Here is a 113,711-nt window from a genome sequence, read left to right on the forward strand (position 1 = left end):
GTTACTTTGCTGTTCATTACAGTTTCCTCCTGGATGACAGATAGCGGATGAGCAGGATGAACAAGAACGACATGATCAGAAGGACAAGGCCCATTGACCAGAGCGTATTGTTTTCCACGCTTCCGTATGTTGTATGGCCCATATTCAACGTTATAATCGTTGTTAATGTCCCCGCAGGGTCTAAAAGGCTCTCAAACAGGTTTCGGGAATTTCCGATGACCATCTGCACGGCCAGCGCTTCGCCAAACGCCCTCGCCATTCCTAAGACGACGGCTGTCAGAAGCGAAGGCAGCGCTGCCGGTATCAGCACTTTTCGGATTGTCTGCCAGCGGGTTGCGCCCAATGCGTATGATCCTTCGCGCAGATTTTTCGGCAGAGACATGAGCGCATCCGTTGAAATAGAAGTGACCGTCGGCAAAATCATGACAGCCAGGACGATCGTTCCCGCCAGAAGGCTGTGGCCCGATCCGCTTGACTTAAACTGTGAAATGAACGGCACTAACACTGTAAGGCCTATGAATCCATAAACGACGGAAGGAATACCAACAAGCAATTCGACAACCGGCTGCAGTACTTTTCTGCCCCATGATGGCGCGATTTCCGTCATGAAAATCGCACCTCCTATTCCAAGCGGTGCAGCAATCAAAGATGCAAGAAGGGTCACTGCAAAAGATCCGAGTATAAACGGAAGGGCTCCGTATTCAGGGTTTTCGTTCGTTGGATTCCAATCTAGACTGGTTAAGAACTCAATTGGACTTACACCATTGGCCAGAAAAGATTGCAACCCCTTATTTCCGAGAAAAATTGTGATCGAAATCGCCGCCGCCATCATGATAAACGCGCACGACGCAACCAAAATCCTCCCGCGGATTTCATCCATTTTGCGATTATGCTTGGAGCTGATCAGCCGCTCTTTTGCGGACAGTTTCTCTATTTTTTGAACCATTTTTTTACACTCCTATAAGAACAAGTCATAAGAGGGAAAGTGTCAGGAGCACACTTTCCCGCCTTCTATTGTCAATTATTTATCAGTTTGCTTTCCATTCGCATCGCGCTTGACTTCCATGTCTGTTACTGGAATGTAGCCCTGCTCCGTCACGATGGATTTTTGAATGTCATCGTTCATCAAATAGTCGAGGAATTCTTTCGCCAAGCCTTCAGGCTCGCCTTTCGTATAAGAATGCTGGTATGCCCAGATCGGGAATTTGCCTTTTTGTACATTTTCGGCTGTCGGCTTAACGCCGTCGATTGAAAGCGGAGTGACAGTGTCATCCTTGATATAAGAAAACGCAAGATATCCGATTGCTCCAGGCGTTTCAGCGATTAACTTTTTCACTGTGTTTGAAGAATCTTCCGTGATTCCTTCAGCCGGAGTTTCTCCGTCAAGTGCATATTTAACAAAAGTCGCGCGGGTTCCTGAAGAATCAGGACGGTTGACAAGCGTAATCTTTTGATCTTTCCCGCCTAGTTCCTTCCAGTTCTTGATTTTACCTGTGAATACCTTTTTGAGATCCTCTAACGAAATGTCATCGATGCCTACTTCAGGATTGACCGCAGCTGCCATTCCGACAACCGCAACTTGATGATCGGTAAGTTCTTTGGCAGGAATGCCTTCTTTTTCTTCGGCAAAGACATCGGAGTTGCCGATTTGGACTGTGCCTTCAGCCACTTGGGAAAGACCTGTGCCAGATCCTCCAGCCTGAACTTGAATATCGGCATCAGGATTTTCATCCATGAATTTTTCAGCCGCTGCTAAAACAAGAGGCTGCATCGCCGAAGAACCCGAAATCGTCAAAGAACCTGAAGCCTTATTCTCTGCTTTATCGCTTTGTTTGCCTTCGTCTGCATTGTTGTTTGTACTGCTGCTTCCGCAAGCTGCTGCGAAGACAACTAAAACGGACATGATGAACATCAGTGTGATTTTTTTAAATGGTTTCACTTCTTAATCCTCCCGCGTAAATGTGTAATTTGTCCTACGGGTATAGCGTAACTTTTCAGTGTTAATCTTGTTTAAATGAATTATTAAGGTTTTGTAAAATAAACTTGAACTTTGTATAGAATGCGGGTGAAAGGAACGGGCGCACAAAAAAACACCTGCATGGTTCAATGCAGGTGTTTTAATGAAAAAGTCCTATTCTGTAGCTTCTTTTTCGATTTTGTCTTTATTTTTTTCGGCGGTATTTTCTTTCGATTGTTTTGATTTCAGTTCAAAATACTTATCAAGCACTTTCCGGCCGAGTTCGTTTGTAATTGAATATCTTTGGCCATAGTCATTATAAACCCAAGGAACGACGACGGAAATTGCGACTTCAGGATTATCGTAAGGAGCGTAGGCAACAAGCGTTGTATTGTATGTCGGTGTTCCCGTTTTCGATTTGTCCGGTCCGTCATAGAAAGACTGGGCCGTTCCTGTTTTTCCTGCTGGTTTATATGAAGCAGAAGCAAACTGGCCCGCTGCCGTACCTTTTGTCATTACGCGCCTGAATCCGTTTTGGACTTCTTTAATGTATTGATCGCTCATGTCTAATTTGTTCAATACTTCAGGCTGCACGGACTGTGTAACGGCCCCGATTCCTTTTTTCGAATCAGGCTCCCTGATCTCTTTCACGAGCTGCGGCTTCATGCGGTACCCGCCATTGGCAATCGTTGATACGTACTGAGCCAGCTGCAGCGGTGTGTATGTGTCATACTGTCCGATGGAATAGTCAAGCAAGAAACCAGGCAGTCTTTGAGATCCTTTGTAGCCTGTTGCTTCATTTGGCAGATCGATTCCGGTTTTGACGCCGAGGCCGAACTGGCTGAAATAATACCTGAATGTGTCAAATGCTTTTGTTTGAAGATTGAGAGGCTGGTGCGCCTTATATTGACCTTTACCAAGGGCGATCGCTGTTTTAAACATGAACACGTTTGAAGATTGTTCAAGCGCTCCCTGGATACCCAGTGTTCCCAAGCCCACTCTCCATGACTTTTTCGGATTCGGCGAGTCACCGATCCAAAGCGGTTCATCAAGAAAAGTCGTATTTAAATTAATGGCTCCCGTCTGCAGACCTGTTAAAACAGTGGCCCCTTTGACAGCCGAGCCCATCGCATAAGAAGACGTCATCGCGCCGAGGGCATAGTCGTCAACCTTTAATTTGCCGCTTTCGTTTTTAAGCTGCTTGCCGGCAATCGATAACACTTCCCCGTTTCGCGGGTCCATCATGACGACGAATGCGCGGTCGAGAAGCGGAGCGCTATGCTGGGCTTTGGCGGACTTCAGTTCATCCTCAATAATTTTTTCAATCGCTTTTTGCATATCAACATCGATCGTCAAGACTAAATCTTTTCCGCTTTTCCCCTCGGAAATGACTTCCGTATCGACGATGTCCCCTGATTTGTCGGTAATATTTTTTACTTTCTCTTTCTGTCCCTGAAGCACATTTTCATATTCGGCTTCGAGGTAGCTTTTTCCGACCCGGTCATTCCGGTTGTAGCCGAGCGACAAATAATGATCAAGCAGACTTTTCGGAAGCCCTTCATTTGAATCAGATATGCTGCCGATCATCGTTCTGAGCAGACCGTTATAAGGATAATCCCGCTTCCAATCTGACGTCACATCGACTCCCGGAAGCTCGTCCAGGTGTTCGCTGACAACCGCCATTTCTTTTGCCGATACGTCTTTGTTTTTAATATACTGCGGAGTCAGCGCGTACCCTGAATCCATCTGGCGCTTGATTGCCAAGACTTTCAAATCTTGATCTGTCAGTTCTTTCAGTTTATCTTCCGTGATCCTGTCAAGCTGCAGCTGGTATAAATCGTCTTCTTTCAGCTTGCCGTCCTTAACTTTTTTCCGGTCCTGATCGGTGATGAGCTTCTCGGCTTTTTTCGGCCTCGTTAAAATCCAGTAGTCCTTTTTATCGCGCTCCGTTATTTTATCTGTATCGATTTCGATCATTTCTGCAAGTTTTTTTGCTATTTTGAGCCTGTCCTCTTGAGAGGTCGATGATGTCCTTGTGTATGTAATGGCATTCATCGGTTTATTTTTCACGATCGTGTTTAAGTTCCGATCATATATTTTCCCCCGCGGAACGCTTGTCGAGACATCGACTTCTTCCTGCTTCTGCACTTCGTTCGTATAGTCTTCGCCAAAGACGATCTGCACCATGCCGAGGCGCACGACGACGATGGTGAAAATAATAAAAGCGAGCAGGAACAATATGTTCAATCTAATGGGGAGCGATTTACGTTTTTCAGTTTTCATTTTTTTGTTCATCATTAGCATCACCTTTTTGAAATAAAGAAAAGACACCTTATGAAAAGGTGCCAAATCTATTGTAAAGTTTTTTTCGGCATTTTTCTACTATTTTCCCTTACGGCTTACCTTTTTCCTTCTAAATAATTGGGTTCAGCTGTTTGTTTATGCGCATCTTTTCCGACCGTTTCGCGGGCGGGCTCTGTCAGACGGATATCTTTGACGAAATAGTAGATCAGCGTGTGGCCTGCCCCCAGCAAAACGAGGGAAACCGGAATGCCCAGGTCCTCTTTCAGCAGCGACACGAGCAGCAAAAAGACCAAGATCGAGACAATCCGTCCGATGTTTAAAAAAACCTCTCTGACGACAATATATTCGATCCGCGCTTTCCGGGCATACCTTGCTTTACCGATCACATCATATGTGAGCGATGAATACGGTACGAGCAAAATCGGATAGCCGATCGCAATCGCTACAGCATACAGCAGCAGCGTCACATACGTCATATGAAACAAAATCAGAAATAGAGCGCCGAACAGGATGAGACCGCCCATTAAAATCGCCTTTTTGCGCGCTCCTTTTTTAATAAGCCGCGTTGCGAAATAGTATGCAAAAAAAGAAACAGCTGAATTAATCAAGCCGAACTTCCCCAATGCCAACTCGCTCTTTGTCGTAATAAAGACAAAGACATTGATTAAAAAAACGAAAATCCCTTCTCTCAGCCCCTGAAAAAAATGAGCATTTGTAATGCTGCGCCAATTCGGGTCTGAATTTCGTTCCGCCCAGATTTTCTTCAAAATGTAGCGGCCGCGCGATTCACGCCTCTTTAAAAAAAAGCTCGTGATGACAGCCACTGAAAATAAAGCCAAAGACAGGCTGAAAATCACCGTGTACCCCGTGTTGTCAGCAAGCCGTGAAATAACATAGCCGGCGACAATCGGACCGATCATTCCCGCGCCGGAATTTAAAATGCCGAGAAACCCGTTAAAAAAATCTCTCGTGTCCGGCTCAGTGATTTCAAATGTCAGGACATTAAACGCAAGCCAATAAAATCCGTAGCCAATTCCGAGCACACTGCCGAGCAGCACAAGCCGTGATCCCGCATTCTCCCCCGCCAACAGCACAGTTAAATAAAATACAGCCAAAAACGAAACGCCAAACCTGAGTATAAACACCCTGTCGATTTTTTTAGCAAGGCGGCCTGCAAACATAAAGATGATAGGCTGCATCACGACGATCGACAAATTGTAAATGGCCAAATCGACAAACTGTCCGGACTGCTTCCACAGATATACATTCACAAACGTATTGGAAAGGGCAATGCTAAGAGAATAAAGGCCGCCGACTGCAAGCAGCAGCAGGAGGTCCCTGTTTACTTCAACATCGCCTATTATGTTTTTGATTCTGCTCATAACTGACTCCCCTTTACTGATCATCATTAGTCTGTCTCATCAAAAGTCAGTTATGTACTTCAGAGCAAAAGAAACGAAAAACAAACAGACCGGCTTTTTGCCGGTCCTTCAACATTCGCTCCGCTCCGATGCTCGGCCTTCCTAGACTGCAAGGGTTTTCAATCACGCTGAAAAGGGATGATAAAATCCCAAAACAAAAAGTCGTTTTGGGATTTTATCAACAATCTGAAAGGCCCGCTTTTCGCGGGCCTCTTTTCTCAAACTGGATTATTTTGCTTCGCTGTAAAGGCGTGCAACTTCATCCCAGTTCACGACGTTCCAGAATGCTTTAATGTAATCTGGACGGCGGTTTTGGTAATTCAGGTAGTATGCGTGCTCCCATACGTCAAGACCTAAGACAGGGGTCTTGCCTTCTGAAAGAGGAGAATCTTGGTTTGGCGTGCTTGTGATTTCAAGCTCTCCGTTATTGACAACAAGCCATGCCCAGCCGGAGCCGAAACGGCCAGCTGCTGCAGCGGCAAAGTCTTCTTTGAATTGATCGAAGCTGCCGAATTTGCTGTTGATCGCTTCTGCCAATTCACCAGTCGGAGCGCCTCCTCCGTTTGGAGAAAGAAGTTTCCAGAACAATGAGTGGTTGGCATGTCCACCGCCATTGTTGCGGACAGCTGTGCGGATGTTTTCCGGTACAGCATCAAGGTTTGCAACAAGCTCTTCAACAGATTTGCTTTCAAGATCCTGTTTGCCTGCCACCGCTTCGTTCAATTTTGTAACATATGTGTTATGGTGCTTCGTATGGTGAATATTCATCGTCTCTTTGTCGATGTGAGGTTCTAACGCATCGTAAGCATAAGGTAATTCTGGAAGTTTGTAAGCCATATCAATTCCTCCTTAATTTGTATGTATTGAAATGCCGCCTTTAGCAAGCCTTTCCTCTTTCAATGTATCAAAAGAAAAGGCTTGTTTCAATGGAAATGCTCACAAAATGATCACAGTTGCATTTCAAGCGCTCACTAAACTTTATCCTTTTCCCCTTCTTTTTAAACATGGACGGGAAAATTTTAGAGCACAGTATATAAAAAGTAGCCGATCATTATCAGCTGAATCACACTTTTCGCAAAAACGCCTGAAATAAATCCGATCAATGAACCGATCCCGATTCTGGCCGCTGTTTTCAAATCCTTCTGATGGACAATCATCTCACCCGCCAAGGCCCCGAAAAAGGGCCCCAAAATAATGCCCGCCACAGGTATCACAAAAGGTCCGATCAAAAGGCCGATTGTGCTGCCCCATATCGCCGCCCTGCTGCCGCCGAAGCGCTTAATACCGAGGAGATTTGCAATATAGTCAGCAGCAAACAATACGGCTGTAAAAATGCCTTCAATGATCCAAAACAGGTAGGAGTAATGCCCGAATGTAAATAAAAAACCGTATAGTACAAAGCCGGCTACGATGAAAACGACGCTCGGAATGATGGGATAAACAAGGCCGATGAACGCAATGACGAACATCGCCGCAATGATGATCCAATATAAAACATCCATCCGAATCTCCTCCAATCGATTGTGATGCTTCATATTATACCCATTTTTCCAAAAGGAAACTTCCAGAACCCCTGTTGATCGATAAGTTTTCTTGTATTCGTCCTTTTGTGACGATACAATAATGCAGATACATTATAGAAATAGGAAGTGAAAAACGAATGAATTTATTTCAGCGATTCTTTAAAAGTACATATTCCCCTCACGCGATTGGCAAAATGCGTTTCCAAGGCATAGGGAAAACGATTTTATACGTATTTTTGCTCAGCATCATCGCCGCTCTCCCGAACCTTTACCATATCAGCAGCGGAGTGGTGAATACAATGAACAGCTTTCAGTCAGCTGTAAAAGAATTCCCCGCTTTCTCCATAAAAGACGGCTCACTGCAAACAGATGCAAAGAAAGCGATTGAATCACAGTCATTCGGATTTGTCATCGTTTTTGATCCGAGCGGCTCTTATAAAACAAAACAGATCGAAGACAAACGGAATTCCGTCGGCATTCTGAAAGATAAGTTCGTCATCGCCATTGACGGCCAAGTTCAGGAAATGCCGTACACCATGCTTCCCGAAGACATGTCCAAGAACGATATCCTTTCTTTAGTTGATCAAAATAAATCGGTGATTGTTCCCGTCTTATGCGTTCTGCTGTTTTTGGCGACGGCAGCCGGAAAATTCATTGATGTCTCGGTTCTTGCCGTCATCGGGCTGATCATTCGCAATGGACAGAAGAAAATGCTCTCCTATAAGCACCTTTGGGTAATGTCTGCTTATTCGATCACGCTCGCGACCGTGTTTTTTGCAATTATGGACGCGCTGGAGGCGGTGGTTCCAAGTCAGTTCCTCCTGAACTGGTTTGTGAACTTTATCATCCTGTTTCTCGCCATTAAAGAGACGCCGTCTTCTAAAGCAGCAAGGTAAAACGGGCAGGAGCAAATTTATTGTCATGTTGAAAGAGGGACAAGCGTAACATAATAAAAAATGCACGAAATGGGGACAAATCAGATGAAACGTGTGATTGTGCTGTTTTCGATTTTGCTCGCCCTGTTCATTGTTTATTATGACTTGAAATCAGGCACCATCCCTCAAAACGCCTTGCCGGCTTCAACCATGGCAGCAGAAGCTCCGGCTGCAAGCCTGCAATATAAGACCGTTACCGTCAAACCCGGACAGACCGTATTTTCAATCATCGGGAACAGCGCCGTTCCGGCCGACAAAATAGCCGAAGATTTTGAAGCGCTGAATCCGAATGTGAAGGCGAGCCGCATTCAAGCAGGCATCACCTACAAGTTTCCCGTTTATCCTGAATAAGCGTTAATTTCTTGTCAGTTTCATGAACGGGCTGTTACAATAAGACTTGTAAACGATTTGGTATAAGAAAAGGAGCAACCGCCTCCGAATTATACTTAAGGAGCGAATTCAAGTGAGTGAAATCACACATCGTACAAAAACGCGTCCCGTTAAAGTGGGACCTTTAACAATAGGCGGCAATAACGAAGTCGTCATTCAAAGCATGACAACAACAAAAACACATGACGTTGAAGCAACCGTCGCCGAAATCAACAGACTCGCGGAAGCGGGATGTCAAATCGTCCGTGTCGCCTGTCCTGATGAACGTGCTGCAGACGCGATTCCTGAGATCAAAAAGCGGATATCCATCCCTCTTGTCGTGGATATTCATTTCAACTATAAATTGGCTTTAAAAGCGATCGAAGGCGGAGCCGATAAAATCCGCATCAATCCGGGAAACATCGGCCGCCGCGAAAAGGTTGAAGCGGTGGTCAATGCAGCGAAGGAAAAGGGCATTCCAATCCGGATCGGTGTCAATGCAGGCTCTCTGGAAAAACGAATCCTTGAGAAATACGGCTATCCGACAGCAGACGGCATGGTCGAAAGTGCACTGCACCACATTAAAATTCTTGAAGATCTCGATTTCCACGATATCATCGTCAGCATGAAGGCGTCTGATGTCAATCTGGCGATTGAAGCGTACGAAAAAGCGGCAAAAGCATTCGATTATCCGCTTCATTTAGGCATCACCGAATCGGGTACGCTGTTTGCCGGTACGGTGAAAAGCGCCGCCGGTCTCGGCGCGATCCTTTCAAAAGGAATCGGCAATACATTGCGGATTTCTTTAAGCGCGGACCCGGTCGAAGAAGTAAAAGTCGCCAGGGAGCTCCTGAAATCTTTCGGGCTCGCTTCCAATGCAGCGACATTGATTTCCTGCCCGACTTGCGGCCGGATCGAAATCGATTTGATCAGCATCGCCAATGAAGTCGAAGATTACATCGCTAAAATCAAGGCGCCGATTAAAGTTGCCGTTCTCGGCTGTGCCGTCAACGGTCCCGGAGAAGCGCGTGAAGCCGATATCGGGATTGCCGGCGCACGCGGCGAAGGCCTTCTGTTCCGCAAAGGCGAAATCGTCCGGAAAGTGCCTGAGGAAACGATGGTCGAGGAATTGAAAAAAGAAATCGACAAGCTCGCCGAAGAGCATTATGCCAAACAAGCGGCCGAAAAAGAAAAATTAAACACAAAATAAAAAAGCTTGACGGATATCCGTCAAGCTTTTTCCGTTAGAAAAACGGGGTGATGAATATGCCAAGCACCAAGGAAACTGCACCGATACCCATTGCCCATGCTCCTAAGCCAGCTGCTCCTTGTCTTCTGGCTATATAACCGACAATGATCCCTGCAATTCCTAACAGCACTGGAAGCATAAACAAGGAAATAATCGAAAGCGCAAGCGCGATATACCCGGTTACGCGTCCGCCGGCAGCATCGGCATCGTTACGCGCGTCACCGTTGTCCCTGTTATCCGTACGATAAGTCGGGGCAACTTCTGCTGCTGTTTCTTCTAAAAAGTCATCATTATCTAAAGTCGCATCGACTAGGTCAGCATCATAACCGGCCCGGTTACGACCGCGAACATTTTGATCTCTTTCCATTCGATATCCCCCTCTTTAATCCATAAAGGAGCATTTATAGTTTAAGCATTTTAGCCCGATTCATGTTTGCTAAACTTTACTGTAAATGTTAAAAGATTATGATACACTGGAGGAATGGATGATAAGGAGTGTGGACATGTTACATTTAGGAATCGATATTGATGGAACGATCACTGCCCAGGATACTTTTGTTCCCTATTTGAACGAGTCGTTCAGCCTCTCCATTACATTGGAAGATATTAAGGAATATGACTTAACAAAGCTGCTGAATATATCCCAGGAAGATTTTTGGAAATGGATGAACGAAAACGAGCCCCGCATCTATCAGGAAGCATTGCTGGCTCAATATGCCAAACAGACGCTGGATGAGCTGAAAAAGCAGCATAAGCTGATATACATTACGGCAAGAAGACACCATCTGGAGGATATCACCTTTGATTGGTTCGAGAAACGCGACATTCATTATGACCATATAGAACTTGTCGGCGGTCACGATAAACTGGAAGCCGTCTTCAGGCATAAGATCGATGTTTTCTTTGAGGACCACCACGGGAATGCAACCATGATTGCAAAAGAAGCAGGCATTCCGGTTCTGTTGTTTAATACGCCGTATAATCAGCTTCCGATCGATTCAAACATCGTCAGAGTCGACAGCTGGCTTGAAGCCGCCCAATGGCTGAAAAAGAACGAGAAAACGATTAAAGGCGCAAAAAGCATGTAAGATAAAGTCTCTTACATGCTTTTTGCGTTAAAAAGGCATATGGCTTTTTAACGCCATATGCCGCTTTTCTTTACTGCGCTTCTGCGCTTTTTTCTTCGCATCGCGGGCACGTTCCGTAAATTTCAAACTTGTGGCCGCTGATCTGGTAGCCGTCAAGATCGTCTGTCAGCTTTTCCATCGGGCATAGCTCGATTTCCTTCGTTTTGCCGCACATCATGCAAATAAAATGATGGTGGTGATGAGCAGAAGAACATTTAAAGCGAAACAGCTTTTCACCGGAAAGCTCAGTCGTTTCCAAAATGCCGAGTTCTTCAAACAGCGACAAATTCCTGTAGATCGTATCAAAGCTTAACCCCGGATAATCATCGTTTAAAGCGGAAAGGACGTTTTTCGCCGTTAAATATTTATCAGAATCACTAAACAGCTGAAGCATATCCTCCCGTTTGCTTGTATATTTATATCCTTTTTCCTTCAGTAAATCAAGCGCTTCCTGTACGTTCACGGCGAATCCTCCTTTTGATTTTATTATAACTGATGCACAGTATCAGGATAAAGATCGACAGCATCACGATCGTTCCCCCCGGCGCAAGATCGAGATGATAAGCAAGCACCAGGCCGACGATGACGGAAAGTTCACCGAATAGAATCGATAAGAAGATCGCCTGCTTAAACCCCTTGGCAATGCGCATGCTCGCAGCGACAGGGAGCGTCATCAGCGCTGAAACGAGAAGCGTACCGACGATTCTCATTGAGGCGGCAATAACAAGCGCAACGATCAAAATAAATATAAAATGAATCCACTTTGCGGAAATCCCCGAAGCTTTAGCATGCTCTTCATCAAACGACAGAAGAAACAGCTCTTTAAAAAGGGAAAACACCACAATCAAAACGGCCGCGGAAATTCCGACGATCACCAGCATGTCTTCCCGCGAAACAGCGCTGACGCTGCCGAATAGATAGCTGAACAGATCCGTATTAAATCCGTCCGCAAGCGAAATAAAAATAACGGAAATCCCGATTCCCCCCGACATGATAATCGGGATCGCCAGCTCCTGATAATGTTTATAAACCGTTCTCAGCCTCTCGATAATCAAAGATCCGGCAACGGAAAACGCCATTCCGAAATAGATCGGGCTGACGCCGGCGAGTACTGCAAACTGTTTGCCTGCATACAGGCTCGCTGCTATGCCGGCTAAAGAGACGTGGCTGAGCGCATCTGCGATCAGCGACAGGCGCCTGACAACGATGAATACACCGAGCAAGGGCGCGATGAGGCCGATTAATATTCCTGAAATAAAAGCGTTTTGCAAAAACTCATAATGAAAAAAAGGTGTCAGCATTATTCGTGTCCTCCATGATGATGGTGATTGTGGCTGATGGCTTGAACATCATGCCCGTAAAATTGAGACAAGTCTTGATCTGTCATGGACTCAAACTCTTCTGTATTGCCGTGAAAATGAAGATGTTTATTCATGCAGGCAACGTGTGTGACTTTATCGGAAACCGTGCCGACATCATGGGTGACAAGAATGAGTGTAATGCCTTTTTCACGATTCAACTTCTCCAGCAGCTTGTAAAACCCTTCAACTGTTTTTTGATCGACTCCAACCGTCGGCTCGTCAAGAATGAGCAGCTTCGGTTCGCTCACAAGCGCTCTCGCGATGAAAGTTCTTTGCTGCTGTCCCCCCGAAAGCTCGCCGATGTTCCTGTCTTTCAGGGACGTGATGCCGACGGCTTCGATCGCTTCATCCACCTTTTGCTTATCGGCTTTGGACATGCGTCTGAATAAGCCGAGCTTCGCTGTTAAACCGCTTGCCACCACTTCATATACGGAAGCGGGAAAACCGGTGTTAAAGCTGTTTGCTTTTTGGGATACAAAGCCGATTTTGCTCCAGTCCTTAAATTTTCTGAGAGGGACGCCGAACAAATTAAGTTCGCCTGTCTGCGGCTTAATCAGCCCCAGAATGCATTTCAGCAATGTCGTCTTTCCCGATCCGTTTGGACCGACCAAGCCGAGAAAAGTCCCTTCTTCAATGTTTAAATTGATATCTTCTATCACATTTCGATGATCATAGGAATATGATACATGCTTCATTTCAATAATAGGTTGTTTCAATACGTTCACCTTCAACTTCTCCAGAATCATTACGATTTATCGCACAAAAAGAAAATGGCAGCCGAAAAGCAGCAAGCCATTTTCACGATTGACCAGTTCATCTTTAAATTATACATATAAACTAAAAAAAAGTAAATGAAAGCCTAATGGATGGCATTTTTGAACTTTCCTCCACGCGTTTCGTGCGTGTCCATAATCGTTATAAAAGCATTGTGATCAATATTGAAAACAATCGATTTCAGCTTTGTCACTTCAAGCCTGGTCACAACGGCATAAATCACCTCTGTATCCTCATCGGAATAGCCGCCTTTCCCTTTGAGCTTTGTCGTTCCCCGGCCGAGGCGATGCAGCAGCGCATCGGAAATCTCCTCGTATTGATCTGAAACGATGATGACCGCTTTCGTCTCATCAAGCCCTTGAATAACGGCGTCGATCGTCTTCATCGCAATATAGTACGTCATAACCGAAAACATAGCCTGCTCAAGGCCGAATACAAAGCTTGCCCACGTAAAAATAAAGACATTGACGAACATGACAAATTCGCCGACTGAAAATGGCAGCTTTTTCGTAAGCAAAATGCCGAGTATCTCAGTTCCATCCATAGAACCGCCGTTACGAATAACAAGCCCTACGCCGAATCCGAGCAGAAGACCGCCGAATACGGCTGCCAGAACGGGCTGAGTCGTAACCCCTTCTACATGATGCAACAAGGTTTCAATAATTGATAAGCTGATGATTCCGATCAGGGTTGAAATTAAGAACGTTTTTCCGATGTGCTTGTAGCCTGAAAACATAAACGGAATGTTAAGAACGACGACGAGCAGTGCGAAGTTGATATACGGAGTATCTTTAAAAATGTAGTCCAATATTAGTGAAATGCCGATAATGCCCCCGTCAATGATGTTGTTCGGCACTAAAAATAATTCGATGCTGGCGGCTGCACAGGCAGCCCCGACGAGAATCATGACGATCCGAAACGCCACTTTGACCGCTGATTCTTTTTTATGCTGTTTTATGGTATTTGCCATTCTGTCTCTCCTTTTTCCAAACTGGCCAAACTGTCCCTTATCATCATATCATTTAACAGACTGAAATAAAAAAATGACACATTTTTAATTTTACGCCATACATTAGTTCAGAGGGGAGGAATGGACGTGATTTTATTTCAAAAAATCGTGCTGCAGCGTTTAAATCAGGTCACGGCTGACGAGGTGCTGAAGTACGCTAAACAATACGGAATTCATGTAACAAGAAAACAGGCGCTTGAAGTGGAAAAGCTTGTGAAAGGAAAAAACATCAATATTTTTAATGAGGAAGAACGCAATAAACTGCTCAAGCAGGTGGAAGCGGTCACTTCAAAAGAAGCGGTGCAGCTCTTGAACCAGCTATTTTCTCAATACGTATCATAAAAAAAGGGGAGCTGATACGCCCCCCTTTTTTTATTGCTGCTTGATTTTTTCCAGCAGCCCTTCATCAAACTGTTTATTTTTAAGCATTTCAATTTCAAACCGGTATGGCGGCTTTTTGTTCTTTTTATCTTCTCCTACATAAGGCGTTTCAAGGATTTTCGGAATATCTTTCAGCTGATCGTGGTGGACGATGTATTGAAGCGCATCAAAACCGATTTCTCCGAATCCGATGTTTTCGTGCCGGTCCTTTCTCGCGCCTCTGACATTCTTGCTGTCATTAATATGAAGCACTTTTAAACGGTCGATTCCGACGATCTTATCGAATTCGTTTAAGACACCGTCAAAGTCGGATACGACATCGTAACCCGCGTCATGGGTATGGCATGTATCGAAGCAGACGGATAAATGTTCGTTGTGTGTAACGCCGTCGATGATCTGTGCCAGCTCCTCAAACGTCCGTCCGCATTCTGAACCTTTGCCGGCCATCGTTTCCAAAGCGATCTGCACATTCTGATTCGGGTCGATGACCTCGTTCAATCCTTCGATGATTTTTTGAATGCCCGCTTCTGCGCCTGCACCTACATGAGCTCCCGGGTGAAGAACGATTTGTCTGGCGCCGATCGCCGACGTCCTTTCAATTTCAGAACGCAGGAACTCGACACCGAGCTCAAATGTGGCCGGATTTGTTGTATTGCCGATATTGATAATATACGGGGCATGAACGACGATATCAGAGATGCCGTTCTCCTCCATATGGGCTCTTCCTGCTTCAATATTTAAATCCTCGATTTTTTTCCTGCGCGTGTTTTGCGGCGCTCCCGTATAGATCATAAATGTATTGGCGCCGTAGGAGCTTGCCTCCTGACTGGCCGCAAGCAGCATATGTTTTCCGCTCATTGAGACGTGTGAACCGATTTTCAACAAAACTGTTTCCCCTACTTTCCTTTTCTAAATTGCTTTCTTTTTTGCTGTCTTTTTATTTTATTGATTTCCGTCTGCATTTTCTTCTTATATCCTGGCTTGACTTTTCTCGGTTTTTTCACAAGCCGCTTAGCGGCCTCATCCGTTTCATCAGGCGTTCTTTTTCGATTCTGACGGCGCTTGCGGTCATCGACCTTTTTCCACTCGCCTTTTTCAAGCCTCATGTTTTCAAACACGATTCCCATCTGTTCAAGCTTCACAAGTGCATCTTCGTCAGATGTATCATAAAACGTCATCGCTGTTCCGGATGTTCCGGCGCGCGCTGTACGGCCGACGCGGTGAACGTAAAAATCAAGATCGTCTGGCAGTTCATAGTTAATGACATGGCTGATGCCTTTAATATCGATTCCCCTTGCAGCCAAATCAGTGGCTATGATATAGGTGAATTCCAGATCGCCGATTTGCTTCATCACTTTTTTTCGTTCCCGCGGCGTAAGCCCTCCGTGAAGAAGTCCGACTTTCATCCCTTTGTCCGTCAGGTATGCGGCGATTTCGTCAGCCGTTGTTTTTGTATTGGCAAAAACAATCGCCAAATACGGATTTAAATGGGTCATAACCTCGAGCAGCAGCTCATTTTTATCCCTGTGTCTGGAAGGTATCAGCACGTGTTCGATTTTTTCGGCCGTGATGTGCTTCGGCTCAACATGCGCATACCTCGGATTGGCCATATACTTTTTCAGGAAAGGCTTTAATTTTTCTGGAATCGTTGCGGAAAATACGAGCATCTGCAAGCCTTCAGGCATATGCGACCCGATAAAATCGACATCTTCCAAAAATCCCATATCAAGCATTAAGTCCGCCTCGTCGATAACGAGCGAACCGGCTTTATGAACATCGAGCGCCTGCTCCCTGATCAGATCTGCAATCCGCCCCGGCGTACCAACCACCAGATGGGGCTGTGTTCTTAATTTGTCAATCGATTTTTGTTTATCGGTACCGCCGATGAAACATTTCGAACGAACCGCTTCATCAGGCCCTAAAAACTTGGTGATTTTCAGGACTTCCTGATGAATCTGGTTGGCGAGCTCCCTTGTCGGAGCCGTAATCACGACTTGAACGAACTCTTTTTCAAAATCGATCCTGCTTAAGAGCGGGAGCAGATAGGCATGCGTTTTTCCCGTACCTGTCTGCGACTGTCCGATCGCGCTCTCCCCTTTCAGCGCCGCAGGAATTAACCGCTTCTGAATATCAGTCGGCTCATAAAATCCCAAGTCGTGAACAGCCTCTATAATAAACGGCTTTAAATCGTACATTTCAAATTTCGTTTGTTTCATTTTCCCAACTCCTTCTTGGAAAGCCTTTATTCCGGCGCTCCAAGCTTTATCCTATATGGCTGAATTGTGCGCTTATGTATCCTTTTTTATGCCGCACTGCTTAAAAAAAGGCTGATATCATGTCCATCATTAAATTATAACTGATCCTGCGGAAAAAAACCATCACCCCCGCCCTATTCGGGCCGGCGGCAAAGGCACTTTGCCACCGTTGGTGCATACCCTATCAAGAGAAGGATTTTGAAAGGAGGTACAAGTATGTTTCAGCAACAGCCGATGAGAAATCAGCCAGGACCGCAGATGCCGCAAAGGCCCGGCAGAGCCTTGATGCCGAGACATCCGGGGATGAGAATGCAGCCCCCTCAAGCGCAGCAGCGCGGCCTGCAGCAAATGTTTCAGCCGATGGGCGCCGCCCAGGAGCAAGCAGGGGCGCGAGGAGGCGGCGGGATTCAGGGTTTGCTCTCGAAAATCCTTCCTGGATCTGCCGCGTCCGGGGGAACAGGAGCAGGCCTCGGCGGAACCGGAAGCGGCCTTGGAGGCATTCAGGGTCTTGCCAATCCGGCTACCATTTCAAACATGCTCGGCAATGTTCAAAAAGCGCTCGGTGTAGCCCAGCAAGTAACGCCGATGATTCAGCAATACGGACCTCTCGTCCGCAATCTCCCCGGCATGGTGAAAATGTTCAGACAGCTGAATTCCGATGATACTGAAGCGGAGGACAGCGAACAACAAAAAGACGAACCGGACAACAAGACCGAAACGAGCGGCGAAAAGAAAGAAGAAATAAAAGTGTCTTCCAAAACACCCGAAAAATCCAAAGCCGAAGAAATCAGAAAAAAACGGAGCCGTTCAGCCCCTCCGTCTGCAAAAAGAAAAACCGGAGGATCAAAACCTAAACTGTATGTATAACATTCTTTGATATCTCCTGCGGGATCAGATATAATGAGGTCTATAGAGACTGCAAAAATAAGCCGTTTTTTACGGCTTTTTATCATGCCCGGCTCTTACTTCTTTATAGGAGGACTAAGAATGAACGTAATTAAAATATCGCCGCGCGGCTATTGCTACGGTGTCGTCGACGCCATGGTCATCGCAAAAAACGCGGCTCTCGATAAAAGTCTGCCGAGACCTATATATATTTTAGGAATGATCGTTCACAATAAACATGTCACCGACGCATTTGAAAAAGAGGGCATTTATACGCTTGACGGTCCGAACCGGCTTGAGATTTTGAATCAGGTCGACAAAGGAACGGTGATCTTCACCGCTCACGGCGTTTCGCCCGAAGTCCGTAAAATAGCTGAGGATAAAGGTCTTGTCGCGATTGACGCCACCTGCCCTGATGTGACAAAAACACACGATTTAATCCGAAAAATGAAAGCGGAAGGCTATCACGTCATCTACATTGGAAAAAAAGGACACCCGGAGCCTGAAGGAGCGGTCGGTGTCGCCCCGGATATCGTTCATCTTGTCGAAACCGAAGAAGACGTGGAAAGGCTGGACATTGAAGCGGAGAAACTGATTGTCACGAACCAAACGACGATGTCCCAATGGGATGTCCATGATATTATGGAAAAAGTAAAAGAAAAATATCCGGATGTTGAATTCCACCAGGAGATTTGTCTGGCCACCCAGGTGCGTCAGGAAGCGGTGTCCGAACAGGCGAAAAAAGCCGACTTGACAATCGTTGTCGGCGATCCGAAAAGCAATAACTCGAATCGCCTCGCCCAGGTCTCCGAGGAAATCGCAGGCACGAAAGCATACCGGATCGGCGATTTAAGCGAATTAAAGCTGGAATGGCTCGACGGCGTGGAAACCGTCGCTGTAACGGCCGGCGCATCGACCCCGACTCCGATTACAAAAGAAGTCATCCGCTTTTTAGAACAATTCGATCGTGAAGATCCTTCCACATGGAAGATCAGTCACGAAGTACCTCTTCAAAAAATCTTGCCTAAAGTAAAAGCAAAAACCTGAAGCATCCATCGCTTCAGGTTTTGTTTTTATAAAAATGTAAACGGGTTCGTATTTGTATCTGATGGAAAGACGGCGACATTGTATTTTTTCTTTCGGCACATCGCCGTCAGCTTTTTCGCAACTCCGTTTTTCATGATTTGTTCGGCATAATGTCCAGGGTCGACCACATTCAGCCCGATCATCATGGCATCGTGCGCCGTATGGAAATAAAGATCTCCTGTTACATATACATCGGCGCCCATACGTTTTGCATGATGGATGTATTTATTGCCGTCGCCGCCTAATACAGCGACCTTCTTCACTTTCGCATCAGACTTGCCCACCATCCGCGCTCCGTTTGCCTCCAGCTTTTCTTTCACATAACGGGCAAATGCTTCGAGTGTCATCTCTTCATTCAATTCACCGATACGGCCCAGCCCTTTTCGAAGCGGACTCTGCTCGACGGGATAAATATCAAAGGCCACTTCTTCATACGGATGAGCCTCATTCATCGCTTTGATCACGGATTTTTCAATACCTGACGGATAAACGGTCTCAATTCTTACCTCTTCGACCCGTTCAAGCTCGCCCCGCTCGCCGATAAAAGGATCGGCTTCAGACAGCGGCTTGAAGCTGCCGACTCCTTCTGAAGAAAACGCACAGTGGCTGTAGGCGCCGATATGACCGGCTCCGGCGTCTCCAAGCGCTGCGCGCACCTGTTCTTCATAATCTTTCGGGACATAGACGGCGAGTTTTTTCAGCGGCTCTTCGTAGGTTGGAACGAGCACTTTTGTGTTCTTTAATTCCAGCGCTTCCGCAAGCATGTCGTTGACACCGCCGTCAGCAACATCGAGATTTGTATGAGCCGCATAAACGGCGATATCATGCTTGATGCACTTTTCGATCAGCCTTCCGCCAGGCTGGTCTGTGATGACATGTTTCAGCGGCCTGAAAACAGGCGGATGGTGCGCAATGATTAAGTCAACGTTCTTTGCAATCGCTTCATCAACCGTTTCTTCGAGAACATCTAGCGTGACCATGACATTGGACACCGTTTTGTTCAGCGTGCCGATTTGCAGGCCGATTTTATCGCCTTCAACGGCGTATGACTTTGGTGAAAATTGTTCAAACAATTGGATGATTTCATGCCCGTTTATCGTTTTTGTCATCTTCTAAGTACCTCCTTTAAGACCTCTATCCGTTTTGACAGTTCAAGCAATTTTTGTTGATTTTCTGCACTCGGAAGAGCCGCTTCAATTTGTTGATAGATGTTTTCCGTATGTTTCAGTTCTTGCGACCATTTTTTGATAAAAACAGCATTTTTTTGTTTGGCCAAAAATGGGCCGACAAGCATGCCTGCCGCAAAGGAAATCCCATCGTAAGCCGCATCCCGATCGCCCGCTTCCGCGACGAGAACCTCATAGTACTTGCCGTCTTCCTCAAGGATTTCTTCATTGATCAGTGCATAGCCTTCCTGATAGAGCCATTCTCTAATATGGTGAGCGTGGATATTCGGCTGTAAAACCAAACGTTCCTTACCTGAGAGCTTATCCTTGCCCGCTTTTAGAATGTGAGCAATGAGCGAGCCTCCCATTCCGGCAATCGTGATCACATCAGCTTCGCCCTTTTCAATCACTTCAAGCCCGTCGCCTTTCCTTACGGATATGAGCGGACTTAATTGCAATTTCTCAACCTGCTGCTTCGCAGAAAGAAAAGGACCATCTGTGATTTCTCCGGCGATCGCGGCACTTGCCAGTCGATTCAGAACACAAAAGCAAGGCAAATACGCATGATCAGACCCGATATCAGCCACAACCGCCCCTTTTGTTATGTATTTCGCCACAGTCTGCAGCCTTTTCGATAACTTCAATTCATTCACAATTATCACAACTTTTCTAGATTCATTTTTCCTTTACTATCATATAAAAAATCGCTTTAGTTTCCAAGCTGGAACAGCAAATCAACATTTTACTCGATCAATTTTTGATTTTCTCTGTAGTACGCACGTAAAGCATGAGTCTCAAGATCCGCGAGCCGAACCGGAATCGGCAGCCTGCTTTCTCGATTGACCAAGCTCATTGCGATGTCATAACTGCTGTCTAAATCAATCAAATGTCCGCATGATAGAAATATCGGTTTGACATCTTGCCTTGTCCGCACCGCACGTCCGTAGACTTCGCCATCAATTACAATATCAGTATAAGCACCGAAATTATTATCAGGCATCACAAAATCAGTTTGTTTTATTTTCAAGTAAGTTTTCGCAATGCCGATCGTTGGCTTTTCGAGAAAAAACGCCGCATGTGTCGCAATCCCCATATGGTTAAAATGGAGATAGCCATTCCCGTCAAATAAAAAAACATCCGGTTCAATCGTCAGCTTCTTAGCCGCCTTAATAATAAGCGGCAGCTCCCTAAAAGCAAGAAACCCCGCGATATAAGGCACAGCGATTTTTCCTGCACTATGTACTTTTTCAATGACACGCTTCGTATGAAAATCCAGCACGATGATACTGCAGACACCAAACGCTTCACCATCTTCCTCCCAATAAGCTAAATCAACCCCCGCACAGGTTTGCAGAGCGTCTTTACTGATGGAGTTTACTAGATTGATATGTTTTTTTAGTTTTGTTTGTATCGTTAAGAAGTCATTTTCTTGGTTTAAATTAAAATCGTGTATGTTGTTGATGTTCATCTTTAAAAACCAACTTTCTATCATCCCATTTTTTTAAGCGCCTTTAGCCAGATCATATCTAAATTGTTCAGTTCATTCAAAGTTATTGATTCATACCGGGATAAGCCGGGACAGCAAGATGTCTTATAGAATGAGCAGCATATAAAAAAGAACCCCTCAACAAGCAAAAAATTGGGAGCTCTGTTTGTCTTTTTGTAAATCGAAGTATTTTCTAATCATTCATTATTATTCTTTATTTCTCAGCTTCATCGTCATACTGTTTACACCCTCAAAAACAGCGTCCCGTATGATTTCAGTGTAATTCTCATAACTGTCGCTTTTGGCTTTAATGATATCTAAAACTTGTTTAAATTGTCCATCTATGATAATCGTAATGCCTTCGACCTTTTCACCTGTCTGATCATTCACAAATTCCTCATTTAACATGGTTACCGTATCATTACTATTCATAAGACACTCTCCTATCTTTTTGAAAATAAACTTTTCCCTTTATGATTGATCCAATACTTTTGATTTGTAGGAACTAGATTTGTAAAGTCCTCATAAATTCCGATCCAATGATTCGGTACATATTCTTCATAAGATGCTGGCTCTGGGTATATGGAATACAACTTTTTTTGACCAAAATCTAACAAATCATCGGCTGGCTATTTATATTTATGTTCGGCTGCTTTTTGAAGTGTGGCTTCGATGTGGTCCACTAATTTTTCTGGTCTTCTCGTTTCCATGTCTTCTAACGGGTTATCCCAGTCTAGATTTTTTATTAACAGCATATAAAAGGTGCCTGAAGGATCAATATCTATATACCAGCCGACATCTAAAGTCAAGCGGCTTTCTTTATGCTCCAACTGCAATAATGATGACGTAAAGTTGAACCAGTCATCACTGTCTTCCTCTAACTGATCTGGATCGATATCAATTAGTTTATTATAAGAGACAGTCCATCCTTGAGGAACTCTCAGACGTAAATAGTCAGGAGGGCCTTCAAAAATAAAAATGTTCCCTCCAAATGCCGCCGCTTCTATTTTCCAAATGATCCGTTCCAATTCGTCCACTAACTGCCGGCGATCTTCAACATTGATTGTGTCAATCGTTTCTCCATGATTGTCACAAATATGTATAAGATAATCATCATGGCCTTTAATGATTTTGACCGCAGCATGATATCTTTGTTTTTCTAATTCTATTAATTTCGTATTTGGTTCAACTGTTTCTTGTGTGACGGTTAAATCATGATATTTAACGAACCAGCCGCACGGTATATTTATAGGTTCTAATGATTTTATGGAATTAGACAAATCGTTCACTCCTGATTTTCTATTATAAACTGTTGATTTGTTTTCTGCTATATCTTGTATTTCTGCTCAGGGATTTCCTGTAACTCTAAACTTTAAACATCCTTTTCTAATTTGATAAGTTCTAATTCACTAAGGTTAATAAAATAGGAGAGCTGTAGTTAATTTTGTATTTGTAATTCCTTTAATATCTTTTTCCTCAAATCACTCGCAATATCTCCATTTATGTAATCGTCCAGCAAAGAATTTATTTTCTGAATATAATTATCTGCATCTTCTATACATTTTTCAAAAAAGTCAATAAAATGGTCCACTAATGTGTCATCAACTAAAGTAATTGGTTCTGGGTAATATTTAACCCCTTCTCGTTCAAATGCTTTTTTACTAGTGTATGCAACTGCATCAATCATACAGTTCCAAGCTGCGACATCTATTTCATTATCTGACATCTCTTGAATTATAGTTATACCATTTTTCTCATTATCCAATAAATCATAAAGAATATCCCCAATATCATTTTTATCGTTTATCCACTCCCAACATTTTTCTAGAATTTCCTGGGCAAACATTTGGTCTTCCTTTCGGGAAAATACCGACGAAACTTTTTCTGAAAGCCCAAGAAAAAATATTACTTTATCGTCTTCTGTGAAACGATCGAAGTTTGTATCAGTCATCATTTTAACCTCCAACTAATCAATATCCTTTTCATTTTTAATCTTTAGATTAAGTCACAGTTTACCTTAATGCTTTCATCAATTTCCTTCCGATGTTACATAGACTTTCAACGTTTTTGAGGCTTTGTAGGGGTCAAGCGCGTATTCACGATGGTGTTTTGCCGTTTTTTGCGATTTGATATTTTATTAATATCATCGTCGAGTGTCCAATCCGTAGCTTGGATATTCAGCTTTCTTATTTCTATTCTAACTATTAAGTAAAAAATCTTGAAAAGCATACAGCTAATCAAGACTTGAAATTGATTATATTTATTTTTTCTTATTCGTTGCTACTAGATGGGACAAAGACAATAAATTCCCCTTTAGGATATGTTCCCTTCCAACCGCAAGGCCATCCGCCTTCTTTATATATCTCAAAAACCTTTTCATAAAAATTATTTGTTTTTCCATTGACCAACCGATTTAAAGCACACATTGTGAGGTCTCCTTCAATCTCCTCATGAATATCTACATAATCAAACGGAAGAAAATTTTCAGAGTAATTTTCATAGTCACCGAAATACTCGTATAATTCATCCTGCTGAGTAGCTAAGTCTAAATCGTATATCTTTTCTACAATATTTTCAGTTCCTAATGACTTAACATTCTCCCACACTGTATCAACTTCATTTAAATCTTGTGACCAAGCAAAATTTTGCGCATCACTAAAACTATTGATTACTTGCAAATTAGGTACATTAAAGTTCTTACTGAAAAACATCTTGTTATTACGAATAAAGCTTATTACTTCTTCGACTAATGGAGTGTTCTTACCAAAATCCATTTAGATAACCACCTTTCCCATAATTCTTCAGTTGTTCCACCGCCTCTGTTCCAAATAGGGAGCTATGTGTCAGTACTTAACTATTTGCATTAGATGACTGACGGAGGTCCAGTTCAAACTGCCGACACTAAAATACAAAGGACAGTGTCCACAAGCTCTCCTGCTTGGAGCAATCATCATGCTCGTCTTCTTGTCTTTTATGTATGACAAATTGAAATATGAATAATTTTATTTCTTTTTTCAACCATTCACATTAAGAAACCTTGAAAGCTATTGCCAATCAAGGTTTCTATAAAACATATTTTACGTCCCGTCATAACCCGTACAATAAAGCCTTTCGAAAATAGGAATTACTGTTTTCTTAATCAAAATCCATGGTCAAAGTCTATTTCATACAAATCTACCCATTCTATAAAAGTCGGCATTGATTTAGTTCTAATAAACTCATTAATTATCCGGTAAGCTAAACACGATCCACATAACTGCAAGACGGAACCTTCATTGGCTCCCCACCTACTAAATGTTCCACCGTTTCTATTTCAACATTTTATTCATTGGAACTAAGTAGTCTGGATGTCTCATTATAAAGAAACCATATGGTTCATCATAGAAGAAAATTAACCATTCATCACAGCCCTCTACTTCAAGACATGAATCCCCGCTTCCTTGCTTCCAATAATCCTCGCCTTTTTCAAATACAATACTTCTTATAAAATCATCATTCGGATTTTCAATTGGTTCTTCAACCGGTCCATTATACGTGATCATATTAATACCACCTTATTTGGCAGCCTCAATATTAAGTAAAAAATCTTGAACGCTCTTCCTGGAAACTTTCCCCTTACTGTCTTTTTTCAAAAACTTCAAAAAGGCTTTTTCTTTTTGGCCTGGATTTTTAGATAATAAACTAAAGTGACTGTGAAATTCCTCAAATAACTCGTAAGAATCAATAGATTCGATGGTTTCAGGTAAATACTCATCTTTCTGATATTTATATGCTTTGTAAATTGTATAAGATATTGCATCAGCAATACATATCCAAGCATCTAGAGCATCTTCATTTGATTCAAGCTGCATTAAAGTTAAAATCCCTGTGTCATCTAAATTTTCCAGGTAAGTATAAAGATCGTCTGCTTCTATATTCTTGTGTTCAAGCCACTTCCAGCAGGCATCTAGTGCTTCTTTTATATAATTGAAATCATTTGATTGTTTTAATGTAGGAACTATCGCTTCACAAAGTCCTAAATAATATGCAGATTTTAAATCATCATTCAATTCTTCCCATTCTTGAAACATCTACTACACTCCTCAATTAAATATATTCACCATTTTTAATAACTAAATTCAATCTTCCGTTCGGCTTGATTCCTTGAATAGTCTCAGAAGTTACTTCTATCGTCAAATTAGGAAACATCTCACTAAACTGCTTAAATACTCCAGCTGGCACATTCGGATTATTTAGCCCTTGAATACAGGTTGGACAAACCCCTTTAGGATTAGATTGGTGAATTTTTAATGTTCCTGTTATTTCAGCAGGATTTTTTCCTAAAGCTTCTACTTTGCTTATAAAGTCATTTAACACGCCTTCTTCAGCATGTCTTGTTGCACTTGCGATTTTTCCTGGAGATTTGATAGGTCTATCTGGCATTACTGAGTCTAAATCAGGAAGCCCGGCTTCTTTTCTGACTTTAGGCGATCCACCCTCAAACACTAAATTTTCCAAACCTTCCACATCTGTCTTTCCAACCGCAACAGTGTCAGTTTTAGGAACATTCCATTTTTGGCGTAGAACATCTAAATCAGCTTTTCCAACATCTATTTTACTCCCAGTCCTATTGGCTCCCTTACTGACGTTCCCCCCACCACTCACCATCTTCACAATTCCAAGCTCTTTCACCGGCGTTTTCTCAACATTCATGCGGACAATCGGGGTGCCGATGCGGTGGCCTGCTGCGGAGGCCGGCTGTTCGACGTAGACGCGGACGTTTGTCGGAACTTGGAAGGATTTCACCTTTTCAAGGATGTTGTTTCCTTTTTGTACCAGCGCTGCTTTTGGCGATTTTGCGAGCGGAATATTTTTGCCGGCCGTTTTGGCCAATGTTTGAGCGCCGTGGTTTGCCGTTTTTGCTACAGCACCTGCGCCGACGAGACTCAAGGCTGCTTCGATCAGGCCTTGTTTCCGCCTCTCTTCAGAAACTTTGTTTCCAAACATGTCCTTGCCCGTGACGGCTTCTGAGAACCCATTTGAAGCGACAAGGCCGTAGGCGCCCATTTCCGTCATTTTCAAGACGTTCAACGTTTTTGAGGCTTTGTAAGCGTCAAGCGCGTGTTCAGCGGCGATGAGTCCTTTTCCTGTTTTATAAATGGCTTTGCCGCCTTTGAAGGCTCGGCCTGCCCACCCTACGATCGGAATAAATCCTGCTGCCGCCATTGCTCCGGCGGCGACACGCTGGCCGTCTGTCAGCTTTTCTCCTGTGACCGGGTCGACGCCGTCAGCGGCTCTCTTATAATCATAATACCCGCTGACTTCTCCGACAAATGTTCCGGCAGCGTCGAGCGCTTTTAAATACCAAGGCTTGTTCGCTTCTTCTTCTTGTTTTTCCTGAAGCCTGCGCGCTTCTGCCTGTTCATTTTTGAATTCAATATAATTGGCGGCTTGATTTTCGACGTCTATCGTATTTTTATAGATCTCGCTTGAGTGGAACGATTTCAAGCTAAAATACATCGGCGAGGCGGTTTTTCCGTGGCTTGTAGCTTCCATTAGCCCGGAATATTTGCCGAGCACGGCGCTGTCGAGTGCTTGTAAGTTTGTGTATTCGGTCTTGAGCGATTCATCCAGCTGATTAACGGCGTCGATGGTGTTTTGCCGAGTTGTTTGCGCTTTAGACATTTTATCAATATAATCGTCGAGCGTCCAATTGTCCAAGTCAACGATATCGCTGATGCTTGCGATGATTTTATCCATTTCCAACTTGAGCCCCGAGACGATTTCTGTCGCTTTCAAATCAGCGTTTTTCAGTTCATGATCCAAAAAAGAGATTTCCACATAAGAATCGGACAGCTTTTTGTCCGTTATATCACCCGATATACCTTTAAAAAAAGCAATCTGCGCTTCAACAAGCTTTAACCAGCTGTCTACGATCTCTGCCTGTCCTTTGTAGAAGTCTTTAATGTTGTCGGCACCTTTCCCCTGAAAATCTTCACCTAAATCAGCGACGCCAAGAAACGCTTTTTTGAGCGTCTGCAGTTGATCCTCAAAGGTTTCGTATTGTTTCTTGCGGTTATTCGCTGCTTCAATTAAAGAATGCGCTTCAAATACTTTCATTGAATTGTCCTCTCTAACCTAAGGGCTATTTTCTGGCGATTGCTTTGTCCTGCTCTTTCAGCAAATCGACATTTTCCTTCGTATCCTTTATGTTTTTGTGTACGGCTTTTTTGTAATCGGCCACCATCTGATGTATGTTCTGCTCGCGTTCGTGGCACTTTGTCACATATGTCAATTTATTTTTCCCCGCAGCTTTCGGAGGATTTGGCAGGTCTAGGGCATCGAGCGCCTCTCTTACGGCCTCCAGCTTTTTGATGACCGCTTCATGTTTCAGCTTGATTGTCGTCATTAAAACCAGCTCCAACTGTTTTTGATTGAGCGGAGTTTATCGCTCAACTGATCAACCGCTTTTTCTCCGAGAGAAAGCAAATGATCCGCCTCTTTAGCTGCCGCTCCCGCCAATTCAAGGCTGTGTTTTTCAATTTCCAGCGCGAAAATTTTTCTCTCCAGCTGTGAAATATAGCCTTCGTACTTTCCGTTCACGATGTTGTACATTGATGTATGAGCTTCATCCCGTTCGTCATCAAAATCATTGGCGAAGTCCCCCGTCCAGTGGCTGTTCAGATGAGGGTGCAAGATTTGTCTGATCTCGACAATCCCGGTTTCGTGTTCTTTCTCAATTTCCTTTTTTGCTGTTTTGACACGTTCAATCCGGCTTTCTACATCAGTCAGCTTTTGGTTAATCGTGCTGTGGATATGATTCAATGTGCTCTCATGACTCATATGATTCACCTCAAGAAATACTCAAATAGACGGATGAAAACAGTGCATCTGCTGCATTCTTTCCATTTATATAATAGTAAAATAGATGCAATCTTACTTAAATAGGGTGGATTGCTTATTTTTTCCCTTGCAAAGATGAGTGCAGTCTTCAGAAAAAGTAATAAAGACCTATTCCCGATAGACGCCGCACCGTCATAAAGGACGGAATCATGGATGCTGAAACAGTTCAAATCACCCTTTCGAGGTGACTCCTCGTCAAGCAAGATCACCCATTTACCGAAAACAGAAAAAGGATTCGCACAAAAGCTCTTATCAAAGCTTTCATTGCGAATCCTTTTGGTGATGAAACGGTTTTAACCTATTTAATCTCTGACACCCATTTTGCCATATCATCAAGCTTTTCCGCCGGAACCAGTCCTCCCGGCATTCCGTTACCGCCTTTTTCAATCTTTTCTTTAATCGCACCTGTATCCATCCGGTCTCCGACGCCCTTCAGTTTAGGTCCTGATACACCTTCATAATTCTCGCCGTGGCAGGTTACACAGTTCGCTTTGTAAATTTCTTCAGGCGAGGCATCCGCTTTGTCTTCTTGAGCTGTTTTATTCCCTTCGCCTGCAATTTCTTTTTCATCATAAAGGCCTTTTATGGATAAGATAAAAACCAGTCCTATGCCCATAATGGCGATTAATAAAAATGGTATCAATGGATTGCGGTTCATTTTACATCCCCCTTTTTAATTTACCCCTGCCCCTTATGTAAACAATTCTAATTCTACTTTAATTTTACAAAAAGTAAACCAATTATGAAACAAAAGCTGATGAAGTTCACATTTTAGACAAAATAACGGATGATGAAGCAATTGTTCATTTTCCATTTAAAGACCAGTTTTTGAATACGGTTACAACAATAATTATAAAGGGCTTTTCCTTCGATCTCAAGGTTATAATGACTCAAAATGCACTTTTGGATATTTGCAAATTCGAAAGAAATTAAGTAAAATATAATCGGGTTACCAATAATAGCGCTTTCATTCTGTCGTAAAAAAAAGAACGGATCTCCTGACCCGTTCAAGTTTATTCGAGAAAATCTTTCAAGCGTTTGCTTCTGCTTGGATGTCTTAATTTACGAAGTGCTTTAGCTTCTATTTGACGAATTCGTTCTCTTGTTACCCCAAATACCTTACCAACTTCTTCTAATGTTCTTGTACGACCATCATCAAGGCCGAAGCGAAGGCGGAGCACATTTTCTTCACGGTCTGTCAATGTATCCAGTACATCTTCAAGCTGTTCTTTCAGCAATTCATATGCTGCATGATCTGACGGAGAAGTCGCTTCCTGATCCTCAATGAAGTCTCCCAGATGTGAATCGTCCTCTTCACCGATCGGAGTCTCGAGTGAAACCGGTTCCTGGGCGATCTTTAGAATTTCACGGACTTTTTCAGGCGTCAGATCCATATCTTCCGCAATCTCTTCAGGCGTTGGCTCGCGGCCGAGATCCTGAAGGAGCTGCCTTTGAACACGAATCAGTTTGTTGATGGTTTCAACCATATGAACAGGAATCCTGATCGTTCTCGCCTGGTCGGCAATCGCTCTTGTAATCGCCTGTCTGATCCACCATGTCGCGTATGTGCTGAATTTGTATCCTTTGCGGTAGTCAAACTTTTCTACCGCCTTCATCAGGCCCATGTTTCCTTCCTGAATAAGGTCAAGGAAAAGCATTCCGCGGCCGACATACCGTTTTGCGATGCTGACGACAAGTCTCAAGTTGGCTTCAGCCAGACGGCGCTTCGACTCTTCGTCGCCTTCTTCGATTTTTTTCGCGTATTCGATTTCTTCTTTTGCAGACAAAAGGTTTACCCGTCCGATTTCTTTCAGATACATGCGGACAGGGTCGTTTATCTTAACGCCCGGAGGCACGCTTAAATCGTTAAGGTCAAATTCTTCTTCGGCCTTGGCCAGCTGTTGAATATTAGGATCCTCATTTTCTTCGTTCTCGCTAATTAATTCAACGCCTTGTTCTCCTAAAAATTCATAATACTCATCCATTTGGTCTGATTCGATCTCGAAGCTGGACATGCGCTCTGCAATTTCTTCATATGTGAGCACTCCGCGCTTTTTTCCGGCTTCTGTTAATTGATCCCTCACCTGTTCAAATGTGAATTCAGTTTCGGTCTCGTGTGCTTGTTTATCAGCCATTCATGGATCCCTCCTTCCAAAACTTACAGACGAATTCTAAAAGCATCCCGCTTTTTTTGTTCCTATTTCACGAATAAAGCCTTCTCTCTCATCTAGGGCTTCACGGGAAAGCAAATCATAAATTGACAATATATGATTAGGACAAGCAGCTTTTGCTCCTCCGTTAGGATTCATTGCCAAAAGCTTTTCCTATTATATATAACGGTTTATTTCAGCGAACGGTTCAGCTTAACAATTTCCTGTGCCAAAGTTGCCGCTTTGATGAAGTCTTTTTGCCTCTCGGCTTCCGCCCTTGCAGCTTCTTTTTCTTTTATCATTGACCAATTTCGATAATTCAACACTTTTTTTACATAATCAGATAATTCCGCTTCACTTAATTCTTCGTTCACCTGAAGCATTAAGATATCTGTCAGAAGCTGACCGAGTTCCTGATCCTCAACTCTCTTAAAGAGCTCCTGGATGGAAATGTCCGCTCCTTCTTCATACATGGCGTACAAATAAGCGGCAATCGCGCGGTGCTGATCAAGGTTGAATTCAAAGCCCACCCGGTCTAAAACCTTTCGAATGACGTCCCGGTCATGAATCATGTGAGCCAGGAGCATCCGCTCCGCGTTCTCATGAGCCGGCCGAAGACCTGTCTTTCTCCGCGGGGCGCGCGAAACGGCCGCCTGCCGCTCTTTTGAGTCCTGACGGCTGCTTTCCCTGCTGCGGCTTACAGCCTGCTTTTCAAATACGGAAAGCTGATCCTTCAAGGATTCAAATGAGATTGAAAATTCATTTGCCAGCTGTTTGACGTATATTTCCTGTTCCAAAGGTCCGCTGAGAAGGCTGACTTCCTTCAGTACATCGTTGATATAAGCTAAACGGTCTCCTTCATCAGACAGGTTTCTGCCCTTGCGGAAATAGTTCATTTTAAACGTCATCATCGTAACGCTGGCCCCTATTACATCATTCTTAAATTTCTCGCTTCCGAATTTTTTGATGTAGTCATCGGGATCCAGCCCGTCAGGTATCATGGCCACCTTGACGTCGCAGCCTTTTTTCTGAAGAATCTCCGCCGCTTTCAGCGTGGCTTCATAACCGGCATGATCCGAGTCATAGCACAGTATGACCTCTCCGACATTTCGCCTGATGATTTTCGCATGCTCTTCTGTCAGCGATGTGCCCATCGTGGCGATCGATTCTTTCACACCGGAACTGACGGCTGAGATGACGTCGGCAAATCCTTCAAAAAGGACGGCCCTCTCTTCTTTTCGAATGTGAAGGCGGGCCTGATGGAAATGATAGAGAAGCTTGCTTTTTCGAAAAAGCGGCGTTTCCGGGCTGTTCATATATTTTGGCTGCTCCCCGGTGAACGTCCTTCCGGAAAAAGCGACCGTTGCGCCGTGATGATCATGAATCGGAAACATAATCCTGTTTCTGAAACGGTCAAAATAGCCGTCACCGTTCTCGCGTCTGATGATGAGTCCAGCTCTTTCCATCAGCGCAAGATCAAAACCTCTCCGTTCCAAAAACTTTGTGATGAAATCCCATGAATCAAGGGCGCATCCGATTTCAAACTGCTCGATCTGCTCCATCTCAAAGCCTCTTTCGAGCAAATAATCGAGCGCTTCCTGGCCTTCCTTTGTATTGACCAGCAAATGATGATAAAATTTCTTTAACAGATCATGAGCTTCCGCCATTTTCTGTTCATCCGAACTGCCTGTGCTGTATGCTGATACAGCCGCTACCTGCTCCGGCAGATCTATTTGATATTTGTCCGCCAGGTGAGAGACGGCCTCCGTAAATGAATAACCTTCCATTTGTCTTAAAAATGAAAAAACATTCCCTCCCGCTCCGCAGCCAAAACAATGAAAAATCTGTTTTTCTCCGGAAACGGAAAAAGATGGCGTATTCTCACCATGAAAAGGACAAAGCCCAAAATAATTACGCCCCTGTTTTCTCAACTGGACGTACTCTCCGATAACTTCTACGATATCAGCTGATTTTTGCACCTGTTCTACAATTTCGTCTGGTATACGATTGCCCATGTTCCAACACTCCGTCGTACATAATTCGCTGCTTAGTACGTAAATCCTTCAATTTTCGACAAGATTTTTTGCAGCTCTTTGACAAATCGCTCTCGGTCTTCCTTGACCAGTTTTTTCGGGCCTTTCGTGTAACGTCCGCTTCTTCTCAATTTTTGTGCGACGTGACGGCGGAAAAGAGCATGATCGATGGAGTCCTCTTCGAAAAGATAGCCTCTCTCCGACATCACATAGACCTTTTTGCCAAGCAAAAGTGATGCCAGCCCGATATCTTGTGTGACGACGACATCACCTGGTCGAACATGGTTGGCAATGTACAGATCGGCTGCTTCTTTATGCGGATCGACATATGTCCAATTCTCTTCTTCTTTCCTTGTGACTTGAAAATGCTCGAATGAAGCCACGAATATGACCTTTACGTCGAAATCCGCCGCTGTTTTGAGCACTTCATCTTTCACCGGGCATGCGTCTGCATCGACAAAAATCGTCCTTTCTTTTTCAAGAAGACTAATTCTCCATCCCTCCATCAATCTCCTGCTATAAATACAGGCAAAATCACACAGGTTTCAAAAATAATCGATCTATAAGAATTTGTCGAAAGTTTTTTTCGGGAAATTCTTGACACGATACCCATAATAGTTTATTCGTTCTGTACTAAGCTTAAACCTAAAAGTTAATTATTTTATCACAATTTTTTATTATAATACAAATGGGTTAAAGATGCTAACATTTTCACTTTTCCCAAAACCATCAAAGCAAAAACCCAGGATGGGGTGTCCTGAGTTTTATTCTTAGACCCTTTTTGTCATCATGTTGTGAATAATGTTGGCCGTTTCCTCTACCGCTTTATTTGATACGTCTACGACATTGCAGCCGATGCGGCCGACGATCTTTTCAAAGAACTCCAGCTCTTCTTTGATGCGGTTGATATTAGCGTAAATCGCTTTGTCGTTGAGGCCGAGCGATTTCAGGCGCTCCTTGCGAATATGGTTCAGCTTATCCGGGCTGATTTTTAACCCGATGCATTTAGCCGGATCAACGGTAAAGAGCTCTTCGGGAGGATCCACCTCAGGAACGATCGGAACGTTTGCCACTTTTAACCGTTTGTGCGCCAAGTATTGGGATAACGGAGTTTTGGACGTTCTCGACACGCCGATCAGCACGATATCCGCTTTTAAGATGCCCCTTGGGTCTCTGCCGTCGTCATATTTTACGGCAAATTCGATGGCCTCTACCTTCTTAAAATAATCTTCGTCCAGCTGCCGGACTCTGCCCGGCTCGTATTTCGCGCTGAAGCCGTAGACCGTCTCCATTTTCTCAATCAGCGGGCCGATGATATCGTAATACACGACATTCGCCTTTTCCGCTTCGGCGATTAAAAAATCACGAATCTCCGGGACAACAAGCGTAAAACAGATGATGCCTCCGTCCGCTTCTGCCAGCGAGATCACTTCTTTTATTGTTCCGCGGTCTTCGACATAAGGAATCCGCCTGATGTTTGTCTGCTCGGATGAACCGTTAAACTGGCTGATAGCCGCCTTGACTACGAGCTCAGCGGTCTCGCCGACAGAGTCTGATACAACATAAATCGTCCGATTACTCATGATATCCCTCCATTTGAAGTTCACTCTACATGATTTCATTTTCAGATAAGCCGACTAAAATTTTTGTCATGTTCGTTTTCGTAATTCTTCCCACAACTTCATAGCCTTTTTCTGTATCTTTTACAACAGGCAGTGCGTCAATTTGTTTTTCGATAAGCATCTTGGCAATGTCCAAAATGAAATCGTCGCGCCTGCAAAGCGTAATGTTCGGCATTCTCGTCATAATGATATGGACGGGTATTGAAGGGAGCTCCTGTTTGCCGATGCTGGCTCTGAGCAAGTCTTTTCGTGAAAGTACACCGACTAAGATGGCATTATCATCAACGACAAAAAGCGTTCCTACGTCCTCTAAAAACATCGTGCAAATCGCATCATAAACGGAGACATTTTCATGAATGACCACCGGAATGGACTGGAAGTCTTTCACCTGCAGCTTTTTCAGCTTATCAGCCAAGAGCTGCGTGCCCGTCTTTCCCGTGTAGAAATAACCGACCCGCGGCCTTGCTTCCAAAAATCCTGACATCGTCAATATCGCCAAGTCCGGACGAAGCGTAGCCCTTGTCAGATTCAGCTTTTCCGCGATATGTTCTCCGGTAATCGGTCCGTTCTCTTTGACAATCTGCAAAATATGCTCCTGACGTTTATTTAGTTCGATCGTACTCACCACCTTTAAGCCGAAGCTCACAATTCGTTCGTTATGTATAAAAGTCGATAACATATTATAACGCATATGAAGACTAAAATAACAGCAATTACAATTGAATTCTATGAAAAAGACAGGCACAATTTGACAAGGATGTGAAAAATCAATTTGAGCAAAAAGACGATTGCCAGCTTGTCAGCAACCGTCTTCTGCGGTGTTTATTTTACAATGATGGCATTGATGTTTGCAAAAGATCGGATCAGCTCCGCCAGGCTTGCCATTTGCGCCAGGCGGTTCGCTTTTAATCTTTCATCTTCGGCATGGACCATCGTGTGATCAAAATAAGCTTCGATCGGCTCTTTTAGCTTGGACAGCTCACTGAAGGCTCCCTCATAATCTTTTGCTTGGTAAAGGGTCTCTAATTGCTGTCTGCACGCCTCATAAGCTTTGAAAAGCTCCTCTTCTTGAGGGTTTTCAAACAGTGACGCGTCAATGGCGTTCGTTTCGCTCTTTTTGCTGATCGAAATAACCCTTGCCAGCGCTTCAGCCGTTTCTTTAAATTCCGGTTTTGCTGCAGCCGATTCAAGAACAGCGGCTTTTTTGACAGCCGAATACGGCTCAAGGTTCGAGCTTTCGAGCACGGCATCCACCACATCGTAGCGGATGTTTTCCGCTGTTAATACGTATTTGAGGCGCTGTTTAAAGAATTCGAGCAGTTCGCTGTTTGCTTCCTGTCCGGCAAACGCAGCCAGTTCTTTGAATGAAATGCCCCAGTTCCGGTCAAGCAGGATTTGGACGATGCCGCTCGCCTGTCTTCTTAGTCCATACGGATCCTGAGATCCTGTCGGAATAACGCCGATTTTAAAGAATGAAGCGACCGTATCGAGTTTATCCGCTAATGCGACGACGGCGCCGACGATTGATGAAGGTGTTTCCCCTCCGGCTTGTCTCGGCATATAGTGCTCATTGACAGCGAGCGCCACTTCTTCTTTCTCCCCGAGCATCCGCGCATATTTTTCACCCATGATGCCCTGCAGCTCAGGAAATTCGTAAACCATGTGTGTCACAAGGTCGAATTTTGAAATGTGCGAAGCGCGCTTGATCAGCTGCACCGTCTCTTGATCCGCACCGATGATTTCAGCGATCCGTTCAGCAACCGCCTCAGTGCGTCTTACTTTGTCTCCAAGCGATCCCAGTTCTTCGTGGAAAACGATCTTTTCGAGTTTTTTCACATTCTCGTCAATGTTTAATTTTTGATCTTCTTTATAGAAGAAGGCGGCGTCTGAAAGCCTTGCTCTCAGTACTTTTTCGTTCCCTCTCGCCACGTTTTCAAGGGCGCGGCTGTCTCCGTTGCGGACGGTCACAAAGTAAGGAAGCAAATCGCCGTTTTTATCTTTGACAGGGAAATAGCGCTGATGCTCTTTCATCGTTGTCACGAGCACCTCTTCAGGAATTGCGAGAAATTCCTCTTCGTAAGAACCGAACAGAACCGTTGGATATTCAACCAGATGGGTAACCTCATCCAGCAGATCCTCGTCTCTCGGAATGTCCCAGGACTTTTCAGCCGCCAGTTCGTCAAGCTGCTTAACGATCAGCTGCTTCCGTTTGTCCGGATCGGCAATCACAAACTGGCTTTCAAGTGCCGCTTCGTATTCAGAAGGTGCGCTCAAGCTGGCTGCTTTTCCGAGGAAGCGGTGTCCCTGTGTTGTGCGGCCGGTTTCGACATGAGCGACTGAAAACGGAACGACTTCACTGCCGAACAGCGCTACGATCCATTTAATCGGCCTGATGTATTTCAAATCTTCGCTGCCCCAGCGCATGTTTTTTGGAAAGTGGAGGCTTGTCACCAAGTCGCCGAGCTCAGGAAGTAATGAAAACGTATCCTGACCTTTTTGGAATTTTTGCACAAAAACATATTCCGTTCCTTTGATGTCTTTAAAATACAAATCTTCCGGACTTGCTCCTTGCCCCCGTGAAAAGCCGATGGCCGCCTTTGTCCATTCGCCGTTTTCGTCAAGGGCGATTTTCTTTGCCGGTCCTTTCGCTTCTTCTGTCACATCGTCCTGCTTCTCCGCCACGTTCTCGACAAGAACGGCCAGTCTTCTAGGGGAGTTATACAGCTTGACGGAACCGAAGGCAATATTTTTTTCCTTGAGCCAGCTTTCCAGTTTTTCACCAAGCTGAGTCATGCTGTCATGCATGAAGCGCGCCGGCATTTCTTCTAATCCGATTTCTAAAAGCAAATCTTGATTACTCATGTGAAGCCTCTTCCTCCTTCAGCATTGGGAAACCCAACTTTTCGCGTTCATCATAATACGTTTTCGCCACTTTTCTGGCCAGATTTCTCACCCTTGCAATATATCCTGTGCGCTCCGTGACGGAAATCGCTCCTTTTGCGTCAAGCAAGTTGAACGTATGCGAGCATTTCAGTACATAATCATAAGCAGGATGGACAAGTCCCTGATCCATCTGACGGTTCGCTTCTTTTTCGTACGTGGCAAACAATTCGAACAGCATGTCGACGTCAGATGTCTCGAACGTATAGACGGAATGCTCGTATTCAGCCATCTTGAACAGGTCTTTTATCGTATAGCCTTTCGTCCATTCGAGGTCAAAGACGTTTTCTTTGTCTTGAATATAAGAAGCAAGGCGTTCAATACCGTATGTGATTTCCACAGAAACCGGTTTGCACTCAAGCCCGCCGACCTGCTGAAAATAGGTAAACTGGGTGATTTCCATGCCGTCAAGCCACACTTCCCAGCCAAGCCCGGCGCAGCCGAGCGACGGATTTTCCCAGTTATCCTCGACAAAACGGATATCATGCTCCAGAGGGTCGATTCCAAGAGCTTTTAATGAATCTAAATAAAGCTCTTGAATATTGTCGGGAGACGGCTTAATGATCACCTGGAATTGATGGTGCTGATAAAGCCTGTTCGGGTTGTCCCCGTATCTTCCGTCCGCAGGGCGTCTTGACGGCTCCACATAAGCGACTTTCCAAGGTTCAGGTCCAAGGCTCCGCAAAAATGTATATGGACTCATCGTTCCTGCACCCTTCTCTACATCATACGACTGCAAAAGTACGCATCCTTCATTGGACCAGTGCTTTTGCAGGGTCAGAATCATTTCTTGAATATTCAAATGAAGCACCTCCATAAAACGTGTTTTCAAGTTTAATTTTTGGCATAGGGCTGGTTTGGGCAGAAAAAAACTCCCGTCCCTATGCTTGTTTGCCCACAAACATAGGGACGAGAGTTCTCCCGCGGTTCCACCCTAATTGCTGAGAGGAAATGTCTCAGCCTCTTTTTTAAAAGTTGCTCAGGGAATGCCTTTCATTACGCTCTCATCCCCGGCTTTCACCGCCCCGGAGTCGCTTCAATGAGGCCGTGCGCAATTACTTCTTTCCGTCAACGCAACGTCATTATTGAATCCAATCTTCATGACATGATCTTATAAAAAGATGAAGAGGTTGTCAACTTTTGTTTTCATCGCCCAGCATCTTTTTCATATTGTCCATTTGTTCCATGAAGCGCCGCGATTTCAGGTAGATCCCTGAGTACTCGTCATAGTACGTCTGTATGACCCTTTTCAGCTCATCCTTTGTCTCCTGTTTGACCGAGACATTTCCGAGCCTTGACAAGTCAAAATAAAAAAACAGCCTCAACAGCCTGGCGGATGCGGGAGTCAGCGGTATCCTGTATGGATCTTTCGCAAAACAGCGGTGGCAGATAAAGCCGTTGTCGCGGATCGAAAAATGAAATGTGCCGTCTTTGCTTTTGCAGTGTACACATTCATCCAGCTCCGGATACAGCCCCATCACGCTGAGCATTTTAACTTCGATAAGGTTGGCGATAATGTCGGGATCTGTACCGTCATCGAGCCTCCTCATCGACTGAAGAAGCAGCTCAAATAAAAACGGATTCGGTTTCTTTTCCTCCGTTCCCTTGTCGATTAATTCAGTGATGTAGGCCGCGTATGCTGTTAAAAACAGATCCTCGCGTATATGCCTCATGCTTTCGATCATCTCGCCCTGCTCCAATGTGCCGAGACCGGATGATTTGCGGAATAAAAAAGAAGCATAAAGGAACGGCTGGGAAATCGCTGACAAGCGGCTGTTCGGCTTTTTGGCGCCCCTTGCCAGCACACCGATTTTCCCGTGTTCTCTCGTCAACAGCGTAATGATTTTATTTGTTTCACCATAGTCGTTTGTACGAAGGACGATACCTTCACATTTCGTCAGCATATGTGCACCATCCAAAAATTGGAGGGGTCAAGCATGATCACAAAATTGGAAAGTCAATTTGCGCTAGCTCTTCTTCAAGTACTTCGGGTCTTTCCAGGTTCTCCTTTTCCAATTCTTTAAAAAGGAGGTACGTGTCTACGCTTCCTGTTTGTGAAAATACATTCCAAGTAAAATTCAACATAAAAAGCCCCACCTTTCTGTTTATAACTAGCTTTTTAAACATCCAAATTCTTAAGATTATCTTGACCTTGTATCCTCCATTTCATGTTAAACAATTTTTTCTAATATATCTTTGATTTCGAGAGATTTTGTCACGACTAAACCGCGGTCAAGCTCTGTCCGTTAATACTCGTCTTCTCTAAATCCAAAATCACGAAGCTGAGACATCTTGTTGCGCCAGTCTTTCTGCACTTTAACCCACAGCTCTAAAAACACCGATGATCCGAGCAGCGCCTCGATATCGGTTCTTGCCCGCTTGCCGATTTCTTTAAGCAGGCTGCCTCTTTTTCCGATGACGATCCCTTTTTGTGAATCGCGTTCGACGACGATGGTCGCGCTCACATACACAGAACCGTTTTCCCGTTCTTGAATGGACTCGATCGAGACCGCAATGCTGTGAGGGATCTCTTCCCTTGTCAGATGCAGCACTTTTTCCCGAATCAGCTCAGAAATGATAAATCGCTCCGGATGATCGGTCACCTGGTCACTCGGGTAAAACTGCGGACCTTCCGGCAAATAATCTTCAATTTGCTTTAAAAGCGTATCGATATTATTTCCCTCAAGGGCGGAGATCGGAACGATTTCCTGAAACGGATACCTGGTTCTGTACTCATCGATAAGCACAAGAAGCTCATCCGGATGAATCCGGTCGATTTTGTTGACGATCAAAAATACCGGCGTCTTGACTCCTTTTAAGCGCTCGATGATAAATTCGTCGCCTTTTCCGTAGCCTTCCTCCGCATTGATCATAAACAAGATCAAGTCGACTTCCTTTAAAGTGTTCTGCGCCACCTTCATCATAAAATCGCCCAATTTATGCTTCGGTTTATGAATGCCCGGCGTATCGATAAAAATCGTCTGGGATGTATCGGTTGTCAGCACACCTTGCACTTTGTTTCTTGTTGTTTGCGGTTTGTCGCTCATGATGGCGATTTTTTGGCCGATCACGCGATTCAAAAATGTAGATTTTCCTACGTTTGGTCGTCCGATAATGGAGACAAATCCTGATTTAAAGCTTTCCTGTGTCATGTAAGTCCTCCGATGAAAATGCTCCTGGCAGTAATTCTTGAACCGTCATTTCTTTGATTTGGCCATTCAGATTGGTTAAGATGACAGGCATGTTTGGTGAACAAAGTTCAGAAATCACCTGTCTGCACGCTCCGCACGGCGACACCGGACCCGGCGTATCCGCAGCGACGGCAAGCATCTTAAACGATTTTTCCCCTTCCGAGTAAGCCTTGAACAACGCTGTCCGCTCGGCGCAGTTGCACAGGCTGTATGCAGCATTTTCAATGTTGCAGCCTTTGTACACCTTGCCGTCCTCAGTCAAAAGGGCAGCGCCGACTTTGAATTTCGAATACGGAACATATGCAAATTCCCTTGCTTTTAAAGCTTCTGCAATCAATTCTTGTTTAATCAATGTGTGTATTCCTTCCTATAGCGGTTATGGTACCGCTAACACTTTTATTTTACATAAAAATGGCTTCTTTTTCACGCCCAAATCACAAATGTAAAATTTTTGTAAGAATTGCGCACAATGAAAGGCACGGCATCAAAACAATTTTGACAAAAAGATGAGTAACCCAATCATACACGAAACGGCCGCAAACACGCAAACCGCCCCGGCCGCCGCGTCCTTTGCCGCCTTTGCAAGCGGGTGGTTCTCTTTTGTGAAAAGATCGATCGTATGCTCCACAGCCGTATTCATCAGCTCCAAGGCAAGCATTCCGCCGATCAGGATCAAGATGATGGACCATTCGATCAGAGTCAGCCTGAAGAAAAAGCCGCAGACGATCACAAGGATGGCGGCCCCGGAATGAATTCTAAAATTGCGCTCCGACATGAACGTCTTGACTATTCCTGTTAAGGCGTTTGAAAAACTCCATTTCAGACGGCGCCATTCATTTTGTTTATGAGGATCTTGAGAGCCCATATCGATTCAAAATGTCCTTTTGCTTAGTGAACATCTCTTTTTCCTCTTCTTCTGTCATATGGTCATAGCCGAGGAGGTGCAAGAAGCCGTGAACCGTCAGAAAACCCAGCTCCCTCATCAGTGAATGCCCGTATTCTTCGGCCTGTTCCCGTGCTTTATCAGCGCTGATGATGATATCTCCGAGAACGGGCGGCATGTCAGCGCCGATAATTTCAATCTCTCCTTCGCCGTCTTCTTCAAGGGCAAATGAAATGACATCAGTCGGATAATCTTTGCCTCTGTACTCTTTGTTGATTTTTTGGATCTCTTCATTGTTGACGATCGTAACCGAAACTTCGGCGCCGTCTGCGACGCCTTCCTCTGCCGCTGCGAATTGAAGAATTTTCTCAATTTCAGCAAGCTGGTCTTCAGGGACCCGTCCGGTCTCGTCTGTGATATCTAGAATTAAACTCATGTGTGTTTCACCTTCTGTTTAGGATTAGCTTCCGGATATTCGATCCGGGAATGAAAAATACCTTTCAGCGTTTCGCAGAGCGTCTTCGCGATAATATTGAGCTCTTTTAAAGTCAAATCGCATTCGTCAAACTGCCCGTCCTGCAGCTTATCTGATATGATCCCGCGCACCAGCTTTTCAATCCTTTCGGGATTCGGGTTATGCATTGAGCGGACGGCTGCTTCGACACTGTCGGCCACCGAGATGATCGCCGCCTCTTTTGTCTGGGGCTTAGGGCCAGGATAGCGGAACTCTTCTTCAGTCGTCTGATCGCCTTTTTCTTTCGCCTTATAGTAAAAAAACTTGAGCAGCGATGTGCCGTGATGCTGTTCGGCGATGTCGACAAGCTCCTTCGGCATTTTATGATCCCTCAGCATATCGGCGCCGTCTGTCGCATGGGCAATGATGATGTTTTTGCTCAGCTGCGGAGAAAGCTTGTCATGCGGATTATCAATATTCATTTGGTTTTCTATAAAGTATTGGGGCCGCTTTGTCTTGCCGATATCATGGTAATAGGCTCCGACTCTTGCCAAAAGCCCGTTTGCTCCGACAGCTTCACATGCCGCCTCCGATAAGTTCGCGACCATAACGCTGTGATGGTATGTGCCGGGTGTTTCCGTCAGAATTTTGCGGAGCAGCGGATGATTCGGGTTTGAAAGCTCGAGAAGCTTCATCGTGGACAGAATCCCAAAGCCGCTTTCAAAAAACGGCATGAACCCGAGAACAAGAACTGACGATCCGATGCCGGACACCGCTCCCATGACAAGGTATGTCCCCATCTCAAGTCCGGTTTGAGCCGTGTTTTGAATCAGCTGCAGGGTAAACAGGACGACGATGTTGATCAGGGAGACAAACAAACCGGCCTGGAGGATTTTCGCCCTCGCATTATGCTTCCCTAAAAACAGTATACCCGCCATCGAGCTGATCAAGAAATACGTTCCGATTCCATAGTTAAACGTGCCTGTCACACCCTGGTTAAACATCATGCTTCCGCAAATGGAAAGGATCATGCTTGACAGGATCGCCAGCCTTTCATTGATCAGCAGTTTAATGAGCATCACGCCCATCGCAATCGGTACGAGATAGCCGATATGGCCGATTTCAAGCTGCTGAAACAGGCTGATCACTTCCATGACGATTAAAACGATCGCTGTAATCAATGAAAACAGCATGAGCGACTTATTTTTCGGAATCCGGCTGCTGTACTGCCTTTCGAAATAGTAAACCAAAGCTGAGATGAAAAGCGCGATTAAAAGCAGCAGTCCGCCGACAGGCTTGAAGATGTTGGCTCCGCTTAAGAGTCCTGTCAGTTCAAGCTTTCGATAGACTTCCCTGTCGATCAGCTGATTTTCCTCAACAAGTATCTGCCCCTGCTTGATCTGCACCTGCTGCACGCTGTCAGCCGCTTCCTGACGCTTCTGCTCCGTCTTGTCAGGATCGTATACATAGTTGGGAATGATTGCAAAGCGTCCGATTTCATCGGCGGCGTTTTTTAATTTTGAAGGTATTGAATTACCCTTCAGCTCTTTCGTTACATGCTCTTTCGCTTCATCAAGCTTGCCGGCGCGGATTTCTTTGCTCATCACGTCATTGACGGCGGTGATGACCGAATCCTGTGTCATGGAAAGCTCTCCGTCGCTGGCCTTCAGCAGGTGTTTGATTGAATCCTGCGACAGCGAGTCCGTCACATCTGAAGTCAGCTTTTCTTCGACAGATTTGATCTGGTCTTTTTCAGATGGGGCCTGCTTGTCTTTTTTCTCTTGTTCTGCGCTTTCTTTTTTCACTTCTTTAATGATGTCGAAAATTGATGAGACAAGGTCGACCCTGTTGTCAGAGTACTCTTTTTTCAAGGTGTACTGGTCGGGAACTTCCTCTCTCGCTTCCTGCTTTTTATTAGCCGTTGCCTTTTGATCTTCGACTGTTGCCGGCGCATAGATCGTATTCTCGCTGATCGAAAATAAATCGAGGTCGAGGGACTCGGGCCTCACATGGAAAAACAGCAGGATGAACATTAGCGCGGATAAAGCCGCATAAAGAATGACGGGGAGGAAGCGGCCGTTTTCCAAGCGGATGGGCCGAAACTTTCCGTCTCTTTTTTTCTTTTTCAACAAAAGCACCTCTTTTCCCGCGGGAAACTAAAAAATGACCCGATAACGGGCGATCGGGCCATTCGGAATTATTTTGACTTTTCGTATGCTTCAATAATACGTGCGACAAGCGGATGTCTGACCACGTCCGTCTGATCCAGTTCAACAATTGAAATGCCTTCGATATCAAGGAGCATCTTTTTTGCAACGGCAAGCCCCGATGTGACGCCCTTCGGCAAATCGATTTGCGTAATGTCGCCTGTAATGACCATTTTAGAACCAAAACCCAATCTCGTCAAAAACATTTTCATTTGTGCCGGTGTCGTATTCTGCGCTTCATCCAAAATCACAAATGCGTCGTCGAGCGTCCGCCCCCTCATGTAAGCAAGCGGCGCGATTTCGATCGTTCCTCTTTCAAGCAGCCGTGCCGTATGGTCCGTTCCGAGCACGTCATGGAGCGCGTCATATAGCGGTCTTAAATAAGGGTCAACTTTCTCCTTTAAATCCCCCGGCAAAAACCCGAGGCTTTCCCCTGCTTCAACAGCTGGTCTTGTCAAAATGATTTTTTTGATGCGTCCGTTTTTCAGTTCATGAACGGCCTTTACGACAGCCAAATAGGTTTTCCCCGTTCCTGCAGGGCCGATGCCGAAGATTAAGTCGTGCCTTTTCATGGCGGCGATATATTCTCTTTGACCGATGGTTTTGACTCTGATCGGTTTTCCTTTGGCGTTTTTCGTAATTTCCTCTTCATACATGCTTTCAAAAAACTCAAGCTTCTGCTTTTTCGCCATCTTGATCGCATACAAAACATCGCGTTCTGATATCTCGATTCCTTTGCGGATGAGATTCAAGAGGGATGCAAGCAGGCTGTCCACGATTTCAAACGTTTCTTCGTCTCCGGTCACATAGACGGTTTCACCGCGCGTGACAATCGAAATGTTCAGCTCTTCCTCCATTAACTTCAAATGGGAATCCTGGTTCCCAAACAGCGCTTGAGCCTCGTTCGGACTTTCCAGTTGCTGATGAATCGCAAGTAAGTGTTCTGTCATTCTTTAGTCTCCTGAACAATTGGTGTTGTTTGAACAATGTCTTCAATAACCTGGTAAAGGATGATCAATTTAACTTTACCATTCTCACTCGTTTCGTGCAAAACTTTTTCACTGATAATGTTCCCGTCGCTGCCGATTTTTTTCCTGATGTCTCTTTTTCCCATTTCGATCCCTTCAAGGACCGCTTCTTTTTTCGAGTACACCCTTTTGATTTGTTCGCTCTCTCTCGTATGTTCCTTTTCATATGCGACAGGAAGCGTAAAATTCATAAAATGCAGCGAGTGTTTTTCGGTTTCTGTCTTCGGACGCGAGAACTCTTCTTTTTTAAAAGAAAAGCCCCAGACAGGCACAGAAAAAGAACCGAAGGATAGCTTGTGACTTGTCCTTACTTTACCCGTAAAAACGTCAAATGATGTCTCAAGAGGAACCGTTACCTTTGACTTGTACCAGGTTTCACCGTAGATTTTCCCTTTGGCTCCGACTTTTTGCTTTTCCTCTTCGCTCCCGATCAGTCCGGAAACAAGCATTTGCCCTTTTTCAACGTGCTGATTCACGGTGACGAGCGGCTCGCCTTTTTCCACGAACATTTTCGAGATGGTCGCCCCTTTTTTGGCGACGATGTGCCTCGGACCAATATATTTTTCTTTGTCAGGTTCATTTTTTTCAACCACTTTCATGTGAAGGGCCGTGCCGTTTAATTCAATGCCCACCCAGGTGATGTTTTCGACGCGCTTTGTAAGCGCCTGCTGAATTTTTTCCGGGGTCAGCATCGTAAACTGAAGGCGCCCTTTTTTGACGCCGATTTGATTCAAGTGCTGTCTGATTTGATGTTCTGTCTCCGGATTGGCTCCTGTTATGTCAATTTTCCAAAGCATGTTGGACAATAAAAACATGATGATAAAAAAAGCAGCAATTCCAATAGTGAAGCCGCTATTCCGTTTAGACTTCTGCACAAGGAAAGGGAAACCTTTTCGTCTGACGAAGCGGCACTTGCAGTCAAAATCCCTTATGACCCTCCGGAAGGCATGTACATCAGAAAGCGGAATATAAAGAAAGACAGCGTCTTTCTTTTTCTTAACATTAAACATCGGGATGCTGCGCCTGGTGCATTCATTTAATAATCGCTCGATCCCCTTTCCCGTTATCTCAAGCTGGATCTTTCCTGAAAAAAAAGAAAGCCATTTATTCTTCACGATTCTTTCCCCCCGACTTATGAATCGATATAGCGTACGAGCTCAATCGTGCCTTCAAGCAGAATTTCCTCAGGCAAAATCGTTTTGATGACAAAGTTTTTGCCTTGAATGATGCACTGCCCCTGTTTGAGCATCAGCCTTACTTCCGTATCGCTGAAAAGCAAAAGCCCTCTGTGGTTTTCAATATATATGTGAAGTCTTCCTATCATCGTGATCCTCGGAAGATCCATCATGACATCAGGGGGAATTTCCAATGTTCTTGTCAGCCACGCTTTGATGCGGTTTTTTCTTTGCGCCATAAAAAAAGAACCCCCTTTCATCTCATATGTATGAGTGATATGGGGGTTCTAATACTTAAATTTTAGGCCGGCGCCTCATTGTGTAATGCGGCTTTCTCGACCGCGGAGGGCCGAATACTTCGCTGAGTACAACGCCTTGGACAATCGTGTTTTTATTCATATCGAGCAGCTCTTGTTTCCGGTTGATCACCCGGCTGCTCTGCTTTTTAATGGCCCGTTCAACGGCCGGCATGGACCGCTCGGCATCCGCTTGTATTCTGCGGAGTTCTGCGGCAATATCTTCGCTTTTTGCAGCAGCCGCTGCTGCTGCAGGCCGTTGTTTTTTGTTTTCTGCCGGCTGGCGCTGTGCCGTCTGCTTCGGCGTCGTCTGCGTTTTCGGCCGTTCAGGCGCCGGTTTTCGCTTGGTTTCTTCATTTTCATCATTTTTTCCGAGCTTGTTGAATATGAAGGAGATGGCTGCGATGATGGCCGCCATGATAATCGGATTGTCGAACAGGATATCAAGCAATGAGCTCCCTCCTTTTTACAGGGGCTTGTTTATTTATGATCCTCTTCATTTTGGTCTTTCGTCATCTTTCCGAAAGAATCGCGCATGTCTGTGTCGGCGTCGATGTTTTTCATATTGAGGTAGTCCATGACTCCGATCTTTCCGCTGCGGAGAGCTTCAGACATCGCAAGCGGCACTTCGGCTTCTGCCTCGACGACTTTAGCACGCATTTCTTCGACGCGGGCGCGCATTTCCTGTTCTTGCGCAACCGCCATGGCGCGGCGTTCTTCTGCTTTCGCCTGGGCGATGTTTTTATCGGCTTCAGCCTGGTCGGTCTGCAGAATCGCTCCGATGTTTTTGCCGATGTCAACGTCAGCAATATCGATCGATAGAATTTCAAACGCTGTGCCTGAATCCAATCCTTTGCTCAAGACGGTTTGTGAAATCATATCCGGGTTCTCAAGCACTTTTTTATGATTATCGGAGGAACCGATTGTCGAAACGATCCCTTCGCCGACACGGGCAATGATTGTTTCTTCTCCCGCTCCCCCGACAAGGCGGTCGATGTTTGCGCGAACCGTGATTCTCGCTTTTGCTTTCACTTCGATACCATCCATTGCTACACCGGCAATAAACGGCGTTTCGATGACTTTCGGATTAACGCTCATTTGAACGGCTTCAAGCACGTCACGGCCCGCTAAATCGATGGCCGCACATCTGGCGAATGTGAGTTCAATGTTTGCACGCTGGGCAGCGATAAGCGCGTTGACAACCCGGTCAACATTCCCCCCTGCAAGATAGTGGCTTTCAAGCTGATTGATAGTAACATCAAGTCCCGCTTTATGCGCTTTGATCAGCGGGTTCACCACGCGGTTTGGAATGACGCGGCGGAGCCTCATTCCGATCAGTGTGAAAATGCTGATTTTAACACCAGCGGCCAAAGCCGAGATCCACAGCATGACCGGGACGAATGTAAAGAAGACAGCTAGTAAGATGATTCCGGCTGCTATAATAAGCAAAAGAAACAGTGTTGACGGATCCATAATATTCCTCCTAATAATATAATTTATAATTCTCTCACAACAATGCGTGAGCCTTCCACTTTAACCACTTTCACTTTCTTGTCCTTCGCGGTGAACGAGCCTTCAGATACGACATCAAGCCGTTCATCGCCGATGATGACCGTTCCGGACGGTCTGAGCGGTGTAAACGTGACGCCGGTTTTACCAATTAAATCGCGCCGGCTTTCATTTGACACATATCCGCTTTCCGTGCTTGTCGAGTCGGTTAAGATCAATTTTTTAAAAAATTTCATACGCTTCCCCAACACCCTTGTTAATAGAATGGATGCCGCTATAGAAACAGCAGTTGCAATCAAAATGGAGACGGCCATGACCTTAAAGCTTCCCGATGCTAAAAAGAGGCTCGCAACAATCGCGATCAGGCCGGCAATCCCTGCTATTCCGCCCGGCAAAAAAATCTCTAAAATGATTAAAATAATGCCTGCTGCAAACAGAAGGATCGTTTCCATTCCGGCAAGCCCGGCGACGAGATGACCGTAGAAAAAGAGCAGCAGCGCAGAGAGTCCCATAAAGCCGGGGATCCCAAAACCAGGCGAATAAAGCTCGACAATCAGCCCGAGACTTCCGATTGAAAGGAGAATCGGAATCACGACCGGATGCGTGATGAACCGGGCCACCTTTTCGGCGAAGCTCACCTCGGAACGCTCGATTTTGGCATCCTTCAAGTTCAGCTTTTTCAAAAGATCATCAAGGCTCGAAACTGTGCCTTCGGAATAGCCGACTTCCAGCGCTTTGTCAGGGCTTAATGTGAGCAGCTCGCCCTTCGGCGCCCCAACTTCTTTAGCATCGACATCCGCATCGGCCATCGCGAGAGCGTATTTCGGATCACGTCCGTTTTTTTTGGCTGCGTCTTCCATTTCAGCGAGCCACAGAGATTCCGACTTTTTATCAGCGGCATTTCCCTGCGTGTCAATGATCGCGGCAGCTCCCATTTTCCCGCCGGGCGCCATATAAATATCGTCTGCATTCAAGGCGAGGTAAGCGCCTGCGGACAGAGCCCTTCTATTCACATAAGCGGTCACCGGAATGTCGGAGTTATGTATCGTATCAGCCATGTCAAGGACTGCGTCGACCGCTCCGCCGGGGGTATTGATATCGAGTATGATATGTTTGGCATTCATATCTTCCGCTTCTTGAAAAGAACGCTCAAGAAATTTTGAAAGCCCTTTTTCAACCGTTTCTTCGATCGGAATGACATACACTGTATCTCCATCCGCTTTCACGGTCAAATGAACGCCTAGTAATAAGAATAAAACAAAACCGCTGGCCAGAGCAACAAAAATTCTAAATTTTTTCAGCAGCAACGATGTCTGAGACCTCCTTCCCCTATTATCATTAACATTACATACGTTATAAATGTAGCAAAGGTTTCATCTTTCTACTACTTTTCTATTGTATGAACACGCACAAAAAAAGACGCCTTTAATTGCTTAAAGGCGTCTTTTTCTTAAGACAGTTGTTTGCTGACAAGCTTATTGACGAGACCGCCGTCCGCCTTGCCTTTGACTTTCGGCATGATAGCGCTCATCACTTTGCCCATATCCGCTTTTGAAGAGGCGCCGACTTCGGCGATCGTCTCATTGACGATGCCGAGCAGCTCTTCTTCCGTCAGCTGTTCAGGCATATAAGCTTCCAGAATGTCTAACTCTTTTTGAACTTTATCTACTAAATCTGAACGATTAGCGTTTGAAAATTCATGGAGGGAGTCTTTACGCTGTTTTAATTCACGAGAAAGAACAGTCAGTTCTTCATCATCGGTCAGCCTGTCTTTCTTAAGCTTGATTGCTTCGTTTTGAAGCGAAGCTTTGACCATGCGAATGACAGTCAGTTTGTCTTTCTCACGGTTTTTCATATAGAGCTTCATATCTTGATTCAGCCGCTCAAGAAGACTCATAAATCCACCCTCTTTTAGTATTTGCGCTTTCTTGCAGCTTCAGACTTTTTCTTGCGTCTTACGCTAGGTTTTTCATAAAATTCACGCTTTCTTGCTTCCTGCAAAGTACCTGTCTTTGATACACTGCGTTTGAAGCGACGAAGAGCATCTTCAAGCGATTCGTTTTTTCTAACGACCGTTTTTGACATTCTCTTTCCCTCCCTCCGAATACACCAATCGACTGCTTTAAAAAAAGACATACATATAAACATGTACTTTGACATTATAATATAAGCCTCCGGTAAGGTCAACCAAGGAGAATCGTTTTATTGTTCAGTCATGATTTCGGCAGCTTGTCTGTATATATTTATAAAGGAGGCTGTTCGAAAAACTGATGATAATCTTGATCTTATTCATATTATTGATCGTTCTTTTTCTCAAAGGCATGAGCATGCTGAGAAAAGGTTTGATTTCACTGACATTTGAAAAAATCGAAAAGCGGCTGCTGTTTTTCACGGATCATCCGGTGAAAGCCTTTTTGGTCAGCATTGTATTTACGGGGGTTTTGCAAAGCAGCTCGGCATTTATGGTGATCGTCATTGGCTTTGTCTCGGTAGGCGCCCTTTCATTTAAACGTTCGATTCCGCTCATTTTGGGAACAAACATCGGGTCCACCTTCACAACGGAATTTTTGGCGGTGAAGCTGGAATTTTTGATTTTTGCCCTCTTTGCCGCAGGTGCGGTTCTTTTCATGGCCGGAAAATCCCCTTTTCGGCAAGTGGGCGTAAGCATGATCGGCTTGGGTGTTATTTTTTTCTGTATCAGCGGCTTTAGCCGGCTTGCCGTGCCGTTGTCACAGCTAGACTCGGGCGCTTATATTGTGCAGCTTGCTGAAAATTCACCGCTTTACGCCTTAATCATCGGCACGGTGTTGACCGCGATGATTCATTCCAGTTCGGCGTGTGTCGGCATCCTGATGAGCTTTATGGATCAAGGTGTCGTCGGTTTGACCGAAGCGATGAGCGTTGTTCTCGGCTCCAATATCGGGACATGCATCACAGCCGTGATGGCGTCCTTCAAAGGCGGAGCTGCGGCCAGGCAAACGGCTTATGCACATGTGCTGTTTAATGTCATCGGTGTAGCAGCTGTATACCCCCTGCTTTCATCAATAACAGGCTTTATCTCCGGACTGTCTGAAAGCCCCGCTCAGCAGATTGCCCATTTCAGCCTGCTCTTCAATGTCGTCACATCCCTATTGTTTCTGCCGCTCTCAAATCTGTTCCATTCGCTGATCATGTTTCTCATTCCAAACAAAAACCAGGCCCGGTAAACGCCTGGTTTTTGTTGATTAGTAGTCTTCATCCGCTGTTAAGCCTTTGACAATCGACACGCCTGCGCTTGCTCCGATTCTCGTCGCTCCGGCTTCAACCATAGCAAGGGCGCTTTCCTTATCGCGGACGCCCCCTGATGCTTTAACGCCGATATCAGGTCCGACAGCTTCCCGCATCAGTTTTATATCCTGAACTGTCGCACCGCCGCCGGAAAAACCGGTCGATGTTTTGACAAAGTCGGCGCCTGCTTTGACGGCCAGTTCACAAGCGAGCCTTTTTTCTTCATCCGTCAACAGTGACGTCTCTATGATGACTTTTACGAGAGCTTTGCCAACGGCCGCGTCTGTCACCGCTCTGATGTCATACTCCACGGTCCCGGTATCGCGGTCTTTTAATGCACCGATGTTGATCACCATATCAACTTCACCGGCCCCGTCTGCAATCGCCTGCCTGGTTTCAAAAGCTTTTGTTTCCGGAGACGCTGCACCTAAAGGAAAGCCGATAACCGTGCACACTTTCACTTCTGAATCTTTAAGAAGCTCGGCGCACAGCTTTACCCAGCAAGGGTTGACGCAAACGGAAGCAAAATCGTATACACGTGCTTCTTTGCAAAGCGCTTCGATTTCGGATGTGACAGCATCAGGCTTCAATAGCGTGTGATCGATCATTCGCGCAATTTGTTTTGTCATCGTCACGACTCCTTTTCAAGTGGTTGTCTTTTATGATATTCGCAAAAAAAGCCGGAACACCTTTTTCGTGAACCGGCTAAATTGATATTTATGACGATAAGCGGATGTTTTCATGGACGTCGTCTTCGGCGACGCGGACGAACTGGCCTTTATTGTACGGATAGCCGGCTTTTAAGATCTTCACTTTAACAAGCTGGCCGATCAGGTCTTCGGAACCTTCGAAAACGACCTTCATATAGTTGTCCGTGTAGCCGACAAGCAGATTGTCTTCGCCCGTTTCCGTGAACGGCTCTTCCGGAATGATTTCCAGAACATCGCCTTCATAATCTGATGCGTATTCTTTCGCAAGCTGATCTGAAAGAGCGATCAGTTTGTGAACTCTTTCGTTTTTCACGTTCTCGTCAACCTGGCCGTCCATGCGTGCTGCTGGAGTTCCGGTCCGTTTGCTGTACGGGAAGACGTGGAGCTCGGAAAACTTGTGTTCTTTAATAAAGTTGTACGTCTCCATGAATTCTTCTTCCGTTTCCCCCGGGAAGCCGACGATCACATCAGAAGTGACTGCGAGCCCCGGAAGAGCTTTTTTGAGTTTCGTCAGCCTGTCAGCGAAAAACTCCATCGTATACTTTCTTCTCATCCGTTTTAAAACGCTGTTTGAGCCGGATTGAAGCGGAATGTGAAGGTGTCTGACGATCTTGTCTGAGCGGTCAAGCACTTCAATCACTTCGTCTGTAATTTGGCTCGCTTCGATTGAAGAGATACGGATTCGTTTCAGACCTTTCACACGGCTGTCCAGTTCTTTCAACAGCTGTGCAAAGTTGTAGTCTTTCATATCTTCTCCATAACCGCCGGTGTGAATACCGGTTAAAACGATTTCTTTATAGCCGGCATCAACGAGCTGCTGCGCCTGGCGGATGACTTCCTCAGGGTCGCGGGAACGAAGCAGGCCGCGCGCCCACGGAATGATGCAGAATGTGCAGAAATTGTTGCAGCCTTCTTGAATTTTCAATGAAGCACGCGTTCTGTCGGTAAATGCAGGAACATCAAGCTCCTCAAACACTCTTGCTTTCATAATATTGCTGACGCCGTTAATCGGCTGTCTTTCTTCCTGGTACTGCTGAATATAGCCAAGCATTTTTTCGCGGTCCTGCGTACCGACGACGATATCAACGCCCGGGATCGCCATGATTTCCGCCGGGGAAGTCTGGGCGTAGCACCCTGTCACACAAATGACGGCGTCAGGATTTTGGCGGATCGCCCGTCTGATCACCTGGCGGCTTTTTTTATCACCTGTATTTGTGACGGTGCATGTATTAATGACGTATACGTCCGCCGAACTTTCGAATTCTTTTCTTTCGTAGCCGGCTTCTTTGAAAAGCTGCCAAATTGCTTCTGTTTCATAATGGTTGACCTTGCAGCCAAGTGTATGAAATGCAACGGTTGCCATTGTTATTCACCTCTTAGTAACTCTGTATGATAAGAAACTGCCGCCAACGCGTACAGCGGAGCTGTTTCCGCCCTTAAGATCCGCGGACCGAGCCCGCAGGCGAGGGCTCCTTTTTCTTTAAGCGCCTCAATTTCATCTTCTGAAAATCCGCCTTCAGGACCAAACACCATGAGCACGGATGATCCTTCCGGCAGGCTTTTGAGCACGGATTGAAACCGGCTTGTCTCGCCTTGCTTTGATGACTCTTCGTATGCAACGACACATTTATCGAAGTCCTCAAGGCTCTCAAGCAAACGTTGAAACGTGTGAACCGGCGCCACATCGGGAATCGTGTTTCTGTGGGACTGTTCTGCGGCTTCCTTGGCGATTTTCGCCCACCTTTCCCGCTTTTTCTTTGCCTTTTTTTCATCAAGTTTAACAACGGAGCGTGATGCCTGAAAAGGAATAAACGAGCTTGCACCGAGCTCTGTCCCTTTTTGAATGATCCATTCCAGCTTATCTCCTTTTGGAAGGCCGTTTGCAATATGGATCTGGACGGGCAGTTCGCGTGTTTTCCCCGTCCATTCGATTACGCTCAATAAAACCTCTTCTTTTGTGACGGACTCGATCCGGCATTTCGCTTCATGGCCGTCTTTTGCACAGCAAATGACCTCGTCTCCGGGAGACATCCTCATCACGGTCGCAATGTGATGAACGTCTTCGCCTTTGATCGAGAACACAGGTGCGGCCGTGACCTCTTGTTTTGATTGTTCGATAAAATATCGTTGCATACGCTTGTCACACCTACTAACGATTATTTTTTAGCGATGATGCTGACCCAGTCCTCCATTGAAAGAACCTCGACGATCGTAAAGCCTTCTTTCACCAGTGCATCTTTGACTTCCTGTTTTTTCTGCTGAATGATTCCCGAAGTAATGAAATAACCGCCGTCTTTCAACAGGCTGTATGCCTGATCCGTAAAGCGCAAGATGACCTCGGCCAGGATGTTGGCGACGATGACGTCTTTTTCCCCTTCGACGCCGTCAAGCAGATTATTTTGCTTGATCTCGATATGATCGCTGACTTTATTGAGCTTGGAGTTCAAGCGGGCGCTTTCCACGGCTACAGGATCGAGATCATATCCTTCAACCTGTTTGGCGCGAAGCATGGCTGATGCAATGCTCAAAATGCCTGTTCCCGTTCCGACATCCACGACCGAATCCCCTTCTTTCACATACCTTTCGAGCGCCTGTATGCAAAGTACGGTTGTCGGGTGTGTGCCTGTTCCGAACGCCATTCCCGGGTCCATCTCGATGATGAGCTCATCCGTATGAACCGGTGTGTACTCTTCCCATGTCGGAACAATCGTAAACTTCTCGGAAATTTTTACGGGATGATAATATTTTTTCCATGCTGTCGCCCATTCTTCTTCGTTAACCTCGCTGATGGTGATTTTGTTCCGTCCGAGGTCAATATCATACAGCAGCAGATTATTGATGGTTTCCTTGATTCCTTCTACGGTCTCTCCCAAAAAGCTGTTGATCGGGAGATACGCTTTAATGATGACTCCTTCATCAGGGTAATCATTGGGGTCGAGCTGGTAGATTTCTCCGTATACATTCTCACGCTCTTTAATTAAATCAAGCGGATCTTCAATTACGACTCCACTCGCACCAGCTTCATGCAAAATATTCGAGATGGGCTCAACCGCTTCATGTGTCGTGTGAATGCAGATTTCGGACCATTTCATACTACCAACTCCTCATCCAATCATTAATCGCCTTTAAAGGCGCGCTTTACTTTATCGAAAAAACTCATTTCCTGTTCATCCGGCATATTTCCGCTCACTTCTGCAAATTCGCGGAGAATATTTTTCTGGTTTTCTGTTAAATTCGTCGGTGTCACGACGCGGACGACGATGTGCTGATCGCCTTGACCGTACCCGCGTACGTTGGCAACGCCTTTTCCTTTTAAACGGAACTTGGTGCCTGTCTGCGTGCCCGCCGGCACTTTTAATTTTACTTTACCGTGAAGAGTAGGCACTTCGATTTCGTCCCCGAGCGCAGCCTGTGCAAATGTCAGCGGCATTTCGCAGTAAATATCGTCGCCATCGCGCTCGAAAAATTCGTGTTCTTGGACGCGGAAAACGACGAATAAGTCACCTGACGGACCGCCGTTGATCCCCGGTTCACCCTGTCCGGATACTCGAAGCTGCTGGCCGTCATCCACACCCGCCGGGATGGTGACATTGATTTTCTTGCGTTTTTTCACTTTTCCTGTACCGCCGCAAGTTGAACATTTGTGCTTAATTTGCTTACCCGTTCCATTACAGTAATGACATACTCTTCTGTTGACAACTTTTCCGAACGGAGTCGACTGCTCCATGTTCAGCTGGCCAGAGCCGCCGCAGTGTGAACAGGTTTCCGGCTTTGTTCCCGGTTTCGCGCCTGAGCCGCTGCATGTTTCACATGTTTCTTCACGCGGAATTTCGATCGTCGTCTCTTTTCCGAAGGCCGCTTCTTCAAATGACAGTGTCATCGTATACTGCAGATCGGCGCCCTGCCTCGGGGCATTCGGGTCTCTCCGCCTTGCGCCGCCTCCGAAAATGCTTGAGAAAATATCGTCAAACCCAAAGCCGCCGAAGTCGCCGCCGCCGAAACCTCCGCCGCCGAATCCCTGATTTGGATCGGTGTGGCCAAACTGGTCGTAATGGGCCCGTTTTTGGTCATCAGAAAGTGTTTCATAGGCTTCTTTGACTTCTTTGAATTTTTCATCCGCTCCGGCTTCTTTGTTGATGTCCGGGTGATATTTTTTAGAAAGCTTGCGGTAAGCTTTTTTAATCTCATCTTTAGAAGCGCTCTTACCTACCCCAAGCACCTCATAGTAATCACGCTTACTCATCTCTTCACACTCCCGATTTTCTCACATAAATTAGATTGTATCATTTCAAATTATGTTTTTTCAATTCCTTTTGTCCTTTAGGAAGAAAAAAGTCAAAGTCAAGAGATCCTGACTTTGACTTTCATCGCCTGTAAGGTCATGTGCTGTGCAAACCGGGGTAAGCACAGCACATTTTATTTCAATTATTTTTGTTCTTTGTCGTCGTTTACTTCTTCATATTCAGCGTCAACGACATTGTCGTCGGCTTTTTTAGCGCCGGCGCCGCCGTCTTGCTGAGCCTGAGCCTGTTTTGCAGCTTCTTCGTAAAGCTTCATTGAAAGCTCTTGGACGATCGCTTGCAGCTCATCTTTTTTCGCCTTGATTTCATCAAGGTCATTTTTCTCGATCGCAGCTTTTAACGCGTCTTTTGCATCATTCGCTTTTTTCACTTGCGCTTCATCGGCTTTGCCTTCAAGATCTTTCAGCGTTTTTTCAGTTGTGAAGACAAGCTGATCCGCTTCGTTGCGAAGCTCGATTTCTTCTTTTTTCTTCTCATCCGCTTCGGCGTTTTCTTCAGCTTCTTTCACCATGCGTTCGATCTCCTCGTCAGAAAGACCTGAAGAAGATTTGATCGTGATGTTTTGCTCTTTGCCGGTACCCAGATCTTTCGCGCTGACGTTGACGATACCGTTCTTATCGATGTCAAATGACACTTCGATTTGCGGTACGCCGCGAGGAGCCGGCGGAATATCTGTAAGCTGGAAGCGTCCGAGCGTTTTGTTGTCGGCAGCCATCGGGCGCTCACCTTGGAGCACGTGGATGTCAACCGCTGTTTGGTTGTCAGCCGCTGTTGAGAACACTTGGGACTTGCTTGTCGGGATTGTCGTGTTGCGGTCAATCAGCTTCGTGAACACGCCGCCCATTGTTTCGATACCAAGTGACAGCGGAGTTACGTCCAGAAGGACAACATCTTTGACATCGCCTGTGATGACGCCGCCTTGAATGGCTGCACCAAGGGCTACGACTTCGTCAGGGTTGACGCCTTTATGCGCTTCTTTTCCAGTTTCTTTTTTGATCGCTTCCTGAACGGCAGGAATACGTGTTGATCCGCCGACAAGAATTACTTTGTCGATTTCGCTTGCAGAAAGCCCCGCATCTTGAAGAGCCTGGCGGACTGGACCCATTGTGCGCTCTACCAAGTGTGAAGACAGCTCTTCAAACTTCGCGCGGGTCAGTGTCAATTCAAGGTGCAGCGGACCTGCGTCACCGGCTGTGATAAACGGCAGCGAAATTTGTGTAGAAGATACGCCGGAAAGGTCTTTTTTCGCTTTCTCAGCCGCATCTTTTAAGCGCTGAAGCGCCATTTTATCTTTAGAAAGATCAATGCCGTTTTCTTTCTTGAATTCTGAGACGAGATGATCGATGATCACTTGGTCAAAGTCGTCTCCTCCAAGGCGGTTGTCACCCGCTGTAGAACGAACTTCGAATACGCCGTCTCCCAATTCAAGGATGGAAACGTCGAATGTACCGCCGCCAAGGTCGTAGACGAGGATCGTCTGATCTTCTTCCGTCTTATCCAGACCGTATGCAAGCGCAGCTGCAGTCGGCTCGTTGATGATCCGCTCAACTTCAAGTCCGGCGATTTTACCGGCATCCTTTGTCGCTTGACGTTCTGCATCATTGAAGTATGCAGGAACTGTAATTACGGCTTTAGATACAGTTTCGCCTAAATAGCTTTCAGCATATGATTTCAAATGCTGAAGGATGATGGCAGACACTTCTTGCGGCGTGTACTTTTTGCCTTCGATTTCAACTGTATAGTCCGTGCCCATGTGGCGCTTGACCGACATGATCGTGTTCGGATTCGTGATGGACTGGCGTTTCGCCACTTCACCCACCTGGCGCTCTCCGTTTTTAAATGCAACAACCGAAGGAGTCGTGCGGGCTCCTTCTGGATTTGGGATGACTTTCGGCTCTCCGCCTTCAAGCACTGCAACGCATGAGTTCGTTGTTCCCAAGTCGATTCCGATTACTTTGCTCATGATTTTTACCTCCTGCTATGTAGTTATTGGTTGACTTTTACCATAGAAGGACGGATCACCCGGTCCTTAAGTTTATAGCCTTTTTGCAGTTCCTCAACGACTGCGTTTGATTCGTACGCTTCATCCTCGACCTGCATAACAGCCTGGTGCATGTTCGGGTCAAATTGCTCTCCGACTGAAGGAATCTGTTCAACTCCTTCATTTTTAAGAGCCTCCAAAATTTGACGGTGCACCATTTCCATCCCTTGAAGCAGGCTTTTCGTCTGCTCGTTGTCAGGATCGATCTGTAGCGCACGTTCAAAGTTGTCAAGCGCCGGCAGCAAATCGCTGATGATGCGCTGGGAACGGTACTTTTCAGCAGCCTCAAGGTCAAGGCGTGCGCGTCGTTTGTAGTTTTCAAAGTCCGCCTGAACACGTAAAAGTTTATTTTCTTTTTCTTCAAGACGTTCTTGAAGTTCTTTGAGTTGTTTTTCAAGCATTTCTGTTTGCGTGTCTTCTGCCGGGGCATCAGCTTCAGCAGCCGTTTGTTCGGCTTCGGCTGTCTCCGCTTCTGTCTCGTTCAGTTCCTCTTGTTCGTTTAGCTCTTCAGTTTGTTTTTCTTCTGCCATCTGTGTTCACCTCCCTTAAAGGATGAGTTTCATGATAAAGAAGGGATTTCTCCCTTCTGTTTTGTTTTCGGGTACTGCCTTACCCATCATACAAACTTGTCAACGCTTTTGACAAGTCAGATGATACGTGCTGAAGCAAACCGACGACGCGGGAGTAGTCCATGCGCGTCGGCCCGATGACCGCGATGGAGCCGATCTGTTTTGAACCGACCGTGTATGTCGCGGTAATCAGGCTGCAGTTTTCCATTTCTTCATAGTCGTTTTCCTTGCCGATTTTAATGGTAATTCCGGACTCAGTCGACTGAAAGAGCCGGAGAAGCTCCTGTTCTTTCTCAATGAGCGACAATAGCGATTTCACTCTGTCAATATCGTGAAATTCGGGCTGATTCAGCATATTAATCTTGCCGCCGAAAAACAGCCGGTCGGTTTGAACAGATGAATCCAGCGTTGCGCCGAGCCCGTGTAAAATCGTATCGTAATTTTGGATATGCGACTTTAAGAAGATGACGACCTCTTTGAAAATCCTGTCTTTCAGCTCTGAGATCGGCACGCCTCTAAGGCGTTCATTTAATATATTCACCAGCTTTTCGAGATCGGAAAGATTGACCTCCGCCGGAAAGTTGATCGTTTTATTCTCGACATGGCCGGTATTCGTTACTAGAATGGCAACGGCCTTCTTAGGCTGAATCGGCACAATCTGGATCTGTTTGAGATGATTTTCGCTCAGTCTCGGACCGAGGACAATCGATGTATAATTTGTCAGATCAGACAGCACTTGAGCCGACTTCTGCACCGCTTTTTCGAGTTCAAAGATTTTTTCTTTGAAAACCGAATGAATAATGTTCAAGTCCGTTTTTGACAGCTTTCCGGGTGAAAGCAGATGATCGACATAATAGCGATAGCCTTTTTCAGAAGGAATCCGGCCTGAAGATGAGTGGGTTTTTTCAATAAAACCGAGCTCTTCCAAGTCAGCCATTTCGTTTCTGATCGTCGCTGAGCTGAATGTGATATCTTCCTTTTTGGAAAGCGTTCTTGATCCTACCGGCTGAGCTGAACGAATGAAATCGTTGACGATAACCTGCAAGATTAACAGCTGACGATTTGTTAACATCCATATCACCCCTGTTAGCACTCGACACAACTGAGTGCTAATTGTATATCAAAATTACCAAACCAAAATCAAAATGTCAATTATAACTCACCCAGGAATGCTTGAAACACTTCATTCCCTAACAGTTTTCCATTATGTGTTAAAAATACATTTTTGCTCGTGTTCACAATCAGCCCTGTTTCTTCCAGCGAACGGAGCACTTTCGGGAAGAGATCGTCAACAGTTCTTCCGTATTTTTGGAAAAAGTGTTCTTTGTCTACTCCCGCGGTTTTTCGAAGACCGAGAAACATTTCTTCTTCAATCTGTTCATTTTTTGTAACCCTGTGTTTTTCTTTATAAGGAAAACCTGACTGCTCAATCAGGTCGATATAATGTTTAACAGGGCCGGCATTTACCGTTCTTTCACCATTGATATAGCCGTGCGCGCCCGCGCCCAAACCGAAATACTCCTCATTGTTCCAATATGTGAGGTTATGTTTGCTCTCATATCCTTTTTTGGCGTAGTTGCTGATTTCGTATTGGCCGATGCCCGCTTCTTCCATTTTCCGCATCACAAGTTCGTACATTTCTGCTTCCTGATCCTGCGGAGGCAGGTGAAGCCGGCCCTTTTTCATCAAGTTATAAAAAACGGTTTTCGGCTCGACGATCAGCGAGTAGACCGAATAATGTTCAGCCCCGAGGGCAAGCGCCGTATCGAGCGATGAAGCGAAGTGGCCGATGGTTTGTCCTGGCAGACCGAACATCAGGTCAAGGCTGATATTATCGAACCCCGCGTTTCGCGCTCTTTCAAAGGAAACGAGTACGTCTTTTTGCTCATGGACTCTGCCGATTTTTTTTAGCAGCTCGTCTTCAAACGTTTGTACGCCAAAGCTCAGCCTGTCTACACCGGCGGCTTTTAAAACCTCCAGCTTTTCAGCCGATAAATCGTCGGGATTGGCTTCCACTGCAAATTCGGCAAGGCTTTCGGACGGTTTCAAAACGCGATGAATGGAATCAAGAAGCCGCTCAAGCTGCGCTTCCGACAGCGATGTCGGCGTTCCTCCCCCGATAAAGATCGTTTTCAGCTCCGGATGTCCGGCCGCTTCCATTGAATTGGCCATTTCCTTCTCTAAAGAACGCAAATATTCATCAACAGGCTGAGATTGAATAAAAAACTTGTTGAAGTCGCAATAATGGCAAATGTGCTCGCAAAACGGAATATGGATATATGCTGCTTTCATTGTTTTCACCTTCTTTTACAGGAAGAAGCCGCAGTGTGTTACGCTGCGGCAGCTCATGATTATGATTTCGGGCTGCTGTCGTCCATTTTCAGGACTGCCATAAAGGCTTCCTGCGGAACTTCGACAGAGCCGACCTGTTTCATTCTTCGCTTTCCTTCCTTTTGCTTTTCGAGCAGTTTGCGTTTTCTGGAAATATCCCCGCCGTAGCACTTCGCCAAAACGTTTTTGCGCATGGCTTTGATGGTTGAACGGGCGACAATTTTTGTGCCGATGGCTGCCTGGACAGGCACTTCAAACTGCTGGCGCGGAATGAGTTCCTTCAGCTTTTCGACAATAACTTTTCCCCGTTCATACGCATAATCGCGGTGAACGATAAAGGAAAGGGCATCGATTTTTTCGCCGTTCAGCATAATATCCATTTTCACGAGCTTGGACGGTTTATATCCGATGAGTTCGTAATCAAATGACGCATAGCCTTTCGTATTTGATTTAAGCTGATCGAAAAACTCGTAGACGATTTCCGCAAGCGGAATTTCGTAGACAATGCTGACGCGGTTCGCATCAAGGTACTGCATATCGATAAACTGGCCGCGCTTGCCCTGGCACAGTTCCATGACCGCTCCGACAAAGTCGTTCGGCACCATCATCGTCGCTTTGACGAACGGTTCTTCCACCCGGTCGATCTTCTGCGGATCAGGCATATTTGACGGGTTATCGACAACGATTTTTTCTCCGTCTGTCATGTACACGTCATAGATAACACTCGGAGCCGTCGTAATCAAATCGATGTTGAATTCGCGTTCAATCCGCTCCTGAATAATTTCCATGTGGAGCATCCCCAGGAAACCGCAGCGGAAGCCGAATCCGAGAGCCTGGGACGTTTCCGCCTCATACTGAAGGGCTGAATCGTTTAGCTCAAGTTTTTCAAGCGCTTCCCGCAAGTCGTTGTATTTCGCTGTATCAATCGGATACAGACCGCAATAGACCATCGGATTCAGTTTTCTGTAGCCTGGCAGGGCTTCGGGCGCTGGGTTTTCCGCACTTGTAATCGTATCCCCTACACGGGTGTCTCCGACGTTTTTGATTGCGGCCGTCAGGAATCCGACGTCACCGACAGTCAGTTCGTCAACCGGGACGGCCTTCGGTGTGAAAACGCCGACTTCAGTGACTTCAAATTCTTTTCCGGTCGCCATCATCTTGATTTTTTGACCGGCTTTTACGGTACCTTGGACGACTCTGATATAGGCGACGACCCCGCGGTATGCATCATACAGAGAGTCAAAGATCAGCGCTTGAAGCGGCGCTTCCGGATCTCCGCTTGGTGCCGGAACCTTTTCAACGATCTGCTCCAATATTTCTTCAATTCCGATGCCTGCTTTTGCTGAAGCAAGGACGGCTTCTGAAGCGTCAAGACCGATGACATCCTCGACTTCCTGGCGGACGCGTTCGGGTTCTGCGCTCGGAAGGTCGATTTTGTTAATGACCGGCAGGATTTCAAGGTCGTTGTCAAGCGCAAGGTAAACGTTTGCCAGCGTTTGCGCCTCGATTCCCTGTGCGGCGTCGACGACGAGAATCGCGCCTTCGCATGCGGCAAGGCTTCTCGAAACCTCATACGTAAAATCGACGTGTCCCGGGGTATCGATCAGATGAAAAATATATTCCTCTCCGTCCTTTGCCTGATATTTCAGCTGTACGGAGTTCAGTTTAATGGTGATTCCTCTTTCACGTTCCAAATCCATCGAGTCGAGGAGCTGTTCTTTCATTTCCCTTTGAGTGATTGCCGCCGTCTTTTCCAGGATTCGATCCGCAAGCGTTGACTTGCCGTGATCGATATGGGCGATAATAGAGAAATTTCGGATTCTCGACTGCCTTTGTAATCGTTTTTCTTTATCTGTCACACTAATCACTCCTACTATGAAACGCAATATGCGCTAGCTTAGATTATATCAATAGGGTTGTGAAGATTCAATGCTAAGTCACATATGCTTTCTAAACCCGAAAAAGAAAAAACGAGTCCTGCATCCGACTCGTTTTTTCTTTTACTTATTCCGTTTTTTCCTTTATCCAGTCATACAATGAACGGGCTGTGTTTGTGACCGAATCGGCCAGGGCGCGGCCGGCCGAGGAAAAGAGGTTGAAAGCTTCCAGCTGTTCCAGCTCTTTTTGTTTTTCCTCCAAATCGATTTGATGGCCGAGGACTGACGCCTCCTTCGCATCCCCTTCAGATATGCTGAGCGCCGCTTTTAAATCAGGGTCCTGATACCCTTTCATTTCAATCATTCCGTTGTTCGCCTGCTGCATGCCGAGAAGGACGCCGAAAAACATGACACAGCAAGCCAATATGCATTTCCCCATAAAAGAAGCCACTTCCATCACCTGTCCTATTGTTTTTTCTTATCGTCTTCACCGGTGTCTGCATCAACTTTTTCAGCATTCCAGTACATCTCGCTGAATACATCCGCCATCGCTTCTGCAGCCCGCTCCAGCTCTTCGCGGTTATTATCTACGCCGCCAAATTCGATTAAGACGGATCTTTCGTTTAAATCTTGATTATATATGCCATTATCCCCGGCAGCTCCCTTAGATATAACACCGCGGCTCAAACCGGGATATTTTTTTTCCAGCCGTTCATGCAGTTCTTTTGCCAGTTTTAAGTTCGATTCGAAATTAGAGCTCTTCTTGCCGAGCACAAATGCAACACGTGCATAGCTTTTTCCTTTGACAGTTGCGGTTGTCGCTTTCTTCCGCTGCGAATCCCTGTGAATATCGATAAAATACTGCAAATCTTTGTTTTGAGCCATCGCCTCTTTAACGACCGGCCTTGATTCATCATAGGAACGGGCATAAGCCCAGCCTTTTTTCCGCAAGTTCGCCTGAAAGTCAGTTTTATCCACCATTGCCCCGACCCCCTGCGACTTCATCGCATTTGCGAGCATATCGCTGACAAGCGTCACATTTGCTTTCGAATGAAGCGCCCGATCAGGTACCGTCTCCCCTTTTAAAAAGGGAAGATACGACTCCGTATTGTGCGTATTGTAGATAAATACGACTTTTCGGCCGCCCGTCGATTGTTCAGGAGGTTTTTCCTCCCCTGTTTGCTTTTTTTGTTTCCCTTCAAGCTCTGCAAGATTCGCTTCTCTCTCCTCTTTTAAGACCTCTGTCGGCGGCGGAGATTCTGACGGCATATTCGTGTAATCCGTCCCTTGCCCTGCAATAAGGATTTCCGAGTCAAAATGAGAGAAGCCCGGAAGCTCCCGACCGAGAAAACTTCGCGGATCTTTTAAATTAATGCTGGTCGCCAGTTTCAAGACGATCGGAGAAAGCTCAAAGCGTTTATTCGGTTCCGGCAATTCTGATGCGAAGTAGTGGTTTTCCATTCCCAAAATGAGTCCAAAGGTCTCGCCCGCCAATTCATCGGTCACCCGGTACAACGATGAAGACGGCCTTAACTCAGGACGCAGCGATGTCAGCACGCCTGATAAAATAAAAACGAGCAGCAGGCTGACGATAAATAAGAATACTGTCTTAATCGCACTTCTTCCATTTACAGCCAGCACAAACTGACGATTCCTGCCTCTTTTTCTCATCGCAAATCCCTCCAGAGCTTGTCTAGTAAATAGACTATGTACAAGATAGAGAAAGTAGAACAAGTTCCGGCAATGCTATAAGCACGAAAAAAAAGCGGCCTGGTCAGCCGCCTTAATCTTAGTGGTTATACATTCCTTTATTGTCTTGCGAGACATTTTCATGAAGCGCTGTGTTCAGACCGTTCGCAATCACATTTGCCATATCATCGATAAAGGTATCAACCTCTTTTGGGGTTACCATTAAGTTATGGCCGAGCGGAGCGAGGACTTCATGGATCAGCTGCCTTTTTTCATCCTCTGCGAGGCCTCCGACTATACCGAGAAACGATTTGCGGTGCTCCTCATCGGGAAGGTCTTCTTCGGTGAGGACCTTTCTTTTCCCAAAGCTCATCCCCGCGGGAACGAGCGACCTGGACGGACTGTCATCTCTCATCTCTCTTCCAAAATGCTTCAGCATATAATCAATCGTATCACTCGTGATCGTGACGGCATCGACCACCGTCGGAACACCGATGGCGATGACCGGAATGCCAAGCGTTTCCTCGCTTAACTCTTTTCTTTTATTCCCCACCCCAGATCCGGGGTGTATCCCGCTGTCTGAAATTTGAATGGTAGAATTCACACGCTCGATCCCTCTTGAGGCCAGCGCATCAATGGCAATGACAAAGTCGGGCTTTGAGCGATCGATTACCCCTTGGATAATGTCGCTCGTTTCAATTCCGGTCAAGCCCATGACTCCCGGGGAAAGCGCGCTCACCGGACGGTAGCCATCCTCTACATTTTCGGGCTGCAGCTGAAAAAGGTGCCTCGTCACGAGAAGGTTCTCCGTTACTAGGGGGCCGAGTGAGTCGGGCGTGACATTCCAGTTGCCAAGCCCTACAATTAAGCAGCTGGCATCCCGCGGAATGTTCAAATAATCGAGAAATGCGGAAAACTCCTTCGCAAACACATTGACGACTTTTTCCTGCAAGACGGAATCCTGCTGTCTGATCCCTTGTGTTTCAAAGGTTAAATAGCGGCCGGCTTTTTTCCCCGACAGCTTCGCTCCTTCTTCATCAATGTCCATCGTCTGAATTTTGATCCCGTCTTTTTCGTATTCTTTGACTGTAAACCCTTTCAGCTCTTTCTTTGGAGAAGCTTCCTTTTCCTCTGCCAGATCCCTCGCTTCCACGGCTAAGTCTGTCCGGACTGCATATTGACTTAAATCAAGCTTCTTTTTCTCCATATTTGCATTCCCTCCAAAAACATAACTGGTGTTAGTGTGCCCACAAGGTCTGTGAACATTCCCCCGAAGCGGAGCTTTCAAACAAAAATACTTTACATTTATATTGCAATCTAAGGGTGTGTTTGATAGAATACAATTTGTTCTATTGTTGAGATCTAACCTATAGAAAAGGAACAGAGGTTATGTCTTAGGAGGTGAAACACATTGCCAAACATTAAATCAGCGATCAAACGCACAAAAACAAACAACGAGCGCCGCGCGCACAACGCAACAATCAAATCTTCAATGCGCACTGCTATGAAACAAGTTGAAACTTTCGTAAGCAACAACGAAGCAGACAAAGCGAAAGCAGCTCTTTCTGCAGCAGCAAAGAAAATCGATAAAGCAGCTAAAAAAGGTCTTGTCCACAAAAACACCGCAGCTCGTTACAAATCAAACCTAGCGAAAAAAGTGAACGGACTTTCTGCATAATAGAAAGCTTGGCCATGCCAAGCTTTTTTGCTTGCCTTCATAAAAAACGGCTCTCTTAAATGAGAAGCCGTCAGACCGCCGATAAATCGTAAAAAACGCGCGGTCAGCTGGCGGAAGAAAATCAACATGACAATGTGCGCGATGCGCTGCATTGCAAAAATATACGGTCAATCCAGCCATAAGGTAGGCTCTGCAGAAAAGGGAATGCTTGCTGATCTCATCCTCTGAGGTCCGGCCTTTTTTTGTCGTCAAGCCTGAACCCCGTCCGTGCCGAAGCGAAATATTCGCGGATTGAGTAAACTGGACATGAAATGAAATAGCGTATAAGACTTATCAGGGGGAGAGCTTCCCTTCCACCTGTCAGCTATGTTCACTCGCACGACGCTATTTTTTGTGCTAAATATTGTTGATTTTTATACAAAATGAGGGAACTTCCAAAAAGGAAATTCCCTTGCTATGTACAAGTTTAATTATTCCGGTGTTTAACTTTTAAATGATAATCCAATTTCCTTCAAAGCAACCCGCAATTTAGGTAAAGACGCTGGTCCCATACCGTGAAATTTCAAAATCTCTTTTTCGCTGTATTTTGACAGAGCCTGCAAAGAAGTTATTCCATTGTGTTCCAAAGCTCGTCTGGCTGGCGCAGAGAGCAATGAAAGAAATCCGTTGTCAGGTTTGCGCTGTTGCTCACAAATCGGGCAAACAGGACAATCACTGCTTTTATCATACTGGTGTCCTTTGCTGCAAGTCCTTAAATTCTTTGTCATTTCATTTCTCCTTTTCCGCACATTTTCAATGTTTCCGATTTTATCTTTTCTTTTTTGCAATCGTGCCCCTTTGCTATGTTTGGCATCTGATGTTCATATTCAGGATACACCGAAACTCGTTAAACTATCTTCTGGAAAAAGAAAGGCTGCGAAATCGTCGGTTTCAGAAATCGAAGCTCCAACTGGTTCCTGGATCGTCATAGCGGTTTAGTAAGGATGGTTTTACTTATAACCTGTGAGTAACTGGAGCAGGCCAAAGCGAAAAACGAAAGAAAGGGAAGCGTCCCAAAAACAATGATCCGGGCTGAAGCGAAAAATAGACACAAATCATGAAAGTCCCAAAGACTTTTAGGTCAAACTCATTTCTCTTCTTCACTCAATTGCTTGACAAAGTCGAGATGTTTATATCCCCAGCTGCACATATCGGTCAACACCGGCGCCAACGTTTTTCCGTGCCCGGTTAAACTATATTCGACCTTCGGAGGGATTTCCTGATAAACTTGCCGTTTGACGAGACCATCATGTTCGAGCTCCCGAAGCTGGTTGGTCAGCATCCCCTGTGTAACTCCAGGGAGCATCCGTCTTAGTTCTCCGAAGCGTTTGGTGCCTTCATGAAGTAATACGAACAGGATCAGCGGCTTCCATTTTCCTCCTATGGCCGCCAAAGTTATGATGATACCTTCCGTCGTCTTCATTTCCCGTACTTTTGACTTCATCTTTGTCAACTCCCGATTCGGTATTCGTGATATCAGTTACGTTACCATATCATTCTGATTCGCGGTAGTACTCTTATTTTACATACATAGTACGGTTTACCGGACTACCATAAACAAGTTCTTTCACCGCAATAGTACGGTTTAAAGGTCTATGTACGAAAAAAAAGCGTACTTTGCAATGCCAAAAATATTCGTAATAATTGGGACGAAGAAAGGTTCAAGAAAAACAACAAACGGTAGAGGAAGATATTTATGAAAATAATGGTAATTGCAGCACATCCAAATTTGAGGGAGTCCAAATGGAACAAGGCACTAATGAACGAATTGAAAAATCATCCTGATATCTTTATTCGTGATCTGTATCAGGAGTATCAAAATTGGAGTATCGATGTTGAAAAAGAACAGCAATTATTACTTGAATATGACCGGATCGTTCTTCAGTTCCCATTTTATTGGTTCAGCTGTCCGCCTCTTTTGAAAAAATGGTTTGATGATGTGCTGACATACGGCTGGGCGCACGGCCCCGGAGGCGAAAACTTGAAAGGCAAAGAATTCATGATTGCTACGACAACAGGCGGAGCGGAAGAAGAATATCGCGTTGGGGGCCGCAATATGTTCACTGTAGAAGAGTATTTACGGCCGATTGAGGGTACTATTATCCGATGTTATGGCACGTTTCTTCCGGCTTTTACATCCCACAATCCTCATGACAATATCCTCAAAAACGAAGCGAAGCGATATGCAAAGCATGTTTTATCACCTAAGGAAGGATGAAGCTTGCCGATTATGAGGGTAAACGGAAAAAGAAATAAGAACAACTGAAAAGGCTGTCGAGATTTTCTCGACAGCCTAACGGCTCTCTTAAAATTAGAGAGCCGTTTTTTCAATCGGACTGCAAAAGCTTGAGCAAAAACAGCTCAAGCAGGAGCTGCTTGTCTTTTTTGCCTGTCTTCATTTCATAATCCATAACGGCGAGATGCTCGATGATGCTTTTCAGCTCTTCTTCAGAAAACAGCCTCGCCTGGTCGATCGCGAGCTTCACCCTGAACGGGTGAACTTTGAGGTTTGAGGCGATTTGCTTTTGCCCGTACCCCTGCTGCGAAAAGTATTTCGTCTGCATCAAAAGCCTGAACTGGTTTGCGATCAGCGCCATCATTTTGATCGGTTCTTCATTTTGCTTTAACAGATCATAGAAAATCTGCAGCGCTTCTGTACGTTTCCGGTTCACAACCTTGTTGATCAATTCAAAAATATTCTGCTCGAGACCTCTGGCAACGAGCTTTTTGACGTCCTCAAGCGTGATCGAATCCCGATCACCAATATATGTACTAAGCTTTTTCACCTCTTGGGCAATGGCCGACAGGCTGGCATTACACAGGATGACAAGCTCCTCCGCCGCTTCTCGTTCTATGAGCTTCCCCTCTGATTTTGCAAGCCCAGTGATAAAATCAGCCGTTTCCCGGCCGTTCAGTTCTTTTGCTTCAACCATATGGGCGTGTTTTTTCAAGAGCTTGGTCAGCTTTTTCCTCTCATCAAGCTTTTCATAAGGAGCGAGCAGCACAAAAACGGAATAAGGCGCCGGCTGCGCAATATAATCCTCCAGGCTCCCGAGGTTATGCTCCGTTTTATCTTTCTTTTTTTCAGCTGTTAAAAAAGACGGGTTTTTCGCAACAACAAGACGCTTCTCCCCCATAAACGGAAAAGTTTCAGCATCTTCAACAGCAAGGTCCAATGCCTCTTCTTCCAGATCAAATACGGAAAGGTTGAAATCCTTCGTCTCTTCGTCAACAACGGCTTGTCTAATCCTTTGAACCGTCTCCTGCAGAAGATACGTCTCTTTCCCGTATAAACAATAAACAGGATGAATATCGCCTTTTTTTAAGCTTTTCCAAATATCAAATACCGTCATCTGCACTTTCCCCTCTTTCATCCTTCCTTTCTATCCTAAAGCGTGTTTTGCAATTAGTAAAGAGAGAAGCGGAGTCACCCGCTCTCTCATTTATAATAAACGCCTTCCATAAACCCCCGGGTCAGTTTATAGAAGACGATGTTCATAAATTTTAGAAAACGGTTGCATGAAGCTCCTAGATTTTTGCAAAGAATTGAATTATACTGGATATCAATAGGAGGGGTAAATTGTGAATGAATTTGAAAAAGACGTGCAAAGCAAACGTAACGATCTTGTAGATTCAGGTGTCGGTTTTATCGTGTCTTTTGGCTTTTTCGCTACAATGTTTATTATCGCTACTGTTATACATCTGGCCGCTTAATCAAGCCAAGTCATGGACACCGCTTTACTCTCCGTCAGGCAAGCGGCTTTTTGACGGCTGCTGTTTTTCAGCAGTCTTTTTTTCTTGCGAGGAATGTACTTTATCATATGGGGGATGAAGTAAAAACGTTCCGTTTCCGCCTCGAAATAGGTACTGAATCGAACCGTGCTGACCCGTTCTGAATACTTTCACATGGTGGCGGTTTAAGATATCCAGCACTTCCCCGTGGGGATGGCCGTAGCGGTTGTGCTCTCCCGCCGAAATGATGGCTGCTTTCGGCTCAATTTGCTTAATCAGATCTTCCCCCGTAGAACCTTTGCTTCCATGGTGACCGACTTTCAGAATATCCGCTTTAAGATTCGGATACACTTTCATCATCTCATTTTCACCTTCCTTCTCCAAATCGCCCGTTAACAGCCACGAAAATTCGCCAGCTTTCAGCCACAACACGAGGGAACCGTTGTTTTTGCTGTTTTTGTCCGCCTCTTTCGGTGAAAGAACATAAAATTCAAGATTGCCAATATGAAGGATGTCACCTCTTTTGGCTACATGCACCTTGACGCCTTCTTTCAAGGCAAGGCGAAGCAGCTTTTCATCAGACGGTTCGGCTGCGAAGCCTTTCGGCACGATCAATTGCTTGACTTTATGTTTTTGGATCAGCACTTGAGCTTCACCAATATGATCCTGATCAGCATGAGTCAAAATTAAAGCATCGAGCTTCTTGACTCCTTTGGATGCCAGAAATGGCATTAATACGCTCTCTCCCAGGGAAAAATCCTTTTTCCGCTTTCTCCACTGCTCTTTCCGGAAGGATACGGTTCCTCCCGTATCAATGAAGACGGTGCCATTCTGACCGGGAGCGCTGACATACATGCTGTCACCTTGGCCGATATCAAGCATTGTGACCTCTCCTTCTCCTGCAAATTGAGGAAGACATACGTGAATAGCAAACACAGCGGCAAGGAAGCCGGACGAAATCATGACCGCACGAAACGACATCTCTTTTTCAAGAAACAGCAAAAACAGAAAAATAGCTGCGAAGTAGAAAAACAACAAAATATCCGGCGGTTTAACCGCAGAAAAAACGAAAATATCCACGGCAGACACCGATTTAACAGCCTGATGGCTCCACACAAGCAGATGGTCCAGCACACAGGCTGCCGCCTCCCCGAGAGGACGAAAACATATGAAAGCCAACAGACTTCCGAAAGACAGCGGCATGATGATAAAAATATAGAGAGGTATGAAAAGCAGATTCATCACTGTGCTGAGAAATGAAAACTCTTGAAAATGGATGAGCAGGATCGGAAGGGAGGCGAGCTGAGCCAAAAATGACCCCAATAGCAGTTGAGAGATTCGGCTTTTCGGCTTGATCAATATTTCTTTTGAAAGAATGAAAACGAAGGATACGGCAAAAGAAAGCTGAAATCCGGCTTGAAATAGCAGATAAGGATGATACAACAGCAGTCCGAGGCAGGCGATGCTGATCACATCGGCGCTTTTGAAGTTCTTATTGGACAGTGATGCCAGCAGATAGATTTCAGACATGAGAACCGCCCTCACTACCGACGGGGCGCCTCCGGTCAAAACTGCCGCAACGGGCAGCCCGAAAACGAGCAGCCATTTAGCGCATTCTCTCGTCAAACCGAAGCGAATAAATACGTGGAACAGAGCGGCCGACAACAGACCGACATGAAGCCCGGAAATCGCTAAAAGGTGAATGATCCCGAGACGCTGATAGCCGTCCAGCACATCTTGTTCAATGAGAAACCGGTCCCCGAAAGTAAGCGCTCTTACAATACCGGCAGCCGGATTAGCCATATTTTCTTCTGTAAAATCAAGACCTGCTTTTCGGATGTTCAATAGAAATGGCATAAGACCGCCGCCCGGCTTGCAGTTTTCAATGGACTGAACCGCAAATATCCAGTGAATCCCTTTTTGATACAAGGATTCTTTTTGATCAAAAGTTCCAGGAACCGTCTCTTTTTTCGGCGCTCTTAATTCACCTTGCATGACACAGAGGCTTCCCGGCTGAAGAGCGGAGAGCGCCCGTTTTTCTTGCGGAGACCGGATCGTATAGCCCGCTTTCAAAGCTTCCCCCTTATCTGTTTCGGCTGTGAATGAAAGCCGGTCTCCGTCTATTATGGGGATATCCCGAACAGAAGCAAACGTGTGAAATTTGCCTTCATGATAAATCGTTGTATTGAAATGGTCAATCATGTAAAAAGAGGTGAAATATAAAATACAAATCGCTGCACATATGATGAAAAGGAGTATTTGTTTCTTGAAGAAACAGAGGATAAAGAACAGAAAAAAACCGACGGCGAGGAAGAGATAAAGAGAAGAGTGAGCGGAGGCGATTCCGGCTGCCGCTGAAATCGCTCCGCACGGGAAGATGCGATGTCTGTCCATTGGATTACACGTAGCTTGTAAACAGTTTGTTAGCCTCTGCGTGTATTTTCCTGATTTCCTCTTCCTCAAGGCCTTTATCAGCCAGCTGTTTGATCAGATCGGCCACAAACGATAACTTTTCCTGGTTTTTCAAGTCGATAATCATCTCATCGAGCTCTACCTGCTCCACTTTAACAGAAGCCTGATCGAAAAGTTCAACCGCGTAAGGATGGTTTTTGTAATCTTTCGCATAGTATATCGTTTTAATACCTGCCTGAATGATCGATTTACAGCATTGAATGCACGGAAAATGCGTGACATATATTTCAGCGCCTTCGGTCGGAACGCCGAATTTTGCACACTGAAGTATCGCGTTCATCTCGGCGTGAATCGTTCTGATGCAATGCCCGTCCACCATATAGCAGCCTTCATCCACACAGTGAACACCTCCGGCGATCGATCCGTTGTAGCCTCCTGCGATAATTCGTTTATCCCTGACAATCGTCGCTCCTACAGCAAGCCTTGTACACGTGCTGCGAAGCGCCAGCAAATGGCTTTGCGCCATAAAATATTGATCCCAAGAAATCCGTTCCACTTGTTTTCCCTCCAAAAATACGATGTCGACTTCCCTAAGTTTACATATGTTTATCCGCAAACGTCAATTTACTTTACCGTGATGGAAGATTTTATTCTTTCAAAAGACTTCTCTCCAATTCCCGAAACGTTTGTTATGTCTTCAATCGTCTGAAACATTCCGTTCTCCTCGCGGTATTCGATTACCGCTTCCGCTTTTGAAGGACCGATCCCGGGAATCGTTTGAAGCTCCGCAGAGGAAGCCGTATTGATATTGACGATATCACCTGAGCTGCCGTCTGCTCTTGAGTCCGCTTCCGAAAGAGAGCCAGCGGCCTCTTCCCCTTCAAATGGAATGTAAAGAACCATACCGTCCCGCAAAACGGCTGCCAGATTAATTTGCTTTTGGTCCGCTTTTTTCTCGGTGCCGCCTGCTTTTTTCAATGCATCGTGCACCCTGTCTCCCTCCTTCATTTGATAGACGCCCGGATTTTTCACAGCGCCTTTCAAATCGATGATAACCTCCTCTTCCCCCGCGTTTTTTTCCCGCTTCACTTCCTCTTTCTTGTCAAAAGTCTGTGCAGAAGCCTCTTCAGGAATGGAGAAGCCGGATGAAGTTTCACGCTTTCCGCTTAACAGCATGAAGGCAGCGCTGATGATCAAGACGAGTGCCACACCTCCCGCCGCATGCCATTTATATTGTTTTAGCCAATCTGTCAAACTGCTCACCTGCTTTCATACATATTTTGACTGAAGCCTTCATATCGTTTAAAAGATACAGGTTCAAAGGAGGGGAGAACGATTGAATATCGGCTTTATCGGGACAGGAAATATGGGGACCATTTTAATTGAGGCGTTGATTGAATCTAGAGCGGTCATTCCCTCATCTTTAACAATTACTAACCGAACGATCGACAAAGCGTTAAACATAAAAAAACGATTCCCAGACATTCAGGTTGCAGAACGGCCGGAAGAAGTGATCACGGAAAGTGATGCCGTGTTTATCTGTGTAAAGCCGCTGGATATTTATCCTTTGCTAAAGCGGCTCTCACCCGTCTTCACCCGCGATCAGATTGTGGTCACCATTACGAGTCCGGTGCAGGTCGAACAGCTGGAAGCCATCGTCTCCTGCCAGGCGGCAAGGGTGATCCCGAGCATTACGAACAGAGCGTTGTCTGGCGTGTCATTATTGACTTTCGGAGAAAGCTGCACAGCTGAGGCAAAAGAAAAATTGACGGCTTTAGTGAGCAAGATCTCAATCCCTCTTGAAATCGAAAGCGGGATTACGAGGGTCGCCTCAGACATTGTCAGCTGCGGCCCCGCCTTTGTCAGTTATTTGGTTCAGGAGTTTATTCAGGCCGCTGTAGAAGAAACCTCCGTCTCAAAAGAAGACGCGATTTTAATGACGACAGAAATGCTGGTTGGTTTGGGAAGGCTGCTCGAAACAGGGCATTACACATTGCCCGCCCTGCAGGAAAAGGTGTGCGTTAAAGGCGGTGTAACCGGTGAGGGAATTAAGGCGCTGGAAAGCGGCGTTCAGGATATGTTCCGCCAGATGTTCCGGAACACCCATTTGAAGTATGAAGAAGATATCGCTCTAGTCAAGAAGCAATTTTCCGTTTGATTCATTGTTTCACGAACGCGCTGAGATTTTCAACAAAGGAAAAATACATTATGAAAAACCATCGTTACGATTAAACGATGGTTTTTGTTTTTTTCGCTGTATAAAAATGACGTTCCGACTCTGCGCCAGGCTCCAATTTTGAAAAATCGGCAGTCACGCACTGCACCTCAAATACGGCTTGCCGCAATAAGCTGATATACTTTTCCGTCTGGAAAGTCCGCTGTTCATGCGATTCATCAAACCTTTCGTATACGCCTCCGCTTTCTACGAAGAAGGTCAAATCGTGAACAGCTGAATGAGGCTCATCCCCCGCATAGCTTTGCCAAATGACGCTGACTTCTTCATCCTGATCGGCATACGTACTTCCCGGAAAAATGACATCCATTTTGTAAATGGAATGAACATCAAACAGAAGAAGCCCGCCTTCTTTTAATAGAGAAAAAACGTTTTTAAAAGTATTGAAAACGTCTTTTTCGCTCTTTAGATAATTCAGCGAGTCACAGCAGATCACAACCGCGTCAAACTCTTGCCCATGCCCGGCAAGCTCGCGCATATCCTGCTGAAAGAACTGAATATCGAGCTGCCGAACGGCTGCTTTGTACTGAGCCTGTGCAAGCATATCTTCGCTAATATCGATTCCTGTGACATCGTAGCCTTTTTCAGCCAAGCGGACCGATATTTCACCCGTTCCGCACGCCAGATCAAGTATCCGTATACGTTCTTTCTGCTGTGCACCGATCGTTTTTTCAATCCAGCTGACCCACTCATCGTAAGGAGCGTGAGACATCAGCTTGTCATAAATACCGGAAAATCCTTTATAAATCATTCATTAACTCCGAATGAAAGGTCTTCAGTCGGCGCGTCTCCCCACAGCTTTTCAAGGTTGTAATAGCCTCGTTCCTCTTTGTGGAAAACGTGGACAACGACATCGCCCAAATCGATCAAAACCCATCTGGCTTCGTCAAAGCCCTCCATTTTCTTCACATTGATTCCATTTTCTTCAGCTTGATCCTTAATTTCCCGGGCAATGGCCTGAACCTGTTTGTCAGAATTCCCGTGGCAAATCAGAAAATAATCAGCCACAAGGGAAATCCCCTGCATATTCAAGGCGATCATATCTTCCGCCCGTTTATCATCGCAGGCCTCTGCGGCAATTTTTAAAATTGAAGCTTGATCCATTCAGTAATTCCTCCTAGTGTCTATCGTTTACTAAAGCATTATATGTGGCGACCGTTTCCGGATAAACGGCCTGATTTTTTGAAATTAAAAATGTCATCGTATTTTTCAACGCCTGGATAAGCGCCAAATCCAAATCTTCTTCAGCGAGAGTCCGAACCTCTTCAACCCCTGGAAAACGGCGGCCCGGCTCGATATAATCCGCTACATAAATCACTTTCTCAAGAAGCGTCATATTCGGCCTCCCAGATGTATGGAATCGAATGGCTGACAGGATGTCTTCATCCGTAATTCCAACCTCTGTTTTGACAAGCGCGGCTCCTGCCGGCGCATGCCAAAGTTCATGATGAAAATCGAGCACTTCAAGCGGCCCGCCCCCGTTGAGGATGATTTGTTTCATTTCCTCTTTCGGGCGAAATTTGGCATAGTCATGAAATATCGCGGCGATTTCGGCTTTTTTCACATCTGCGCCAAACCGTTCGGCAAGTTTGACAGCCGTCTCCATTACGCCGACCGTATGGATGTAGCGCTGTTCTGTCAGCTGTTCTTGCACGCAGGCTAAGGCTTCCTCACGTTTCATATAGATGATTCTCCTTCACATAGACCTTCACTTCGTCAGGGATTAAATAATCTGTCGGCTGCTGATTTTTAATGCGGTCCCTAAGTAAAGATGATGATACTTCAAAAATAGGCACATCGACAAAAACGAGCGGATACGGCGTCTCAATTTGAAAGCCGGGCCGTTTCACCCCGACAAATTGAATCATGTTGACAAGCTTGTCAATGTTTGACCATTTCGGCAGGTATTCCACCATATCCGCGCCGATAATAAAGTAAAACTTATCGTTTGGATATCGGTCTTTCAGCAGGCGAACGGTATCAAATGTATAAGAAGGGCCTTCCCTTTCGAGTTCGATCGTCTCCAATTTAAATTGCTCTTTCCCCGATATGGCAAGCTTCAGCATTTCCGCCCTGTGCATACTTAGCGAAAACGAGTTTTTTTGTTTATGCGGCGGAATTTGGTTGGGCATGAACCAAATTTCATCAAGATCCAGTTTATACAGGACTTCATTTGCCATTAATAAATGCCCGTTGTGCGGAGGATCAAATGTCCCTCCAAAAATCCCGATTTTCCTCATGATTACCACCTTTAAGCGTTAAGGAAGCTCAATTTTTTTATTTTCTTTCGACTCCTTATACAGCACGATAATGTTTCCGATCGTCTGCACCAGTTCGGCGCGTGCTCCGCCCGCCAGCGCTTCGGCTACTTCCTCTTTAGGCTGCTCGCAGTTTTGCAGCACGCTCACCTTGATTAATTCCCTGGCTTCAAGCGCTTCACTGATTTGTTTGACCATGTTTTCGTTGACTCCGCCTTTACCGACTTGAAAAATCGGTGACAGATGATGCGCTTCCCGGCGCAAATAGCGTTTTTGTTTTCCTGTTAGCATGATTTTCCTCCTAGTTGCTGCAACACAATTGATTTCATTTTTTCCATATTAGGCTCATGTCCGGTCCACAGCTCAAAAGCAAGGGCTGCCTGGCCGATGAACATGCCGACTCCGTCCAATGTTTTCAAGCCTTTTGCTTCAGCCTCCTGCAGCAGGGCCGTTTTCAGCGGATTGTAGATAATATCGCATACAAGGCACGTTTCTTTCGCATTCGCCAATGAAAGCGGGGCAGCTTCGATGTTCGGGTGCATCCCGACCGACGTCGTTTGAATCACGATATCATATGCTGACAAGTCTGCTTCTGCTTCCTGCAACGACAAAGCACGTGCCTCTCCTTCAAAACGCTTAGTGAATGCTAGTGCCTTTTCAGGTGTACGATTCGCCACGTCCAGCTGCTTCGGCATCTCAGCTGCCAGAGTGGTAAATATCGCCCTCGCCGCACCGCCTGCCCCAATCAACAGTATCGAGAGCTCAGAAAGCGGACGATCAAGGGATGGCTTCAGTGATTTAAGAAATCCTGCTCCATCTGTATTATATCCGACCAGCCCTTCTTTTTCTCTTCTGACAGTGTTGACCGCCCCGAGAGCTTCGGCACTTTCATCAATACGGTCGAGATGCTTCATGATCGATACTTTATGGGGGACCGTCACATTAAACCCTTGAATGCCAAGGGCCCGCATACCTTTCACAGCATCTTCAAGATCTTCGTTTTCCACGCGAAAAGCGTGATAATGTCCTTCTAAAGAAAGATCCTCCAAAGCCGCATTATGGATGTCCGGAGACATGGAATGAGCCACCGGATTGCCAATCAGTCCGTACATCGGTTTCATAACTCTCTCCCCTTAGCACTTATATTAGAGATCTGCGTAAAAACACGTGAACGCCTTTAGGCGCGTGGGCGACAATTTTTTGGTTCGCCTCTTGGACAGTTACCCAGCCGAGGCCCGAGAACACAACGTCCGTTTTCGGCTCTTTAATCGTAAACGTATGTTTAACAAGCTCCGGAAACGAGTCAAGATCTTCTTTTGCAGGGGGAGCAAGCATTTCCCCAGCGTGTTTTTCATACAGCTGATCCGCGTTTTCAAGCTTTGTTCTGTGGATGTTGAGTTCATTCGGCATATAGCATACAAACGAAGATCTGCCTCCGCTTGCATAATCAAACCGCGACAATCCGCCGAAAAACAGCGTCTGTTCTTCGTTCAGCTGAAAGGTGCGGGGCTTTAGCTCCTTCTTCGGCGTTAATATTTTCAGATCGCGTTTCGCGACATAGTGCGCCATTTGATGATGGTTGATGATTCCCGGCGTATCATACATCGCCGATCCGTCATCCAGAGGAATTTCAATCGCGTCAAGCGTTGTCCCCGGATATTGAGATGTCGTAATAATGTCGCCCTCTCCGGAAACCTCTTTAATAATCCGATTGATAAACGTTGATTTTCCTACGTTCGTACACCCGACGACATATACGTCTTTGCCCTGTCTGTAATATTCGATCGCGTCGATCGCATCTTTCATCCCCTGCCCGCGCCCGGCGCTGACGAGCAGCACATCAACAGGCCTTAAGCCGAGCTCTTTCGCTTCGCGCTTCATCCAGTTTACAAGGCGCTCGCGCTTGACTGATTTAGGGAGAATGTCTGCTTTGTTTCCTATTAATAAGATCGGATTGCCTCCGACAAAGCGGTTTAAGCCGTTGATCCAGCTTCCGTTGAAATCAAAGATGTCGACGATTTTCACGATAAGCGAATCCGTTTCCCCGATGCCGTGCAGGATTTTCAAAAAGTCATCGTCCGTCAGTGAAACATCCTGAATTTCGTTATAATTTTTCAATCTGAAGCAGCGCTGGCAGATGACATTATCTTTTAACAGCGATGCTTCAGGCGCGTAGCCCAGTTTATTTTTATCTTCGGTTTGAATGGCGACTCCGCATCCGATACAAACTACCTTTTCCATTCTTTAATCCTCCCACTGAATATGGCCTTTCCGTTTTAAAGCGCTGAGAATTCTGCGTTCCACCTGGCGGTTGAAACGCGTAAAAAAGCCGTCGGAAGCAGCCACAGGCACGACAAGAATGGTATGGAACCCATTGCGGTTCCCTCCCAGCACATCTGTCATGAGCTGATCTCCTATGACAACGACGTCTTCTTTTTTAAGACCCATATTTTTGACGGCTTTTCTGAAAGCTCTGCCCATCGGCTTTTTCGCTTTGTAAATAAACGGGATATTAAGCGGTTCAGAAAATATTTTAACGCGTTTTTCATTATTATTTGAGACAATTGTCACTTTAATGCCGTGCTCTTTCATCTCTTCAAACCACTCGATGAGACGCGGTGTCGCACTAGGCCTGTCCCATTCTACAAGCGTGTTGTCCAAATCCGTAATAATCCCTTTTACATTGCGCTCTTTTAGTTTTTCAGGGGTAATATGAAAAATATTTTTTACAAATTCATCCGGCAAAAAGAACTTTTTTAACACAAAGCCGCACCCTTTCCTTTCAATTACTGCTTCTTTTTTCAATGTGTCGAAACAAATCTAAAAGTGTCTTAAAAAATCGGCTGTCCGAAAAGTTTTCGACATATAATAGGATTCTTCAACAGGTGTGGATAAAATTACACACAGTATCCACTCATATTTCATCGACCTTTTATTAAATTATAAACATGATACCCACAAGTTATCCACTTTTTGGTGTGGATAACAGAACGATTGTTCTCGCCCAATATTCATGATAGATTATAGGTACTTCAAACAAAGATCATATAACTTAACATTTTATGCTTATTCCAAACAGGTTATTCCAATTTTTATGAGGAGGTGTCTTCCCCATTAAATGGGTACCGAGTATGAAAAAGCTGTCTGATGAACTTTTAATAGAATCATACATTAAAGCAAATGAGATGAATTTGAACCGCGAATTCATCGAGCTGATTGAAACCGAAATCAAAAGAAGGTCGCTCGGTCATCTGCTTTCCGTCTCTTCATAGCTCAAGCACTCCCGAGCGCTCTTGCCGCTTTTTTTCACTTAGGTTGATATTATATCACTTGAATAATACGCTTACTACTGTTTTTCATGAAAAAACACCTCTCTAAAAGAGGTGCTATTTGAAGAATCCGTGAGGACTAAGCCAGTAGAACCCGCCGATGACGAGCAGGACGACTAAAAGGACGACAACGAACGCATATCCGTATGCGGCGCCTGCATATCCGGGATAAGCCGGGTACGAACACGGACCAGCGGGAAAAGGATATCCCATCGCATCATTCCTCCTTTAGACTGTTATAGTAACAGCCTATGAAGAAAAAGGAGAAATGGCTAGGCCTTTTACTTAAATCAAGAAGTTTTTATAACTTTACTTTCATTAATTCCTTCAAAAATAATTCGCGCGCCTTTTGGGGTTAAGTGATTTCCCGATGGGTCGATAAACCCCGAATGGATCAGCTTCTCATCTGTAGCTCCGCCTGCTTTTTTCACGATGTTTTTCCAGTTGTCGATCAGCGGAACATCAAGTTCACGCGCCGTTTCCCTTGTGACATCATTATAGGAATCGTGCCATTTGCGCGCTCCTCCATATTTTTCAAACGAAGCAGCCCGGTATCTTGCATAATAAAAGATGTTGTCCCCGCTTCCTTCGACGATCGGCAGGCACGTCATTAATATCGGCTCTATTCCGCGGCGGCGGCTTTCTTTAACAAAATAATAGAGGTTTTCTTTAAACCTTTTTTTGGATACGCGCGGCAGCCCTTTCGCAAGAATTGCTGCATCATTTGTTCCGAACATGATAAAAAGATATGCCGGCTGCTCATCCAGCACATCCTTCCTGAACCGAAGCCTGGCGTCTTCTGTCGTTTCTCCGCCTATTCCCGCATTATTTATTTTGTACTGCCCTTGAAGGGAAGTCTGAAGTAAATTGACCCATTTTTCCGCTTTTGGATAATCGCGAAATTGCCAATTTGAGCCGCGTGTATTGCTGTCTCCAAATGCTACGACTTTTCTGGGATCGTCCTCTCCGCAGCCTGCAAGCAGAAGCAGAAAGATGAGGACCATCACCAAGCTTTTTTTCATTCGTTCCACCTCCAAAAGCCAATACTACGATCATATAGGAGAGAAGCTGCACTTTCAATGGGAGAAATCTCTGCCATCCTGCAAGCGTTTAGTCCTTACTATGCATTTAACCTGTCCCCCCTGTTTAAAAACATTCGTATTGGTTCACGGTTTTCCGACAAACAATGAATATGTTTTGACAGGTCGAAAGCCTAATTTTTCAGCGAGGCGAATCGATGCAACGTTTTGCCGGTCGCAATCCCAGCGCGGTTTCAAGCGGTTCTCTATTGCATACGCGATAAAGGCGCCGGCACAGCGGGCTGCAAACCCACGTCCCCTGTAATCCGGGTGTGTTACGATATCAACTTCGGCAAAGCGTTCCGAACAAAAAATGGTGACACATTCACTGGCGATCACACCTTCATGCGACACTTTAAATCCGAAACCGTTCTTCAAAAAACGGCCTGGCCCTCCCCAATACTCAATCGCGTATTTTTCCGTGAAATTCGCGCTTTTTCGAAAGTCATCTTCAGAAAATCTTTCAACACCGGCAAATGCGGCACTGCGAACATATTCCTCTTTTCCAAGGAAAAATGACACGCGCTCCATTTGCTGCAGAGGATCGCCAAGCCCCCCGATTAAAAAGGCGTCCCACTCCTCAGAAGCCGAAAACACGGTAAAGCGCGCTCCGTTCCTCTGTTCATTCAAATAATGAAGCCATTCGCTCCTTCCGCTGTCGGGGATATCTCCAGCGACATAATAAATCCCGGCAGCTGTTCGAAAAAGAACAGTGGCCGGTGTGAAGAAATCATCGACATAAACGTTTCCTTCGATAAGTCCTTCGGCTATCGCATGCGCGAATGTCGGACTTTCGTCTGTTAACAAAACCTTTGCTTTTCGTTTTTCACTCGATTTCAGTTCAATCATCATGACTCCCCCTCGAACTTGAGACCGATCGTCAAGCCCCGCTGGCTGATTCGGTGCCGTATTCAATATTGCGGTCAAAGATAAAAACAGACACCGCAATATCCTCCTGAATTTTGATGTCTGTAAAAAGGTGCTCGAGCTTCGCTCCGATGAGCTGCTCCATTCCTTCCGGCACGTGATTGGAGTAGTGTTTCTGAATCAGGGTCGTCCTTGCGGCATGGACCATTTCCCTTCCCTCCGACGTGCTTGCGATAAATTGCTCGCTCGCCGTCAAATTGCCGTAAAGCGTCGAAACTGCCATATTGTCGACAAAGACCGTGTGAATCCGTTCAGGCCCCTTGCCAAACAGCTCTTTTCGAAGCTTGCGGATCATATCGTTGAATTCGTGGATTTTTTTAGACATCATGCATACCCCTTCCGTTTAAACCTTCCATCTGTCTCGATGTCCCCTTAGACATTTCACTTGGTTAAAATTTTCCTATTCTATTGAATTATAATCAATATCACTTTATAATAAAAGCCGGGCTGATGGATTTGTAATACCGTCGTGTTATGAATCTATCGAATTCTGACAATATAGGATTGGTCTGTTAGTAAGCTTTGCTAGTAAACTATTCCGCCATGTATGTTTATACCGCTTTCCACGCCAGGATTCGGTATATATGTACATGGCTTTTTTGATTTTGAAAAGATGATGGAGGGGAATAAAGATGGACGGAAAGCCAATCAGTGTCCGGATAGACGGCAAAGAAATTAAAGCAGCGGCCGGGGCAACCGTTTTAGACATATTGAACAAAAACGGGTTTGAACACCCGCAAATATGCCATGTTCCAGAGACGGATCCTATTCAAACGTGTGATACCTGCATTGTGGAAGCAGACGGAAAATTAAAGCGGGCATGCTCCCTGCGGGCAGAAGACGGAATGACGGTCAGCCTGTCTGGAGAACGGGTCAAAGCGGCACAAAAAGAAGCAATGGACCGCCTGCTCGAAAACCATTTGCTTTATTGTACGGTATGCGACAACAACAACGGCAACTGTACGCTACATAATACGGCAGAAATGATGGGAATCGAAGAGCAGAAATACCCTTACACGCCAAAAGAAGACCCGTCTTGCGCAGTCGATATGTCGCATCCCTTTTACCGCTATGATCCGAATCAGTGCATCGCATGCGGACAATGTGTTGAAGTCTGCCAAAACCTGCAGGTCAATGAGACGCTCTCAATTGACTGGGAGCGTGACCGTCCGCGGGTGATCTGGGATGAAGGCGTTTCAATCAACGAGTCATCATGTGTCAGCTGCGGGCAGTGTGTCACGGTTTGTCCGTGCAATGCGTTAATGGAAAAATCGATGCTTGGAAAAGCCGGGTTCATGACAGGCATCAAACCGGATGTCATGGAGCCGATGATCGACCTTGTCAAAGATGTAGAGCCGGGATACAGCAGCATCTTTGCCGTTTCAGAAGTCGAGGCGGCGATGCGTTCACAGCGGATCAAAAAGACAAAGACCGTCTGTACATTTTGCGGTGTCGGCTGTTCATATGAAGTATGGACAAAAGGCCGTGACATCTTAAAAATTCAGCCGGTGTCAGAAGCTCCCGTCAACGCCATTTCGACGTGTGTGAAAGGGAAATTCGGATGGGATTTCGTAAATGCGGAAGAGCGTTTGACCAAACCGCTGATCCGCAAAAATGACGAATTTGTCGAATCAACTTGGGAAGAAGCGCTTGACTACGTCGCCCGCAGATTAGGCTCAATTCGGGAGCAGAGCGGAAAAGACGCCGTCGGGTTTATTTCGTCTTCAAAAATTACGAATGAAGAAAACTACTTGATGCAAAAGCTGGCGCGGCAAGTATTTGGCACGAACAATGTCGACAACTGCTCGCGGTACTGCCAGTCTCCGGCAACGGACGGATTGTTCCGCACAGTCGGCATGGGCGGCGATGCTGGCACCATTCAAGACATCGCGAAAGCAGGCCTCGTCATCATCGTCGGCGCCAACCCGGCCGAAGGCCACCCGGTACTGGCAACCCGTGTGAAGCGCGCCCATAAGCTTCACGGACAAAAGCTGATCGTCGCTGACCTTCGCAAAAACGAAATGGCCGAACGCTCGGATCTGTTTATCAGACCGCGGCAAGGAACTGATCAAGTATGGCTGATGGCCGTGACCAAGTATATGATTGACCAAGGCTGGCACGATCAAGCGTTTATCAATGAAAACGTCAATTTCTTTGAAGAATATAAGCAATCGCTTGAGACATACACCCTTGAATATGCAGAAAAAATCACAGGCATCAATCAACAGACGCTGATCCAAATCGCTGAGATGATCCGCGACGCCGACGGTACGTGCGTCCTCTGGGGAATGGGAGTCACCCAAAACACAGGCGGTTCCGACACGTCCGCCGCGATTTCAAACCTGCTTTTAGCTACCGGTAATTACCGCCGCCCGGGCGCTGGGGCGTACCCGCTCCGCGGCCATAACAATGTCCAGGGCGCATGCGACATGGGGACGCTCCCCGGCTGGCTTCCGGGATATCAGCACATTACAGATGACAAAGCGCGGAAAAAGTTCGAAAAAGCTTACGGCACAACAATCAACGAGAAACCCGGACTTGACAACATCGAAATGCTTCACGCCGTTGAAGAAGGCAAAATGAAAGCCATGTATATCGTCGGAGAAGATATGGCTTTAGTCGATTCAAACGCAAACCGGGTCCATGACATTTTATCAAGCCTTGATTTCCTTGTGGTTCAGGATATGTTCCTTTCGAAAACAGCCCAATACGCCGACGTTGTTCTCCCTGCGTCAGCTTCGCTTGAAAAAGAAGGAACTTTTACAAACACGGAAAGACGCGTCCAGCGATTGTATCAGGCCCTTTCGCCGCTCGAAGACGCAAAGCCGGACTGGGTCATCATTCAAGACATCGCAAACCGGCTTGGAGCTGACTGGCATTACAGCCACCCGGGAGATATTTTTTCAGAAATGGCAAGCCTGTCACCGCTGTTCGCAAAGGCCGATTATGACGCAATTGAAGGATGGAACAGCTTCCTGTGGGGCAGCCTGACCGGAGAAAGCACGCCTCTTTTATATGAAGACGGCTTTAACTTCCCTGACCGGAAAGCGCGCTTTGCCCTCGCAGACTGGACAGAGCCGGCCGAATTCCCTGAAGAATACGACCTTCACATTAACAACGGCCGAATGCTGGAGCATTTTCACGAAGGAAATATGACGAACAAATCGGCAGGCATCCAGGCGAAAGTGCCGGACGTCTTTGTTGAAGTCTCGCCTGAGCTTGCCAAAGACAGGGGCATCTGCGACGGATCGCAGGTCAGACTGATCTCGCCGTTTGGCGCCGTAAAATTAACCGCGCTTGTGACAGACCGGGTTAGAGCGAACGAGTTGTATTTGCCGATGAACTCGACAGATAAAGAATCTGCGATCAATTTCTTGACCGGCCCCGCAGTAGATGCGCGTACCAATACACCTGCTTACAAGCAGACAAAGGTGCGTATGGAAGTGCTCGGCGGATGCGCAGAACCGCCGCTTCCGAAAACAAATCCGCGCAATAAGAAACGCCATCCGCAAAACGGAGCTGAAGTCGAGCGGAAATGGAAGCGACCGGGATACGTTCATTTAACAGACTAAATCAAAAGGAGGTCATCACACATGGCAGCTCCCATCACCGCCATCCGCAAAGAAGACAAATCTGAGGAGCAAATGAAGCTTGAAAAATTAGAAGAACTCAAAACCCTTTTGGCTGAACAGGAAGCCGCCGTTTCAAAAACGATGAAGCTTCTCGGCGAACTGAACGGCCTCGGGGTCCTTGATGCCGCAGACAGCATGATCGGCGCAAAGGAAGATATCGCCAAAATCGTCCTCGGCCAGCTGTCTAAAGAGCCGGCCAAAAACCTGATGAATACAGCCATTGCGGCAGGCGGCGCTCTCTCCAAAGCCGAACCGGAAGTCATGGGGAAACTGGTAGAAAGCATCGTCGCCGGCACAAAACAAGGAGAAGACTTTTTAAAAAGCGATAAAAAAACCGGGGTCCTCGATCTGCTGAAAGCCATGAACGACCCTGACATCAACCGAGCCGTCGGCTTCGGCCTGCAATTTTTAAAAGGCATGGGAAAAGCATTGAAAGACTGACAAATAAGAAAACCGGCTCACCACTTTGAGCCGGTTTTTCCTATTGGCGATAGAAGCACCGTCGCTTTCTACGCCTCATTTGCTGTGTGTTTCATCTTTTTTATTCAGCGATTCTTTTAAAATATTAAAAACTGCCACCGCAATAACGACAGTCATTAACCCTGTCGTCAGCAGATTTGGGAAGGTTTCCTGAACCCCGATCATGACCACGCTCAGCACAATCAACGAAAGTATGAACAGACGTTTGTTTTTCATCTGCCGCACCGGACTAACTGATTGATAGCGTTTACCCTATGGTGAACCGTCCGGCACCCTCACCTCCTTGCCTTTATTATCCCGCTATTGTTAACTTTTGTAAACGATTAAAAAATGGAAGCGGTTGCGAAAACAAGCGGCTGCATGCCGAACAGAACGCCGGAATATTTGGCAGTCCGGCAATTTTGCCGCGTACAGACACAGACATCCCCCCTCCCACATACATTTACATATAGGCTTCTGCCTACATACATTATGTGGAGGTGCCGATAATGACAGGTGTTTTTGCAGCGCTCGGTTATGTCATCAAGGAACTCGTTTTTTTAGTATCATATGTGAAAAACAATGCCTTTCCACAGCCGCTGTCAAGCAGTGACGAAAAAAAGTACTTGGAGCTGATGGCCCAGGGGGATGAACACGCGAGAAACATGCTGATCGAGCATAACCTCCGGCTGGTCGCCCACATCGTCAAAAAATTCGAAAACACAGGCGAAGATGCAGAAGACCTGATTTCCATCGGAACGATCGGGCTGATCAAAGCGATCGAAAGCTATTCAGCCGGAAAAGGAACAAAGCTCGCCACTTATGCGGCACGGTGTATAGAAAACGAGATTCTCATGCATTTGCGCGCATTGAAAAAAACGAAAAAAGACGTCTCCCTCCATGACCCGATCGGCCAGGACAAAGAAGGCAACGAAATCAGCCTCATCGATGTCCTCAAATCGGAAAACGAAGACGTCATCGACACCATCCAGCTCAACATGGAGCTTGAAAAAGTCAAAAAATACATCGACATTCTGGACGGACGGGAAAAGGAAGTCATCGTCGGCAGATTTGGCCTTGATTTGAAGAAAGAAAAAACGCAGCGCGAAATCGCGAAGGAGCTTGGGATTTCGCGGAGCTATGTGTCGCGGATTGAGAAGCGCGCGCTGATGAAGATGTTTCATGAGTTTTATCGGGCGGAGAAGGAGAAGCGGAAGCGTGCGAAGGGAAAATAAAATATAAGAAGGCCAGGAAGTAGATAACCCTGGTCTTTTTTTGCTTATTTAAATCGCAAACTACTTTGAAAGGGCAGAATCTGTACCAATTGCTAGTTACCTACAACACTAGAAGTATAAATCTATAGCTACAGCCTCCACTGTGTCGAATATAGGGGGAACTTAATAAGGTTCCTCCTCCTTTTTTAAGAGTAAAAGTATTATAGCACCTCTCTCCCAAAATAATAGGCTTTAACATTGCTAAAGGTCAATTGAGTTTGGTTTTAGAAAACTTATTTGGCCTTTATGAAATTAGTCATCACTAAGCCTTTAACCTGCACTGATTGAGTCCTGGTAAAGTTCATTAGAAAGTCTTATTTTGATTAAAAATAGATTATTAAACAAAAGGCGAAAGGGAAGGTAGAGATGGAAGGGGATAATATTTATTAGTACATTATTCTCCTCTTATAAAGAGTCTCATATGACAGATAAGCTATACACAATTATATTTTTTGAACTTTTTAATAATGTAAATTATGTAAATAAATATTATTCCTTTTTCCTATTTACCCATATTTTTACTACTGATAGAATAATCACAAGGAGGTGGGAATTCATACCAAAGCAAACAATTACAGGTTGTAACCTAAATACATAGTCACTGGTTTGCTACTAATTATACGTAGAGGAGGAAATGATTATCAATAGACTAGCTAAAGGATTCATAGTAATAGCTTCTTTAGCCCTTGGCTCTACTTCCTTTGTCCAGTCATCTCAAGCTAAGGAAAATGATGAGATTGATACTAATGCCACTGGAACATCCGTACCCATTGTTTATACTGTAGATAGTCTGTTCACACCAAAGGTTGAATTACAAAATAAAAACTCTGCTACAAAGCCTGTTAAAGATGCTATCCGGGCAGTTCTAAAGAATAAAGCAAAGCTTTTTCAACTTGTAGAAAGGCTTGCAGGAAAGAAAGTAAGAAATGAACTTGAAGAAAGGTTTACAAAGTATATAGAACCCGTACTAAAAGACCTTTTAGATGAGTATTATGCCTTTGGGTGGTCTGATGTCCAAAATAAGCTATATAATTCGCTTAAAAAATCAGGACTTTCTAACATAAATGCCAAAGTTTTAGCATATTGGACAACCATTGCAATTAAATCGTTTTAAAATTATTCATAATATAATAGGAGATAAATATATATGAAAAATAAAAAGAGAATAGCTTCAGTGGTTCTAAGCGCCACGCTTCTTACATCTTTCTTAGGCACATCAGGTGCATTAGCATCTGAAAAAACAGCGTCATCTACTCCTGTTGCTATGAAAGTGACTGTTCATAAAGGGGTACAAAACGCTATCAAGTCACAGAATGTACCTGTTAAAACAGTAGCTACTGCTAATGGGAATTTTCAAACTCAAGGCGCAGTGTCATGGACTTATAAAGCCTTTAAATTAGCTCTCCGCTCAGGAGGTTGGGTTTTATCGCAAATGCTTAGACCTTTGTCTCCAAAGGCCGCCGCATGGGTTAGAAAAAACTCTGCTAAAGTAGCTAAGTTGATGGATAAAGGCGAAAAATGGACTGAGAATCAGTTTTATAATGGACTGAGAGGCATTGGCTGTCCGCCTGATGTGGCAAGAGCATTGGCAAAATTCATTATTACGCTGATTTAACGAATAAAAAATTTAAGAAAGTGCTGTTAGTTCCCCACTAATGGCACTTTTCTAATGGAGGTCAAAGATGACTATCTTTACAGCAATAACTCTAGCTATACTTTCATGTTTGGTTATTTCCTGTGTTTTGTTTTTACTTTTGATTAAAAAGGGGGTTATAGATAATCCCCCAAACACCTTGGCGTTCATATCTTTTATCCTCCTCATAGGCTTTTGTTTATTCTTTGCCATGGCTGTTCCTAGCCTAATTATTTATTTTGTTTCTTTAGGTGTTAATCATTTCTTAGGCGACTATGTAAATTATAGCTCTAGATCTGATTTATACATATTTTCTTTATTAGTAAGCGCATTAGCACTTGTTTACATGCTTATACTTATGGCAGTTATAAAAGGACTCTCAATATTTCTCAGAATTCCTAAGTGGATAACTTATATATTTGAGTTTGCTGTTGCGTGGATAGCCGTTTATTTCTCCATAGAGTATGTTACAAATAGCCATCTAAGTAATGTATCCATATTTCAAGGTGGAGAGTTACTTTTATCCTTTTTTATTACATTTCTATTCTTAGGGTGTGACATTCTTTTTTCTAACCTAGATGAGATATCAAGGGAAAAGTTAGGATAGGCACAGTAAAAAATACTGTGTCTATATAAATATTTAGAGAAGGAGAGATCAGAATTTTTCAGTGGGGAGAAGAAAATGGGATAAGTAGTGCATGTGGGGCTACGTGTAGACACTTCCCCTCTTGCACAAGGAAAGGCTGCAGGTGTGTAGAAAAAGCTCTTTGGTGCATCATCTACAACATCAAAAGAGCTGGGAGCAATTTAGATAGAGTAATGGACATTATCATTCAGCAGAAGAATGTAAGTGGATATAGACGAAGGAGTATCAGTGACCGTATAAACTACACGACTCCATTTTAGAAAGGTCATTAAAAATGATATGACAACCAACCGGCTTTTTCACTTTATCAAGACTTTCATGATATTCTTTGAGCAATTCAACGTGTTCCGGTAACATCATTGACACCCATTTGATACTTCCTCTGTCCCGCAGCATACACAATTTTCCTTTCTAACTTTAATCTCAATCGTGCGGTTCCGGCGTTTGTATAAAAAACTTCGTGTAGAAGTGCTGACGAGCCGTACCGTTCTCTGAAACCGTCCATAACGTACCCAAGTATTCGCTTTTTTCTTGATCAGGGCGAAATAGATTGAGCTTGATTAAATTGTCTCCTGAATATTGGAAAGAGAAACTGAAATTTCTTTGTTTTCACATCTCGGCATGCCCAAAAACTCGTGTCAAGACAGAGTTTTGCCAGCAGCGTATTCGGTTCAATTCCAACAGTTCATGGCAAACCAAATTATCTTTTCATGTCATCTTTAATTTTCATTGCAATTGTTTGTGCGTCTCCCCACATATTTTCAAGACCGTTACTTTCATACGTGTGAATAGCATCATGGGGGACATACCAAATACGTATGTATGTTTCTTTTTTAAATAACGTTAAACTTAAAAATTCTTTATTACTTTAATACAACAAAAACGGATAACCTCTAGGAGTCAACGAAATCAGCCTCATCAATGTCCTCAAATCGGAAAACGAAGACGTCATCGACACCATCCAGCTCAGGCACAGAGCTTGAAAAAGTCAAAAAATACATCGACATTCTGGACGGACAGGAAAAGGAAGTCATCGTCGGCCGCTTCGGTCTTGATTTGAAGAAGGAAAAAACGCAGCGCGAGATCGCGAAGGAGCTTGGGATCTCGCGGAGCTATGTGTCGCGGATTGAGAAGCGCGCGCTGATGAAGATGTTTCATGAGTTTTACCGGGCTGAGAAGGAAAAGCGGAAGAAGGCGAAGGGGAAATAATTTAGCAAAGGCCGGATTGGACATTCCGGCTTTTCTCTATTTTCACTAAAGTTTCTTTTAAAAGAAATAGATGAAAGAGTTATGAAAATCGTTTTTGCACACTAATAAGCTCTATGAGAAAGACAATCTGGATCATAGCAGATAACTTGATTATGAGTTCTTTAATCGCATCGTCCCTGCTTTCTTTATACAGGCCTCGATCTGGGTGTGGTTGCTCGATCCATACCCTTATATACATTGCCATCACTCTGGATCTACTTCCTGTCAAGTTTTATTAAATGATGAGAGGAATCGTTCATGCATTTGTCAGCTTGCGGCCCCTCGATGAGCATCACCTTCATAAATGCATCACACCTTGGGTAATGCTATGTAATAACTGTTTGTCCTAATGGGTGATTTTCAGTATGAAAACAAATAAAAAACCGATGGCTTGAACCATCGATCTGTATTCTATATTACTGGGCCCTCAATATAGTAAATCTATCTCATTGGTTATGAAAGTTTATTTTCATTACACACTCTATATTCATTTGTTATCATTTCTATACGTTTATCTATACGTTTATATCAATTATGGTTAAAAAATAGCGAGAAAAAACAATAAACGTCCATCCTAACTTTTTCATCTTATTTATTAAGAATTTTAACCTCTTCCTTTTAAAATAAAGAAGCGATTTTCAGTTCTTAATGCTATGTCATCGGGACATGTCTGTTAAAGTAGCCAAAAAATACATTCAGATATCCACTCACAACCACAATCCACTTTGATCCACTACAGATTTCTGAACTGACATTAAACAGCTAGACTTATAAATACCGATTATCAATTTTTTTATTCTGTTCCAGTTCCCATTCACAATTAGGACATTTCGGCGGCGTCTCGGCATAAAGTGAACTAATTTATTAATGTTCAACAACAGAATTTCGTCTATTTGCAATAAAGAATCCACAGATCATTGCAAGAATGGCCATCGCCCACCAGAACGTTGAGATCGCCTGATCATGATCGATGATAATCAAACGAATGACAGCTGTGATGCCAATATAAATGAAGTAGCGAAGCGGGAAATGAAAGTCTGATTTGAAGTATTTGATAATCAAAGCAATGAACTCAAAGTACATGAAGAATATAAGCAGTTCTCCAAGCATCTCATAATAGCTGTCCACTTTGTTGAACAGTGACTTGTATACGAATTGCACAATGTACCATGTCTCACTGATCAGAAGTGCGCTTAAGGCTATCGCCAGGAAGAACAGACAGACATTGAGAAGCGCTTGTAACAGGTAAGGCACCTTTTTGAATTTGTTGGAAAATCTCATCATGTTGTCTCCTATTTCAATATATTCGTGGTTTTTATTCTCAGCCTACATCTTGGTGTTCCAAAATCGTAGCACAATGTAGTACTTAGAATTCTTTTGTATACTGTGAAACTGTCCCTGCATGCGGGACATCATTCGCGCAATGCTCCTTTCACCGAGTCCGTTGCTTTCCGGTGTTATATCCGCAAGTTTAATCGTATTGCTAACATGGATCTCAAATATCTCTTGATCCGATACAAACGTGATGCTGATTTCTTCTTCCGGATCTGCGTATTTAAATAAGTTTGACATCACATTATCAAATACACGACCAAGCTCCTCCAAATTCACGTTAATATAGGTTTCCGGCAGCTCGCCTGAAATATGGACCCGGAAATGCTTCTGATGAAGGATAGCAATCTGATCTGATATTAGATCGTAGATCACTTCTTTTACTGCAACGGTCTCCAGATCGGCCTCATATTCCTTGTCCAGCAGGAAATACGCAAACAGATTGTCAGACAAGCTTTTTAATTGCAGTGCTTTACCATAAGCATTGGCTACATACCGATCTTTGCTGGTACCCGCTTCGCCTCCCGCTTTTTTGGCAAACTCCAGATTCATGATCAGCGACGTCAGCGGTGTGCGCATATCGTGCGACATTTCGGTAACCAGGCTGCGGCTCTCAGCTTGCAATTCCTCGATAGCTTTAAGTTTGTCCAGGAAAGCTTTCCGCAGATCCTCAATGCTCTTTGCAATCATCGCTAATTCATCATGCCCTTTTATCGTCATCTCGTAGTCCAGTTCGCCCCCTTCAAGAATATGAATCTCTTGGTGAATCGTTTTAAGGTAGCGAAGACTTTGGCGAATGCCAAAGAGAACAATGATTAAAAAGATGAGGGTTGCCCCGAGCAAATCCAATGTAAAGGCCAGACTATAATATCGGGAAGAGTAGAAACCGTCGATAATGACTCTTCCTTCGCCATCGCTAAACTTGACAGGATGTGAATGATTTTGAGCGTACTGAGTCAGCTTTTCCTTTCCATAATCCGATTCGGAATAAATGGAATCATATTGCAGCTCCTGATCCTTGAATATGGTGAGGTTAATGTAATTTTCTTTTTTGACCCACTCACCAAACGCTTTTCTATCTGATGTAGACAACTCATTTTCTGAAACGTACTTGCTGAATTTTTGAATGTATCTTGCTGACTCCTCGTGATAATACTCATCCGAACTCAGATATCCCTCGATCAGATCATCTGTGATTTTTTGCAACGTCAGAAAGATCACACCACTCACAAACGCAGCAACCATGATCAGCAAAGCCAGTTTTTTGGTTAGCGTAAATTTACGATGCGCCAAATCGATATCCTCTTCCCCATTCAGTTCTTATATAAACCGGACGTGCCGGATCATCCTCAATTTTGGAGCGCAGCTTCCGAATATGCACCATCACCGTATTGTTGGAACAGTAAAAGTAAGGCTGTCCCCACACACTCTCATATATATTTTGGGCAGAAAATATTTTGTTACGTTTGCTCATCAGAAGTTTCAGGATACGATATTCCAGATCTGACAACTTGATTTGCTGCTCCTCTTTCCAGACCTCATTAAATTCTTCGCTCACTCTTAGTTTGCCCCCGATAAGAAATGTTTCTTCCTGTTCCTTCTTTTCCTGATAGATAGTATATCTGCGTAATTGAGCAATCACTCTAGCATGAAGTTCCTCTTCCGAGAATGGTTTAGTCATATAATCATCGCCGCCGGCGAGTAACCCCTCAGTTTTATCGAGTGTACTCGATCTGGCCGTCAGAAACAGAATCGGGACGTTAGAGGATTTCCTGATGTGCTGACATGTTTCAATTCCCGAAATGCCTGGCATCATAATATCCAAAATAACCAAATCAAGCGAGTCATCCACAAGTTGCAATGCTCGCTTTCCATCCTTGGCTCTTAGCACCTCGTAGCCTGCACGCGTAAGGGATTCCTCCAAAAGATCACCAATATCCTGATCATCCTCTACGACTAATATTCGATGGGTCATGTCTCTCTCACCTCATGATTCTTGATGTTATTTCTCGTGTGTCCTTACTATATATCGTTCATCGTTAAGTACGTTATAAGATACTACGTAAATCTTAACAATTTATGAAAGCTGATGCCCGCCACAAATTTGTCACATTTTCTAAAAAAACGATGACTCTTCATAAATTGTTAAGATTCGGTCTTTATATTTATCCATTGTAAGGCTCAGGTTTTTCAGATCCGAACCACACATTGCGATGATAAATGGAAAAGGAGCATTGATATGACTGTACAAAAAGAAGGACACGGGCAACCGGTGAGTCTGCGGGAACGGGTTCATTTTCTGGACATCGTACGCGGATTTGCCTTGCTGGGCATTATTATTGTCAATTATTTTCTGATCGTAGATTCAGTAAAGGGATTCGAAATGACCTCCGATGACGTACTGCACAATCTGGTTTCCTGGTTTGCCGAAGGGAAATTCGTTACGTTATTCTCCTTCCTGTTCGGGGTTGGGTTTATGATCTTTATGGATCGAGCCGCGCAGAAGGTAGATAGTCCCAACAAGCTGTTTGCCCGTAGGTTATCTATCCTGTTGGGATTTGGCATTTTGCACATCACATTTGTTTGGGTCGGTGACATATTAGCCTTTTACGCCGTAAGCGGCTTCCTGTTACTCGCCTTCTATAAACGCACGGCCAAAACGGTGCTTAGATGGATTATCGCACTTATCGTGTTTCAATTCCTGACTCCTGTTTTCACAATGTTGTACAATGTCATCAATACTGCAGGGTCAAAAAACCCAAATTTTTCAGAGTTTACTTTGTTTAGCCACAGCAGCCTTACCTACGTGGAATCCATCAGCACTCGGTGGACAGATATGGTCACGATGGCTGCTGGCTCTTTCTCTATGATCTATTCCATGTTTCTCATGTTTCTGCTGGGCGTGTACTTTGTTAAGATGGAATTTTTCAAAGACATGGAAGCGAAAAAGCCTATATGGAAGCGTATCTGGATCATTAGCACAATCGCTTTTCTAATAACACAAAGCAGTATATTACTAGACATGTTTAATCTTTCTGAGAATATGCTGTGGAAGGACATTTCCTCTGTCTTGAGTCAAAATGGCGGCTTAACCGGAAGTATGTTTTATATGAGCACTTTTGCAATGCTGTTTCTATACGTTCCTCAGCTGCGAGGCCCTATGATGATATTCACCAAAGTCGGACGGATGTCATTGACCTGTTATCTGCTTCACTCTATCATTGGAACAGTTCTGTTCCTCAGGTACGGATTCGGGCTTGCGGGTCATATTCAATCTGCCGGCACGTTCATGTTCAGCCTGGCCGTGTATTTCGTGCTTATGATCTTTAGTACATTGTGGTTGAGACGATTTAAGTACGGTCCGATGGAATTAATATGGCGCAAGCTGACGTATGGCAAATTAAACGGGAGTCCCAAAGCAACTCCGCTGCACTCGGAAAAATCTATTCAGAAATAACCCCCTTGCACAGATTGCATGACTTCAAATTAGTGTTGTTGAATGAAGCGGGCATTAAACGGACAGATTTGATATATGGACTAGTTATTTTTATATCATTTAGGCTTCTTTGGGCTAATAAATCCACCAGAGTTTACTCAATGTGCATTGCTCATGATCGAATCTAAATTGAATCTTTTACGCATGTTCATAGTCAAAGGCGCCTCATTCGACTATTTTTGTATCTTTTCGCAGGAAAAATTCGAGAATGATGACAAATCCCGCATACACACTTAATACGGTAGTGAACGATAGTAAATAAGGGTTACATGCAGCTTGTTTTCCAATGAAACAAAGAAAAAGAAATCATACAAAAAGACAGGAGAAAGCTTTTGAAGTATTTTAACGCCAAATTTACCGCGGAAGAAAAAGCGACGGAATCACTTTTTGTGATAAGGGCTCGTAGAACAGCTGGAATGTTTCTACTGAACGACTGAACTCGATATTTCAGCAACTGAGGGAGTGAACAATCATGAAAACAAAAAAGGAACCAAAAGTTATTCTGGAACTAGCAAAGGAATCTGATCTGCCAGAATTCCAAAAAAAATTACAAGAAGCCTTTGCGATCGCCGTGATTGAAACGTTCGGTGATTGCGAAGATGGACCGATTCCATCGGACAATGATGTTCAGGAGTCTTTCAATGCTCCCGGAGCGGTGGTATATCATATTCTTCAGGATGGTAAGAATGTCGGTGGTGCAGTAGTACGTATCAACAGCCAAACAAATCATAATTCGCTAGATTTATTCTATGTATCTCCAGAATATCACAGCCAAGGGATTGGTCTTTCTGCTTGGAAAGCCATTGAAGCACAGTATCCGGATACTGTGCTTTGGGAAACCGTGACACCTTATTTCGAAAAGCGAAATATCAACTTCTATGTGAATAAGTGTGGATTCCATATCGTAGAGTTCTACAATGAACATCACTCTGATCCGCATATACATCGCAATGGACGCGAAGATGACAAGCCCCTGCCGGATGATGATGACTTTTTCAGATTTGTAAAGATTATGAAAAAAAAGGACTAAACAATTGAACACGGCGAGATGCCGCAGAGAGTTGCTGGTAACTTTTTTAGAGAAATGTATTAATGCTGTCTAACAATAAAAAAAGCTTTATCCTAGAAATAGGATAGAGCTTTTTCACCTTTTGACTCAATTGTCAATTTTAAACCAATCCAATACATAAAGAAAAAACCTCTATTAAGAGGGTTTAATCAGTTTTCATGTTTGATTTCGGTCAGAAAGTTGATGATATGCTTCACTTTGCTCTACAGCCTGTTTGTTGCATAAGGCATTTACTATTTTTTACATAAACCCCCAAATACCTTTGCTTTTCTAGAGAAATCCAAATGTGTGTTTAAAGCATAATACCTAGATATCAGGCTTTCGTTTAAACCTGTTACAAGCTTCGCACTTAAATACAGCGGAATTTATAATATATGCTTGGACAGCCGAAAAAGCCGAACTGTACATGGTATGCACTTTTGCATTCGAACTTTCATGTTACGTCATATTAACCTTTCGTACATATAATCACAGGCAATTGAAAATGCAGCTTGGCTATTTAAAGTATCTCCTTCATTCGCTAGTATTACAGGAGGCTGACTCAACATTGATTTAATCAATCAGTGATAGGAAATCTGTGCACCCCCCTAATGAATAATGAAATCCTCATGCATTTGCACGCCTTGAAAAGAACGAAAAAAGACGTCTCTCTCCATGACCCGATCGGCCAGGACAAAGAAGGCAACGAAATCAGCCTCATCGATGTCCTCAGGATCGGAAAACGAAGACGTCATCGACACCATCCAGCTCAGGCACAGAGTTTGAAAAAGTCAAAAAATACATCGACATTATGGACGGACGGGAAAAGGAAGTCATCGTCGGCCGCTTCGGTCTTAATTTGAAGGTAGAAAAAACGCAGCGCGAAATCGCGAAGAAGCTCGAGATCTCTCGGAGCTATGTGTCGCGGATTGAGAAGCGGGCGCTGATGAAGATGTTTCATGAGTTTTATCGGGCGGAGAAGGAGAAGTGATATCGCAGAAGCCGGTCTAATAATCCGGCTTCTATTTCTTTCCTCTATGACCTCAATAAAAGTGAGAGCTTGTTATCCACTTACAGAGGTCTGTTGAATTCTGATTTTATTTGTGTTGCTATAATGTTCATAACATTTTTCATAAATTCCTCTATTGTTAATGAAGCAGTCCCTCCACCTTGAGCGAACATTTTATTTCCTCCACCTTTTCCATCAATAAGGGAAAGGCTTTCTTGCATTAGGGTTCTCATATCCATTTTATTTGCTTCTCCTCGTCCGCAAACCAATTGGAAGCGATGATCGTTCTCTGATAAGAAAAAAATAAGGGCCCGTTTTTCTCGATCAGCGATCATTTTTGCTAGCTTTTGAAGTTCTTGAATCGATCGATCTGAAAACGTTTCGATCACCATGACAGTATCATTTTGAATGGTGTTTTTGGCTAATAATTCATTGGCTTCATACTGAAGGTTTTTTTCATTAGATTCTAGAAGCGCTTTGTCTAGCTTTTTTATATTTTCAAGCAACCGTTTGACAGCTTCACTTAATTCCCCTTCAGGACGATTAAGTAATCCAGTCAATTCAACGATTACCTTTTGTTTTTGATCGAAATGCGTTATGACCCGATTACCGCATACAAAATACAAACGAAATTTTTTTCTCTGTCTTTCCCAATTCAATACTTTAATTGCTCCGACTTCCCCTGTAGCGCTAGGGTGTGTTCCGCCGCATCCGTTGTAATCAAATTCATCAATCATGACAAGACGAATATTTTCTTTTACAGATGGGAGTTTACGAATCGGATAATTTACTAAGTCATCATATTCTACCCATTTCGCTACTATGGACCTATTTTCCGTTATGATCTCGTTTGCAAGCTTCTCTGCTTTGCCTGCCATTTCCTCTGTTAATTCTGATACATCAAGGTCAATGGTAACCGTATCATTTCCAAGATGGAATCCAACTGTATGAATATCGTATAACTGCGCGAATGCCGCCGACAAAATATGCTGCCCGGTGTGCTGTTGCATGTGATCAAAACGCCGTTCCCAATCAATAACCCCAACAACCTGATCATCTAAATTCGGTAAAGTCCTTTCTACATAATGACGAATTTCTCCATCGACCTCTTCAACGTTTAAAACCTTGACACCGTTCAATGTTCCTATATCATGGGGCTGGCCCCCGCCTGTTGGATAAAAGGCTGTTTCCTCTAGGGTAATATAAAAATCACCTTTTTTGTCCTGTTGCTGTTTCAAGATTTTCGTTTCGAACGTTTTAAGATAGGGATCTTTGTAAAAAAGTTTGTGATGATTCGGACTCATGCCATCTCCCCTTATTTTTTAAATTATTGAAGTCTTCCTCTAGCTTCAATATTTAATTCATCTACAACCTCTCCATTATCGACTAGATAGGCTTTATCGTGCAAGTTGCATACTGGGCAGATATGATTTGGAATAATTCGCACCTTATCTCCAATGCTTACTTTTTTGTTGAATTCTTCATGATAAATAATAGCATGTTCATCGAATACGCCATGAATATAAACGTCCTCGTATTCTTTGATACGGCCAAGCCCTTTGGTTGCAGTAAGCCCTTCGCTTCGTGTTTGGGCGGTAATTCCCTTGGCCCCTACGTCTGTAATGACTCGTTCTTTTGTTGGTTTACTAATCACGGTTGTGAGTACAGAAGCAGCACAGCGATCATACGTACCAATTACATTTGCTTGTGAGGCGTCCATAAAAATGTAAGTGCCAGGTCTAATTTCTGTCACCCCTTCTGGAATATCAAACTTAAACATGAAGGGAGGAGTAGAGCCAATACTAACCACTTTTGTCTTTAGATCCATTTCTTCCGCAATTCGGGCAAAATGTAATGTTCGTTCTACACTTTCTTTATAGAGTTCTTTACAATGTGCTACACTTTTCGCTTTATAAGAATGTCCGTCATGTGAGAAGATTCCTTTTAGCTCGACATTTTGACACGTTTTGATTAATTCTAATAAAGTACAAAAATCATCTTCTTCAATAATTCCGGAGCGTTGTTCTCCTACTTCAATTTCCACTAACACTTGGGCTTTCTTTGAAGCTCCTTCAAATACTTCTTCAATTTCACGTACTTGATACGCACTATCGATTCCAAAAGAGATATCAATCGTTTCAGATAGTTTTCTAATACGTTCAAGCTTTGATTTCCCAACAATTTCATTTGCGATAAAGATATCTTTTAAGCCATTTCTCGCCATCACTTCAGCTTCTCCTACTTTCGCTACAGCGATTCCTGTAGCTCCCATTTCTTCTTGTAGCTTAGCTAATTTAGGCATTTTATGTGTTTTTGTATGAGGTCGTAAGTTTACTTTCTGTTCATTAGCGTAATTTTGCATATCCTTCATATTGCTTAACATCACGTCTTTATCGATTAAAAGAGCTGGTGTATCTAATTGTAAATCATTCATTGTACCTCCTCCTTTATCGCTGCAATGGCTTCAACTTCAACAAGACACCCGGCATATAAATGATTTGATGGAACAACTACTCTTGCCGGTTTATGATTGCCGAAGAAATGAGCATAGACCTCATTGATATCCGGCCAATACTTTACATCTGGGGTATAAAGTCTGCATAATATCACATCTTCGTTGGCTAATCCCCGTTCCTTGAGGACCAGCTCCATATTTGCCAACGCCTGTTTTGCTTCTTCTTTGATGCCCCCAGCCGGAATTTTCCCCGTTTCCGGATTCATCGACAACTGCCCTGAAATATAGATAACACCATTATGTTCCATTGCTGGCACGTAATGGCCTCCATCACGTGTTGAATATTTCGTGTGTACAGGCTTCAAAATAATTTCCCCCTATTATTCCTAATATTTAAAGCTAGCCTCATCAATCTTCTGTCCAGCAGCCAGCAAAACAGCGAGTTTGATTCTTGCTTTCTTACTGTCATAGCAGCCGCCTAGTATGATTCCGGCATCTGCATATGTTGAAGCACTTCCTTTGAATCCATATACTCCCTTAACTTCACCTTCATCAGCACTTGTTGTCAGAACGACAGGAATCCCTTTCTCTACGGCTTTCTTTGCACTTTCTAATATTGCTGGAGCCGTATGCCCTCTTCCCGGCGCCTCAATAATGATTCCTGCACTTCCGCACTTAACTGCATAATCTATAAACTTTCCGTCTGATCCAAGTGAACACTTAATAAGTTCTACATTTGGCAATGCTTGAATTAGTTGATACGTCTCACGCTTGATTAATCTTTGATGAATTGCGATCTCATCTTGATCAGCCGTTCCCAAATAACCGAATCCCGGAGAGAAAAAACCATCCACATTTGACGCATGCTGTTTTTTCACATATCGAGCAGCAAAGACCCTCTCATTAAACAACACTGTTACCCCTAAGCCTCGCGCATCAGGATGTGCCGCTAATAAGAAAGCTTGTCTTAGGTTCACAAATGCATCTGTACCTTCAAGTGTCGGTCCTCTTTGTGACCCCGTTAACACGACCGGCCTTTCATCAGATATAACCAGATCAAGGAAATACGAAGTCTCTTCAAGGGTATCTGTTCCATGCGATATCACAATTCCGGCAACATCCTCATTCCGAAAGAAACTCTCTATATTTTGCTTCAGAATGTCAAGCAGTCATATGACTGCTTGACATTTGAAAGACTGACTTAATTTCAATATCTATATGAGAAGGCAGTCGGCACATTTCAGAAAGCTCTTCACCTGTCATAGCACCTGCTTCTAATAGACCTGTTTCAGGGTCAGGCTTACTTGCAATTGTACCGCCGGTACTCAGTAAAATGATTTTCTTGTTTTCCATGATAACTCCCCCATTTTCATATTAAAGGTTTCTCTCTCTTCGTTCCTAATTAGATTTAATCCCAGCCCCGCATAATGGAATCACGATTTTTTCATCAGAAGAATGATCGTATTTTAAATATCCTGCATAGTTAGCCGCTGTTGTTGGCTCAACATAAAAGCCTTTACTTGCTAATGCTGTACGAGCTTTTAGAATCTCTTCCTCATTGGTTGTAATGATGTGACCTTTTGTGGCACGGATGGCTTCTAATATTTGAGCTGATCTTGCCGGTTTGGCAATCGAGATGCCCTCTGCAAGTGTTCCCCTGTTTTCGACGGGTTGAGCAACTTGTTGATTGTTGATAAATGCCTTTGCCAACGGCGCACAATTCTCTGCCTGTATCGCAACCAGTCTTGGCATTTTGTCTATACATTTGTTCTCTAGTAATTCTTTAAATCCATAGTAAACCCCAAGCAATAATGTACCATTGCCAACTGGAATAATAAGCGTATCCGGCGCTCCATTCATTTGTTCCCAAATCTCAAAGGCATACGTTTTTGTTCCTTCATAGAAATATGGATTAAAAACGTGACTGGCATAGAATTTTTTCTCTATATTCACAGCCTTTTGCGCTGCTTCGGCCACATCTTCTCTTGTGCCTTCAATTTCGCGAACGTTGGCCCCATGCGCTTTCACCTGCGCGATTTTCTTAGGTGATGTACCCTTCCCAAGAAATATGTCACATGCGATGTTAGCCCGCTTGGCGTAAGCTGCAATAGATGTCCCTGCATTTCCACTGCTGTCAGCTATCACATGCTTCACTCCCAGCTCCTTTGCCTTAGCTATTAATACAGCAGCACCGCGATCTTTAAAAGACAAAGTAGGCATCATATAGTCCACTTTCACAAGAGTGTTCGGCTCCCCGCTGTCTAACACGATTAAAGGTGTGTATCCCTCCCCCATCGTGATGCCGCTCCATATGGCGGAGTCGCGATCAAATGGCATAGCATCAATATATCTCCACATAGAAGGAATATCTTTGAGCACTTTTGAATCGGACCATTCTACTTTTTCTTTTACAAGGTCTAACACTCCGCCACACTGGCATTTCCACACCTGTTCAGACACATTATATTTAGTACGGCAAGAATGACATTGATACTGTTCCATTATTTTTAGACCTCCTATTATATATTTTTTTATATGTTATATATTTTTTTATATGTTTTAGACAAAAAAATATATTACAGACTGGCGATTGCTTCAATTTCAACCTGAAAACCGTAATGCAGCTCGTTCGTCGAAACAACTGACCGTGCTGGGCGATAATCGTGAAAAAAAACCTGACAGACATTGTCGACACGGTCTAACAAATTGATATCGTGAAGATATAAGGTTATCTTTAAAATTTTTCCTTTATGACTGCCGGCTTTTTTTAAGATATACTCTATATTTGACAATGCCTGTAAAGTCTCTTCTTCAATGGTACCAAATTTCTTTTCCTGCGTGATTGGGTCAATGGCAAATTGCCCTGATACATAGACCGTGTTTTGATGAATTACAGCTAATGCATAATGACCGTTCGATTTTAAATTCCCTGCTTCAAAAATACTCTCCACTCCGCTCACTCCGATTGTCTTTTTTTCACTTCATCCAAATAGCTGTAGACGGTTACCTTTGAAATGCCTAGTTGTTCTGCTACTTTATCAATGGCACCTTTCATGAGGAATATTCCCTTTTCATCCATAAATCTGATCAGCTCGATTTTTTCCCGGCGTTTCATCAGGGAATGTTTGCGATTCGCCACAATTTGTTCAATTAACTGGTTCGTGATCTCTTCTACATTCTGAATCGAAGCTTCCTGCTCCGCCGTATTCGAAGTTTGTATTTGATTTTTCTTTTCAACACCGGGCATAAATGCATCTAACATTTCTTTCATTTGAATCATTACATTCATGTCGTAATTGATGCAAAATGCCCCAATCACCTGCTGCTGGCCATCTCTAATGAGGGTAGTCGATGATTTTATTGTTCTCCCATCATCTGTTTGAATTTCATATCCAGCTAAGTAATCCTCTTTAAATTCATTGGATAAAAGAACCTTTTTCACCAAGTGGTCAAAGGATTGGCCAACCTCTCTTCCCGTCACATGGTTGTTCATTGTAAAAATGACGGAAGACTGGGGGGTTGTCAAATCATGAATGACGACCTCACAATATGGACCAAACATTTCCCCTATCGTTTTTGCAAATGGTATGTAACTTTTTAAAACCTGTTTTGCTTCAGTCAAAACCTGAACACCTAACTTTCATTTACCTGCATTCATCACAAGTGATTTCATTCTTGACTTAATTATATAATTTTTTATACAAAAATGAAACAAAAATATATTTTTTTATACACAGGATTGATCATTCATTACCTTCAGTTTGCATCTTTTTATTTTGTCATCAAACAGGAACTATTTAGATATAGTTCGGTATCTTTTTAGTTCAGTCCCTCAACCTGGTAAAAGTAATTGCCCAAAACGGATAACCTGTGAGTGGCATTTAAATCAGCCTTATCGAGAAAAAAAGTCATCGCCGGCCGCTTCAGCCTTGATTTGAAGAAAGAGAAGATGCAGCGGGAAATTGCGAAGGAGCTCGGGATTTCGCGGATTGAAAAGCGCACGCTGATGAAGATGTTTCATGAGTTTTACCGGGCGGAGAAGGAGAAGCGGAAGTGAGATCAATGAAGAGACTAGGAATAATATAAAACCCAGCCTCTTTTTATGCCAGCTAATTTGGCTGGATAACGGGTGCGTCTTCTGCTCGATGAAGTTTCTCCGTATGGAATAAATCAGCTAATTTTGATTGCTCTTGGAGCGTGTCAACTTCACTAGTGACCATTTGTTTATTTAGCTTTTTTATGTGTGGGATGAAGGTTATGGCAAGGACAATTGTAGATACTAAGAACCCGGCATGATAAACTTTAAGCTGTTCGCAAACAATTAGATTTGTGTATTCATACTTTTCTATAACATCAATAACTTTTTTTATCGTTTCTTTAGACATTTCGCCTGAGAATATTTCTTTTCCCGAATCTATTACGTAAGCACCGTTCTCAGCAACGAAAGCTATTTCATTTTTAATTGATGGAAAAAAGGATTTAAGCTGATCATATTGATTGCCGCTTGCAACCACAAATTTTATTCCCCGTGCTTTTAATTCATGATATTGTTTCATAAAACGATCATTGTTATATTTCATGTCATCGTCCAAAAATGTTCCATCCATATCAACCGCTATTAGTTTTATGCTCACTTTTTCCTCCTTATCAGCTGAACATAAAGTGAACGTCCAATTTAACCAACTACTCCCCCCTTATGCTTCTATTTTTTTAAAAAACCTTGGCAAATGCTCTTTATGCGCTTCAAGCATTTCATCTAAAATCGCTTTGCCGATTTTATCAGAAGGGACAAGCGGATTGATCGTCATCGCCAGCAAAGCTGTATCATAGCTTCCTGTTACAGCGGCTTCGGCGCCTACTCGTTCAAATGACTTGATTTGCTGAACGAGTCCCCGGACTGCAACTGGCAGATCACCATGAACGATTGGCCTTGGACCTTCCTTTGTAATCACACAGCTTACTTCAACCGCAGAGTCATCCGGAATACTTGCAATCGCTCCATTGTTGATTGTGTTAACCGGCTGAATATCACGTTTATCGTTATAGATAGACGAAATGAGACGAACGGCTGCGTCGCTGTAATACGCACCGCCGCGCTCTTCTAATTGAGGCGGTTTAACGGCCAGGTCGGGATCTTTGTACAGCTCGAATAATTCCTCTTCAAGCTTCTGAACGACTTCAGCTCTCGTTGTTCCCTTTTTAAAGTTCTCCAATTCTTTTTGCAGCATTTCATCTGTCTTATAATAGTACATATGATATGGACAGGTTAATACATTTAAGGCCCGAATAAATTCCGGCTCCCAGCCTTGCCCTTCGATGTTTTTTACAAAACTGCTGTTCTCCGGATCTGATAACAGCTCCATCACTTTCTCTTTTACACTGACTCCGTCGACGTATACATCCAATCCATATACCATATGATTGAGACCGGCGAAATCAATGCGAACCCGTGAATGATCAACATCCAAGAGCTTGGCGATCCCCATCTCAATTCCGATTGGAACATTGCACAAGCCGACGATTTTCTTATGGTCAGTGTAGCGAAGGACAGCTTCGGTCACCATTCCGGCAGGATTTGTAAAGTTGATTAACCAGGCATCCGGACATAGCTCTTTCATATCTTTTACAATATCCAATATAACCGGAATGGTACGCAGTCCCTTAAACAATCCGCCCGGTCCGTTTGTTTCTTGGCCTAAAACCCCGTGACTCAAAGGTATTCTTTCATCCTTTGCACGGGCATCAAGCAGCCCTACGCGAAACTGAGTCGTAACAAAATCGGCATTGTGTAAAGCTGATCTCCTGTCAAGCGTTAAATGAATTTCAATTGGAAGACCGGCTTTTTCAATCATTCTTTTCGCAAGGTTTCCGACGATTTCTAATTTTTCTTTTCCCGCTTCAATATCTACCAGCCATAATTCTCGAACCGGCAATTCATCGTACCGTTTGATAAACCCTTCTACTAATTCAGGAGTATAACTCGATCCCCCGCCTATCGTGACAATTTTAATTCCTTGTGTCATCCTCTTTACACCTCCGGGTAATTTAGCAAAAGTACTTATGGATCAATTGTATCTGCAGATGAGCAAGCCGGTAAATAAGCCGGTAACATGTTGTTTTTAATCACACAAGAAGTCATTTGTTGCACATATGTAACACTATGTTTCTTAGGAAGCAGGTATGCTAAGATGGAGTTAGCAGAAAGGGTCAAGGGAAGGAGAGCCCCGCATACATGTTTACCCATGAGATCATCGCTTCGTTTAATGAACTGGAAACTTCTTTATATAATTACATTTGTCAAAATGGCGAGAAAGTCGTCTATATGCGAATCCGCGAATTGGCAGATGAAACGCACGTATCAACAGCCTCCATTCTGCGTTTCTGTAAAAAACTAAATTGTGAGGGTTTTTCGGAATTTAAAGTAAAGCTTAAAATGCAGTTAGAAAAAGATAAAAAGACGGTATTGAAGAGTTCCCAACATTCAATAGCCGAGTTTTTTGAGAGAACGTTAAAAGGAGACATTGAAGAAAAGATTGCGGAGGCCGCGCTTCTAATTACCAAAGCGGAGAGTGTCATTTTTATCGGCGTAGGAAGCTCAGGTATTCTTGCTGAGTACGGAGCAAGGTACTTCTCATGTTTAGGCAAATTTTCAATGTATATTAAAGATCCTTACTTTCCGACACATTCCCAATTCCGCCGCAATAGCATCACGATTGCTTTATCCGTCTCAGGTGAAGGCCATTCTACAGTCACTCATCTTCATCAGCTCAAGCAAGAAGGAAGTAAAGTGATCAGTATTACAAATCATAAGCACTCCACCATTGCCAGAATATCCGACATTAATATCTCGTATTACGTGACGGAAGAGTGGTTTGAAAATGCTAATATTACTACGCAAATCCCCGTTATGTATATTTTGGAATCAATGGCTCGTGAAATACATAGGCTTAGTAATAAACAATCGAATTGATACCTTTGGCCTGATCTAGTATCTACTTGTGATCGCCCTTAAACATTCCTTAAGTTACAGTAGATATTTCATTAGCTTTACCAGCGGAGAAGCGGAAGAAGGGGAAATGAAGAAGAAGCCGGTCCATAAGTTCCGGCTTCCCTTTTATTTCACCAGGCCCTCAACCTAGCTATTGCAATTGATTTGACTTACACCAATTCAATTTATTTTTATTTATTCTGGGCAGTTCATGAGCTCTTTCAGCAAGAGTTTTGCTGAAACAGAGCCCTTTATACCGTTTGATTTTTTGACGCGCCCAGACCGAATATGAACAGCAGAATGCTGACCATAAGCAACAGTAATATTGGGAGGTTCCAGCTTGCCGTGACATCATGGAGCAAACCAAACAAGATCGGTCCTGTTGCAGCCAGCAAATATCCGACAGATTGGGACATACCAGACAAGGAAGCCGCATCGGTGGCATCTTTCGTCCGCAAGCTTAAAAAGATCATAGCCAAACTGAACGCACATCCCCCAGCAATTCCGAGTAAAATTGTCCAGAACAAAATAAGTGCATTATCGCCAAAATAAAGGCCACCTAATGAAACAAAAAACAGGACAGTCATGATGACAACCAGCAAACGCTGGTTCTTCATGCGTCCCGCAACGATTGGTACGATGAATGATACGGGAAGCGAAGCAAATTGAAACAGCGATAGCATCCAGCCAGCGCTGTCTTCATTCAAGCCCCGGCTTGTCATGACTTCAGGTAACCAAGCGATCAATACATAGAAAAGCAAAGACTGCAATCCCATAAAAAGTGTAATTATCCATGCCAACGGTGAACGCCACAGACTTCGCCGCGTCGACGCACCGCTAGTTGTTATTCCGGCTGACGCGTGACTCGCCCGCGCTTTAGGAAACCAGAATAGTGCGGCTATCAGAGCGAGCAGACCCCAGATTCCAAGTGCGCCATTCCAGCCAAAACCGAGATTGCGGGCGAGCGGGACGCTTACACCGGAGGCTATCGCCCCGCATAAATTCATCGATACTGAATACAGTCCTGTCATCAAACCGACATTATGAGAAAAATCCCGTTTAACCAGACCTGGAATTAGCACGTTGCACACCGCAATCGCAAGCCCAAGCAAAACGGTGCCTGCAAACAAAGGAACTGTTGCGGACAGAGAGCGGACAGCGATACCTATCATGAGCAGAACCAAGGCATAAAGTATAATCCGTTCCATCCCGAAGCGGCGCGCCAAGATAGGTGCGAAGGGGGAAAGAAGCGAGAAAGCAAGCAACGGCAATGTCGTGAGCAAGCCTGCCGCAGTATTTGATAATCCAAGGGACTCGCGAATCGAACCTACCAGTGGGCCTACCGATGTCAGCGGTGACCGCATCGTCAGTGAAATAAGGACAATGCCTATAATGATCGGCAAACTCAATGAGAACGAAAGCTTTGCCTCAGTTGGCTTTGTACCACTTTGTACGCTCATAGCCGCTCCCCCTCTTCACCGGCAATAACATCTTTCGATTCCCCGATATAGCGATGAACTGCTTCCACGGCACGAGCAGCGTTTTGATCAACAATCGCTTCGACCAGTTGACGGTGCATTTCCAAGAAATCCGCATCTACTTCATAACGGGTCAGGCTTGTAATCGAATCTTGTAACGCTTCTGCGATATGACTGTATATTTCAATCAATATTTCATTATGAGATGCCTTGACAATATTTTGATGCAGATCAATATCGGCCGCTACAAAGCTATCAATGTCACCGATTTCTGCCGCTGCCTCGCAGCGTTCCAGCTGAAGAAGAAGGTCGCGCGCCTCGTCATCGGTTCTGCGTTGTGCAGCAAGATGAGCTCCCTCTCGTTCGAGTGCATATCGAACTTCTAATGTTTGCAGCGTATCTGATCGCAAAATGCGTTTTTTCAACACGGCTCCCAAGGCACTTGAAGAGCAGACATAAGTTCCGTCACCTTGTTTCGTCTTCAAGAGTCCCGCATGTATCAATGCCCGAATTGCTTCCCTTAATGTATTGCGGCTAACATTCAACTCGTTCATCAACTCCGGCTCGGCAGGAATGCGCATCCCGACACCCCACTTACCAGATTCGATCATACTTTCTATTTGTAGTGCGACTTGCTCAACCAGCGTCTGCCGGTTTGTTTTCTGAAGCATGTGTCTATCCTCCTGTAATGCATTTATCAAACATAGGATGTTTGGTTATTTGGAATTTTATCATGCCTATGAAATTAAGACAACAAAAGTAACTTAATAATAGGATTAATGAAGATGAATTTTAACTTGCAATTTTCCCAAAACAAAAACAGATAGTCTGCAAATGGAAATTTAAATACCTTTTGGAGGGTAAAATGAATTGAACCTTAGAAATATAAAAAGACCGCAAAGCCTTCTTAAAGAGAAGCGTTGCAGTCTTTGGGTCTCTTTTTTGCTTCGTATAAGTCAATGGAGTTCCAGCGGAGGCCGCTGCAGATACATTCATTGATTGGATCTACTCTATGCGGAGGAACCTGAATGTTTCAATCAGTTTGGGGATAAAAAACGTGTTGACGCTCCTCTGCTTGACTATTTAATATTCGATAGCTGGACCCTCCAATATGAAGCGGAACATCCAATTTTTCTAAATTCGGCATACCATTTTTTAAGAAAAGCTCTTGATCTTGATATCTCTGTAAAACTTCTCCCGCAATCCACTCTTGATCGCCCAAAGTGGAAATACTGTGTACTTTACACTCATAAGCGAAATACGCATCAGTTAAAATCGGTATCTCAGCTTTTAGTCCTTCTTCGTATTGAATATGAAACACTTCAAATTTATTTATATCTCTGCCGCTATGGGTACCTAATGCTTGAATGAGTTCCGAACATCTCCCCGGAAGAAAATTCACACCGAAAACGCCGCTTTTCTCAATCAATTTGTAAGTATATGTCTCTTTATTTATCGATATCCCATACATTCCGGGAGAAGATCCAATATACGTATGCCACCCGGAAGCCATTGCGTTTTTTTCACCTTCATATTGAGCCGTAACGACAGCTACCATTCCAGGGTAGGCGTACCAAATGAGTTCATCTATCGGTGCTCTCATCTTCATCGCTCCTTTTGTTTTAGATTCATTAAATTTGAGAGGCACACATCTAAGTTGCCAGGTACTTCTTCAAATGAACCATTCGTTTAGAATTTAATAAATGGGCTTCCAGCAGGCTTTTTGGCATGAGTAACCGAAGCGTCTTATTTTCTGCCATTTTTATTCATCCTCCCTTTCGAATATTCATCAGAACGATGCATAAATCATAAACCCTATAGCAACTATAGGGTCAAGGGAATTGTTATTTTTTCCGCACTCTAAATTCTGTGAGGAAGTCTTCTTCTTTTAATGAGTTATAGCTATTTGGAAAAGAAACTTGATATACTTTTCCATCCGTTTGAATACCATGTGATTCAATAAAATGGTACAGTTTTTGATAGTAGTCAAAATAATTTGTTGCCGTGCAATCAAATGAAATACATACATATTCGCCGGATGGGATTATATCTATATTCATGTTTTGTTCCCCTGTATCTATCTTTACTCCATCATAAATCGTCGTATAAACGCTGTAGCAATAAATATCACCGGAATCTTTATAGGGCTTTAAATCATAAATCAATCCATAATAGTTATCAACGATATCTCCTCTTTCTTCAAGAACTTCAGCCAATTTTCGGTAATACAAATCTGATTGGTCATGAGGATTCACTTGAGGTGTCACTGCTTTTAAAATGGTTTGGCCTCCTATATGTCGAACATAAACTAGACCTTCTTCTTTTTTAGTGCGTATCTCCAATTGTTCATTAAGCTGGTGCTTTCTTCTTTGAAGCAATTCCCTGGCACGTTCGAGTCTTTCCATCTCACGCTCAATCACGCTTTCTTGCTCCTCAAGAAAGGCTTGCATCCGTTCGGGGGTAGATGTATGTGAAATCATGCGCTTAATTTCTCCCAAAGGTGTTTTAATAGATTTGAGATATTTTATAATATCTAAATAAAAAAACTGTTTAACATGGTAATATCGATAGCCATTATCCCGGTCTGTGCATTGAGGCTTGAAAATTCCGATCTTATCATAATAGCGCAATGTTTGAATGGAAATGTTATTTAGACGGGCTGTTTCCCCGATTGAAAAATATTCCTTCATCAATCTCATCCTTTCTTCTTTGTTAGTTCTAAGACGACCTCAACTGAACGATCTTGTGAATAACCTGTTTAAGACAATCTTCTTTTTTCGTTCTTTGTTCAACATATCCACCAAGCAATGATCGTTCCTGTCTCATAACGATTGCTCGTTAAGCAGGCACAAAAGAGAACAGCCATATCCTAATAAGGATGTGGCTGTTTTCATCGTTGATGCTGGCTGGTTCAGTTGTCCCTTATTAAGTAAGTGCTGTATCTAGATGCACGACTAAAAAAAGGTTAAATTTTTTAAAAATATGTATATTTTCTTGGGATTATCATTTCATGTGGCACAATTGACTCACACAAATAAAAATAAAGGGGGGAAATTTGGCTTTATATTATGTGCTCTATTTCTTTTGTCTAAAAACAGAGTCCCAAAACCAATAAATTAAAGCCAAAAGAAAACTAAAAAGGTATAGTTTATACGAAACAAAAGCAGTCAGAGCGTAATTAGTCAATAAGGCTAAAATTCCACAAACGACAAGAGAGACTATAAAGTAAGTTAGCAAATACCATCCATGATATTTTTTGGGTTTGCGATTTAGAAAGATTTGTATTGGTGTAGCAAAGATTAAATAAGCAACAAACATAAACAAACTTATCGCTCTAAAAGACGAAAAACCAAACCCTTCTAAAAACATCAACGTGTAGACAATTGCCGCTGATACAACCGAAAAGGCAACTGTACATAAATAACGAATAATCCCACCAAAAATCCGCATTAGTTAAAACTCCTTTTCTTTTGTAAACAATTTTTCAAAGATCGGTGGAATTCCCGTCAGAAAGTTTTTTGTTCTACCCTTCTTGTAATTCTGTTTCTTTGTTTACGTTCAATGCCTAGAGATTATGCGAAAGAGATACCTGATATTGAAACAAAAGTAAAAAATGGACATGTTACATTAAAGGTAAACGAAAACGGAGACGAATACAAGTTTTTCAAAAATGGAGTACCAGTTTATGAAGGTGATTTTAATGAATACAGTGATGATGTGTCAACAATTGGAGATAAATATAAAATAGGGATCTTTCAAAAGGAAGAGTTAAAGAAGGTGGTTACTCTAAACGTCACCAATGGCTTAGGAGAAAAAGCTTTAAATTCATCTGAAGAATCATATGCTGAAGATTTAATGGCTTATCAAATTCAAAACGGTCACTTAAATGTTATAGCTGATGCTGCGTTCAGCTTTCATGGGATGAACTTCCTACAAAGACGGAGTATATGAAGTTTATAAGGTTTGGACTTAATTTCAAAAAAGAAAAACACAAAAAGAAATTGCAAAGGAACTGGGGATCTCACGCAATTATGTTTCCAGGATTGAAAAACGCGATTTAATGTAGATGTTCCATGAGTTTTATCAAGAAGAAAAGGAAAGGGTTAAGAAAGAAAAACAAGCAGAAAAGAATTTAGCCCTTCAATCATGAAGGGCTAATTATCTTAAAAAGTTGTTTTGGCTACATCCTTGCTTGCCATATAATCATTATTCGATGACTCATAGTCATCTTTTTCACCTTCGATAATCCAGCTTTTTTTCTCTTCATCATATTGTAATGTTACGATTTCTTCATCGAAATTTTCTTCAAGCTCTGAATCCATAAATTCATAAACCTCTCTCGATTTCAGATGAAATTCCACAGGAATATGGATCAACTGTTTTCCCCCGCTGCCGTTTTCGTAAGTCACCTTAGAAAAGTCAATGCGAGTACCCAAAGCTTTTCCTTCATAGTAATTTTCTTTGTCATAATTCTTAATCACATCTATGTAGCTTTTCTTCAAATTGTCTGAAACATTTTTGAGCTTATTTGCATCTTTTTTCACTTTAGCTTCATTTCTATCCTTAGCAAAATCATTGATCTGCGATTTTAATTTTTCTCTCATATCATCGTTGACTATTGGATTAGGTGTAAGGTTATATTCTTCCGTAGTGTCTGATTGGACTGTGACTGCCTCGCTTTTTCCTTCTCCCCATGGAAATTCAGCTACTCCTTGGAGCTTAATTCCGTCTTTTACGGGGCCAAACTCCGTATTTTCGGAAATAGACTCTCCTGATTCTTTCCCATCAACAAGTACCTTTGTATTCGGAATGTCAGAGTTTACAGAAACCGTATCACCGCTAAAATTAAGGCTGGCGGTTTTCTCAAATTTTTCAGGATCAAA

General features: G+C 44.2%; 123 protein-coding genes and 7 pseudogenes (2 of these 130 cut by a window edge). 29 read left to right on the forward strand and 101 right to left on the reverse strand.

The features are described 5' to 3' along the window. The 7 genes from pstA to CP943_RS13940 form a co-directional block, all read right to left on the reverse strand. On the reverse strand, window positions 1-17 hold the 5' end (the start) of the coding sequence (pstA, locus tag CP943_RS13905) for a phosphate ABC transporter permease PstA (RefSeq protein WP_023855211.1). It extends 871 nt beyond the left edge of the window; only the first 17 of its 888 coding nucleotides appear in the window; the start codon lies at window positions 15-17; the stop codon falls past the left edge of the window. Then, window positions 17-946 (reverse strand): phosphate ABC transporter permease subunit PstC, encoded by a 930-nt coding sequence (pstC, locus tag CP943_RS13910; protein ID WP_003183532.1) that lies wholly within the window; start codon window positions 944-946, stop codon window positions 17-19. Before pstC ends, pstA begins: the two co-directional genes overlap by 1 nt. 75 nt (window positions 947-1,021) lie before the next feature. Further along, entirely contained in the window at window positions 1,022-1,912 is an 891-nt protein-coding gene (locus CP943_RS13915; protein ID WP_031304750.1) for a phosphate ABC transporter substrate-binding protein, read from the reverse strand. Between the two features lie 219 nt (window positions 1,913-2,131). Beyond that, window positions 2,132-4,255, reverse strand: coding sequence for a peptidoglycan D,D-transpeptidase FtsI family protein (locus tag CP943_RS13920; RefSeq protein WP_105981081.1), 2,124 nt, complete (start codon window positions 4,253-4,255; stop codon window positions 2,132-2,134). A gap of 101 nt (window positions 4,256-4,356) precedes the next feature. Next, window positions 4,357-5,643: an MFS transporter gene (locus tag CP943_RS13925; RefSeq protein WP_023855214.1), complete on the reverse strand. Its 1,287-nt coding sequence runs from the start codon at window positions 5,641-5,643 to the stop codon at window positions 4,357-4,359. A 267-nt stretch (window positions 5,644-5,910) separates the two neighbouring features. Further along, window positions 5,911-6,519, reverse strand: a complete 609-nt coding sequence (gene sodA / locus CP943_RS13935; protein WP_023855215.1) for a superoxide dismutase SodA — start codon at window positions 6,517-6,519, stop codon at window positions 5,911-5,913. Window positions 6,520-6,701: 182 nt separating this feature from the next. Next, window positions 6,702-7,184 carry a DUF456 domain-containing protein gene (locus tag CP943_RS13940; RefSeq protein ID WP_105981082.1) on the reverse strand — a complete coding sequence of 161 codons (483 nt, stop codon included), beginning with the start codon at window positions 7,182-7,184 and terminating at the stop codon, window positions 6,702-6,704. A gap of 158 nt (window positions 7,185-7,342) precedes the next feature. Between CP943_RS13940 and CP943_RS13945 the strand changes: the two genes are divergently transcribed. From CP943_RS13945 to ispG, 3 genes are all read left to right on the forward strand, one after another. Beyond that, window positions 7,343-8,101, forward strand: a complete 759-nt coding sequence (locus tag CP943_RS13945; RefSeq protein WP_105981083.1) for a DUF1189 domain-containing protein — start codon at window positions 7,343-7,345, stop codon at window positions 8,099-8,101. A gap of 84 nt (window positions 8,102-8,185) precedes the next feature. Then, window positions 8,186-8,491 carry a LysM peptidoglycan-binding domain-containing protein gene (locus CP943_RS13950; protein WP_026579294.1) on the forward strand — a complete coding sequence of 102 codons (306 nt, stop codon included), beginning with the start codon at window positions 8,186-8,188 and terminating at the stop codon, window positions 8,489-8,491. 106 nt (window positions 8,492-8,597) lie between these two features. Beyond that, window positions 8,598-9,719, forward strand: coding sequence for a flavodoxin-dependent (E)-4-hydroxy-3-methylbut-2-enyl-diphosphate synthase (ispG, locus tag CP943_RS13955; RefSeq protein WP_095323521.1), 1,122 nt, complete (start codon window positions 8,598-8,600; stop codon window positions 9,717-9,719). A gap of 34 nt (window positions 9,720-9,753) precedes the next feature. Here ispG and CP943_RS13960 read toward each other — a convergent pair whose 3' ends face one another. Next, window positions 9,754-10,125 carry a hypothetical protein gene (locus tag CP943_RS13960; RefSeq protein WP_023855219.1) on the reverse strand — a complete coding sequence of 124 codons (372 nt, stop codon included), beginning with the start codon at window positions 10,123-10,125 and terminating at the stop codon, window positions 9,754-9,756. 136 nt (window positions 10,126-10,261) lie between these two features. Here CP943_RS13960 and CP943_RS13965 point away from each other — a divergent pair, with 136 nt between their 5' ends. Next, entirely contained in the window at window positions 10,262-10,846 is a 585-nt protein-coding gene (locus CP943_RS13965) for a 5' nucleotidase, NT5C type (protein WP_026579293.1), read from the forward strand. A 70-nt stretch (window positions 10,847-10,916) separates the two neighbouring features. Here the strand turns inward: CP943_RS13965 and CP943_RS13970 are convergent, their stop codons facing one another. From CP943_RS13970 to CP943_RS13985, 4 genes are all read right to left on the reverse strand, one after another. Next, entirely contained in the window at window positions 10,917-11,348 is a 432-nt protein-coding gene (locus tag CP943_RS13970; protein ID WP_023855221.1) for a zinc uptake transcriptional repressor Zur, read from the reverse strand. Continuing rightward, window positions 11,326-12,186, reverse strand: a complete 861-nt coding sequence (locus CP943_RS13975) for a metal ABC transporter permease (protein WP_023855222.1) — start codon at window positions 12,184-12,186, stop codon at window positions 11,326-11,328. The genes CP943_RS13970 and CP943_RS13975 overlap by 23 nt, the downstream gene beginning before the upstream one ends. Then, window positions 12,186-12,962, reverse strand: coding sequence for a metal ABC transporter ATP-binding protein (locus tag CP943_RS13980; protein WP_023855223.1), 777 nt, complete (start codon window positions 12,960-12,962; stop codon window positions 12,186-12,188). The genes CP943_RS13975 and CP943_RS13980 overlap by 1 nt, the downstream gene beginning before the upstream one ends. A gap of 143 nt (window positions 12,963-13,105) precedes the next feature. Further along, window positions 13,106-13,990 carry a YitT family protein gene (locus tag CP943_RS13985; protein WP_026579292.1) on the reverse strand — a complete coding sequence of 295 codons (885 nt, stop codon included), beginning with the start codon at window positions 13,988-13,990 and terminating at the stop codon, window positions 13,106-13,108. A 126-nt stretch (window positions 13,991-14,116) separates the two neighbouring features. Here CP943_RS13985 and CP943_RS13990 point away from each other — a divergent pair, with 126 nt between their 5' ends. After that, the gene (locus CP943_RS13990) at window positions 14,117-14,371 is read left to right on the forward strand and encodes a DUF2624 domain-containing protein (protein WP_023855226.1); all 255 of its coding nucleotides are present in this window, start codon (window positions 14,117-14,119) and stop codon (window positions 14,369-14,371) included. A gap of 30 nt (window positions 14,372-14,401) precedes the next feature. On the opposite strand, the gene CP943_RS13995 is transcribed toward CP943_RS13990, so the two are convergent. Next, complete coding sequence (locus CP943_RS13995; RefSeq protein WP_020452220.1) at window positions 14,402-15,295, reverse strand: deoxyribonuclease IV; 894 nt, start codon at window positions 15,293-15,295, stop codon at window positions 14,402-14,404. Window positions 15,296-15,306: 11 nt separating this feature from the next. Then, entirely contained in the window at window positions 15,307-16,626 is a 1,320-nt protein-coding gene (locus CP943_RS14000; protein WP_079289183.1) for a DEAD/DEAH box helicase, read from the reverse strand. Window positions 16,627-16,881: 255 nt separating this feature from the next. Between CP943_RS14000 and vrrA the strand changes: the two genes are divergently transcribed. Beyond that, window positions 16,882-17,532: a VrrA/YqfQ family protein gene (vrrA, locus tag CP943_RS14005; RefSeq protein ID WP_026579290.1), complete on the forward strand. Its 651-nt coding sequence runs from the start codon at window positions 16,882-16,884 to the stop codon at window positions 17,530-17,532. 120 nt (window positions 17,533-17,652) lie between these two features. Continuing rightward, window positions 17,653-18,597 (forward strand): 4-hydroxy-3-methylbut-2-enyl diphosphate reductase, encoded by a 945-nt coding sequence (locus CP943_RS14010; protein WP_023855228.1) that lies wholly within the window; start codon window positions 17,653-17,655, stop codon window positions 18,595-18,597. 26 nt (window positions 18,598-18,623) lie between these two features. Here CP943_RS14010 and CP943_RS14015 read toward each other — a convergent pair whose 3' ends face one another. The 36 genes and pseudogenes from CP943_RS14015 to rpsU form a co-directional block, all read right to left on the reverse strand. After that, entirely contained in the window at window positions 18,624-19,745 is a 1,122-nt protein-coding gene (locus CP943_RS14015; protein ID WP_048350290.1) for a Nif3-like dinuclear metal center hexameric protein, read from the reverse strand. Further along, on the reverse strand, window positions 19,742-20,389 hold the full coding sequence (locus tag CP943_RS14020) for a tRNA (adenine(22)-N(1))-methyltransferase (protein WP_031304752.1): 648 nt from the start codon (window positions 20,387-20,389) through the stop codon (window positions 19,742-19,744). Before CP943_RS14020 ends, CP943_RS14015 begins: the two co-directional genes overlap by 4 nt. 155 nt (window positions 20,390-20,544) lie before the next feature. Continuing rightward, window positions 20,545-21,270, reverse strand: a complete 726-nt coding sequence (locus CP943_RS14025) for an endonuclease V (protein WP_023855230.1) — start codon at window positions 21,268-21,270, stop codon at window positions 20,545-20,547. A gap of 225 nt (window positions 21,271-21,495) precedes the next feature. Beyond that, window positions 21,496-21,720, reverse strand: coding sequence for a hypothetical protein (locus CP943_RS14030; RefSeq protein ID WP_020452227.1), 225 nt, complete (start codon window positions 21,718-21,720; stop codon window positions 21,496-21,498). A gap of 197 nt (window positions 21,721-21,917) precedes the next feature. Beyond that, window positions 21,918-22,577, reverse strand: a complete 660-nt coding sequence (locus CP943_RS14035) for a hypothetical protein (protein ID WP_224067291.1) — start codon at window positions 22,575-22,577, stop codon at window positions 21,918-21,920. A 149-nt stretch (window positions 22,578-22,726) separates the two neighbouring features. Then, a complete protein-coding gene (locus tag CP943_RS14040) occupies window positions 22,727-23,242 on the reverse strand; it encodes an Imm6 family immunity protein (RefSeq protein ID WP_234026539.1) in 516 nt (171 codons plus the stop codon). A gap of 316 nt (window positions 23,243-23,558) precedes the next feature. Then, complete coding sequence (locus tag CP943_RS14045) at window positions 23,559-24,062, reverse strand: hypothetical protein (protein ID WP_023855233.1); 504 nt, start codon at window positions 24,060-24,062, stop codon at window positions 23,559-23,561. A gap of 365 nt (window positions 24,063-24,427) precedes the next feature. Further along, a pseudogene (locus CP943_RS14050) lies at window positions 24,428-24,830 on the reverse strand (hypothetical protein). Between the two features lie 12 nt (window positions 24,831-24,842). Beyond that, window positions 24,843-25,358, reverse strand: a complete 516-nt coding sequence (locus CP943_RS14055; RefSeq protein ID WP_026579285.1) for an Imm6 family immunity protein — start codon at window positions 25,356-25,358, stop codon at window positions 24,843-24,845. Window positions 25,359-25,374: 16 nt separating this feature from the next. Continuing rightward, window positions 25,375-27,387 carry a ribonuclease YeeF family protein gene (locus tag CP943_RS14060; RefSeq protein WP_026579284.1) on the reverse strand — a complete coding sequence of 671 codons (2,013 nt, stop codon included), beginning with the start codon at window positions 27,385-27,387 and terminating at the stop codon, window positions 25,375-25,377. Between the two features lie 25 nt (window positions 27,388-27,412). Further along, window positions 27,413-27,676 carry a YwqI/YxiC family protein gene (locus CP943_RS14065; protein WP_025811144.1) on the reverse strand — a complete coding sequence of 88 codons (264 nt, stop codon included), beginning with the start codon at window positions 27,674-27,676 and terminating at the stop codon, window positions 27,413-27,415. Further along, window positions 27,676-28,110 carry a YwqH-like family protein gene (locus CP943_RS14070; protein ID WP_023855236.1) on the reverse strand — a complete coding sequence of 145 codons (435 nt, stop codon included), beginning with the start codon at window positions 28,108-28,110 and terminating at the stop codon, window positions 27,676-27,678. Before CP943_RS14070 ends, CP943_RS14065 begins: the two co-directional genes overlap by 1 nt. 358 nt (window positions 28,111-28,468) lie before the next feature. Further along, window positions 28,469-28,828 (reverse strand): cytochrome c550, encoded by a 360-nt coding sequence (cccA, locus tag CP943_RS14075; protein WP_020452233.1) that lies wholly within the window; start codon window positions 28,826-28,828, stop codon window positions 28,469-28,471. A gap of 355 nt (window positions 28,829-29,183) precedes the next feature. After that, entirely contained in the window at window positions 29,184-30,305 is a 1,122-nt protein-coding gene (rpoD, locus tag CP943_RS14080) for an RNA polymerase sigma factor RpoD (protein WP_020452234.1), read from the reverse strand. Between the two features lie 36 nt (window positions 30,306-30,341). Continuing rightward, entirely contained in the window at window positions 30,342-30,479 is a 138-nt protein-coding gene (locus tag CP943_RS22310; RefSeq protein WP_155266823.1) for a hypothetical protein, read from the reverse strand. Window positions 30,480-30,511: 32 nt separating this feature from the next. Continuing rightward, window positions 30,512-32,335: a DNA primase gene (dnaG, locus tag CP943_RS14085; protein WP_023855237.1), complete on the reverse strand. Its 1,824-nt coding sequence runs from the start codon at window positions 32,333-32,335 to the stop codon at window positions 30,512-30,514. Window positions 32,336-32,367: 32 nt separating this feature from the next. Beyond that, window positions 32,368-32,859, reverse strand: a complete 492-nt coding sequence (locus tag CP943_RS14090; RefSeq protein WP_023855238.1) for a YaiI/YqxD family protein — start codon at window positions 32,857-32,859, stop codon at window positions 32,368-32,370. A gap of 264 nt (window positions 32,860-33,123) precedes the next feature. Beyond that, complete coding sequence (locus tag CP943_RS14095) at window positions 33,124-33,936, reverse strand: pyruvate, water dikinase regulatory protein (protein WP_023855239.1); 813 nt, start codon at window positions 33,934-33,936, stop codon at window positions 33,124-33,126. A 25-nt stretch (window positions 33,937-33,961) separates the two neighbouring features. After that, entirely contained in the window at window positions 33,962-34,600 is a 639-nt protein-coding gene (locus CP943_RS14100; protein WP_025804968.1) for a transcriptional regulator CcpN, read from the reverse strand. A 197-nt stretch (window positions 34,601-34,797) separates the two neighbouring features. Next, on the reverse strand, window positions 34,798-36,837 hold the full coding sequence (gene glyS / locus CP943_RS14105) for a glycine--tRNA ligase subunit beta (protein ID WP_105981085.1): 2,040 nt from the start codon (window positions 36,835-36,837) through the stop codon (window positions 34,798-34,800). Then, complete coding sequence (glyQ, locus tag CP943_RS14110; RefSeq protein WP_020452239.1) at window positions 36,830-37,717, reverse strand: glycine--tRNA ligase subunit alpha; 888 nt, start codon at window positions 37,715-37,717, stop codon at window positions 36,830-36,832. Before glyQ ends, glyS begins: the two co-directional genes overlap by 8 nt. Window positions 37,718-38,048: 331 nt before the next feature. Beyond that, the gene (recO, locus tag CP943_RS14115) at window positions 38,049-38,819 is read right to left on the reverse strand and encodes a DNA repair protein RecO (RefSeq protein WP_105981086.1); all 771 of its coding nucleotides are present in this window, start codon (window positions 38,817-38,819) and stop codon (window positions 38,049-38,051) included. Between the two features lie 37 nt (window positions 38,820-38,856). Beyond that, window positions 38,857-39,000, reverse strand: coding sequence for a YqzL family protein (locus tag CP943_RS14120; RefSeq protein WP_003183626.1), 144 nt, complete (start codon window positions 38,998-39,000; stop codon window positions 38,857-38,859). A gap of 161 nt (window positions 39,001-39,161) precedes the next feature. Further along, window positions 39,162-40,067 carry a GTPase Era gene (gene era, locus CP943_RS14125; RefSeq protein WP_023855242.1) on the reverse strand — a complete coding sequence of 302 codons (906 nt, stop codon included), beginning with the start codon at window positions 40,065-40,067 and terminating at the stop codon, window positions 39,162-39,164. Continuing rightward, window positions 40,048-40,458, reverse strand: coding sequence for a cytidine deaminase (locus tag CP943_RS14130; RefSeq protein ID WP_105981087.1), 411 nt, complete (start codon window positions 40,456-40,458; stop codon window positions 40,048-40,050). The genes era and CP943_RS14130 overlap by 20 nt, the downstream gene beginning before the upstream one ends. Before the next feature lie 132 nt (window positions 40,459-40,590). Beyond that, complete coding sequence (locus tag CP943_RS14135; RefSeq protein WP_020452243.1) at window positions 40,591-40,971, reverse strand: diacylglycerol kinase family protein; 381 nt, start codon at window positions 40,969-40,971, stop codon at window positions 40,591-40,593. Further along, window positions 40,949-41,425 carry an rRNA maturation RNase YbeY gene (ybeY, locus tag CP943_RS14140; protein WP_020452244.1) on the reverse strand — a complete coding sequence of 159 codons (477 nt, stop codon included), beginning with the start codon at window positions 41,423-41,425 and terminating at the stop codon, window positions 40,949-40,951. The genes CP943_RS14135 and ybeY overlap by 23 nt, the downstream gene beginning before the upstream one ends. Beyond that, window positions 41,422-43,476, reverse strand: a complete 2,055-nt coding sequence (locus tag CP943_RS14145) for an HD family phosphohydrolase (RefSeq protein WP_231692479.1) — start codon at window positions 43,474-43,476, stop codon at window positions 41,422-41,424. The genes ybeY and CP943_RS14145 overlap by 4 nt, the downstream gene beginning before the upstream one ends. A 164-nt stretch (window positions 43,477-43,640) precedes the next feature. Continuing rightward, window positions 43,641-44,600: a PhoH family protein gene (locus tag CP943_RS14150; RefSeq protein WP_017474322.1), complete on the reverse strand. Its 960-nt coding sequence runs from the start codon at window positions 44,598-44,600 to the stop codon at window positions 43,641-43,643. Beyond that, window positions 44,597-45,793, reverse strand: a complete 1,197-nt coding sequence (yqfD, locus tag CP943_RS14155) for a sporulation protein YqfD (protein ID WP_020452246.1) — start codon at window positions 45,791-45,793, stop codon at window positions 44,597-44,599. Before yqfD ends, CP943_RS14150 begins: the two co-directional genes overlap by 4 nt. A 17-nt stretch (window positions 45,794-45,810) precedes the next feature. Then, complete coding sequence (yqfC, locus tag CP943_RS14160) at window positions 45,811-46,092, reverse strand: sporulation protein YqfC (RefSeq protein WP_020452247.1); 282 nt, start codon at window positions 46,090-46,092, stop codon at window positions 45,811-45,813. Between the two features lie 55 nt (window positions 46,093-46,147). Continuing rightward, entirely contained in the window at window positions 46,148-46,600 is a 453-nt protein-coding gene (locus CP943_RS14165; protein WP_105981089.1) for a hypothetical protein, read from the reverse strand. A 29-nt stretch (window positions 46,601-46,629) separates the two neighbouring features. Beyond that, a complete protein-coding gene (gene floA / locus CP943_RS14170) occupies window positions 46,630-47,622 on the reverse strand; it encodes a flotillin-like protein FloA (RefSeq protein ID WP_020452249.1) in 993 nt (330 codons plus the stop codon). 23 nt (window positions 47,623-47,645) lie between these two features. Beyond that, complete coding sequence (locus tag CP943_RS14175) at window positions 47,646-48,965, reverse strand: NfeD family protein (protein WP_020452250.1); 1,320 nt, start codon at window positions 48,963-48,965, stop codon at window positions 47,646-47,648. Window positions 48,966-49,108: 143 nt separating this feature from the next. Beyond that, complete coding sequence (locus CP943_RS14180) at window positions 49,109-49,555, reverse strand: GatB/YqeY domain-containing protein (protein ID WP_023855244.1); 447 nt, start codon at window positions 49,553-49,555, stop codon at window positions 49,109-49,111. Between the two features lie 14 nt (window positions 49,556-49,569). Further along, window positions 49,570-49,743, reverse strand: a complete 174-nt coding sequence (gene rpsU, locus CP943_RS14185; RefSeq protein ID WP_003183654.1) for a 30S ribosomal protein S21 — start codon at window positions 49,741-49,743, stop codon at window positions 49,570-49,572. 185 nt (window positions 49,744-49,928) lie between these two features. Here rpsU and CP943_RS14190 point away from each other — a divergent pair, with 185 nt between their 5' ends. Next, a complete protein-coding gene (locus CP943_RS14190; protein ID WP_020452253.1) occupies window positions 49,929-50,864 on the forward strand; it encodes a Na/Pi symporter in 936 nt (311 codons plus the stop codon). An 18-nt stretch (window positions 50,865-50,882) separates the two neighbouring features. Here CP943_RS14190 and deoC read toward each other — a convergent pair whose 3' ends face one another. The 13 genes from deoC to gpr form a co-directional block, all read right to left on the reverse strand. After that, entirely contained in the window at window positions 50,883-51,554 is a 672-nt protein-coding gene (gene deoC, locus CP943_RS14195) for a deoxyribose-phosphate aldolase (protein WP_023855246.1), read from the reverse strand. Between the two features lie 88 nt (window positions 51,555-51,642). Further along, complete coding sequence (mtaB, locus tag CP943_RS14200) at window positions 51,643-52,998, reverse strand: tRNA (N(6)-L-threonylcarbamoyladenosine(37)-C(2))-methylthiotransferase MtaB (RefSeq protein WP_026579280.1); 1,356 nt, start codon at window positions 52,996-52,998, stop codon at window positions 51,643-51,645. Window positions 52,999-53,000: 2 nt separating this feature from the next. After that, window positions 53,001-53,768 (reverse strand): 16S rRNA (uracil(1498)-N(3))-methyltransferase, encoded by a 768-nt coding sequence (locus CP943_RS14205; protein WP_026579279.1) that lies wholly within the window; start codon window positions 53,766-53,768, stop codon window positions 53,001-53,003. 23 nt (window positions 53,769-53,791) lie between these two features. Next, entirely contained in the window at window positions 53,792-54,727 is a 936-nt protein-coding gene (gene prmA / locus CP943_RS14210) for a 50S ribosomal protein L11 methyltransferase (protein WP_095291031.1), read from the reverse strand. Window positions 54,728-54,750: 23 nt separating this feature from the next. Further along, entirely contained in the window at window positions 54,751-55,878 is a 1,128-nt protein-coding gene (gene dnaJ, locus CP943_RS14215) for a molecular chaperone DnaJ (protein WP_020452258.1), read from the reverse strand. 182 nt (window positions 55,879-56,060) lie between these two features. Then, window positions 56,061-57,899 (reverse strand): molecular chaperone DnaK, encoded by a 1,839-nt coding sequence (dnaK, locus tag CP943_RS14220; protein WP_020452259.1) that lies wholly within the window; start codon window positions 57,897-57,899, stop codon window positions 56,061-56,063. Window positions 57,900-57,922: 23 nt separating this feature from the next. Then, the gene (gene grpE / locus CP943_RS14225) at window positions 57,923-58,507 is read right to left on the reverse strand and encodes a nucleotide exchange factor GrpE (RefSeq protein ID WP_020452260.1); all 585 of its coding nucleotides are present in this window, start codon (window positions 58,505-58,507) and stop codon (window positions 57,923-57,925) included. Window positions 58,508-58,586: 79 nt separating this feature from the next. Beyond that, on the reverse strand, window positions 58,587-59,618 hold the full coding sequence (hrcA, locus tag CP943_RS14230) for a heat-inducible transcriptional repressor HrcA (protein ID WP_020452261.1): 1,032 nt from the start codon (window positions 59,616-59,618) through the stop codon (window positions 58,587-58,589). 80 nt (window positions 59,619-59,698) lie between these two features. Further along, window positions 59,699-60,838 carry a radical SAM family heme chaperone HemW gene (hemW, locus tag CP943_RS14235; RefSeq protein ID WP_026579276.1) on the reverse strand — a complete coding sequence of 380 codons (1,140 nt, stop codon included), beginning with the start codon at window positions 60,836-60,838 and terminating at the stop codon, window positions 59,699-59,701. A gap of 59 nt (window positions 60,839-60,897) precedes the next feature. After that, window positions 60,898-62,736 carry a translation elongation factor 4 gene (gene lepA, locus CP943_RS14240; protein WP_020452263.1) on the reverse strand — a complete coding sequence of 613 codons (1,839 nt, stop codon included), beginning with the start codon at window positions 62,734-62,736 and terminating at the stop codon, window positions 60,898-60,900. 145 nt (window positions 62,737-62,881) lie between these two features. After that, window positions 62,882-63,205 carry a YqxA family protein gene (locus CP943_RS14245; RefSeq protein WP_023855247.1) on the reverse strand — a complete coding sequence of 108 codons (324 nt, stop codon included), beginning with the start codon at window positions 63,203-63,205 and terminating at the stop codon, window positions 62,882-62,884. 14 nt (window positions 63,206-63,219) lie between these two features. Further along, window positions 63,220-64,425 carry a stage II sporulation protein P gene (gene spoIIP, locus CP943_RS14250; protein WP_020452265.1) on the reverse strand — a complete coding sequence of 402 codons (1,206 nt, stop codon included), beginning with the start codon at window positions 64,423-64,425 and terminating at the stop codon, window positions 63,220-63,222. Between the two features lie 118 nt (window positions 64,426-64,543). Next, a complete protein-coding gene (gene gpr / locus CP943_RS14255; protein ID WP_025811132.1) occupies window positions 64,544-65,650 on the reverse strand; it encodes a GPR endopeptidase in 1,107 nt (368 codons plus the stop codon). A 204-nt stretch (window positions 65,651-65,854) separates the two neighbouring features. Here gpr and rpsT point away from each other — a divergent pair, with 204 nt between their 5' ends. Further along, window positions 65,855-66,121, forward strand: coding sequence for a 30S ribosomal protein S20 (gene rpsT, locus CP943_RS14260; protein WP_020452267.1), 267 nt, complete (start codon window positions 65,855-65,857; stop codon window positions 66,119-66,121). 482 nt (window positions 66,122-66,603) lie between these two features. On the opposite strand, the gene CP943_RS14270 is transcribed toward rpsT, so the two are convergent. Further along, a complete protein-coding gene (locus CP943_RS14270; protein ID WP_023855249.1) occupies window positions 66,604-66,888 on the reverse strand; it encodes an RNA polymerase alpha subunit C-terminal domain-containing protein in 285 nt (94 codons plus the stop codon). 359 nt (window positions 66,889-67,247) lie between these two features. Then, a complete protein-coding gene (locus tag CP943_RS14275) occupies window positions 67,248-67,604 on the reverse strand; it encodes a winged helix-turn-helix transcriptional regulator (protein ID WP_023855250.1) in 357 nt (118 codons plus the stop codon). A 252-nt stretch (window positions 67,605-67,856) separates the two neighbouring features. Here CP943_RS14275 and CP943_RS14280 point away from each other — a divergent pair, with 252 nt between their 5' ends. Then, on the forward strand, window positions 67,857-68,378 hold the full coding sequence (locus CP943_RS14280) for an NAD(P)H-dependent oxidoreductase (RefSeq protein WP_105981091.1): 522 nt from the start codon (window positions 67,857-67,859) through the stop codon (window positions 68,376-68,378). Between the two features lie 109 nt (window positions 68,379-68,487). On the opposite strand, the gene holA is transcribed toward CP943_RS14280, so the two are convergent. Next, the gene (gene holA, locus CP943_RS14285; protein ID WP_188016690.1) at window positions 68,488-69,513 is read right to left on the reverse strand and encodes a DNA polymerase III subunit delta; all 1,026 of its coding nucleotides are present in this window, start codon (window positions 69,511-69,513) and stop codon (window positions 68,488-68,490) included. A gap of 229 nt (window positions 69,514-69,742) precedes the next feature. On the opposite strand from holA, the gene CP943_RS14290 reads away from it, so the two are divergent. Continuing rightward, complete coding sequence (locus CP943_RS14290; RefSeq protein ID WP_003183686.1) at window positions 69,743-69,874, forward strand: YqzM family protein; 132 nt, start codon at window positions 69,743-69,745, stop codon at window positions 69,872-69,874. A 24-nt stretch (window positions 69,875-69,898) separates the two neighbouring features. Here the strand turns inward: CP943_RS14290 and CP943_RS14295 are convergent, their stop codons facing one another. The 3 genes from CP943_RS14295 to CP943_RS14305 all read right to left on the reverse strand — a co-directional run bounded on the left by CP943_RS14295 (window position 69,899) and on the right by CP943_RS14305 (window position 73,558). Beyond that, a complete protein-coding gene (locus tag CP943_RS14295) occupies window positions 69,899-72,286 on the reverse strand; it encodes a DNA internalization-related competence protein ComEC/Rec2 (protein ID WP_105981093.1) in 2,388 nt (795 codons plus the stop codon). Between the two features lie 4 nt (window positions 72,287-72,290). Beyond that, window positions 72,291-72,860, reverse strand: coding sequence for a ComE operon protein 2 (locus CP943_RS14300; RefSeq protein WP_026579270.1), 570 nt, complete (start codon window positions 72,858-72,860; stop codon window positions 72,291-72,293). Between the two features lie 68 nt (window positions 72,861-72,928). After that, the gene (locus CP943_RS14305; RefSeq protein WP_026579269.1) at window positions 72,929-73,558 is read right to left on the reverse strand and encodes a helix-hairpin-helix domain-containing protein; all 630 of its coding nucleotides are present in this window, start codon (window positions 73,556-73,558) and stop codon (window positions 72,929-72,931) included. A gap of 82 nt (window positions 73,559-73,640) precedes the next feature. Between CP943_RS14305 and comER the strand changes: the two genes are divergently transcribed. Continuing rightward, on the forward strand, window positions 73,641-74,462 hold the full coding sequence (comER, locus tag CP943_RS14310; RefSeq protein WP_025811127.1) for a late competence protein ComER: 822 nt from the start codon (window positions 73,641-73,643) through the stop codon (window positions 74,460-74,462). Between the two features lie 70 nt (window positions 74,463-74,532). Here the strand turns inward: comER and CP943_RS14315 are convergent, their stop codons facing one another. From CP943_RS14315 to CP943_RS14350, 8 genes are read right to left on the reverse strand one after another with little or no spacing between them, the layout of a single operon-like run. Continuing rightward, window positions 74,533-75,288: a class I SAM-dependent DNA methyltransferase gene (locus tag CP943_RS14315; protein ID WP_105981094.1), complete on the reverse strand. Its 756-nt coding sequence runs from the start codon at window positions 75,286-75,288 to the stop codon at window positions 74,533-74,535. Beyond that, window positions 75,285-75,641, reverse strand: a complete 357-nt coding sequence (gene rsfS, locus CP943_RS14320) for a ribosome silencing factor (protein WP_023855256.1) — start codon at window positions 75,639-75,641, stop codon at window positions 75,285-75,287. The genes CP943_RS14315 and rsfS overlap by 4 nt, the downstream gene beginning before the upstream one ends. 13 nt (window positions 75,642-75,654) lie before the next feature. Next, entirely contained in the window at window positions 75,655-76,218 is a 564-nt protein-coding gene (gene yqeK, locus CP943_RS14325) for a bis(5'-nucleosyl)-tetraphosphatase (symmetrical) YqeK (protein WP_026579268.1), read from the reverse strand. Continuing rightward, on the reverse strand, window positions 76,208-76,777 hold the full coding sequence (locus CP943_RS14330; RefSeq protein WP_025811125.1) for a nicotinate-nucleotide adenylyltransferase: 570 nt from the start codon (window positions 76,775-76,777) through the stop codon (window positions 76,208-76,210). The genes yqeK and CP943_RS14330 overlap by 11 nt, the downstream gene beginning before the upstream one ends. 18 nt (window positions 76,778-76,795) lie before the next feature. Beyond that, window positions 76,796-77,086: a ribosome assembly RNA-binding protein YhbY gene (gene yhbY / locus CP943_RS14335; protein WP_003183704.1), complete on the reverse strand. Its 291-nt coding sequence runs from the start codon at window positions 77,084-77,086 to the stop codon at window positions 76,796-76,798. After that, the gene (gene aroE / locus CP943_RS14340; protein ID WP_020452280.1) at window positions 77,080-77,916 is read right to left on the reverse strand and encodes a shikimate dehydrogenase; all 837 of its coding nucleotides are present in this window, start codon (window positions 77,914-77,916) and stop codon (window positions 77,080-77,082) included. Before aroE ends, yhbY begins: the two co-directional genes overlap by 7 nt. A gap of 19 nt (window positions 77,917-77,935) precedes the next feature. Further along, the gene (gene yqeH / locus CP943_RS14345; protein ID WP_025811124.1) at window positions 77,936-79,036 is read right to left on the reverse strand and encodes a ribosome biogenesis GTPase YqeH; all 1,101 of its coding nucleotides are present in this window, start codon (window positions 79,034-79,036) and stop codon (window positions 77,936-77,938) included. 3 nt (window positions 79,037-79,039) lie between these two features. Beyond that, a complete protein-coding gene (locus CP943_RS14350) occupies window positions 79,040-79,558 on the reverse strand; it encodes a YqeG family HAD IIIA-type phosphatase (RefSeq protein WP_020452282.1) in 519 nt (172 codons plus the stop codon). Between the two features lie 368 nt (window positions 79,559-79,926). On the opposite strand from CP943_RS14350, the gene sda reads away from it, so the two are divergent. Next, the gene (gene sda / locus CP943_RS14355; protein WP_003183713.1) at window positions 79,927-80,067 is read left to right on the forward strand and encodes a sporulation histidine kinase inhibitor Sda; all 141 of its coding nucleotides are present in this window, start codon (window positions 79,927-79,929) and stop codon (window positions 80,065-80,067) included. Between the two features lie 114 nt (window positions 80,068-80,181). Here the strand turns inward: sda and CP943_RS22470 are convergent, their stop codons facing one another. From CP943_RS22470 to CP943_RS14370, 4 genes are all read right to left on the reverse strand, one after another. Further along, window positions 80,182-80,337 (reverse strand): hypothetical protein, encoded by a 156-nt coding sequence (locus CP943_RS22470; protein ID WP_023855260.1) that lies wholly within the window; start codon window positions 80,335-80,337, stop codon window positions 80,182-80,184. 77 nt (window positions 80,338-80,414) lie between these two features. Further along, window positions 80,415-81,146, reverse strand: coding sequence for an SGNH/GDSL hydrolase family protein (locus CP943_RS14360; RefSeq protein ID WP_020452283.1), 732 nt, complete (start codon window positions 81,144-81,146; stop codon window positions 80,415-80,417). 144 nt (window positions 81,147-81,290) lie between these two features. Continuing rightward, entirely contained in the window at window positions 81,291-82,055 is a 765-nt protein-coding gene (locus tag CP943_RS14365) for a GNAT family N-acetyltransferase (RefSeq protein WP_234026540.1), read from the reverse strand. 28 nt (window positions 82,056-82,083) lie between these two features. Then, a complete protein-coding gene (locus tag CP943_RS14370; RefSeq protein WP_025811122.1) occupies window positions 82,084-82,455 on the reverse strand; it encodes a Na-translocating system protein MpsC family protein in 372 nt (123 codons plus the stop codon). A gap of 307 nt (window positions 82,456-82,762) precedes the next feature. Between CP943_RS14370 and fdhF the strand changes: the two genes are divergently transcribed. Both fdhF and CP943_RS14380 read left to right on the forward strand, forming a co-directional pair. Beyond that, window positions 82,763-85,702: a formate dehydrogenase subunit alpha gene (fdhF, locus tag CP943_RS14375; protein WP_026579266.1), complete on the forward strand. Its 2,940-nt coding sequence runs from the start codon at window positions 82,763-82,765 to the stop codon at window positions 85,700-85,702. A gap of 21 nt (window positions 85,703-85,723) precedes the next feature. Next, entirely contained in the window at window positions 85,724-86,203 is a 480-nt protein-coding gene (locus CP943_RS14380) for a helical membrane plugin domain-containing protein (protein ID WP_025811120.1), read from the forward strand. A 75-nt stretch (window positions 86,204-86,278) separates the two neighbouring features. On the opposite strand, the gene CP943_RS14385 is transcribed toward CP943_RS14380, so the two are convergent. Next, window positions 86,279-86,458 (reverse strand): hypothetical protein, encoded by a 180-nt coding sequence (locus CP943_RS14385; protein WP_023855265.1) that lies wholly within the window; start codon window positions 86,456-86,458, stop codon window positions 86,279-86,281. A 272-nt stretch (window positions 86,459-86,730) separates the two neighbouring features. Between CP943_RS14385 and sigK the strand changes: the two genes are divergently transcribed. From sigK to CP943_RS14410, 4 genes are all read left to right on the forward strand, one after another. Further along, a complete protein-coding gene (sigK, locus tag CP943_RS14395; protein ID WP_023855266.1) occupies window positions 86,731-87,456 on the forward strand; it encodes an RNA polymerase sporulation sigma factor SigK in 726 nt (241 codons plus the stop codon). A 673-nt stretch (window positions 87,457-88,129) separates the two neighbouring features. Beyond that, the gene (locus CP943_RS14400) at window positions 88,130-88,609 is read left to right on the forward strand and encodes a hypothetical protein (protein ID WP_023855267.1); all 480 of its coding nucleotides are present in this window, start codon (window positions 88,130-88,132) and stop codon (window positions 88,607-88,609) included. 33 nt (window positions 88,610-88,642) lie between these two features. Next, entirely contained in the window at window positions 88,643-89,110 is a 468-nt protein-coding gene (locus CP943_RS14405) for a hypothetical protein (RefSeq protein WP_026579257.1), read from the forward strand. Window positions 89,111-89,177: 67 nt separating this feature from the next. Then, window positions 89,178-89,735, forward strand: coding sequence for a hypothetical protein (locus CP943_RS14410; RefSeq protein ID WP_023855269.1), 558 nt, complete (start codon window positions 89,178-89,180; stop codon window positions 89,733-89,735). A gap of 327 nt (window positions 89,736-90,062) precedes the next feature. Here the strand turns inward: CP943_RS14410 and CP943_RS22700 are convergent. Continuing rightward, window positions 90,063-90,170: pseudogene (locus CP943_RS22700) on the reverse strand (YolD-like family protein); the annotation flags it as partial. A gap of 506 nt (window positions 90,171-90,676) precedes the next feature. On the opposite strand from CP943_RS22700, the pseudogene CP943_RS14420 reads away from it, so the two are divergent. Next, window positions 90,677-90,983 (forward strand): annotated as a pseudogene (locus tag CP943_RS14420) (sigma factor-like helix-turn-helix DNA-binding protein); the annotation flags it as partial. Between the two features lie 903 nt (window positions 90,984-91,886). Here the strand turns inward: CP943_RS14420 and psiE are convergent. Genes psiE through yrkP form a run of 3 tightly spaced genes read right to left on the reverse strand, consistent with a single transcriptional unit; the run spans window position 91,887 to window position 94,329 of the window. Then, on the reverse strand, window positions 91,887-92,303 hold the full coding sequence (gene psiE, locus CP943_RS14425) for a phosphate-starvation-inducible protein PsiE (RefSeq protein WP_023855272.1): 417 nt from the start codon (window positions 92,301-92,303) through the stop codon (window positions 91,887-91,889). A 45-nt stretch (window positions 92,304-92,348) separates the two neighbouring features. Then, window positions 92,349-93,647: a two-component system sensor histidine kinase YrkQ gene (gene yrkQ, locus CP943_RS14430; protein WP_023855273.1), complete on the reverse strand. Its 1,299-nt coding sequence runs from the start codon at window positions 93,645-93,647 to the stop codon at window positions 92,349-92,351. Continuing rightward, the gene (gene yrkP / locus CP943_RS14435; RefSeq protein ID WP_026579256.1) at window positions 93,634-94,329 is read right to left on the reverse strand and encodes a two-component response regulator YrkP; all 696 of its coding nucleotides are present in this window, start codon (window positions 94,327-94,329) and stop codon (window positions 93,634-93,636) included. The genes yrkQ and yrkP overlap by 14 nt, the downstream gene beginning before the upstream one ends. Before the next feature lie 264 nt (window positions 94,330-94,593). Between yrkP and CP943_RS14440 the strand changes: the two genes are divergently transcribed. The 5 genes and pseudogenes from CP943_RS14440 to CP943_RS14455 all read left to right on the forward strand — a co-directional run. Continuing rightward, window positions 94,594-95,811: a DUF418 domain-containing protein gene (locus CP943_RS14440; RefSeq protein ID WP_026579255.1), complete on the forward strand. Its 1,218-nt coding sequence runs from the start codon at window positions 94,594-94,596 to the stop codon at window positions 95,809-95,811. Then, entirely contained in the window at window positions 95,730-95,978 is a 249-nt protein-coding gene (locus CP943_RS22315) for a hypothetical protein (protein WP_128822602.1), read from the forward strand. The genes CP943_RS14440 and CP943_RS22315 overlap by 82 nt, the downstream gene beginning before the upstream one ends. Window positions 95,979-96,322: 344 nt before the next feature. Beyond that, window positions 96,323-96,880 carry a GNAT family N-acetyltransferase gene (locus tag CP943_RS14445; RefSeq protein WP_025811115.1) on the forward strand — a complete coding sequence of 186 codons (558 nt, stop codon included), beginning with the start codon at window positions 96,323-96,325 and terminating at the stop codon, window positions 96,878-96,880. Window positions 96,881-97,225: 345 nt separating this feature from the next. Continuing rightward, window positions 97,226-97,470: pseudogene (locus CP943_RS14450) on the forward strand (ImmA/IrrE family metallo-endopeptidase); the annotation flags it as partial. A gap of 39 nt (window positions 97,471-97,509) precedes the next feature. Next, window positions 97,510-97,889: pseudogene (locus CP943_RS14455) on the forward strand (sigma factor-like helix-turn-helix DNA-binding protein); the annotation flags it as partial. 80 nt (window positions 97,890-97,969) lie between these two features. Here CP943_RS14455 and CP943_RS14460 read toward each other — a convergent pair. From CP943_RS14460 to CP943_RS14490, 7 genes and pseudogenes are all read right to left on the reverse strand, one after another. Beyond that, entirely contained in the window at window positions 97,970-99,211 is a 1,242-nt protein-coding gene (locus tag CP943_RS14460; RefSeq protein WP_026579253.1) for a serine-tRNA(Ala) deacylase AlaX, read from the reverse strand. Between the two features lie 23 nt (window positions 99,212-99,234). Beyond that, window positions 99,235-100,341 (reverse strand): D-TA family PLP-dependent enzyme, encoded by a 1,107-nt coding sequence (locus tag CP943_RS14465; RefSeq protein ID WP_026579252.1) that lies wholly within the window; start codon window positions 100,339-100,341, stop codon window positions 99,235-99,237. Then, a complete protein-coding gene (locus tag CP943_RS14470; protein ID WP_234026579.1) occupies window positions 100,338-100,670 on the reverse strand; it encodes a RidA family protein in 333 nt (110 codons plus the stop codon). The genes CP943_RS14465 and CP943_RS14470 overlap by 4 nt, the downstream gene beginning before the upstream one ends. Before the next feature lie 78 nt (window positions 100,671-100,748). Beyond that, window positions 100,749-101,715 (reverse strand): annotated as a pseudogene (locus tag CP943_RS14475) (asparaginase). A 45-nt stretch (window positions 101,716-101,760) separates the two neighbouring features. After that, complete coding sequence (locus CP943_RS14480) at window positions 101,761-102,864, reverse strand: threonine synthase (protein WP_026579250.1); 1,104 nt, start codon at window positions 102,862-102,864, stop codon at window positions 101,761-101,763. A gap of 74 nt (window positions 102,865-102,938) precedes the next feature. After that, window positions 102,939-103,313: a RidA family protein gene (locus tag CP943_RS14485; protein WP_025811108.1), complete on the reverse strand. Its 375-nt coding sequence runs from the start codon at window positions 103,311-103,313 to the stop codon at window positions 102,939-102,941. A 5-nt stretch (window positions 103,314-103,318) separates the two neighbouring features. After that, window positions 103,319-103,984 carry a helix-turn-helix transcriptional regulator gene (locus CP943_RS14490; protein ID WP_105981095.1) on the reverse strand — a complete coding sequence of 222 codons (666 nt, stop codon included), beginning with the start codon at window positions 103,982-103,984 and terminating at the stop codon, window positions 103,319-103,321. Window positions 103,985-104,236: 252 nt separating this feature from the next. On the opposite strand from CP943_RS14490, the gene CP943_RS22705 reads away from it, so the two are divergent. Beyond that, the gene (locus CP943_RS22705) at window positions 104,237-104,419 is read left to right on the forward strand and encodes a hypothetical protein (protein ID WP_095290960.1); all 183 of its coding nucleotides are present in this window, start codon (window positions 104,237-104,239) and stop codon (window positions 104,417-104,419) included. A 52-nt stretch (window positions 104,420-104,471) separates the two neighbouring features. On the opposite strand, the gene CP943_RS14500 is transcribed toward CP943_RS22705, so the two are convergent. Together CP943_RS14500 and CP943_RS14505 are read right to left on the reverse strand one after the other, a co-directional pair. Further along, entirely contained in the window at window positions 104,472-104,996 is a 525-nt protein-coding gene (locus tag CP943_RS14500) for an HAD hydrolase family protein (protein WP_105981096.1), read from the reverse strand. A gap of 60 nt (window positions 104,997-105,056) precedes the next feature. Then, the gene (locus tag CP943_RS14505) at window positions 105,057-106,385 is read right to left on the reverse strand and encodes a 6-phospho-beta-glucosidase (RefSeq protein ID WP_020452298.1); all 1,329 of its coding nucleotides are present in this window, start codon (window positions 106,383-106,385) and stop codon (window positions 105,057-105,059) included. 209 nt (window positions 106,386-106,594) lie between these two features. Here CP943_RS14505 and CP943_RS14510 point away from each other — a divergent pair, with 209 nt between their 5' ends. After that, a complete protein-coding gene (locus CP943_RS14510) occupies window positions 106,595-107,332 on the forward strand; it encodes a MurR/RpiR family transcriptional regulator (protein ID WP_035338395.1) in 738 nt (245 codons plus the stop codon). Between the two features lie 269 nt (window positions 107,333-107,601). On the opposite strand, the gene CP943_RS14515 is transcribed toward CP943_RS14510, so the two are convergent. The 5 genes from CP943_RS14515 to CP943_RS14535 form a co-directional block, all read right to left on the reverse strand. Next, on the reverse strand, window positions 107,602-108,810 hold the full coding sequence (locus tag CP943_RS14515; RefSeq protein ID WP_105981097.1) for a CynX/NimT family MFS transporter: 1,209 nt from the start codon (window positions 108,808-108,810) through the stop codon (window positions 107,602-107,604). Beyond that, a complete protein-coding gene (locus CP943_RS14520; protein ID WP_105981098.1) occupies window positions 108,807-109,499 on the reverse strand; it encodes a FadR/GntR family transcriptional regulator in 693 nt (230 codons plus the stop codon). The genes CP943_RS14515 and CP943_RS14520 overlap by 4 nt, the downstream gene beginning before the upstream one ends. Window positions 109,500-109,861: 362 nt before the next feature. Then, a complete protein-coding gene (locus tag CP943_RS14525) occupies window positions 109,862-110,431 on the reverse strand; it encodes a flavin reductase family protein (protein WP_105981099.1) in 570 nt (189 codons plus the stop codon). 241 nt (window positions 110,432-110,672) lie between these two features. Further along, window positions 110,673-111,518: a MerR family transcriptional regulator gene (locus tag CP943_RS14530; RefSeq protein WP_105981100.1), complete on the reverse strand. Its 846-nt coding sequence runs from the start codon at window positions 111,516-111,518 to the stop codon at window positions 110,673-110,675. Window positions 111,519-111,903: 385 nt separating this feature from the next. Then, complete coding sequence (locus tag CP943_RS14535; protein WP_026579237.1) at window positions 111,904-112,278, reverse strand: UPF0715 family protein; 375 nt, start codon at window positions 112,276-112,278, stop codon at window positions 111,904-111,906. A gap of 111 nt (window positions 112,279-112,389) precedes the next feature. Between CP943_RS14535 and CP943_RS14540 the strand changes: the two genes are divergently transcribed. Together CP943_RS14540 and CP943_RS22710 are read left to right on the forward strand one after the other, a co-directional pair. Further along, window positions 112,390-112,779: a hypothetical protein gene (locus CP943_RS14540; protein WP_234026541.1), complete on the forward strand. Its 390-nt coding sequence runs from the start codon at window positions 112,390-112,392 to the stop codon at window positions 112,777-112,779. 25 nt (window positions 112,780-112,804) lie between these two features. Further along, window positions 112,805-112,978: pseudogene (locus CP943_RS22710) on the forward strand (sigma factor-like helix-turn-helix DNA-binding protein); the annotation flags it as partial. A 13-nt stretch (window positions 112,979-112,991) separates the two neighbouring features. Here CP943_RS22710 and CP943_RS14550 read toward each other — a convergent pair. Beyond that, window positions 112,992-113,711, reverse strand: the end of a protein-coding gene (locus CP943_RS14550; protein WP_234026542.1) for a TcaA 3rd/4th domain-containing protein. 750 nt of this gene lie beyond the right edge of the window; 720 of the gene's 1,470 nt are visible here — the last part of the coding sequence; its start codon lies beyond the right edge, outside the window; its stop codon occupies window positions 112,992-112,994.

This window comes from Bacillus paralicheniformis (genome assembly GCF_002993925.1).
GTDB lineage: Bacteria > Bacillota > Bacilli > Bacillales > Bacillaceae > Bacillus > Bacillus paralicheniformis.

Excerpts from the sequence above, each read along its gene's own strand:
- CP943_RS14000 (WP_079289183.1), bottom strand. The coding sequence starts at position 16,626 with ATGAAACAAACGAAATTTGAAATGTACGATTTAAAGCCGTTTATTATA.
- CP943_RS14370 (WP_025811122.1), bottom strand. The coding sequence starts at position 82,455 with ATGTCTAAAAAAATCCACGAATTCAACGATATGATCCGCAAGCTTCGA.
- CP943_RS14480 (WP_026579250.1), bottom strand. The coding sequence starts at position 102,864 with ATGGAACAGTATCAATGTCATTCTTGCCGTACTAAATATAATGTGTCT.
- CP943_RS14150 (WP_017474322.1), bottom strand. The coding sequence starts at position 44,600 with ATGACAGAACACTTACTTGCGATTCATCAGCAACTGGAAAGTCCGAAC.
- CP943_RS14385 (WP_023855265.1), bottom strand. The coding sequence starts at position 86,458 with ATGAAAAACAAACGTCTGTTCATACTTTCGTTGATTGTGCTGAGCGTG.
- sda (WP_003183713.1), top strand. The coding sequence starts at position 79,927 with ATGAAAAAGCTGTCTGATGAACTTTTAATAGAATCATACATTAAAGCA.
- CP943_RS14535 (WP_026579237.1), bottom strand. The coding sequence starts at position 112,278 with ATGCGGATTTTTGGTGGGATTATTCGTTATTTATGTACAGTTGCCTTT.
- vrrA (WP_026579290.1), top strand. The coding sequence starts at position 16,882 with ATGTTTCAGCAACAGCCGATGAGAAATCAGCCAGGACCGCAGATGCCG.
- era (WP_023855242.1), bottom strand. The coding sequence starts at position 40,067 with ATGACACAGGAAAGCTTTAAATCAGGATTTGTCTCCATTATCGGACGA.
- glyS (WP_105981085.1), bottom strand. The coding sequence starts at position 36,837 with ATGAGTAATCAAGATTTGCTTTTAGAAATCGGATTAGAAGAAATGCCG.
- CP943_RS22470 (WP_023855260.1), bottom strand. The coding sequence starts at position 80,337 with ATGGGATATCCTTTTCCCGCTGGTCCGTGTTCGTACCCGGCTTATCCC.
- CP943_RS13950 (WP_026579294.1), top strand. The coding sequence starts at position 8,186 with ATGAAACGTGTGATTGTGCTGTTTTCGATTTTGCTCGCCCTGTTCATT.
- CP943_RS14270 (WP_023855249.1), bottom strand. The coding sequence starts at position 66,888 with ATGACAAAGAATTTAAGGACTTGCAGCAAAGGACACCAGTATGATAAA.
- CP943_RS13945 (WP_105981083.1), top strand. The coding sequence starts at position 7,343 with ATGAATTTATTTCAGCGATTCTTTAAAAGTACATATTCCCCTCACGCG.
- floA (WP_020452249.1), bottom strand. The coding sequence starts at position 47,622 with ATGGATCCGTCAACACTGTTTCTTTTGCTTATTATAGCAGCCGGAATC.
- CP943_RS14190 (WP_020452253.1), top strand. The coding sequence starts at position 49,929 with ATGATAATCTTGATCTTATTCATATTATTGATCGTTCTTTTTCTCAAA.
- CP943_RS14505 (WP_020452298.1), bottom strand. The coding sequence starts at position 106,385 with ATGACACAAGGAATTAAAATTGTCACGATAGGCGGGGGATCGAGTTAT.
- CP943_RS14065 (WP_025811144.1), bottom strand. The coding sequence starts at position 27,676 with ATGACGACAATCAAGCTGAAACATGAAGCGGTCATCAAAAAGCTGGAG.
- yhbY (WP_003183704.1), bottom strand. The coding sequence starts at position 77,086 with ATGCTAACAGGAAAACAAAAACGCTATTTGCGCCGGGAAGCGCATCAT.
- fdhF (WP_026579266.1), top strand. The coding sequence starts at position 82,763 with ATGGACGGAAAGCCAATCAGTGTCCGGATAGACGGCAAAGAAATTAAA.
- CP943_RS14470 (WP_234026579.1), bottom strand. The coding sequence starts at position 100,670 with ATGGAACATAATGGTGTTATCTATATTTCAGGGCAGTTGTCGATGAAT.
- CP943_RS13920 (WP_105981081.1), bottom strand. The coding sequence starts at position 4,255 with ATGATGAACAAAAAAATGAAAACTGAAAAACGTAAATCGCTCCCCATT.
- CP943_RS13985 (WP_026579292.1), bottom strand. The coding sequence starts at position 13,990 with ATGGCAAATACCATAAAACAGCATAAAAAAGAATCAGCGGTCAAAGTG.
- CP943_RS14145 (WP_231692479.1), bottom strand. The coding sequence starts at position 43,476 with ATGTTCATCCTGCTGTTTTTCCATGTGAGGCCCGAGTCCCTCGACCTC.
- CP943_RS14460 (WP_026579253.1), bottom strand. The coding sequence starts at position 99,211 with ATGAGTCCGAATCATCACAAACTTTTTTACAAAGATCCCTATCTTAAA.
- CP943_RS13975 (WP_023855222.1), bottom strand. The coding sequence starts at position 12,186 with ATGCTGACACCTTTTTTTCATTATGAGTTTTTGCAAAACGCTTTTATT.
- holA (WP_188016690.1), bottom strand. The coding sequence starts at position 69,513 with ATGACGGTATTTGATATTTGGAAAAGCTTAAAAAAAGGCGATATTCAT.
- CP943_RS14360 (WP_020452283.1), bottom strand. The coding sequence starts at position 81,146 with ATGAAAAAAAGCTTGGTGATGGTCCTCATCTTTCTGCTTCTGCTTGCA.
- CP943_RS14030 (WP_020452227.1), bottom strand. The coding sequence starts at position 21,720 with ATGAATAGTAATGATACGGTAACCATGTTAAATGAGGAATTTGTGAAT.
- CP943_RS13925 (WP_023855214.1), bottom strand. The coding sequence starts at position 5,643 with ATGAGCAGAATCAAAAACATAATAGGCGATGTTGAAGTAAACAGGGAC.
- CP943_RS14015 (WP_048350290.1), bottom strand. The coding sequence starts at position 19,745 with ATGACAAAAACGATAAACGGGCATGAAATCATCCAATTGTTTGAACAA.
- dnaG (WP_023855237.1), bottom strand. The coding sequence starts at position 32,335 with ATGGGCAATCGTATACCAGACGAAATTGTAGAACAGGTGCAAAAATCA.
- CP943_RS14515 (WP_105981097.1), bottom strand. The coding sequence starts at position 108,810 with ATGAGCGTACAAAGTGGTACAAAGCCAACTGAGGCAAAGCTTTCGTTC.
- dnaK (WP_020452259.1), bottom strand. The coding sequence starts at position 57,899 with ATGAGCAAAGTAATCGGAATCGACTTGGGAACAACGAACTCATGCGTT.
- CP943_RS14330 (WP_025811125.1), bottom strand. The coding sequence starts at position 76,777 with ATGAGGAAAATCGGGATTTTTGGAGGGACATTTGATCCTCCGCACAAC.
- yqfC (WP_020452247.1), bottom strand. The coding sequence starts at position 46,092 with ATGGCGCAAAGAAAAAACCGCATCAAAGCGTGGCTGACAAGAACATTG.
- gpr (WP_025811132.1), bottom strand. The coding sequence starts at position 65,650 with ATGGAGAAAAAGAAGCTTGATTTAAGTCAATATGCAGTCCGGACAGAC.
- CP943_RS14315 (WP_105981094.1), bottom strand. The coding sequence starts at position 75,288 with ATGATTTATAAAGGATTTTCCGGTATTTATGACAAGCTGATGTCTCAC.
- CP943_RS14365 (WP_234026540.1), bottom strand. The coding sequence starts at position 82,055 with ATGATGATTGAACTGAAATCGAGTGAAAAACGAAAAGCAAAGGTTTTG.
- CP943_RS14180 (WP_023855244.1), bottom strand. The coding sequence starts at position 49,555 with ATGAGTCTTCTTGAGCGGCTGAATCAAGATATGAAGCTCTATATGAAA.
- CP943_RS14070 (WP_023855236.1), bottom strand. The coding sequence starts at position 28,110 with ATGAGTCATGAGAGCACATTGAATCATATCCACAGCACGATTAACCAA.
- CP943_RS14095 (WP_023855239.1), bottom strand. The coding sequence starts at position 33,936 with ATGAGTAATCGGACGATTTATGTTGTATCAGACTCTGTCGGCGAGACC.
- ybeY (WP_020452244.1), bottom strand. The coding sequence starts at position 41,425 with ATGAGTTTAATTCTAGATATCACAGACGAGACCGGACGGGTCCCTGAA.
- yrkP (WP_026579256.1), bottom strand. The coding sequence starts at position 94,329 with ATGACCCATCGAATATTAGTCGTAGAGGATGATCAGGATATTGGTGAT.
- grpE (WP_020452260.1), bottom strand. The coding sequence starts at position 58,507 with ATGGCAGAAGAAAAACAAACTGAAGAGCTAAACGAACAAGAGGAACTG.
- psiE (WP_023855272.1), bottom strand. The coding sequence starts at position 92,303 with ATGAGATTTTCCAACAAATTCAAAAAGGTGCCTTACCTGTTACAAGCG.
- CP943_RS14445 (WP_025811115.1), top strand. The coding sequence starts at position 96,323 with ATGAAAACAAAAAAGGAACCAAAAGTTATTCTGGAACTAGCAAAGGAA.
- CP943_RS14010 (WP_023855228.1), top strand. The coding sequence starts at position 17,653 with ATGAACGTAATTAAAATATCGCCGCGCGGCTATTGCTACGGTGTCGTC.
- CP943_RS14410 (WP_023855269.1), top strand. The coding sequence starts at position 89,178 with ATGACTATCTTTACAGCAATAACTCTAGCTATACTTTCATGTTTGGTT.
- deoC (WP_023855246.1), bottom strand. The coding sequence starts at position 51,554 with ATGACAAAACAAATTGCGCGAATGATCGATCACACGCTATTGAAGCCT.
- CP943_RS22315 (WP_128822602.1), top strand. The coding sequence starts at position 95,730 with ATGGCGCAAGCTGACGTATGGCAAATTAAACGGGAGTCCCAAAGCAAC.
- CP943_RS14400 (WP_023855267.1), top strand. The coding sequence starts at position 88,130 with ATGATTATCAATAGACTAGCTAAAGGATTCATAGTAATAGCTTCTTTA.
- CP943_RS14530 (WP_105981100.1), bottom strand. The coding sequence starts at position 111,518 with ATGAAGGAATATTTTTCAATCGGGGAAACAGCCCGTCTAAATAACATT.
- prmA (WP_095291031.1), bottom strand. The coding sequence starts at position 54,727 with ATGAAATGGTCCGAAATCTGCATTCACACGACACATGAAGCGGTTGAG.
- CP943_RS14135 (WP_020452243.1), bottom strand. The coding sequence starts at position 40,971 with ATGGGCTCTCAAGATCCTCATAAACAAAATGAATGGCGCCGTCTGAAA.
- CP943_RS14295 (WP_105981093.1), bottom strand. The coding sequence starts at position 72,286 with ATGGACAGACATCGCATCTTCCCGTGCGGAGCGATTTCAGCGGCAGCC.
- cccA (WP_020452233.1), bottom strand. The coding sequence starts at position 28,828 with ATGAACCGCAATCCATTGATACCATTTTTATTAATCGCCATTATGGGC.
- sodA (WP_023855215.1), bottom strand. The coding sequence starts at position 6,519 with ATGGCTTACAAACTTCCAGAATTACCTTATGCTTACGATGCGTTAGAA.
- CP943_RS13940 (WP_105981082.1), bottom strand. The coding sequence starts at position 7,184 with ATGGATGTTTTATATTGGATCATCATTGCGGCGATGTTCGTCATTGCG.
- CP943_RS14045 (WP_023855233.1), bottom strand. The coding sequence starts at position 24,062 with ATGGATTTTGGTAAGAACACTCCATTAGTCGAAGAAGTAATAAGCTTT.
- rsfS (WP_023855256.1), bottom strand. The coding sequence starts at position 75,641 with ATGGATCAAGCTTCAATTTTAAAAATTGCCGCAGAGGCCTGCGATGAT.
- CP943_RS14040 (WP_234026539.1), bottom strand. The coding sequence starts at position 23,242 with ATGATGACTGATACAAACTTCGATCGTTTCACAGAAGACGATAAAGTA.
- CP943_RS14060 (WP_026579284.1), bottom strand. The coding sequence starts at position 27,387 with ATGAAAGTATTTGAAGCGCATTCTTTAATTGAAGCAGCGAATAACCGC.
- CP943_RS14205 (WP_026579279.1), bottom strand. The coding sequence starts at position 53,768 with ATGCAACGATATTTTATCGAACAATCAAAACAAGAGGTCACGGCCGCA.
- sigK (WP_023855266.1), top strand. The coding sequence starts at position 86,731 with ATGACAGGTGTTTTTGCAGCGCTCGGTTATGTCATCAAGGAACTCGTT.
- spoIIP (WP_020452265.1), bottom strand. The coding sequence starts at position 64,425 with ATGAGAAAAAGAGGCAGGAATCGTCAGTTTGTGCTGGCTGTAAATGGA.
- yqeK (WP_026579268.1), bottom strand. The coding sequence starts at position 76,218 with ATGAAACGTGAGGAAGCCTTAGCCTGCGTGCAAGAACAGCTGACAGAA.
- CP943_RS14510 (WP_035338395.1), top strand. The coding sequence starts at position 106,595 with ATGTTTACCCATGAGATCATCGCTTCGTTTAATGAACTGGAAACTTCT.
- pstC (WP_003183532.1), bottom strand. The coding sequence starts at position 946 with ATGGTTCAAAAAATAGAGAAACTGTCCGCAAAAGAGCGGCTGATCAGC.
- hrcA (WP_020452261.1), bottom strand. The coding sequence starts at position 59,618 with ATGTTAACAAATCGTCAGCTGTTAATCTTGCAGGTTATCGTCAACGAT.
- CP943_RS13960 (WP_023855219.1), bottom strand. The coding sequence starts at position 10,125 with ATGGAAAGAGATCAAAATGTTCGCGGTCGTAACCGGGCCGGTTATGAT.
- dnaJ (WP_020452258.1), bottom strand. The coding sequence starts at position 55,878 with ATGAGTAAGCGTGATTACTATGAGGTGCTTGGGGTAGGTAAGAGCGCT.
- CP943_RS14405 (WP_026579257.1), top strand. The coding sequence starts at position 88,643 with ATGAAAAATAAAAAGAGAATAGCTTCAGTGGTTCTAAGCGCCACGCTT.
- rpoD (WP_020452234.1), bottom strand. The coding sequence starts at position 30,305 with ATGGCTGATAAACAAGCACACGAGACCGAAACTGAATTCACATTTGAA.
- CP943_RS14465 (WP_026579252.1), bottom strand. The coding sequence starts at position 100,341 with ATGAATGATTTACAATTAGATACACCAGCTCTTTTAATCGATAAAGAC.
- CP943_RS14525 (WP_105981099.1), bottom strand. The coding sequence starts at position 110,431 with ATGAGAGCACCGATAGATGAACTCATTTGGTACGCCTACCCTGGAATG.
- hemW (WP_026579276.1), bottom strand. The coding sequence starts at position 60,838 with ATGAAAGCAGCATATATCCATATTCCGTTTTGCGAGCACATTTGCCAT.
- yqeH (WP_025811124.1), bottom strand. The coding sequence starts at position 79,036 with ATGGAAAAGGTAGTTTGTATCGGATGCGGAGTCGCCATTCAAACCGAA.
- rpsU (WP_003183654.1), bottom strand. The coding sequence starts at position 49,743 with ATGTCAAAAACGGTCGTTAGAAAAAACGAATCGCTTGAAGATGCTCTT.
- CP943_RS14280 (WP_105981091.1), top strand. The coding sequence starts at position 67,857 with ATGAAAATAATGGTAATTGCAGCACATCCAAATTTGAGGGAGTCCAAA.
- CP943_RS14440 (WP_026579255.1), top strand. The coding sequence starts at position 94,594 with ATGACTGTACAAAAAGAAGGACACGGGCAACCGGTGAGTCTGCGGGAA.
- CP943_RS14275 (WP_023855250.1), bottom strand. The coding sequence starts at position 67,604 with ATGAAGTCAAAAGTACGGGAAATGAAGACGACGGAAGGTATCATCATA.
- aroE (WP_020452280.1), bottom strand. The coding sequence starts at position 77,916 with ATGAAACCGATGTACGGACTGATTGGCAATCCGGTGGCTCATTCCATG.
- CP943_RS22310 (WP_155266823.1), bottom strand. The coding sequence starts at position 30,479 with ATGAATCCTAACGGAGGAGCAAAAGCTGCTTGTCCTAATCATATATTG.
- CP943_RS13965 (WP_026579293.1), top strand. The coding sequence starts at position 10,262 with ATGTTACATTTAGGAATCGATATTGATGGAACGATCACTGCCCAGGAT.
- CP943_RS13915 (WP_031304750.1), bottom strand. The coding sequence starts at position 1,912 with ATGTTCATCATGTCCGTTTTAGTTGTCTTCGCAGCAGCTTGCGGAAGC.
- CP943_RS14520 (WP_105981098.1), bottom strand. The coding sequence starts at position 109,499 with ATGCTTCAGAAAACAAACCGGCAGACGCTGGTTGAGCAAGTCGCACTA.
- CP943_RS14025 (WP_023855230.1), bottom strand. The coding sequence starts at position 21,270 with ATGAACATCAACAACATACACGATTTTAATTTAAACCAAGAAAATGAC.
- CP943_RS14120 (WP_003183626.1), bottom strand. The coding sequence starts at position 39,000 with ATGTTGAATTTTACTTGGAATGTATTTTCACAAACAGGAAGCGTAGAC.
- recO (WP_105981086.1), bottom strand. The coding sequence starts at position 38,819 with ATGCTGACGAAATGTGAAGGTATCGTCCTTCGTACAAACGACTATGGT.
- CP943_RS14540 (WP_234026541.1), top strand. The coding sequence starts at position 112,390 with ATGCCTAGAGATTATGCGAAAGAGATACCTGATATTGAAACAAAAGTA.
- CP943_RS14055 (WP_026579285.1), bottom strand. The coding sequence starts at position 25,358 with ATGTTTCAAGAATGGGAAGAATTGAATGATGATTTAAAATCTGCATAT.
- CP943_RS14380 (WP_025811120.1), top strand. The coding sequence starts at position 85,724 with ATGGCAGCTCCCATCACCGCCATCCGCAAAGAAGACAAATCTGAGGAG.
- CP943_RS14090 (WP_023855238.1), bottom strand. The coding sequence starts at position 32,859 with ATGGAGGGATGGAGAATTAGTCTTCTTGAAAAAGAAAGGACGATTTTT.
- mtaB (WP_026579280.1), bottom strand. The coding sequence starts at position 52,998 with ATGGCAACCGTTGCATTTCATACACTTGGCTGCAAGGTCAACCATTAT.